At 58.0% G+C, this 114455-nt stretch carries 109 protein-coding genes, 3 tRNA genes, 1 pseudogene and 1 riboswitch; of the genes and pseudogenes, 67 read left to right on the plus strand and 46 right to left on the minus strand.

From position 1 onward, the window contains the following. Window positions 1–724 precede the first annotated feature (724 nt). Entirely contained in the window at window positions 725–1819 is a 1095-nt protein-coding gene (locus EPN96_02330; GenBank protein ID TAL18146.1) for a hypothetical protein, read from the plus strand. Between the two features lie 28 nt (window positions 1820–1847). Here the strand turns inward: EPN96_02330 and EPN96_02335 are convergent, their stop codons facing one another. Further along, window positions 1848–1982, minus strand: a complete 135-nt coding sequence (locus EPN96_02335; protein TAL18250.1) for a hypothetical protein — start codon at window positions 1980–1982, stop codon at window positions 1848–1850. Between the two features lie 16 nt (window positions 1983–1998). Next, window positions 1999–2103, minus strand: a pseudogene (locus EPN96_02340) (ABC transporter ATP-binding protein). Window positions 2104–2295: 192 nt separating this feature from the next. Between EPN96_02340 and EPN96_02345 the strand changes: the two are divergent. After that, window positions 2296–2799, plus strand: coding sequence for a hypothetical protein (locus tag EPN96_02345; GenBank protein TAL18147.1), 504 nt, complete (start codon window positions 2296–2298; stop codon window positions 2797–2799). 424 nt (window positions 2800–3223) lie between these two features. Beyond that, on the plus strand, window positions 3224–4519 hold the full coding sequence (locus tag EPN96_02350) for a transporter substrate-binding domain-containing protein (protein ID TAL18148.1): 1296 nt from the start codon (window positions 3224–3226) through the stop codon (window positions 4517–4519). Between the two features lie 346 nt (window positions 4520–4865). Here EPN96_02350 and EPN96_02355 read toward each other — a convergent pair whose 3' ends face one another. Then, window positions 4866–6668, minus strand: coding sequence for a tetratricopeptide repeat protein (locus tag EPN96_02355; protein ID TAL18149.1), 1803 nt, complete (start codon window positions 6666–6668; stop codon window positions 4866–4868). 14 nt (window positions 6669–6682) lie between these two features. After that, window positions 6683–7822: a mechanosensitive ion channel gene (locus tag EPN96_02360; GenBank protein ID TAL18150.1), complete on the minus strand. Its 1140-nt coding sequence runs from the start codon at window positions 7820–7822 to the stop codon at window positions 6683–6685. A gap of 163 nt (window positions 7823–7985) precedes the next feature. On the opposite strand from EPN96_02360, the gene EPN96_02365 reads away from it, so the two are divergent. From EPN96_02365 to EPN96_02390, 6 genes are all read left to right on the plus strand, one after another. Continuing rightward, window positions 7986–8654 carry a TetR/AcrR family transcriptional regulator gene (locus tag EPN96_02365; protein ID TAL18151.1) on the plus strand — a complete coding sequence of 223 codons (669 nt, stop codon included), beginning with the start codon at window positions 7986–7988 and terminating at the stop codon, window positions 8652–8654. Then, window positions 8651–10099, plus strand: coding sequence for a TolC family protein (locus EPN96_02370; protein TAL18152.1), 1449 nt, complete (start codon window positions 8651–8653; stop codon window positions 10097–10099). Before EPN96_02365 ends, EPN96_02370 begins: the two co-directional genes overlap by 4 nt. Before the next feature lie 5 nt (window positions 10100–10104). Continuing rightward, window positions 10105–11610 (plus strand): efflux RND transporter periplasmic adaptor subunit, encoded by a 1506-nt coding sequence (locus EPN96_02375; GenBank protein ID TAL18153.1) that lies wholly within the window; start codon window positions 10105–10107, stop codon window positions 11608–11610. Next, on the plus strand, window positions 11607–14696 hold the full coding sequence (locus EPN96_02380) for an efflux RND transporter permease subunit (GenBank protein TAL18154.1): 3090 nt from the start codon (window positions 11607–11609) through the stop codon (window positions 14694–14696). Before EPN96_02375 ends, EPN96_02380 begins: the two co-directional genes overlap by 4 nt. Window positions 14697–14766: 70 nt before the next feature. After that, window positions 14767–15477 carry a DUF1003 domain-containing protein gene (locus EPN96_02385; protein TAL18155.1) on the plus strand — a complete coding sequence of 237 codons (711 nt, stop codon included), beginning with the start codon at window positions 14767–14769 and terminating at the stop codon, window positions 15475–15477. Between the two features lie 83 nt (window positions 15478–15560). Continuing rightward, the gene (locus tag EPN96_02390; protein TAL18156.1) at window positions 15561–17816 is read left to right on the plus strand and encodes a hypothetical protein; all 2256 of its coding nucleotides are present in this window, start codon (window positions 15561–15563) and stop codon (window positions 17814–17816) included. Window positions 17817–17890: 74 nt separating this feature from the next. Here the strand turns inward: EPN96_02390 and EPN96_02395 are convergent, their stop codons facing one another. The 3 genes from EPN96_02395 to EPN96_02405 form a co-directional block, all read right to left on the minus strand. Continuing rightward, entirely contained in the window at window positions 17891–18373 is a 483-nt protein-coding gene (locus EPN96_02395; GenBank protein TAL18157.1) for a VOC family protein, read from the minus strand. 392 nt (window positions 18374–18765) lie between these two features. Further along, the gene (locus EPN96_02400; protein TAL18158.1) at window positions 18766–19179 is read right to left on the minus strand and encodes a hypothetical protein; all 414 of its coding nucleotides are present in this window, start codon (window positions 19177–19179) and stop codon (window positions 18766–18768) included. Window positions 19180–19499: 320 nt separating this feature from the next. Beyond that, window positions 19500–19587, minus strand: a tRNA-Ser gene (locus EPN96_02405). A 206-nt stretch (window positions 19588–19793) separates the two neighbouring features. On the opposite strand from EPN96_02405, the gene EPN96_02410 reads away from it, so the two are divergent. Beyond that, window positions 19794–20273: a VOC family protein gene (locus EPN96_02410; protein ID TAL18159.1), complete on the plus strand. Its 480-nt coding sequence runs from the start codon at window positions 19794–19796 to the stop codon at window positions 20271–20273. A 64-nt stretch (window positions 20274–20337) separates the two neighbouring features. Here the strand turns inward: EPN96_02410 and EPN96_02415 are convergent, their stop codons facing one another. Further along, complete coding sequence (locus tag EPN96_02415) at window positions 20338–22191, minus strand: phosphoenolpyruvate carboxykinase (GTP) (GenBank protein TAL18160.1); 1854 nt, start codon at window positions 22189–22191, stop codon at window positions 20338–20340. Window positions 22192–22615: 424 nt separating this feature from the next. Here EPN96_02415 and EPN96_02420 point away from each other — a divergent pair, with 424 nt between their 5' ends. Further along, on the plus strand, window positions 22616–25543 hold the full coding sequence (locus tag EPN96_02420) for a hypothetical protein (protein TAL18161.1): 2928 nt from the start codon (window positions 22616–22618) through the stop codon (window positions 25541–25543). A 113-nt stretch (window positions 25544–25656) separates the two neighbouring features. On the opposite strand, the gene EPN96_02425 is transcribed toward EPN96_02420, so the two are convergent. Genes EPN96_02425 through cysK form a run of 4 tightly spaced genes read right to left on the minus strand, consistent with a single transcriptional unit; the run spans window position 25657 to window position 29569 of the window. Beyond that, window positions 25657–26262 carry a DUF4136 domain-containing protein gene (locus tag EPN96_02425; GenBank protein TAL18162.1) on the minus strand — a complete coding sequence of 202 codons (606 nt, stop codon included), beginning with the start codon at window positions 26260–26262 and terminating at the stop codon, window positions 25657–25659. A gap of 49 nt (window positions 26263–26311) precedes the next feature. Further along, window positions 26312–27457 carry an aminotransferase class V-fold PLP-dependent enzyme gene (locus tag EPN96_02430; GenBank protein ID TAL18163.1) on the minus strand — a complete coding sequence of 382 codons (1146 nt, stop codon included), beginning with the start codon at window positions 27455–27457 and terminating at the stop codon, window positions 26312–26314. Between the two features lie 5 nt (window positions 27458–27462). Beyond that, the gene (locus EPN96_02435) at window positions 27463–28599 is read right to left on the minus strand and encodes a PLP-dependent transferase (protein TAL18164.1); all 1137 of its coding nucleotides are present in this window, start codon (window positions 28597–28599) and stop codon (window positions 27463–27465) included. Window positions 28600–28609: 10 nt separating this feature from the next. Next, on the minus strand, window positions 28610–29569 hold the full coding sequence (cysK, locus tag EPN96_02440; protein ID TAL18165.1) for a cysteine synthase A: 960 nt from the start codon (window positions 29567–29569) through the stop codon (window positions 28610–28612). Between the two features lie 237 nt (window positions 29570–29806). Between cysK and EPN96_02445 the strand changes: the two genes are divergently transcribed. Continuing rightward, window positions 29807–30181 (plus strand): hypothetical protein, encoded by a 375-nt coding sequence (locus EPN96_02445; GenBank protein TAL18166.1) that lies wholly within the window; start codon window positions 29807–29809, stop codon window positions 30179–30181. A 1-nt stretch (window position 30182) separates the two neighbouring features. After that, window positions 30183–30719 (plus strand): hypothetical protein, encoded by a 537-nt coding sequence (locus EPN96_02450; protein ID TAL18167.1) that lies wholly within the window; start codon window positions 30183–30185, stop codon window positions 30717–30719. Here EPN96_02450 and EPN96_02455 read toward each other — a convergent pair. Genes EPN96_02455 through EPN96_02470 form a run of 4 tightly spaced genes read right to left on the minus strand, consistent with a single transcriptional unit; the run spans window position 30716 to window position 35969 of the window. Continuing rightward, a complete protein-coding gene (locus tag EPN96_02455) occupies window positions 30716–31846 on the minus strand; it encodes an ABC transporter permease (GenBank protein ID TAL18168.1) in 1131 nt (376 codons plus the stop codon). The genes EPN96_02450 and EPN96_02455 overlap by 4 nt on opposite strands. Window positions 31847–31871: 25 nt before the next feature. Further along, window positions 31872–33017, minus strand: coding sequence for an ABC transporter permease (locus tag EPN96_02460; protein TAL18169.1), 1146 nt, complete (start codon window positions 33015–33017; stop codon window positions 31872–31874). After that, entirely contained in the window at window positions 33014–34783 is a 1770-nt protein-coding gene (locus EPN96_02465) for an ABC transporter ATP-binding protein (GenBank protein ID TAL18170.1), read from the minus strand. The genes EPN96_02460 and EPN96_02465 overlap by 4 nt, the downstream gene beginning before the upstream one ends. Then, complete coding sequence (locus EPN96_02470) at window positions 34770–35969, minus strand: HlyD family efflux transporter periplasmic adaptor subunit (protein ID TAL18171.1); 1200 nt, start codon at window positions 35967–35969, stop codon at window positions 34770–34772. Before EPN96_02470 ends, EPN96_02465 begins: the two co-directional genes overlap by 14 nt. Before the next feature lie 289 nt (window positions 35970–36258). Between EPN96_02470 and EPN96_02475 the strand changes: the two genes are divergently transcribed. Then, the gene (locus EPN96_02475; protein TAL18172.1) at window positions 36259–39327 is read left to right on the plus strand and encodes a PAS domain S-box protein; all 3069 of its coding nucleotides are present in this window, start codon (window positions 36259–36261) and stop codon (window positions 39325–39327) included. Here EPN96_02475 and EPN96_02480 read toward each other — a convergent pair. Then, complete coding sequence (locus tag EPN96_02480; protein ID TAL18173.1) at window positions 39324–39773, minus strand: YaiI/YqxD family protein; 450 nt, start codon at window positions 39771–39773, stop codon at window positions 39324–39326. The genes EPN96_02475 and EPN96_02480 overlap by 4 nt on opposite strands. A 1-nt stretch (window position 39774) precedes the next feature. Beyond that, window positions 39775–41475 (minus strand): DEAD/DEAH box helicase, encoded by a 1701-nt coding sequence (locus EPN96_02485; GenBank protein TAL18174.1) that lies wholly within the window; start codon window positions 41473–41475, stop codon window positions 39775–39777. 240 nt (window positions 41476–41715) lie between these two features. Between EPN96_02485 and EPN96_02490 the strand changes: the two genes are divergently transcribed. The 3 genes from EPN96_02490 (at window position 41716) to EPN96_02500 (ending at window position 44228) form a co-directional block, all read left to right on the plus strand. Then, entirely contained in the window at window positions 41716–42723 is a 1008-nt protein-coding gene (locus tag EPN96_02490) for a serine/threonine protein kinase (protein TAL18175.1), read from the plus strand. A 217-nt stretch (window positions 42724–42940) separates the two neighbouring features. Further along, window positions 42941–43525: a hypothetical protein gene (locus EPN96_02495; GenBank protein ID TAL18176.1), complete on the plus strand. Its 585-nt coding sequence runs from the start codon at window positions 42941–42943 to the stop codon at window positions 43523–43525. A gap of 16 nt (window positions 43526–43541) precedes the next feature. Continuing rightward, on the plus strand, window positions 43542–44228 hold the full coding sequence (locus EPN96_02500) for a spermidine synthase (protein TAL18177.1): 687 nt from the start codon (window positions 43542–43544) through the stop codon (window positions 44226–44228). A 388-nt stretch (window positions 44229–44616) separates the two neighbouring features. Here the strand turns inward: EPN96_02500 and EPN96_02505 are convergent, their stop codons facing one another. The 3 genes from EPN96_02505 to EPN96_02515 all read right to left on the minus strand — a co-directional run bounded on the left by EPN96_02505 (window position 44617) and on the right by EPN96_02515 (window position 45929). Next, window positions 44617–44823 carry an ArsR family transcriptional regulator gene (locus EPN96_02505; GenBank protein ID TAL18251.1) on the minus strand — a complete coding sequence of 69 codons (207 nt, stop codon included), beginning with the start codon at window positions 44821–44823 and terminating at the stop codon, window positions 44617–44619. A 94-nt stretch (window positions 44824–44917) separates the two neighbouring features. Next, a complete protein-coding gene (locus EPN96_02510) occupies window positions 44918–45127 on the minus strand; it encodes a hypothetical protein (protein ID TAL18178.1) in 210 nt (69 codons plus the stop codon). 34 nt (window positions 45128–45161) lie between these two features. After that, on the minus strand, window positions 45162–45929 hold the full coding sequence (locus EPN96_02515) for a sulfite exporter TauE/SafE family protein (GenBank protein TAL18179.1): 768 nt from the start codon (window positions 45927–45929) through the stop codon (window positions 45162–45164). A gap of 251 nt (window positions 45930–46180) precedes the next feature. Here EPN96_02515 and EPN96_02520 point away from each other — a divergent pair, with 251 nt between their 5' ends. The 5 genes from EPN96_02520 to EPN96_02540 all read left to right on the plus strand — a co-directional run bounded on the left by EPN96_02520 (window position 46181) and on the right by EPN96_02540 (window position 52048). Further along, a complete protein-coding gene (locus tag EPN96_02520; protein ID TAL18180.1) occupies window positions 46181–48046 on the plus strand; it encodes a sensor histidine kinase in 1866 nt (621 codons plus the stop codon). Continuing rightward, window positions 48034–48657 carry a response regulator transcription factor gene (locus EPN96_02525; protein ID TAL18181.1) on the plus strand — a complete coding sequence of 208 codons (624 nt, stop codon included), beginning with the start codon at window positions 48034–48036 and terminating at the stop codon, window positions 48655–48657. The genes EPN96_02520 and EPN96_02525 overlap by 13 nt, the downstream gene beginning before the upstream one ends. A gap of 115 nt (window positions 48658–48772) precedes the next feature. After that, window positions 48773–49771 (plus strand): glycosyltransferase, encoded by a 999-nt coding sequence (locus EPN96_02530; GenBank protein TAL18182.1) that lies wholly within the window; start codon window positions 48773–48775, stop codon window positions 49769–49771. After that, window positions 49761–50468: a class I SAM-dependent methyltransferase gene (locus EPN96_02535; protein TAL18183.1), complete on the plus strand. Its 708-nt coding sequence runs from the start codon at window positions 49761–49763 to the stop codon at window positions 50466–50468. The genes EPN96_02530 and EPN96_02535 overlap by 11 nt, the downstream gene beginning before the upstream one ends. Further along, window positions 50465–52048: a hypothetical protein gene (locus EPN96_02540; GenBank protein ID TAL18184.1), complete on the plus strand. Its 1584-nt coding sequence runs from the start codon at window positions 50465–50467 to the stop codon at window positions 52046–52048. Before EPN96_02535 ends, EPN96_02540 begins: the two co-directional genes overlap by 4 nt. A 73-nt stretch (window positions 52049–52121) precedes the next feature. On the opposite strand, the gene EPN96_02545 is transcribed toward EPN96_02540, so the two are convergent. Further along, window positions 52122–52751 carry a 4Fe-4S binding protein gene (locus EPN96_02545; GenBank protein ID TAL18185.1) on the minus strand — a complete coding sequence of 210 codons (630 nt, stop codon included), beginning with the start codon at window positions 52749–52751 and terminating at the stop codon, window positions 52122–52124. 210 nt (window positions 52752–52961) lie between these two features. Between EPN96_02545 and EPN96_02550 the strand changes: the two genes are divergently transcribed. From EPN96_02550 to EPN96_02600, 11 genes are all read left to right on the plus strand, one after another. Further along, complete coding sequence (locus EPN96_02550) at window positions 52962–53309, plus strand: hypothetical protein (protein ID TAL18186.1); 348 nt, start codon at window positions 52962–52964, stop codon at window positions 53307–53309. Between the two features lie 22 nt (window positions 53310–53331). Next, window positions 53332–55224, plus strand: a complete 1893-nt coding sequence (locus EPN96_02555; protein TAL18187.1) for a hypothetical protein — start codon at window positions 53332–53334, stop codon at window positions 55222–55224. Beyond that, on the plus strand, window positions 55217–55435 hold the full coding sequence (locus EPN96_02560; GenBank protein TAL18188.1) for an ATPase: 219 nt from the start codon (window positions 55217–55219) through the stop codon (window positions 55433–55435). The genes EPN96_02555 and EPN96_02560 overlap by 8 nt, the downstream gene beginning before the upstream one ends. 26 nt (window positions 55436–55461) lie before the next feature. Beyond that, window positions 55462–55998, plus strand: coding sequence for a hypothetical protein (locus tag EPN96_02565; protein ID TAL18189.1), 537 nt, complete (start codon window positions 55462–55464; stop codon window positions 55996–55998). After that, complete coding sequence (locus EPN96_02570) at window positions 55991–57061, plus strand: hypothetical protein (GenBank protein ID TAL18190.1); 1071 nt, start codon at window positions 55991–55993, stop codon at window positions 57059–57061. The genes EPN96_02565 and EPN96_02570 overlap by 8 nt, the downstream gene beginning before the upstream one ends. After that, window positions 57062–57388, plus strand: coding sequence for a hypothetical protein (locus EPN96_02575; GenBank protein ID TAL18191.1), 327 nt, complete (start codon window positions 57062–57064; stop codon window positions 57386–57388). A gap of 2 nt (window positions 57389–57390) precedes the next feature. Further along, on the plus strand, window positions 57391–59082 hold the full coding sequence (locus EPN96_02580; GenBank protein ID TAL18192.1) for a V-type ATP synthase subunit A: 1692 nt from the start codon (window positions 57391–57393) through the stop codon (window positions 59080–59082). After that, window positions 59079–60473, plus strand: a complete 1395-nt coding sequence (locus EPN96_02585) for a V-type ATP synthase subunit B (GenBank protein TAL18193.1) — start codon at window positions 59079–59081, stop codon at window positions 60471–60473. Before EPN96_02580 ends, EPN96_02585 begins: the two co-directional genes overlap by 4 nt. After that, complete coding sequence (locus tag EPN96_02590; protein ID TAL18194.1) at window positions 60473–61096, plus strand: V-type ATP synthase subunit D; 624 nt, start codon at window positions 60473–60475, stop codon at window positions 61094–61096. The genes EPN96_02585 and EPN96_02590 overlap by 1 nt, the downstream gene beginning before the upstream one ends. 149 nt (window positions 61097–61245) lie before the next feature. After that, window positions 61246–62154: a hypothetical protein gene (locus EPN96_02595; GenBank protein ID TAL18195.1), complete on the plus strand. Its 909-nt coding sequence runs from the start codon at window positions 61246–61248 to the stop codon at window positions 62152–62154. Window positions 62155–62620: 466 nt separating this feature from the next. After that, the gene (locus tag EPN96_02600; GenBank protein ID TAL18196.1) at window positions 62621–63904 is read left to right on the plus strand and encodes a voltage-gated chloride channel protein; all 1284 of its coding nucleotides are present in this window, start codon (window positions 62621–62623) and stop codon (window positions 63902–63904) included. 6 nt (window positions 63905–63910) lie between these two features. On the opposite strand, the gene EPN96_02605 is transcribed toward EPN96_02600, so the two are convergent. Next, window positions 63911–64510, minus strand: coding sequence for a hypothetical protein (locus EPN96_02605; GenBank protein TAL18197.1), 600 nt, complete (start codon window positions 64508–64510; stop codon window positions 63911–63913). Between the two features lie 248 nt (window positions 64511–64758). Here EPN96_02605 and EPN96_02610 point away from each other — a divergent pair, with 248 nt between their 5' ends. After that, window positions 64759–65115, plus strand: a complete 357-nt coding sequence (locus tag EPN96_02610) for a PilZ domain-containing protein (GenBank protein ID TAL18198.1) — start codon at window positions 64759–64761, stop codon at window positions 65113–65115. Between the two features lie 84 nt (window positions 65116–65199). After that, window positions 65200–66024: an undecaprenyl-diphosphate phosphatase gene (locus EPN96_02615; GenBank protein ID TAL18199.1), complete on the plus strand. Its 825-nt coding sequence runs from the start codon at window positions 65200–65202 to the stop codon at window positions 66022–66024. 121 nt (window positions 66025–66145) lie between these two features. Here the strand turns inward: EPN96_02615 and EPN96_02620 are convergent, their stop codons facing one another. From EPN96_02620 to EPN96_02635, 4 genes are all read right to left on the minus strand, one after another. Then, window positions 66146–66928 (minus strand): transporter, encoded by a 783-nt coding sequence (locus EPN96_02620; protein TAL18200.1) that lies wholly within the window; start codon window positions 66926–66928, stop codon window positions 66146–66148. A 503-nt stretch (window positions 66929–67431) separates the two neighbouring features. After that, the gene (locus tag EPN96_02625; protein TAL18201.1) at window positions 67432–68199 is read right to left on the minus strand and encodes a 4Fe-4S binding protein; all 768 of its coding nucleotides are present in this window, start codon (window positions 68197–68199) and stop codon (window positions 67432–67434) included. Between the two features lie 28 nt (window positions 68200–68227). Continuing rightward, complete coding sequence (locus tag EPN96_02630) at window positions 68228–68965, minus strand: TetR/AcrR family transcriptional regulator (GenBank protein ID TAL18202.1); 738 nt, start codon at window positions 68963–68965, stop codon at window positions 68228–68230. Between the two features lie 112 nt (window positions 68966–69077). Beyond that, window positions 69078–69153, minus strand: a tRNA-Asn gene (locus EPN96_02635). Between the two features lie 138 nt (window positions 69154–69291). On the opposite strand from EPN96_02635, the gene EPN96_02640 reads away from it, so the two are divergent. Next, the gene (locus EPN96_02640) at window positions 69292–69894 is read left to right on the plus strand and encodes a hypothetical protein (protein ID TAL18203.1); all 603 of its coding nucleotides are present in this window, start codon (window positions 69292–69294) and stop codon (window positions 69892–69894) included. 286 nt (window positions 69895–70180) lie between these two features. Here EPN96_02640 and EPN96_02645 read toward each other — a convergent pair whose 3' ends face one another. Continuing rightward, window positions 70181–70516: a PilZ domain-containing protein gene (locus EPN96_02645; protein TAL18204.1), complete on the minus strand. Its 336-nt coding sequence runs from the start codon at window positions 70514–70516 to the stop codon at window positions 70181–70183. Between the two features lie 294 nt (window positions 70517–70810). Further along, window positions 70811–70991: riboswitch (cobalamin riboswitch) on the minus strand. A gap of 124 nt (window positions 70992–71115) precedes the next feature. On the opposite strand from EPN96_02645, the gene EPN96_02650 reads away from it, so the two are divergent. Continuing rightward, entirely contained in the window at window positions 71116–71985 is an 870-nt protein-coding gene (locus EPN96_02650) for a TIGR01212 family radical SAM protein (protein TAL18205.1), read from the plus strand. 184 nt (window positions 71986–72169) lie between these two features. On the opposite strand, the gene EPN96_02655 is transcribed toward EPN96_02650, so the two are convergent. Continuing rightward, window positions 72170–72246: transfer RNA gene (locus tag EPN96_02655), tRNA-Arg, on the minus strand. 103 nt (window positions 72247–72349) lie between these two features. Here EPN96_02655 and murB point away from each other — a divergent pair. Then, window positions 72350–73270: a UDP-N-acetylmuramate dehydrogenase gene (gene murB / locus EPN96_02660; GenBank protein TAL18206.1), complete on the plus strand. Its 921-nt coding sequence runs from the start codon at window positions 72350–72352 to the stop codon at window positions 73268–73270. A gap of 7 nt (window positions 73271–73277) precedes the next feature. Here the strand turns inward: murB and EPN96_02665 are convergent, their stop codons facing one another. Then, window positions 73278–74018 carry an NAD-dependent deacylase gene (locus tag EPN96_02665; GenBank protein TAL18207.1) on the minus strand — a complete coding sequence of 247 codons (741 nt, stop codon included), beginning with the start codon at window positions 74016–74018 and terminating at the stop codon, window positions 73278–73280. Window positions 74019–74124: 106 nt separating this feature from the next. On the opposite strand from EPN96_02665, the gene EPN96_02670 reads away from it, so the two are divergent. Next, window positions 74125–74544 (plus strand): archease, encoded by a 420-nt coding sequence (locus EPN96_02670; GenBank protein ID TAL18208.1) that lies wholly within the window; start codon window positions 74125–74127, stop codon window positions 74542–74544. A 3-nt stretch (window positions 74545–74547) separates the two neighbouring features. After that, on the plus strand, window positions 74548–75990 hold the full coding sequence (locus EPN96_02675; protein ID TAL18209.1) for an RtcB family protein: 1443 nt from the start codon (window positions 74548–74550) through the stop codon (window positions 75988–75990). Window positions 75991–76096: 106 nt separating this feature from the next. Here the strand turns inward: EPN96_02675 and trpS are convergent, their stop codons facing one another. From trpS to EPN96_02705, 6 genes are all read right to left on the minus strand, one after another. After that, on the minus strand, window positions 76097–77065 hold the full coding sequence (trpS, locus tag EPN96_02680; GenBank protein TAL18210.1) for a tryptophan--tRNA ligase: 969 nt from the start codon (window positions 77063–77065) through the stop codon (window positions 76097–76099). 74 nt (window positions 77066–77139) lie between these two features. Continuing rightward, window positions 77140–77679 (minus strand): redoxin domain-containing protein, encoded by a 540-nt coding sequence (locus tag EPN96_02685; protein TAL18211.1) that lies wholly within the window; start codon window positions 77677–77679, stop codon window positions 77140–77142. Between the two features lie 50 nt (window positions 77680–77729). Further along, window positions 77730–77915 (minus strand): zinc ribbon domain-containing protein, encoded by a 186-nt coding sequence (locus EPN96_02690; GenBank protein ID TAL18212.1) that lies wholly within the window; start codon window positions 77913–77915, stop codon window positions 77730–77732. Then, window positions 77915–78250 carry a thioredoxin gene (trxA, locus tag EPN96_02695; protein TAL18213.1) on the minus strand — a complete coding sequence of 112 codons (336 nt, stop codon included), beginning with the start codon at window positions 78248–78250 and terminating at the stop codon, window positions 77915–77917. The genes EPN96_02690 and trxA overlap by 1 nt, the downstream gene beginning before the upstream one ends. Before the next feature lie 157 nt (window positions 78251–78407). After that, the gene (locus EPN96_02700; GenBank protein TAL18214.1) at window positions 78408–78659 is read right to left on the minus strand and encodes a zf-HC2 domain-containing protein; all 252 of its coding nucleotides are present in this window, start codon (window positions 78657–78659) and stop codon (window positions 78408–78410) included. Next, a complete protein-coding gene (locus tag EPN96_02705) occupies window positions 78656–79273 on the minus strand; it encodes a sigma-70 family RNA polymerase sigma factor (protein ID TAL18215.1) in 618 nt (205 codons plus the stop codon). Before EPN96_02705 ends, EPN96_02700 begins: the two co-directional genes overlap by 4 nt. A gap of 225 nt (window positions 79274–79498) precedes the next feature. On the opposite strand from EPN96_02705, the gene nrdD reads away from it, so the two are divergent. The 13 genes from nrdD (at window position 79499) to EPN96_02770 (ending at window position 92197) form a co-directional block, all read left to right on the plus strand. Then, complete coding sequence (nrdD, locus tag EPN96_02710; GenBank protein TAL18252.1) at window positions 79499–81625, plus strand: anaerobic ribonucleoside-triphosphate reductase; 2127 nt, start codon at window positions 79499–79501, stop codon at window positions 81623–81625. Between the two features lie 14 nt (window positions 81626–81639). Further along, window positions 81640–81885, plus strand: a complete 246-nt coding sequence (locus tag EPN96_02715) for a hypothetical protein (protein TAL18216.1) — start codon at window positions 81640–81642, stop codon at window positions 81883–81885. Then, a complete protein-coding gene (locus EPN96_02720; protein ID TAL18217.1) occupies window positions 81885–82625 on the plus strand; it encodes an anaerobic ribonucleoside-triphosphate reductase activating protein in 741 nt (246 codons plus the stop codon). The genes EPN96_02715 and EPN96_02720 overlap by 1 nt, the downstream gene beginning before the upstream one ends. A gap of 85 nt (window positions 82626–82710) precedes the next feature. Then, complete coding sequence (locus tag EPN96_02725) at window positions 82711–83277, plus strand: SIS domain-containing protein (protein TAL18253.1); 567 nt, start codon at window positions 82711–82713, stop codon at window positions 83275–83277. Beyond that, window positions 83278–84243, plus strand: a complete 966-nt coding sequence (locus tag EPN96_02730; GenBank protein TAL18218.1) for a hypothetical protein — start codon at window positions 83278–83280, stop codon at window positions 84241–84243. Window positions 84244–84252: 9 nt separating this feature from the next. Beyond that, complete coding sequence (locus tag EPN96_02735; protein ID TAL18219.1) at window positions 84253–84915, plus strand: bifunctional precorrin-2 dehydrogenase/sirohydrochlorin ferrochelatase; 663 nt, start codon at window positions 84253–84255, stop codon at window positions 84913–84915. Beyond that, entirely contained in the window at window positions 84912–85748 is an 837-nt protein-coding gene (gene ccsB / locus EPN96_02740; GenBank protein ID TAL18220.1) for a c-type cytochrome biogenesis protein CcsB, read from the plus strand. The genes EPN96_02735 and ccsB overlap by 4 nt, the downstream gene beginning before the upstream one ends. Window positions 85749–85786: 38 nt before the next feature. Continuing rightward, complete coding sequence (locus tag EPN96_02745; GenBank protein TAL18221.1) at window positions 85787–87085, plus strand: glutamyl-tRNA reductase; 1299 nt, start codon at window positions 85787–85789, stop codon at window positions 87083–87085. Next, window positions 87078–88022, plus strand: a complete 945-nt coding sequence (locus EPN96_02750) for a hydroxymethylbilane synthase (GenBank protein TAL18222.1) — start codon at window positions 87078–87080, stop codon at window positions 88020–88022. Before EPN96_02745 ends, EPN96_02750 begins: the two co-directional genes overlap by 8 nt. After that, on the plus strand, window positions 88019–89548 hold the full coding sequence (gene cobA, locus EPN96_02755) for a uroporphyrinogen-III C-methyltransferase (GenBank protein TAL18223.1): 1530 nt from the start codon (window positions 88019–88021) through the stop codon (window positions 89546–89548). Before EPN96_02750 ends, cobA begins: the two co-directional genes overlap by 4 nt. A 3-nt stretch (window positions 89549–89551) precedes the next feature. Then, window positions 89552–90622, plus strand: a complete 1071-nt coding sequence (locus tag EPN96_02760) for a radical SAM protein (protein TAL18224.1) — start codon at window positions 89552–89554, stop codon at window positions 90620–90622. An 11-nt stretch (window positions 90623–90633) separates the two neighbouring features. Next, window positions 90634–91656, plus strand: a complete 1023-nt coding sequence (gene hemE, locus EPN96_02765; GenBank protein ID TAL18225.1) for a uroporphyrinogen decarboxylase — start codon at window positions 90634–90636, stop codon at window positions 91654–91656. 4 nt (window positions 91657–91660) lie between these two features. Then, entirely contained in the window at window positions 91661–92197 is a 537-nt protein-coding gene (locus EPN96_02770) for a hypothetical protein (GenBank protein TAL18226.1), read from the plus strand. 88 nt (window positions 92198–92285) lie between these two features. Here EPN96_02770 and EPN96_02775 read toward each other — a convergent pair whose 3' ends face one another. The 3 genes from EPN96_02775 to clpB form a co-directional block, all read right to left on the minus strand. Beyond that, entirely contained in the window at window positions 92286–93698 is a 1413-nt protein-coding gene (locus EPN96_02775; GenBank protein TAL18227.1) for a DegQ family serine endoprotease, read from the minus strand. A gap of 55 nt (window positions 93699–93753) precedes the next feature. Beyond that, window positions 93754–93942 carry a DNA gyrase inhibitor YacG gene (gene yacG, locus EPN96_02780; GenBank protein ID TAL18228.1) on the minus strand — a complete coding sequence of 63 codons (189 nt, stop codon included), beginning with the start codon at window positions 93940–93942 and terminating at the stop codon, window positions 93754–93756. 76 nt (window positions 93943–94018) lie between these two features. Further along, window positions 94019–96634, minus strand: coding sequence for an ATP-dependent chaperone ClpB (gene clpB / locus EPN96_02785; GenBank protein ID TAL18229.1), 2616 nt, complete (start codon window positions 96632–96634; stop codon window positions 94019–94021). A 210-nt stretch (window positions 96635–96844) separates the two neighbouring features. On the opposite strand from clpB, the gene EPN96_02790 reads away from it, so the two are divergent. Genes EPN96_02790 through EPN96_02810 form a run of 5 tightly spaced genes read left to right on the plus strand, consistent with a single transcriptional unit; the run spans window position 96845 to window position 101390 of the window. After that, window positions 96845–97936, plus strand: a complete 1092-nt coding sequence (locus tag EPN96_02790; protein ID TAL18254.1) for a hypothetical protein — start codon at window positions 96845–96847, stop codon at window positions 97934–97936. Window positions 97937–97949: 13 nt separating this feature from the next. Next, on the plus strand, window positions 97950–98237 hold the full coding sequence (locus tag EPN96_02795; GenBank protein ID TAL18230.1) for a 4Fe-4S dicluster domain-containing protein: 288 nt from the start codon (window positions 97950–97952) through the stop codon (window positions 98235–98237). A gap of 22 nt (window positions 98238–98259) precedes the next feature. Then, a complete protein-coding gene (locus tag EPN96_02800; GenBank protein ID TAL18231.1) occupies window positions 98260–98652 on the plus strand; it encodes an FxsA family protein in 393 nt (130 codons plus the stop codon). Window positions 98653–98670: 18 nt separating this feature from the next. Continuing rightward, window positions 98671–100638: an ATP-binding cassette domain-containing protein gene (locus tag EPN96_02805; GenBank protein ID TAL18232.1), complete on the plus strand. Its 1968-nt coding sequence runs from the start codon at window positions 98671–98673 to the stop codon at window positions 100636–100638. Continuing rightward, window positions 100635–101390 carry a hypothetical protein gene (locus EPN96_02810; GenBank protein ID TAL18233.1) on the plus strand — a complete coding sequence of 252 codons (756 nt, stop codon included), beginning with the start codon at window positions 100635–100637 and terminating at the stop codon, window positions 101388–101390. The genes EPN96_02805 and EPN96_02810 overlap by 4 nt, the downstream gene beginning before the upstream one ends. Window positions 101391–101544: 154 nt before the next feature. Here EPN96_02810 and tatA read toward each other — a convergent pair whose 3' ends face one another. The 6 genes from tatA to rpsF form a co-directional block, all read right to left on the minus strand. Continuing rightward, window positions 101545–101829 (minus strand): twin-arginine translocase TatA/TatE family subunit, encoded by a 285-nt coding sequence (gene tatA, locus EPN96_02815; protein TAL18234.1) that lies wholly within the window; start codon window positions 101827–101829, stop codon window positions 101545–101547. Window positions 101830–101901: 72 nt separating this feature from the next. After that, a complete protein-coding gene (dnaB, locus tag EPN96_02820) occupies window positions 101902–103293 on the minus strand; it encodes a replicative DNA helicase (protein TAL18235.1) in 1392 nt (463 codons plus the stop codon). Window positions 103294–103346: 53 nt separating this feature from the next. Beyond that, window positions 103347–103796: a 50S ribosomal protein L9 gene (locus EPN96_02825; protein ID TAL18236.1), complete on the minus strand. Its 450-nt coding sequence runs from the start codon at window positions 103794–103796 to the stop codon at window positions 103347–103349. 51 nt (window positions 103797–103847) lie between these two features. Further along, window positions 103848–104789 (minus strand): DUF2232 domain-containing protein, encoded by a 942-nt coding sequence (locus EPN96_02830; GenBank protein ID TAL18237.1) that lies wholly within the window; start codon window positions 104787–104789, stop codon window positions 103848–103850. Next, the gene (gene rpsR, locus EPN96_02835; GenBank protein ID TAL18238.1) at window positions 104786–105019 is read right to left on the minus strand and encodes a 30S ribosomal protein S18; all 234 of its coding nucleotides are present in this window, start codon (window positions 105017–105019) and stop codon (window positions 104786–104788) included. The genes EPN96_02830 and rpsR overlap by 4 nt, the downstream gene beginning before the upstream one ends. A gap of 39 nt (window positions 105020–105058) precedes the next feature. Further along, on the minus strand, window positions 105059–105496 hold the full coding sequence (gene rpsF, locus EPN96_02840) for a 30S ribosomal protein S6 (GenBank protein ID TAL18239.1): 438 nt from the start codon (window positions 105494–105496) through the stop codon (window positions 105059–105061). A gap of 294 nt (window positions 105497–105790) precedes the next feature. Here rpsF and EPN96_02845 point away from each other — a divergent pair, with 294 nt between their 5' ends. Beyond that, a complete protein-coding gene (locus EPN96_02845) occupies window positions 105791–107206 on the plus strand; it encodes a hypothetical protein (protein ID TAL18240.1) in 1416 nt (471 codons plus the stop codon). Between the two features lie 5 nt (window positions 107207–107211). Here the strand turns inward: EPN96_02845 and EPN96_02850 are convergent, their stop codons facing one another. Next, a complete protein-coding gene (locus EPN96_02850) occupies window positions 107212–107826 on the minus strand; it encodes a TlpA family protein disulfide reductase (GenBank protein ID TAL18241.1) in 615 nt (204 codons plus the stop codon). A 16-nt stretch (window positions 107827–107842) separates the two neighbouring features. Here EPN96_02850 and EPN96_02855 point away from each other — a divergent pair, with 16 nt between their 5' ends. The 8 genes from EPN96_02855 to EPN96_02890 are packed head-to-tail and all read left to right on the plus strand — an operon-like array spanning window position 107843 to window position 114293. Continuing rightward, window positions 107843–108607 (plus strand): alpha/beta hydrolase, encoded by a 765-nt coding sequence (locus tag EPN96_02855; protein ID TAL18242.1) that lies wholly within the window; start codon window positions 107843–107845, stop codon window positions 108605–108607. Continuing rightward, window positions 108604–109143, plus strand: coding sequence for a hypothetical protein (locus EPN96_02860; protein ID TAL18243.1), 540 nt, complete (start codon window positions 108604–108606; stop codon window positions 109141–109143). The genes EPN96_02855 and EPN96_02860 overlap by 4 nt, the downstream gene beginning before the upstream one ends. Next, on the plus strand, window positions 109143–109937 hold the full coding sequence (gene larE / locus EPN96_02865; protein ID TAL18244.1) for an ATP-dependent sacrificial sulfur transferase LarE: 795 nt from the start codon (window positions 109143–109145) through the stop codon (window positions 109935–109937). The genes EPN96_02860 and larE overlap by 1 nt, the downstream gene beginning before the upstream one ends. A 33-nt stretch (window positions 109938–109970) precedes the next feature. Then, a complete protein-coding gene (larB, locus tag EPN96_02870; protein ID TAL18245.1) occupies window positions 109971–110744 on the plus strand; it encodes a nickel pincer cofactor biosynthesis protein LarB in 774 nt (257 codons plus the stop codon). Then, a complete protein-coding gene (locus EPN96_02875) occupies window positions 110741–111499 on the plus strand; it encodes a LarC family nickel insertion protein (protein TAL18246.1) in 759 nt (252 codons plus the stop codon). Before larB ends, EPN96_02875 begins: the two co-directional genes overlap by 4 nt. Then, a complete protein-coding gene (locus EPN96_02880) occupies window positions 111496–113169 on the plus strand; it encodes a hypothetical protein (GenBank protein ID TAL18247.1) in 1674 nt (557 codons plus the stop codon). Before EPN96_02875 ends, EPN96_02880 begins: the two co-directional genes overlap by 4 nt. 9 nt (window positions 113170–113178) lie before the next feature. Continuing rightward, entirely contained in the window at window positions 113179–113670 is a 492-nt protein-coding gene (locus tag EPN96_02885; GenBank protein TAL18248.1) for a hypothetical protein, read from the plus strand. Beyond that, complete coding sequence (locus EPN96_02890; GenBank protein TAL18249.1) at window positions 113667–114293, plus strand: HAD family hydrolase; 627 nt, start codon at window positions 113667–113669, stop codon at window positions 114291–114293. The genes EPN96_02885 and EPN96_02890 overlap by 4 nt, the downstream gene beginning before the upstream one ends. Window positions 114294–114455: the final 162 nt, after the last annotated feature.

The following is a 114455-nucleotide window of genomic DNA, read 5'->3' on the forward strand; positions in this document are numbered from 1 at the left end:
TGCCTCGCGCTCCTAGCCACCTTTTGAGTGAGCAAAAGGTGGCCCAAAACTCAGCCCGGACCCGTCGCTCGCGCTTTAAAAAGCGCGACCACTTCGTTCCGGCTGGGCCGTACGGGGCACTCGCTCCGCTAAGACCCCGCGCCGGCCCGACGCCTACACTCGTTGCGCCGCGTACGGGCCCCGAGAAGGACGAAGTGAAGGCTCGTCCAAAAACGAGATTATGAAATGTTTTTGGACTCGAAGGTAGGTTGTCTACACGGATTCTGGAATAGTTGCAAACAAACTACCTTCGAGCAAGTGAGCAACAATTACCTTGCTCATTTGCGAGCCTTCTTTTCGTTCCCCACGCTCTCCGGTGCCCAGCGAGTGAGAGAGCGAGGGTGTTCCGAGCGCGCCATGAGCCCGTGGCGATTTGCGCGCTCGCCGAGCGACGAACGAGCGAGCTTTGGGCACAAAGGGAGCGCGCCTTTCTTCTCCCCCATCTTCTTTTGGCGCTAAAAGAAGATGGGGTCCGGGCGCGGGGCGGATAGCCCCGCAACCATAGAATTACATTAAGGTTTTTATTATTTGGTTGGCGAGTAGCCCTATACACTACTAATAGATTGAGAACAGTAAAAAAATCATATACAATCGCTTTAAAATTACAACATTGTCATGGTAGTTTTTTGTAATTGTTGGCAATATCTTCGCCCTAACAACTTACAAAATTTTATTAGGATGTAAAATGCATATTGTAAAAAAAATATTAGATGAGGTAGGGAGAAAATTAAAAAGCAAATATAGTGTTTACGTCAATCCCGATGAATTGAAACAATTACAAGAACCTCTTGAATTTGAAGAAGGCAAGCTATGCAGGGGAAAATTTGAAAAACGCCAAGAGACATCAATAGATATCATAGAAAAAATATTAGATATCCATGGGAAGGGAGATATTGTTAAATTTTTAGGAAAACTTGCAAAGATTGAGCCTAAAATCCAAGATTTGCAACCATGGGTCAGAGACCACGTCGTTCATGCAATCAACACATTTCTTTTGGGCGTCTATTTTTTAGAAACTGTAGATTTCCCCACACCTGAACAATCACGCTTTGACTATCCATTCATGTGGAAGCTATGTGGGCCAACGCATGATTTAGGGTATCCAGTGGAAATTGCCAAAAACATAGATGTCCAATTTACAAACGAATTAAACGACATAATTAGGAAATCGGGTGCTCCTTCTCCGCAAGTCACATCAGACTTGTTGCCAACTAATCTCAACATGTTGTGTGGAGGCAGAGACTCAAATGCGCTTATACAACAGAGATTAAGAGAATGGGGGCTAGATATAGATATTGATGATTACTATAATTGGCTAAATAATCAAAATAAAACCGATCATGGTGTTATAAGCGCTTTGGCTCAATTAAAAGTTGTAGATGCCATTTATTGTGCTAATAATCCAAATAGAAAAACTGAAGATGTTGTATCTAATGATTTTAATTATAATCAAACCAATTTTGATTTAGACATCGTATCGGCATCTTCTGCTCTGTTTATACATAACATTGAGAGCTCATATGCTGGGTTTAAACAAAAAATATCTTTTGAATTAGCGCCGTTGGCCTTTCTTCTGTTTTTATGCGATACTTTGCAAGAATGGGATCGGTACGCCGAAAACAGGCCTGTATATTCTGGAGAAGACTTCAACTTAGCTTGCACCAGTAATTCAATCTCTATGTATATTCCTAAAGATATTGAGAAAAAAGTTTCTTCGATGTTGTCAAATAGGCTTGAAGGACTAACTATTTATATCAATGGGAATGTGGTAGTTAAGTAATAGGTTTTGACAATCAGAGGTAATCGCCTTACCCCTCTTCCCCCAGATACGCCTTTATGACCGCCGGGTTTTCTTTTATCTCCGCCGGGGGTGCCTTCGGCGATTTTCCGGCCGTAGTCGAGTACGTGGATGCGGTCGGAGATTGCACGACGCAGGTCGTGATTTTGCCCGCCCTGTTGGCTCCCTAGGAGGGTGATTATCTCCCCCTCGCCGACGCGGAGCGAGACGCCTTTGAGCGCCTCTATATTGCCGTAAAAAGTGTGAATCGACTCTATTTCGAGCATCTTTACCCGCTGTTTTAAAACATCGTGAAGAGGCGATACTAAAACTCCACGGTGAGAGCGTCAACCCTCAGAGCCCGGAAAGGGACTTTAACTGAGAAAAATGATAAAATCGCATTGCCAAAGGGAGTTTTCTCTCATAAAATAAAAACGTGCGGTATGTTTGATTCATTACCCTTACAGACGGCGTCTAACATGAGCGACTTCAAGAATCTGCAAGGCGAAGAGAAACCCTCACAGGTTTTTTCCCCTCCGAAAGGTTACGAGCCCTTCGAGAGCGTGAACTATTGCGGCCTGCGCGCCGTGAACGTCCGCTATTTCGTTGAGGCCGAGGGGTTTCCGCCCCTCCTCGTCGGAAAGGGAAGAACGCCGCAGGTATGGCTCGCCAAACTGACCGAAGACCCGCACGAGCCCTGGCAGTGGGCCGTCTCCGGCAACATCGCGGAAGACCCGGCTTTCAAGGTCAGGACCGACGACGTAAAAAGATCCGTCTCCGTCAAGAGAAGGGGCATACCCATCCTCACCGCCAGAGTCGGCCCCTTCAACGTCCTCACCGTCGATTACATCGATCTGCGGCCGATAGGCATCTACATCCACGGGGAAAACGGCGCGCTTTTCGCCTGCGACAACAAGATGTCGAATTGTGCGTATATGAACGTTCAGAACGTTTTCGACATCGGACCGCCACCTAAGAACTGACCACCCGGCTTCCTATTTCCGACGGCTTCGGCTTTTGCCGCAGAGCATCGTCGCTTCTCGGTCGCGCTCCTCGCCGTATAAACGATACTGTCTTCGTCGCGCTCGCTACGGGCTCCTTGCCTCGCGCCAAAATCCTGTGCCGTAGAGAAAACAAAGAACACGTCATTCCCGCGCAGGCGTGAATCCAGCGTCTTTTACGGTCTCGTAGGATGTGTTAGAGCAGCGTAACGCATCGATTGAAAGAGCCGTGGTCGGATTGAACAACGTGAAATCCGACAATTCACCCAGCCCCGCATCTTGCGGGGCTTTTTTGTTTTGGCGAAACGGAAGTTTTTTCATGCTCTGAATTGACCTTAAGGGAAACGATGGCATCCTTTTAAGCGTTGACGAAAATTTGCCGGTGAGATTGCGAAAGGGGTAAAAAATGAAAAAATTTTTCAGCAGCGTCGTCTTTTTGCTGTGCGTTTTCCTGCTGTTTCCGGCTTTGGCGAGCGCCCAGTCCACCCTCGACAAGATAAAGGCCAAGGGAGTCATCGTCGCGGGGGTTCTGAACGATTCTCCTCCCTTCAGCTTTATTGACATCAACGGCGCGATAATCGGTCTCGACCCCTCCTACCTCACGGCGGTCGCGGCCAGGCTCGGAGTCTCCCTTCAGCTCGTGGCGGTAAATCCTTCGGACCGCCTCAAGGCGCTTCTCGAAGGCCAGGTCGACATCCTCGCCGGAAACCTCACCCGCGACCCGGTTCGCGGCCTCGCGATGGATTTTTCGAAGACCTACCTGATCACGGGGCAGGGGTTTCTGGGCAGAAAAGGCGAGGTGAAGGAATTAAAGGATATTTTCGGCAAGAAACTCGGCGTCGTGGTGGGAACTCCCTCGGAAACCTGCGCCAGAAACGTCTGCGTCAACGTGGACATAGTGCCCTTCGACAACTACGGTCAGGCGCTGGCGGCGCTGGTAAACAGGGAGATCGTTGCGATAAGCACCGATCAGGCGATACTGGCCGATCTGATGCAGGCCCTGCCCTCGGACGAATTCGAGATTTCCGACCTCCTGATATCCGAGCAGCATTACGTTTTCGGCGCGAGAAAGGGCGATACCGCCTTTCTTGACAGGATAAATTCGATTATCGACGAGCTGGACAAGAGCGGCGAGGCGGATTCAATCTGGAACAAGTGGTTCACGCAAATAGGCGACCGCCCTCCGGCCGCCTACGGGTCGATAGTCAGAAAGGCCGCCAAACCCCCGCGCTATCTCGCCGTCGGCCTCAGCGGCTCTTTCATTCCCAAAGCTGTCGTCGCCGTCTACAACCTCGACGGTGATTTCATCGGCAACGGACAGGTCTCGTCGGTAATCGGCGACCAAGTCTATCTCGACGTCGATACGCCGATATACCAGCTTGTCATGCCGGGTTTTCTGGTAACCCAGAATGTCTCCACCGAGGTCGCCAAGAAGCTCACCTCCCACAAGGAGGGGGCGCTGCAGGCGGTAAAGGAACAGTCCGAGAAGGACGCGGCGGAGATTCAGGCCCGTATCGAAAAGGAAGGCGACGAGAAGATTAAAAGGGATCAGGAGATGTCGATGGAGAGAGAACGGAACAGGATGCAGATAGAGCGCGAGAGAAGGCTGTACTTCATGCAGCTTCGGCTGCTTCGCAACATTCCGTCCTCCCGTTTCGGCGGTTCCGGCGAACTCCGTATTTTCAGGGGCGTTGAAGAGTAAAAAAAGCAGCTTCTCTCACGAAGAACTTGAAAGGGTGCGTCTCGGGCGCGCCCTTTCAGGCTGTTGACAAAGTCATTTGTGGCGAAAAGAGAAGTTTTCCGCACAAAAAACAGAACAATAAGGGAGCAACAGGTCAACAGACTGAGATTGCGGCAAACACAGTATTTTCTTCGAGAACAAGGAAGGCGAGGAAAATGACCGGAGGAATACTCCTTTGTATTTTGAGGATCGTTTTTTGAGCCTGACGAAGTAAATCGGAGAAAAGACGAAGTTTGTCAGCAATCTGAAAGGGTGCGTCTCGGGCGCGCCCTTTTCCGTTTAAATGCGGTAATTCGATGCCGCCGGTTCAATACCCGTATTTTCGCGCTTCCGCATAGTACCTTTCGGCTTCGGCGGGCCGTCCGCGCGAGGCCAGCTCGTCTCCGGCGAACCTAAGGGCTCCGGCAAGGCCGTTCGGGTAACGCGACAGGGCCGAGAGCACCTCCGGGTTGCCGGGCCAGCGGCGGTAGTTTTCAATCCATTTCAGCGTGGCGCCAAGCCCGTCGCCCTTGGCGGACATGGCCTTCGCCGCGTAGATGGAAGCACCCTCGTCACCGGGAGAATCGGCAAGAACCAGATTCGCCACCCGAAGCGCGTTGTCGTAATCCCGCGAGTTCAGGTAGGCCGCTATAAGGCGTCCGGCGAGATCGGGGTAAAGAGGGTCGATTTCGAAGGCACGATTATAGTAGAGGGCTGCTTCCCGGGGGAGCCCCACGGATTGTTTAGCCTGGCCGATTCCGTTCTTCGCCATGGCGCTTTTGCCGCCGGAGTCTTTATCTACCTGGGTGAAGAGAGTGAGGGAGTCTTTCCAGTATCCCGCCCAAACGAAAGAAGACCAGAAAAGCGGTGCGGCTACCACAAGGGCAGTCAAAGCCCTGACGGTTTTGTGAACGTTCAGGCGCGCGGCGAGCCTGTCCGCCCCCCAGACGAAGGCTACGGCTACTCCCATATGAGGAATGTAACTGAAGCGGTCGGAGAAAAGCTGAAGGCCGGCGGGCAGTATCCCGCTGTTTGGGAGAAGGGCGGCGAGATACCAGAACCAGCCGAAGGCGAATTCGGGAACCTTTTCAGCATATTTTACGGCTAAAAAGGAGGTTGCGGCTATAAAGAGATACCCCGCTGCCGCCAGAGCTGTCGCCAGAGGATCGAGAGGCATGGAAGCCTGCATGAAGAGGCCCGAGGGCCAGAAAGTCCGCCAGAGATAGAAAAGATACGCCCTGGGCAGGTTGGCCGCGCCGAAAAGCAGCCGATTCACCCCGCCCCGCGACTCGGGCATGGCCCCCTGTTGGGTGTAGAGGGTAAGGAGAGCGAAAACGATGGAGAGCGCGATAAAGGGCCATTTCTCGATAGCGAGTTTGAGAATCGCCTTCCTGCTTTCGCGCCACTTTCCTTCAGGAAAGCGTTTCAGGGGCCAGAAGTCAATGATGAGGAGCACGGGCGGGAGGATTATCAGCACCGGCTTCGCCATGCAGCCCAAAAGAGCCAGCCCGAAAGCCGCCGCCAGCCACACCTTCCGCTCTGTCTTGGTGTAGCGGACCCAGGAAAGAAGGGTGAGGAGGAAGAAGAAGACAGCCAGCACGTCCTTCCTCTCCGTTATCCAGGCCACGGACTCCGTTCTCAGCGGATGAACGGTAAATAAAAGGGCTGCGAAAAAACTTTTGGCGGCTGAACCCGTAGAGTACCGGAGAAAGAGAAAAAAAAGACCGGCGTTCAGGGCCGCGAAAATGACGTTGGTCCGGTGAAAACCCCCGGGGATCGCGTCCCAAAGGCTTACGTCGGCCATGTAGGATATCCAGGTAACGGGTATCCAGAAACTGTCGTAGACCGTGGTGAAGGCGCTCCAGACTGCGGAGGCGGAGAGCCCGCCGTTTACCAGCGGGTTTTTGGTGGTGTAGTGGGCGTCGTCGAGATTAATCAGAGCGAAGTCGAAGGTTTTCCAGTAAATCGCAAAGGTCAGCGCAGCGAGAAAAACAAAGGCAAGCGCCGCCCAGTCCCATTCCGGCAGGCTGCCCTTGGCGGTCGGCGAGGTGGCTTCGTTTTCCCGGCATCCGGCCTTTCTTTCACAACTGACTTTTTTTGGTCGCATGGCTTCCTGCCGGCTTAAGCGCATCAGTGAAAAAACGGTCAGCGGCTTTCTTCGACGGGCGCTTTCGCCTTCTCTCCTACTCCGCCCTCTATCTTCACGGTATAGGTGGGATAGGCGAAGTCGAGGTCCATCGAGTCGAAGATGCGCTGTATCTCCCCAAGAACCTTGCTCCCGTACTGTGCGGAGGCGGGCCAGTCGGGCAACTTCACCTGAAACCAGACCCGAACGACCTTGGACTGCTTGTCCAGCCTGTCGAGATAGACGTAAGTCTGGCCGGGGATGACCTCGGGCTTTGCCAGAAGGTGCTCCTTTAACCTGGAGATGAGCTCTTCTATCTTATCGGCTTTTACCGCGTAGGGGAGGTCGAGATCCCACTTGTAGACGAATCTCGTTCGCCCGAAGTTGTTTTTCACCGCCTTGGTTATGAATTCGGCATTGGGGATCGTCACGATGGCGAGGTCGCTGGAAAGCTCCATCGAGGTGCGGAAGACGCCTATCTTTGTGACAGTTCCGGACCACTTTTCAAACTCTATGGCCTGCCCCTCGTCAAAGATTCCCGTGGAGTAGATGTACATTCTGCCTACGATGTTGGCGAGGGGGTCCTTTACGGCGAGGGCAAGGGCGATGCCGCCGATGCCGAGAGAGGCCCAGATCGCCTTCAGGTCCACGCCGAGGTTTGAAAGGGTGGTGAGGAGGGCCAGAAGGATGATGACCATCCCCGCGACCTCGCTGACCTGACGCTTTATCCGCGCCACCTGCCGGACAGTAGCGGCTATCTCGGCCTCGTCGGCTCCCTCCGCCGTTTTCTTTTTTACGTACTCTTCGGCCATCAGGTCGGCCCCGCCCCTGATCAGGCGGTAAGCCGCGACGAAGAAGGTGAAAACGACGCCCGCCGTCAGCGCCCGGTTGGTCCACAGGATAGCTTTCGGCGAAAGGACGAGTCCCTCCCTCGCGAGCGTCATGCCGCCGACGACGACCAGCCATACGGCGGGGCCTTTGACAGCGTCGATTATTACGTCGTCCCACTTCGATTCGGTCTTCTCGACCCATTTGGCAACGTGCTTGAGGATTATCAGGCGGGCGATGCGCGCCGCCGCCCAGGCCCCCGCCACGAACCCGAGGAAGATGGCGTAGGCCGATACGGGATTGCCGTAAAATTCGCTTTGCATGAAATCCATAAATCCGCCTCCAAACTATAAATTCCCTGGAGGAGAGATTAATCACCGGGAGCGCCGTTGGCAAGCTATTTGGGTAACCGCCGAAGACCGGAAAAATGGTCGTTGACCGTTTAAAACAACTGATTTAATCTATCGATTAAAACACTCTGAAGGGAGAGCCATATTGGAAGACGCCGTAGACTACGCCGGGCGGGACTGGAATCACGAGTCCACCCGCGACCGCATATTTTCAACCGCAAAGAGACTTTTCTCGAAAAACGGTTTTACCGGAACCTCCATACGCGACATAACCGAGGAGGCCGGGGTAAACGTCGCGGCGGTCAATTACCACTTCGGCGGCAAGGAGAACCTCTACCTTGAGATACTCGCCGAAAGGACTAAATACTGGCAGGGCGCAAGAATGGAAGCCATTTCCAGGGCGGTTGAGGGGACGGACAACCCCAAAGCCGCTCTTGAAGCCGGTATACGCGCCTTTGTCCGCTTCAACCTCGCTTCGATCGTCTCCAGCGAGGACTGCGCCGAGGACTGTGCCCTCTTTTTCCGGGAGATATCGTCTCCCGGCCTCGGTTTTGAAATCATAATGAGAGAGCTCATAGCGCCCACCCGGAAGGCGATTCACGACCTCCTCGCCGGAGTGATTCCGGGCATAACGCAGGAATCCTCCTTCCTCGTCCTTTCTTCGATGATCGGGCAGATGACCCATTTCGTGCGCTCCCGCCGGGTCGTGACAAAGGCTCTGGGGCGCGAGTACGACGCCGAACTGATCGACAAAATCTGTGAACACATCGTCGCCTTCTCGATGGGCGGACTTCGCGCATACGGGGTTGAATGAAAATGAAAAGGATATTACCTGGATTTTTGGCGGCGCTCGTGTCCGTGACTCTGCTGGGCTGCGTAGCCGGACCCGAGAGGGCGAGGGACGTTTCCCCCTCGGCCTCCCAGCCGTGGACCCCTCCCGCAAGGGAGGCGGAAGCAAAGGGAGTAAAGCCAGCCTACGAGATACCCTCCGAACTCGCCCAAAAGAAGTGGGGGCTAAAAGAGGTTCTGGAGGTCTCTCTGGCGAACAACCCCGCCACCCGCGCGGCCTGGCACGACGCAAAAGCAGCCGCAGCCAGGGAAGGCATCGCAAGTTCAGCCGAATTGCCGAAGGTGACCGCCTCGGCGGGACTCAATTACAAGGAGACGAACGACACCGGCAAGGATTTCGTCTCGAAGCAGACCTCGCTCGCCCCTGCGCTCACGCTTTCCTGGCTCCTTCTGGATTTCGGTTCCCGCGATGCCTCCGAAGAGAGCGCCAGAAGCGCCCTTCTGGCCGCCAACTGGACGCAGAACAAGGTGATTCAGGACACGGTTCTCCAGACCTCCAGGGCCTACTACCTCTACCTTTCCACGAAGGCGCTCCTTTCGGCCAGGCAAAAGAACCTCGAGAGGGCCGAGACGATACTTAAGGCCGCCGAGGCCCGCCACGAAGCCGGAGTCGCCACGAAGGCCGACGTCCTTTCGGCGCGCACCGCGGTCTCCCAGGCGAAGCTCGCTCTCCAGACGGTGGAGGGGCAGATAGCCACCACGCGGGGCGGCCTCGCCTCGGCGATGGGGCTTCCGGCGAACCTCCCCTTCGACATCGAGGAGCTTCCGGGGAACGTTCCCTTTGAAAGCGTCGCCGGAAACGTAGATTCCCTCATCGAGGAGGCGCTCGACCGAAGGCCCGATCTCTTCGCGGCGAGGGAACAGGCGAAGGCCGCCTCGGCGCAGGTCGCCAAGGCGAGAGGGGATGGGCTTCCCACCCTTTCCCTGAACGCCTCCACCGGCGTCACCTGGTACGACGTGAACGAGAGCAAGAAAAACACGGCCGTGGACAGGCGCGAGGATTCCTACTCCGTCGGCCTTCTCCTTCAATACCCCCTTTTCACCGGCTATTACGACACCTACAACGTCGAGCGGGCGAGGGAGGAGGCAAAGAGCGCGAAGGAGAGGGAGAGGGGACTGGCGCAGCAGATTATCTTTCAGGTCTACGCGGGTTATTACACTCTCGTCACCGCCGGAGAGAAGGTAAAGACCTCCGACGACCTTCTAACCAGCGCGCAGGAGGCCGAAGAGGTCGCCCTCGGCCGCTATCAGGAGGGCGTAGGCACGATAGTCGATCTCCTCACGGCGCAGGCGGCCCTCTTTGACGCCCGCTCGCAGGGGGTGCAGACGAGGTGGGAGTGGTACACCTCTCTAGCCCAACTCGCGCACGACACGGGTCTTCTCGGCCTTCACGGCGAATCAAACCTGTAAATCCAATGAATTTATGCCACTGCCAAAAGGCGGTTAAGTATTCAGGAGCAGTGATGACGAAAAAACTTTTCTCGGGTTACCGGGCTTTGGCGGTTGTGCTGCTGCTGGCCTTTGCACTCTTCGCATTAACCGGCTGTTCAAAAAAGGAGGGGGACAAGGGAACCGCTCCGTCCGCCGCGTCTCCCCAGTCCGCCTCTCCCGGCGCGGCAAAACGCCCGCCGGTCCCGGTTGTCGTCGCGAAGGCCCAAAAGGCCGATTTCCCGGTGTCGGTGAACGTGGTCGGCACCGTCGAGCCTCTGCGCTCCTCTCAGGTCCGCTCCCAGATCGGCGGTCTCATCACCGAGGTGCGCTTCAGGGAGGGCGACGCCGTCAAAAGCGGGCAGGTGCTCTTCCAGATCGACCCGAGGCCGATAAAAGGGAACATCAAGCAGCTCGAAGCCGAGCTTTCGCGCTGGGAAGCGCAGGCGAGGAGCGCCGAGTCGCAGCTTCGCGCCCTCGAAGCGCAGGCGAAGACCGCCGAGTCGCAGGTGCGCACCACCGAGGCTCAGGCAAAGGTCGCAGAGGCGCAGTCGAAGACCGCCGAAGCGCAGGCCAGCCTCGCCGGGGCGCAGGAAAAACGTTATCAGACCCTGATGGAGAAGGATTTCGTCACAAAGGAGCAGTTCGAGCAGGTAAAGACAGGCTCGACCGCCGCCGAATCCTCTCTTACCGCAAGCAAGGCGACCATTGAGGCAACCCGTTCCAGCGCGGAGGCTTCCCGCTCCAACGCCGAGGCGCTAAGGGCCCAGGTGGAGGCGGCGAGAGCTTCGGTCGAGTCGGCGAAAGCTTCGGGTGAGGCGACCGGAGCCGCTATCGAGAACGCGAAAATCCAGCTCGGCTACACAACCCTCACCGCGCCCTTTTCCGGCCTCGCCGGTTCTATTTCGGCGAGGGCAGGCGACCTCGTAAAGGCCAACGACGCGAGCCTCGTCACCCTGAACCAGCTAAACCCGATACTTGTCCGCTTCGCCATTCCCGAGGGTGACCTCCCGGACGTGATGCGCTACAGGAAGGAAGGGACGCTGAAAGTCAAGGCCGAGCTTCCCGGCCGCCTTGGCGAAACGCGCGAGGGCAAGATAGTCTTCGTGGACAACGCCGTTGACCGCGCCACCGGCACCATAGCGCTTAAGGCGGAGTTCGAGAATTCCGACGGGGCTCTCTGGCCGGGCCAGTTCACCAACCTTCGCCTCACTCTCTACACCCTCGGCGGCGCGGTGCTCGCGCCCTCCCCAGCGATTCAGACCGGGCAGAAGGGGCCGTACCTCTACGTCGTCGGCGCGGACATGACCGCATCCCTCCGTCCCGTCAGGCCGGGGCCCTCGGAAGGCTCTCTGACCGTGATCGAAGAGGGACTGGCCGCCGACGAGACCGTCGTCGTGGACGGGCAGCTAAGGCTCACTCCCGGCGCTACGGTTATGATCAAGCCGCCCGTGGGCGCTACGTCCGAAACCTCAAAGGAAGCCGCCAAGTGAGCGTCTCCGGCCTCTTTATAAAGCGCCCGGTCATGACGACCCTCCTCATGCTGGGCATAATCCTCTTCGGCGCGATGGCGTACAGATATCTGCCCGTCAACGACCTGCCGAACGTCGATTTCCCCACCATTCAGGTCAACGCCAGTCTCTCGGGAGCTAACCCGGAGACGATGGCCTCCGCCGTCGCCACCCCGCTGGAAAAGCAGTTTTCGACGATAGCGGGCATCGACCAGATGACCTCCAGTTCGTCCACCGGCTCGACCTCGATAACCATGACCTTCAACCTCGACAGGGATATCGACGCGGCGGCGCAGGACGTTCAGGCGGCGATAGCCAAGACCCTTTCGCAACTTCCCCGCGAGATAACCACGCCTTCCTACCAGAAGGTCAACCCGGCCGACCAGCCCATACTCTTTCTGGCTCTCAGTTCCGACACCCTTCCTCTTCCGGCGCTGAACGAGTACGCCGATACCATGATAGCGCAGAGGGTCTCCACCCTTCCCGGCGTGGCGCAGGTGCAGATCTACGGTTCTCAGAAATACGCCGTGAGAATAAAGCTCGATCCGAAGCTGCTCGCGACAAAGGGAATCGGCATCGAAGAGGTAGCGAGCGCGGTGCGCCTCGGCAACGTCAACATGCCCACCGGCACCCTCTGGGGACCCGATCAGGCGCTCATGATACGCGCCACGGGGCAGCTTGAGGACGCAAAGGGTTTCCGGCAGCTTATTGTCGCCTATAGGGGCGGCTCCCCGGTGCGCCTTGCCGACCTCGGCGAGGTCTACGACAGCGTCCAGAACGACAAGGTCGCGAGCTGGTTCGTGAAGGACCGCGCCATCGTGCTGGCCATCCAGCGCCAGCCCGGCACCAACACCGTCGCCGTCGCCGATTCGGTGAAAAATACCCTCGGCTCAATACTCGAACAACTCCCGGCCTCGGTAAAGGTGGACGTGCTCTATGACCGCTCCCAGTCCATCCGCGCCTCGGTGGACGAGGTCAAGTTCACTCTCATACTGACCTTCTTCCTCGTAATACTGGTCATCTTCGTATTCCTCCGAAACCTCTCGGCCACTCTCATACCCAGCGTCGCGCTGCCTCTCTCCATAGTCGGCACCTTCGCCGCGATGTATTTCTTCGGTTTCAGCATAGACAATCTCTCGCTGATGGCGCTGACCCTTTCGCTGGGTTTCGTCGTTGACGACGCCATAGTCATGCTCGAAAACATCGTCCGCCATATGGAGATGGGGAAAAATCCCTTCAAGGCGGCGGAGGACGGGGCAAAAGAGGTCGGCTTCACGATCATCTCGATGACGATCTCCCTTGCGGCGGTCTTTATCCCCCTCGTTTTCATGAGCGGCATCATCGGGAGGCTCTTTCGGGAGTTCGCGGTAGTCATAAGCGTCGCCATCCTCATCTCCGGCGTCGTCTCCCTTACCCTTACGCCGATGCTCTGCAGCCGCTTCCTCAAAAGCCACGCCGGGGTGAAACACGGCCCGCTTTTCCAGTTCTTCGAGAAAGGGTTCGACCTCAGCCTGCGGTACTACGAACGGAGCCTTCGCTGGTTCGTCCGCCACAGGAAGACCGCGCTGGTCTTTTCGCTGCTCATCCTGCTCGGGACGGTTCAGCTTGCGAGGATGGTGCCCAAGGGGTTTTTGCCGAGCGAAGACATAAACATGATCTCCGGCATCACCGAGGGAGCCGAGGGCATCTCTTTCGATTCGATGGTGAAGCACCAGCAGGCGGTTGGGGAGGTTGTCGCCAAAAACCCCAACGTCGCCGCCTTCATGTCCTCCGCCGGTTCGGGAAGCTCCTCGAATCAGGGCAGAATGTTCCTTCGCCTGAAAGACCGCGAGGAGAGAACAACGAGCGCCACGGAGGTAATCGAACAGCTTCGCCCCGAACTGGGTCAGATTCCCGGAATCAGGGCCTTCTTCATGGTGCCGCCGCCCATACGCCTCAGCGGAACCTTCTCCAAGGCCAGCTACCAGTATACCCTTCAGGGACCAAGCCTCGACAGCCTCTACGAATCGGCTCCCGCGCTGGAGGCCAGGCTCCGTGAAAACCCGCTCCTCATGGACGTGACGAGCGACCTCCTGCTCAAGAACCCGCAGGTTACGGTGGAAATCGACCGCGACAGGGCCAGCGCCCTCGGAATCTCCGCCGACCAGATCGAAAACACCCTTTACTACGCCTACGGGGCGCGCCAGGTCTCGACCATCTACACGCCTACCAACCAGTACTGGGTAATAATGCAGGTGCTTCCGCAGTACCAGCTCGACCCGGCGGGGCTGGACATCCTGTACGTCAGGAACACAAGGGGCGATCAGGTGCCGCTCTCCGTCGTAACGTCTCTGAAACGGTCGATAGGACCGCTTTCGGTCAACCACGCCGGACAGCTACCCGCTGTGACAATCTCCTTCAACACCAGGCCCGGAGTATCCCTGGGCGACGCCGTCGCCTCGGTGCAGAAGACCGCCGGAGAGGTTCTCCCCTCCGAAATCACGGGCTCCTTCAGCGGCACCGCCCAGGCCTTTCAGTCCTCCCAGGCGGGCATGGCGACTCTCCTGCTGCTCGCCATACTGGTCATCTACATGGTCCTCGGCATCCTTTACGAGAGTTTCATACACCCGCTTACGATTCTCTCCGGACTTCCCTTCGCCGGATTCGGAGCGCTGCTGACGCTGTATCTGTTCAAGATGGAACTGAACGTCTACAGTTACGTCGGCCTCATCATGCTCATCGGCGTCGTCAAGAAGAACGCCATCATGATGGTGGATTTCGCCATCGAGGCGGAGCGCAAGGAGGGCAAGGAGCCGATGGAGGCGATACTGGAGGCGTGCGTAATCCGCTTTCGGCCGATCATGATGACGACGATGGCCGCGCTGATGGGAACCTTGCCGATAGCGCTCGGTTACGGCGCGGGCGCGGAATCCAGAAGGCCGCTGGGCCTCGCTGTCGTCGGCGGACTGGCTTTCTCGCAGTTCATCACCCTTTACGTCACCCCGGTCTTCTACACCTATCTCGACGGCGCGCAGCGCAGGATGAAAAACCTTTTCAGGGGGAAAAAAGAGCAGCAGCATCACGTGTGATTTTCTGCTCAGGCTGGTATAAAGTCCTGAGAGATCGGATTTTTCAAAAAGTCAGCCAGCGGAGCTAAAGATGAGCCCGAAGAACAGACATCCCGACAAGGTCTGCCAGATATGCGGCGCAACCTCCGAACTCCAGCCCGCCGTCATGGTCCGCCCCGTCATTGGCGAACTGATACGCAAGGCGACGGGAAACTGGAACGAAAAGGGGTGGGTCTGCGACAGGGACCTTCGGAAATTCAGGCACGTTTACGTCGAAGACCTTCTTGAGGAAGAGCGCGGCGAGTTGACCCTGATCGAAAGGGAGGTGCTGGAGAGTCTCCGGGAGCATGAGACGATATCCAAAAACCCCGAGGTGGATTTCGAGTCGGCTCTCACCTTCGGCGAAAGACTCTCCGACAGGATAGCGAATTTCGGCGGAAGCTGGGCATTCCTCATAGCCTTTTTTCTGGTCATAGCCGCGTGGATTGTCGTCAACTCCTACCTGGTCATGGCCAGGCCCTTCGATCCCTACCCCTTTATCCTTCTTAACCTCATTCTCTCCTGCCTCGCCGCCGTGCAGGCCCCGATAATCATGATGAGCCAGAACAGGCAGGAGGACCGCGACCGTATACGCGCCTCAAACGATTATCAGGTTAACCTCAAGGCAGAGCTTGAGATACGCCACCTCCACCAGAAGCTCGACCACATCATGTCGAAGCAGTGGGAGCGGCTTGTGGAGATACAGGAAGTGCAGCTTGAGCTTATCGACGAGCTCCGAAAGAAGGGCCGGGAAAAAGCGTAAGTAACTTAACTTCTTTTTCATCGTAAAACAGGCTTACGGTATGAGCCGCAGTTGCGGCGTTACGGCAAAAGGAGGGGAGTTCGATGAAGAAGGTGCTGTCCGCCCTTGTCTTTCTCGCTCTTTTGGCGGGCTGCTCCGCCCAGCCGGGGGGAGAGAAATACGCCGAAAACCAGAATTTCGCCTGGAGCGTCTCCCTGAACGCGCCCGAATGCTACGACGGCGGCCTGACCGTCACCTTCGGCCCCGACAGCGACGCCGACAAGACCCTCGATTCCTCCGAAGCGCGCAACAGCCTCTCTTTTTGCGATCAGTCCGGCCAAAAGGCCGTCGCCGAAGTCAGCGAGATCCCTCCGGGCGAGGATTGCCCCGGCGGAGGGGTTCTGCTCGAAAGCGGAATCGACCTCGACGGAGATTCCGCCCTCGACTTCGGCGAGAGGGATTTCAACCGCAAGTTCTGCTACGGCGACCCCGCCGACGCGGACAACGACGCCTATTCCACCCTCGATTTCTCCCAAAAACCGCTCGATTGCGACGATAACGATTCTTCGGTCCATCCCGGCGCGGTCGAAACCTGCGACGGGAAGGATAACGACTGCGACAGCCTAGTGGACGAAGGTCCCGACTCCGACGGCGACCGCACGGCCTCCTGCTGCGACCCCGACGACTCGGACGCAGAGATATATCCCGGCGCTACCGAGCTTTGCGACGGCAAGGACAATGACGGCGACGGGACGAAGGACGAAGGGTTCGACGCCGACGGCGACTCCTACGCTTCCTGCTTCGACTGCGACGACGCAGACTGGGCCAGACACCCCGGCGCGCCGGACGCCACTCGAAACGGCATCGACGAAGACTGCAGCGGAGGGGACGGACCTCCGGTAATCGACCTTGACTCCGACGGCGCGGACGACGATTTCGCCGACAACTGCAAGGGTGTTTTCAACCCCTCCCAGGCCGACGCCGACTCGGACGGCGCGGGAGACGCCTGCGACAATTGTCCCGCCGTCCAGAACGCCGGGCAGGAAGACGCCGGGGGCGACGGAATCGGCGACGCCTGCGACCGCTGCCTTCTCGGCCTCCAGAACTGCGGCGACCTGAACCCCTGCACCAGCGAAAGCTGCGTTTCCACGGCTCCCGGCCTCGCCGAGTGCATCACCTCCTACCTTGAAACCTCCTGCGACGACAACAACCCCTGCACCGTGAACGACGCCTGCGGCGGCGGGCTGTGCGCGGGCGCGGAAGGAATTCTCTGCGACGACGGAAACCTTCTGACTCTCGACTCCTGCACCCCCCTCACCGGCGAATGCGTCAACACCCCGCCCGATTGCGGCGACCTAAGCCCCTGCACAAACGACGGCTGGTCGGAAACTCTGGGCGTCTGCGTCAATGAGCCCCTCGTCTGCGACGATTTAAACCCCCTCACGGCGGACTCCTGCGCCCCCGACACGGGGGAATGCGTCTTCACCCCCCCGGAGTGCGGGGACCTAAATCCCTGCACCGCCGATTCGTGGTCGCCGGAGGCGGGGATCTGCCTGAACGCGCCGGTGGTTTGCGACGATTTAAATCCGCTTACCACGGATTCCTGCGACTCTCTGGAGGGCAAGTGCGTCTTTATTCCGCCCGCTTGCGGGGACGACAACCCCTGCACCGAGGATTCGTGGTCGGCCCAAGCCGGACAGTGCGTCTTTGAACCGGCGGTCTGCGACGATCTGAACGTTCTCACCACCGATTCCTGCGACCCTCTGGCGGGCGGCTGCGTCTTCACCCCGCCCGATTGCGGCGACGATAACCCCTGCACCGAGGACTCCTGGTCGGCATCCGAGGGAATCTGCCTCCATACCGCAGCCTCCTGCGACGACGCGAACGCCTGCACCCTCGACGGCTGCTCTCCTGAAACAGGCTGCTATCACACGCAGGTCACCTGCGACGACGGCGTTTACTGTACCTCCGATTACTGCTTGACCACGCAGGGCTGTCGCGCCATTGCGAATGGCGGCCTTTGCTACGACGGTTCAATCGACACCATCGATACCTGCTCGCCGCTGGACAGTCTTGCCGACGCCAAAGGTTGTGTCCACACCCCTGTTATAACCCAGGCTTGCTCGGATTCCTCTGAATGCACGGGAGAGGGGGAATTCTGTCTAAAGCCCGATGGGCAGTGCGCAGGGGCCGGAACATGCACCTCTTTTCTGGTTGCCTGCATCCAGAGTGTGGACCCCGTCTGCGGCTGCGACGGGATTACCTACCCGAATTACTGCACCGCCGTGCAGTCGGGGGTCTCAATCGCCTACATGGGCGTGTGCCAAATCGACACAGTGCGCCCCGTTAAAGCGGAGTAGTTGCTCAACCCTAAAAATAATAAAGCCTGCCGTGTCCGGCAGGCTTTATTACGTATTGGCGGCAAATTCTTTCGTCAGGATTTTCTTAAAACATCCTTTACCGATTTCTCCCCAAGCTGTTCGGCGAGCGCAATGATGATTCCTTCGGGGCCGCGGAGATAGCAGAGCAAATATATATTCTCATAGTTCACCACCTCGCCGATAAGTTCTGCTCCGTGTTTCTTGAGGCGAGCAATGGTGTCATTGATATCAGTGACAGCGAACATAACGCGCAGGTAGCCCAGAGCGTTCACAGGAGCGTTCCGATGATCGGAGACTACAGGCGGGGTGAGAAATCGCGAGAGCTCAAGCCGGCTGTGGCCATCGGGGGTGACCATCATGGCGATCTCGACTTGCTGGTTGCCGAGTCCGGTAACGCGCCCGGCCCATTCTCCTTCGACTGTGGCTCGCCCCTCAAGCTTCAGGCCAAGCTCGGTGAAAAAAGAGATGGCCTCATCGAGGGATTCTACCACGATGCCAACATTGTCCATCCGTAGCAATTTACTTTTTGAGGTCATATATTTTCCCGTTAGCGTTATTTTACCAAATCTTCCATTGGAACGCTTTGGCGGCAAATTCTCTTAAATTTTAATTATACTCCTGTTACCTTCTTCAAGCTTCGATTTTGGCCGAAATACAAGGAGTCCGCAGAGAGCGTGGCGAGACAGTATGCGGCAATACGGCGAGCCGTCGGAGGCGGATATGGGAACGTGGACGGTTAAGATAGAAGTGAATTAAGTATACTGTCATAATTCAGGCAATTAAGTATACTGCCCCAATTCAGCCTCAATTCAGCCTAATTAAGTATACTGCCCCAATTCAGCCTCCCCCAATTCAGCCGTCCTGGGGCGCTATACTAAGTCAATTATATTAGGTGGCTGCTACTTCTTGAGACCAAGACTTTCTTGCATCATTTGCTGCTAATAGGTGTGGAAGCTGTGCCTGTGTACCGAATACTGGCCTCCATCGTTTTTATGTCAGGGTTTTTTACAGAATGCGATCTATTGACGTTAATTTCTACTTCAGTACGCACTCTCGGTTTGTACCGCAACATGATGATCATACCCATAGCAGCGAAAATCACACCTGGACTTGCATTTACAAGTTTTGACGAAATTGACCCGGCCCTGAAAATCCAGTCAACGGAACCAGAAAGGCCCAGGAAAGATGCTAAAGCCCCAGACAAAAAAGCTACACCTCCAATACACATACCAAGTAGATTCCCTTCACGAAAGGTACGAATAGTTGGCGTAAGTGATTCAAGAGCACGTAATAGCTGGGCAATATCTGGATCTTGGAGGTCGTTAGTGGGCTGCATAGGCATCTTGTCCTCCTTTACTAGTCGCGTAGGTCGGATTGAGGTACGAAAGCCGACACTTCATTAGCTGTTTTACGTTCTAATTTTCGCGCGGTTCTCGTTGACGTCTTCCGCTGGTTTTTCCTGTTTCGCGTTTGAGGTTTTGTCGGCTTTCGTTCCTCAAGCCGACCTACGTGTCTCACCCCAACCCCTGTTACCTTCTTCAAGCTTCGATTTTGGCCGAAATACAAGGAGTCCGCAGAGAGCGTGGCGAGACAGTATGCGGCAATACGGCGAGCCACGCGAACGAGAAACGACGCGGTGGTTCGGCCAAAGGCGAAGCTTGATGGCGGAGGGGCAGGGATTCGAACCCTGGGATGCTTTCACATCAACGGTTTTCAAGACCGTCGCCTTAAACCGCTCGGCCACCCCTCCGCACTTTTCTTCGAGATTTTGAATACTACAGTAAACAAACGACGCCGGGCAAGTGACTTGGGGTCTTCTCGCCGGAAAATCATGCTTCGTCAAAACGCGGCCGGAACGCCCCGGTCGTTTTGCCCAAAAGCAGGCGGTTTGGAAATACCGCGGTAAACTGGGGGTTACGAAGGCGGTTCCAGGGGGTTTGCAGAGGAGGTCTGAATATGTCTAAAAGCCTTAGCCTGAAAATAACTCCGCATCTTTGGTACGACAAAGAGGCCGTAGAGGCGGCCGAATTCTACGTCTCCGTGTTCCCTGATTCCAGAATCACGAACGTGACGACGCTACGCGACACCCCGTCCGGAGACTGCGACGTGGTTTCGTTCGAGCTCGCCGGACAGCCGTTCATGGCCATAAGCGCCGGGCCTTTGTTCAGGTTCAACGAGTCCGTCTCCTTCATGGTGAATTGCGATACCCAGGAGGAAATCGACTACTACTGGGGAAAACTTTCCGCAGTCCCCGAAGCCGAGCAGTGCGGCTGGCTCAAGGACAAATACGGGCTTTCGTGGCAGATTGTCCCAACCGCCCTTGGCGAGATTATGCGAAGCAAAGACGAAAAGAAGATAGCCCGGGTAACCCAGGCTTTCCTCAAAATGAAAAAATTAGATATAGCGGCGCTTAAGCGGGCGGCGGAGGGAAAATAATCAGCTCCCTCATTGTCGTTTCTTGTCAGAGACGCTCGCGGGTATTTGTGAAGCTCGCAGCCTCTCAGGGATTTACCCAGCGGTCCGGCGACCGCCACAGCCGCGCCAGCAAAAGCCCGCGTATGTGCTCGAACTCTTTGGGAAGGTGGTCGTAGAGCTTCATGAAAAGCCCTTCGTGGGCAACGAATTCCTCCAGCCACGCCTCGCGTTCGATGCTCATCAGCTTGACGAAGCTTTCCATCGGAAAATCGAGCCCGCGCCAGTCGATGTCGTCGTGGAAGGGCATGTAGCCGATGGGGCTGTGAATCGACCGTCCCTGCCCCTCGCACCTGTCAACGACCCATTTTAAGACGCGCATGTTTTCGCCGAAGCCGGGCCACATGAATTTTCCGTGCTCATCCTTGCGGAACCAGTTGACGAGAAAGATGCGGGGCGGATCGGGCACGGCGTGTCCCATCGTCAGCCAGTGGCTGATGTAATCGCCCATGTTGTAGCCGCAGAAGGGGAGCATGGCGAAGGGGTCGCGCCGCACCTCGCCGATCTTGCCCGCCGCCGCCGCGGTGGTCTCCGAGCCCATCGCCGCAGCGAGGTAGACGCCGAAATCCCAGTTGAAGGCTCCCAGGACGAGCGGAGCCGTATTGCTCCTTCGGCCGCCGAAGATTACGGCGGAGACGGGGACGCCCTCAGGCTTTTCCCAGTCGGGATCGATGGAGGGGCACTGGCGGGCTGGGGCGGTGAAGCGGGAATTCGGATGCGCGGCGGGCCGCCCGCAGCCGGGAGTCCACTCCCTGCCTGTCCAGTCGGTGAGCTCGGGGGGAGGCGTTTCCGTCAGTCCCTCCCACCAGACGTCGCCGTCGGGGGTGAGCGCGACGTTGGTGAAGAGGCAGTTTTTCTTCATCGTCGTCATGGCGTTGGGGTTGGAGTGCCAGTTGGTGCCGGGCACGACGCCGAAGAAGCCCGCCTCGGGATTGATAGCGTAGAATTTGCCGTCCTGGCCGGGCTGTATCCAGGCGATGTCGTCGCCAACGGTCGTAACCTCCCACCCCTCGAAGGCCGGGGGAGGGATGAGCATCGCGAAGTTAGTCTTTCCGCAGGCGCTGGGGAACGCGCCGACCACGTAAAGCTTTTCCCCCTTGGGGGGTTTGACGCCCAGAATCAGCATGTGCTCGGCCAGCCACCCCTCGTCGCGCGCCATCACGGAGGCGATGCGCAGGGCGAAGCATTTCTTGCCCAAAAGAGCGTTGCCGCCGTAGCCGCTGCCGAAGGACCATATCTCGCGTTCCTCCGGGAAATGGCTGATGTATTTCTGATCCTTGTTGCAGGGCCAAGGCACGTCGGGCTGGCCCGGAGCCAGAGGCATGCCGACGGAGTGGAGACACTTGACGAAATCGCCGTCCTCTTTAAGCTGGTCGAGCACCGCCGACCCCATGCGTGTCATTATCCGCATCGAAACCGCCACGTAGGCCGAATCGGTCAGCTCGACGCCAAGGCGGGAGAGCGGTGAGCCCAGCGGCCCCATGCAGAAGGGCGTCACGTACATCGTGCGCCCGCGCATGCAGCCGTAGAAGAGCCCGTTCAGCTTCGCCTTCATCTTCGCCGGGTCCATCCAGTTGTTGGTGGGCCCCGCGTCAACCTTCTTCTGGCTGCAGACAAAGGTGCGGTCCTCCACCCTCGCCACGTCGCTCGGATCGGACCAAGCCAGATAACACCCCGGCCGCTTCTCCTCGCTCAGTTTGCGAAAGGTTCCCGAGCGCACCAGCTCGGCGCAGAGAGTCTCGTATTCCTCGTCGGAGCCGTCGCACCAGTGTATGCGGTCGGGCTGGGTCAGGGCGGCTACTTCGGCCACCCAGGAGAGCAGTTTTTGATGCCGTGACTGGGGAGAGTCTTTTTGCCTGGATGAAATCGGAGAACTGGTCATCTTTTAATCTTCCGCTTTCATTGAAAGAGTTGAACAAAATGAATGCGGACACATGATTACACATTGCGGCGCGAAAACGGATAAAAAAATTTCAGACTGTGGGTGGATTGCAGAGCAGACAGGGCGGGGCGACCGGAAGCTTTCAAAGAGGTTTTGGCCGGAAGCGGTGTTTCGTTAGATCTAAATGAATACCATTTCACGCCTGATTATTAAGTTGCATTTTTAAGTATCTTTTCGCCTTGGTGTACGTAAATTGTCTGAATAGGCCGCCACCGTAAACGAATCAGGTCACGTTGCGATAATATTTTCATCCGGGGGCTGAATTTTGGGTGAACGGACTGAAAGACACCGAGTGAAAGCCGCATCGCGCCGGAACCGATAACCGGAGCGGGCGGCTTTCTTTAGTTTCAGAGGGAGGAATCTCATGAGGCGGATACTGTCTTTGCTTTCCTTTGTGGCCATTGTACTTCTGGCCTCCTGCAGCGACGGGGGCGGGAAAACCGCGAACGATGGGAGCCTTTCCCAGAAGACAGGTACAGTGGGCGCGGAGGGCGGCAGCATAGTCACCGGCGACGGGTCTTCGGTGGCGGTCGATCCCTCGGTCCTCGCCTCTGCTGCGCCTCTGACTGTTACCGTGCGCGAGGCCGCCGCCGGGGAACTGGGTGAAGGCGTCACGGCGGAATCTAAAGTCGTCGAACTCAGCATGCCCTATGACGCTCTCAGTGCGCCTTCCGAAAACCCGGAGGGAGAGGCTGCCGGTATTGCCATCGACATCCCGATGGACTCCCTGGCTTCCAGAAGCGCCGCCGTTCCGGGCGATCTTCTGATGGTCTACATAACCGTCGAGGTTGACGGAACGGTTATAGGCAGACTCGCCGCTCCGGCGGTCGCGGACGAAAGCGGGAAGACGACAGCCTTCATCCACAATAAATATCTGGAGGATCAGGGCGCAATAACTGCGAGAAACGCCGAAGAAGCAACCCCGCAGGTTTTGAACATCAGGTCGGTGATCGTCAATTCGGGAGAGCAGGCCGCGGCCCTCGAAGCGGGACTCGGCGGAGGAAAGCTCTACCGGGTCACGGGTTTTACCGGCGGCAACGCGGAGTATTTCGACACCGGCGACTCCGTCGTATCTTACGGCGGAAAGCAGGCCCTTATTCTTGTGCACGGCATCGACGCGGCGGCGGGCAATTTCGGCTCCTTCTGGTCCACGGACAACATCCCCGGCAACCTGACGCCCTACTGGAACGATTTTCTGGAGTATTTCTATTCCGGTAATCTAGCCGAAAAGTTCGACCTCTATGGTTTCGTCTACTACCTGGGCGATCCCCTGGCCAGAAGCGGCAACAATCTGGCGCTAAAGATAGCGGATAAACTCGATGCCTATCCCAGCGCGGTGATCTTAAGCCACTCCGTGGGCGGTCTCGTGGCGCGTTCGGCGCTCTCGGACACCACCGGTTTCACCTCCGAGCCCGACCCCGGAGTAAAAGACGAGGTAAGAGGCAAAGTATCCAGAATCATCACTCTGGCGACGCCTCACCGGGGAACTCCCCTGGCGAGCCCCGAATTTCAGACCCTCACCAGAACCGACGGTTCGACCTCAAGCAACTGGCAGGTAGCGATGCCCGCCAACCTCTCAGAACTGATAAACGGAACCGAGGGCGGCAGGGACCTTGCCTGGGACGGCGTCATGGGCGGAGCCGCTCCCGCCGACACCTCCGCCAATTTTATTTACAGACTGAACGAAAACACCGGTTTCGACAGCCGCATCGTAGCTCTTGGCTCCTGGGATCTGTCGGGCAGCGGCCACGGGATCTACAACTCACTGCACAAGCTGATGCGGGAAGCGGGTTACGAAAACGACGGCGTTGTCCCGGAAAACTCCTCCCTCTTCCGGTCGACGCCAGAACAAAGCAGGGCGCTCAGGACCTGGTCGATTCTCGATTACGACCACAGCCAGATGAAGGAGGGCAAACCCGATTCCACAGCGCTGCTGGATGAGGTAAAAGAGGAACTGCTGGCGGCCTGGAAACTGAACGAGGTCGTAACCTTCGCCGATCCCAACCTTGAAGCGTGCGTCAGGGAACACCTGGAAAATACCACGGAGCCGCTCACATATGCACTCCTCGAACCCCTCACGTTCCTTTCCTGCGACGAACGATCGATAGTCTCCCTCGGCGGCATCGAAGCCTTTGTTAATCTGAATACCCTATACCTCTGGCGAAACCAGATAAGCGACCTCTCCCCGCTTTCGGGGCTGACCAATCTCACTGGCATTGGTCTCGGGAACAACCTGATAAGCGATGTTTCCCCGCTCTCGGGGTTGACGAAACTGACCACGCTTGGTCTTTTCTACAATCAGATAAGCGACATCTCGCCTCTTTCAGACATGACGGACCTTACATATCTCGAATTATGGCACAATCAGATCATCGACGTTTCGCCTCTCTCAAGCATGACAAACCTTACCAGACTTGGCATTTCGGAAAACAAGGTCGTAGATATTGCGTCTGTTACCGGAATGACGGAATTGACTTTCCTGGACCTTGGAGACAACCAAATAGTCGATATTTCGCCTTTGGCCGACAAGACCAAATTGACCTTCCTTGTCCTCTTCAAGAACCAGATCGGTGACTTTTCTCCGGTTTCTAACCTTACCGGTCTTAAGTACCTGTACCTCTCCATGAACAATTCCAGCGATATTTCGCCTATCTCAGGTTTGACGAACCTGGAGCATCTCGTCATAACCGCACTCAACCTGAACGATATCTCACCGGTAGCAGGACTGACGAAATTGAAAGTGCTCCATTTTTACCACAACCAGATAAGCGACATCTCGCCCCTTGCCGGTCTGACCAACCTGACGGAACTAAACTTTTACGGGAACGTCGTCAGCGACATCTCTCCTCTCTCAGGTCTGACGAACCTCAAGGTGCTCTCCCTCAACTTCAACCGGGTCGCCGATATCTCCGCTCTTTCCGGCATGACGGCCATGTCGTCTCTCTCCCTCGCCGGCAACTATATAAGCGATACTTCGCCCCTCGTCGGCATGGCGGGTTTGGCCACCCTTTACCTGAACTCAAACAGGCTCAGCGACGTTACTCCCCTGTCCAGCCTTAAGAGCCTCGTCAATCTGAACCTGTCGTCCAACTGCATAGCGGATATCTCCCCCGTCAGTTTCGTACCGAACCTCGATTGGGAGCCGCAATTCCTCTCCTGCGGGCCGTCCGGGTCTGCTTTGTCCTCAGTGGCGCTTATTGACTTTGATCAGGAGACCGAACTTCAGATGCTTGAGCGGCTATTGAGCGAGGCGCGTGCACAATACGGGGACGATCGCCTGAACAGGCATTGAGCGAGTCTTTAGGGCAGGAATTTTTCCACGATCGCAGGATAAGTAAAAACAAAGAGGAGGCGCTTTCAACGAGCGCCTCCTCTTTTGCAATCCGGCCGGATTTTGTTGCAGCTTTATTTCAGGCACCTGGAGGCGTTGATGGAGATCGTTTCGGTGCCTTCCTTGAAGAAATTCTTGAACAGCGAGTCGAAAATACACTCGGAGACCGCCGCGAAGGAAGGGCTGGTCCCGGTGCTCGTGATCTTGGCCTCGTAGGCGTTTACCGGTTTATCGGGCGTTGATTTTCTGTTGTCCAGCAACTTGATTTTAAAGAATCTGTCGTGCATCGAATAATCGTAAGGCGCATGGCCGACTATTTCGCGCCTCGGCTTTTTGCCGCCCGCGAAGTTGGAGTCCCCCCTGTCGTACAGCAGCGTCTGGCCGGTAATTTCTCTGGCGCCGTCAATCCCGTACTCAATGGCGATGAGATAATCGGCGTTTTCACTTTTATCCGCGCGGACAAAGCCTGTTTTTACCAACCTTGATGAAATCGAAGCGGCGTACCTTTCAAATTCAAGGCTTCCCTTTTGCTGCTCTGACGGGGTGAAGTAAAAGGTTTTGGAGGAAACGCCGGCGGGAAGGCCGCTGAATCTGACGACGTGGGAAGAAATACGCTGCCCGCATCCCGTCGCGAGGAAAATAAGCAGCCACAAAGCGAGAAAATCACACTTTCTTTTCATGGTATCCCCCCTTGAAGAACGTCTGTTTAAAGCGTCTAAGTCCAGACCTCTAAGCCCGGGAGCTTTTCAAGGCCTGCTCGATATCCTCCTTCAAATCCTCCGCGCTTTCAAGACCTACCGAGAGCCTGACGAGACCGTCGGAAATTCCCCTCGCGTACCGCTCCTCGCGCGGCATAGCCGAATGCGACATCGTCGCCGGGTAGGAGAGTATCGACTCGCAGCCGCCGAGGCTGATGGCGATGAGGGGAAGTTTCAGCGCCTTCATGAAAGAGTGCGCGGTTTTACCGTCCGGCAGCTCAAAGGAGACTATCGCGCCGCCGCCCCTTGACTGGCCGAGGTGTATTTCGCTTCCGGGATGGGAGGGGAGGGCAGGGTAGTAGACGCGCCTTACGGTGGAAAGCCCGGAAAGCCATTTCGCAAGCTCCCCGGCGGTCTTTTGCTGCGCCTCCAGCCTCGCCGAGAGGGTCTTTATCCCGCGAAGGACCAGCCAGGAGTCCTGCGGCCCGAGTATCGACCCGAAAGAGTTCTGGATATCTTTCAAGCGCTTTCCCAAAAGCTCTTCCCTCGTCACGGCTATCCCGGCGATCAGGTCGCTGTGGCCGCCGAGAAACTTGGTGGCGCTGTGGAGGGAGATGTCGAAGCCGAAATCGAGCGGCTTTTGCAGGTAGGGCGTCATGAAGGTGTTGTCTATGAGCGTGAGAAGCCCCTTTTCCTTAGCTATCCGCGCCATCTCCCTCAAATCGGTTATCGTGAGCGTCGGGTTCGAGGGCGTCTCGACGAAAAGGGCCTTCGTCTTCGGGGTTACCGCCGCCTCCACGAGAGCCGGGTCGGTCATGTCCACGAAAGTCGCTTCGAGCCCCCAGCGCTTGAAAAGCCCCGTCAGTATGCGGAAGGTGCCGCCGTAGATGTCCGTTGAGACGACAAGATGATCGCCGGGACTGAAAAGAAGGAGGGCCGTGGAGATGGCCGCCATCCCAGAGGGGAAGGCCATTCCCAGCTTGCCGTTTTCCAGCAGTGCGACGGTGCCCTCCAGCGCCTCCCGGGTGGGGTTTTGCCCCCTGGCGTACTGATAGTGGCCCATAGCGAGCGGATCTTTTTGCGCGTAGGTCGAGACCTGATATATGGGAATGCTCGATGCACCCGTGACGGGGTCGATGTCGTGGTCGTTATGTAGTATTCTCGTTTTATCGTCCATGTCAGTCAGCCCCCCAGGGCGCGGTTCAGGTCCCTAATCAAGTCTTCGGAATTCTCAATCCCTATCGAGAGGCGAAGGAGCCGGTCGTTTATCCCCAGCCGCTCCCTTACGCTCTCCTCGATGTCGGCGTGGGTCTGGACGGAGGGGAAGGTGATGAGCGATTCCACGCCGCCAAGGGACTCGGCGAAGAGAAAAACCTCCACGGAGGAGAGTATCCCCCTCACAAGCTCGTTTATCGTCACCTCGAAGGAGACCATTGCGCCGAATCCCTCCGACTGCTCTTTCAGAATAGCGTGTCCGGGGTGGCTTTCAAGGCCGGGGTAGTGGACCTTCGCGACCCTCGGGTGCTTTTCGAGGAATTTTGCGACTTCGAGGGCGTTTTTCTGCTGCCGCTCAAGCCTGACCGAAAGGGTCTTGAGACCCCGGAGGACCAGCCAGGAGTCCTGCGGCCCGAGAACCCCGCCGACGGCGTTCTGGTGAAAGTAGATTCTGTCGGCTAGCTCGGGGTCTTTAGCCACAACTGCCCCGGCGACCACGTCGTTGTGGCCGGAGAGGTACTTGCTGGCGCTGTAGACGGTTATGTCCGCGCCCAGTTCAAGCGGGCGAAGGAGCGCCGGGGTGAGAAAGGTGTTGTCCACGATGGTGAGCGCGCCGCGCGCCTTCGCCAGCGCCGAAAGCGCCTTCAGGTCGGCGACCTTGAGCAGGGGATTGGTGGGCGATTCGATGAAGAGGGCCTTTATCCCGTCGTCGAGCGCTTTTTTGACCGCTTCGACGTTCGAGGTGTCAACGTACTCGATTTCGAGGCCGAAATCCCTGTAGACCTTCTCCAGCAGGCGGAAAGTGCCCCCGTAGAGGTCTTCGGTGACCAGCAGCCTGTCGCCCGGCTTGAAGAGGTGCAAGAGGCAGTCGATGGCGGCGAGGCCGGAGGAGAAGGCGAACCCCCGCACGCCGCCGTCGAGCCCCGCAAGCGTCTCTTCCAGTGCGAGCCGCGTGGGGTTCCCGCTCCGGGAGTAATCGAAGCCGGTACTCTTTCCCAGCTCGGGGTGGCTGAAGGTCGCCGTCTGGTATATAGGCATGGTGACGGAGCCGGTGCGTTCGTCCCGCCTCGTCCCCGCCTGCGCCAGTATCGTTTCTCTTCTCATGGTGACCTTTCTACTGGCCGACACCCTCGAAAAGCGCTGTGGAGAGGTATCTTTCCGCGAGGTCGGGCAGGATGACGACGATCGTTTTTCCGGCGAATTCATCTTTTTTCGCGAGGCGGACAGCGGCGACCGCAGCCGCGCCGGAGGAGATGCCCACAAGCAGCCCCTCCTCGCGGGAAAGCCTCTGGGCGAACTCGATCGCCTCCCCGCTTTCCACCTGCTCCACCCGGTCGATGATGGCAAGCTCCAGGTTCGCGGGCAGAAATCCCGCCCCTATGCCCTGAATCTTGTGGGGGCCGGGCTTGAGGGGCTCTCCCGCCCTGTGCTGGGAGATTACCGGGCTCTCCTTCGGCTCTACCGCCACGGAGAGAATCTTTTTTCCCCTGGTGTTTTTGAAGTAGCGGGAGATGCCGGTAATCGTTCCGCCGGTGCCGACGCCCGCGACGAGGATGTCAACCGCGCCGCCGGTGTCTTCCCAGATCTCCGGCCCCGTGGTCAGCTCGTGTATCTCCGGGTTGGCGGGATTTTTGAACTGCTGGGGAAGGAAATAGCGGTTCGGGTCGGATTTGGCCAGTTCCTCGGCGCGGTTTATCGCCCCCTTCATCCCCTCGGCGCCGGGAGTGAGTAAAAGCCTGGCTCCGAGGGCGGCAAGAACTCTCCGCCGCTCCACGCTCATCGTCTCGGGCATGGTCAGGGTTATCCCGTAGCCTCTGGCTGCGGCGACGAAGGCCAAAGCGATGCCGGTATTGCCGCTGGTCGGCTCCACGACCTCCATGCCGGGGCGAAGGACGCCGCGCTTTTCCGCATCCCAGATCATGTTGGCCCCTATGCGGCATTTTACCGAGTAGGAGGGGTTTCGCCCTTCTATCTTCGCCAGCACCGTGGCCCTGGCCCCTTTGGTGACCTTGTTCAGGCGGACAAGGGGTGTTTTTCCGATGGAGTAAGAATTGTCGTCGTATATTCGGGCCATCAGCTTCTCCTTTTCATCCGTGAAAATTTTTTTGCTAATATTCGGCAACGCCGCGCGTCAAAGGTGTATCTTTCCATTATAGTCTACCACGGCTATTGTTAATCCATTCGCTTGGTGATAAATTACCCGACATAAACTCCACTGTCAAGATGGGTAAATGCAAAACGTAAAAATATAAATCACCCATAAACCGGTGTTAAATAGTCCGGCATGGACTTGTCCACGGAGATTACGAAGATGAAAAAAGCAGTATTATCGATGGCTTTAGTTGCGCTGACGTTCGTTTCCCTCGTCGCTTTCGCGGCGGAGGCAGGGAAAGAGGCTAAGTTCACGACGATTACCGAACTCCTTTCGGCGAAAGATTCCACGACCGATCCTGTCAGGTTCGAGGGCAAGGTCATAAAGGTTTTCCCCAAGGAAAAGATGCTGGGGCTGGCCGACCCGGCAAAGTGCGCGACAGACTGCGCGACTCCCTGCGATCCTCCGCTTCTTCCGGTGAAATGGGAGGGCGCTATGCCTGAAATAAACACAGTGGTAAAGGTCGCGGGTTCGGTTGCTAAAGAGGACGGGAAGCAGGTCTTCGTCGCTACCTCCGTCAACAAGGCGGTATGAGTTGCTGCGACAAGTGAGCGGCAAATCCGGCCCTCTCAGGGGTGGACTGCCGCTGCTGCTTGTTTTCGCGGCGTCGGTGCTCGTCCACTTTTTCTGGGTGACGGCCATTTCTCCCGAAATAGACGCCTCCGCCTCAAGCTGGGCCGCCTTGCCCTCGGAAGACGGCCCAGCCGAGTGGCTCGCTTCATACCTTGCGGGCGGGGGCTACTACCTTGGATATTCCTACGGGCTGTCCTTCGCCTTCGCCGTCTGGGCGATAAGGGCGCATCTCAGGAGAAGGTCCGCCCGGTCGAAGGGGTTCGCCGTCGCGGGGGTTTCCTTTTTCGGGTTCATCGCGGCGGCGGGCTGTTTCATGATCGGCTGTTGCGGCTCGCCTATGCTGATCGTCTGGCTGAACCTCTTCGGCGCGGGTTTTTTGCCCTTCGCCAAGCCCCTCCTGGCCGGACTCACCACCTTGTCGATAATCGGCGCGTATCTCTGGATGGAACGGAAGAATTCGGGAATAACCCTTGAGATAGAGGCCGATAAAAGCTCCTAAGCCAGCGTCTTTTTGAATCTCGAAGCGGCGAGAAGAAGAGTTAAAGAGCCCAGCACCGCCAGCCCCGCCATCTCGGGCCATAGTATTGAAAGCCCGATTCCCTTCAGAAACACCCCCCGGACGATAATCAGAAAATAGCGTACCGGATTCAGATAGGTAATCCACTGCACCCAAAGGGGCATGTTCTCTATCGGGAAGGCGAAGCCCGAAAGGAGGATGGCCGGGAAGTTATAGAAGAAGGTGGACATCATCGCCTGCTGCTGGGTCTTGCTCACCGTCGAGAGAAAAAGCCCCGCGCCGAGAGAGCTCATAAGGTAGAGAAGGGTGCCCATGAAGAGCACAAGGGGGTTCCCCCGTATCGGAATGTCGAACCAGAAGACGCCCACCACCGAGATGAGCACTACGTCCACTATCCCTATGAGGGCGAAGGGCAGGGTCTTGCCGAGTATCAGCTCGATGGGGCGGATCGGGGTGACCAGTATCTGCTCTATAGTACCTATTTCCCTCTCGCGTACGACCGCCATGCTCGTCAGCGTCATCGTGATGATGAGAGTGATGTTGGCAATTACTCCGGGGACGAAGTAGTTTCTGGATTCCAGATTTTCGTTGAACCACGCCCTGCTCACAAGTTCGACTCCGGCCCTAGGCGGCGAAGGCCCGAGCTTTCTCGAAACCCTGTCGGCCAGAATCTCTCCGGAGTAGGCGCCGATTATGCGGTTGGTGTAGATGAGCACCATCGAGGTGGTGTTGGAATCGGTGCCGTCGAGTATCATCTGCGCTCTCGCGGTGTTCCCGGAGGCGACGTCAGCCCCGAAGCCGGGGTCCAGCCGCAGCAGCGCCCCGACCTCGCCTTTGTCGAAGAGTTTTTTAATCTCCTCCTCGTCCCTCGGCCAGGCGGTGGCCGTAAAGTAGCCGGAGCCGAGGAAGCGCGAGGTAAGCTCCCTGCTCTCTGTGGTCCCGTCGAGGTCGTAGATCGCCGTCGGGACGTTTTTTACGTCGTTGGTCGCCGCGTAGCCGAAGACCAGCATTTGTATAACCGGCAGAAGAAAGATGATGAACTTCGCCCGCTTGTCCCGAAAGACCTGGATGAACTCCTTTCTCATCATGTGAAAAATGCGCTCGAACATTAATAGTGTCCCATGCGGCTAGTCACTATTCTAGCTTCTTCTTGAATTTAAGAATCGAGAGCCCGGCCATGAGGACTCCGAAGAGGGTGAGGTAAAGAGCCTCTTCGGCAATAACCGGAAAGCCGATTCCCTTGAGGTAGATTCCCCGTATCATCGTGATGTAGTAGCGCGCAGGGACTATCCTGCTGATGGTCTCCACCACCACCGGGGCGTTTCTGAGGGAGTAGACGAACCCCGAGAGGAGGAAGGCGGGCAGGAAGGTGGTGACGAAGGCGAGCTGGTTGGCCAGAAACTGGTTTTTGGTGACCGTGCTTATCAGAAGCCCCATCGAGAGCGCCCCCGCGACGAAGATGGCCGAGACGCCGAAAAGAAAGGGGAGGCTGCCGCGAAGCGGGACGCCGAAGAGGTATTTTCCGAGAAAAACCGCCATCGTAACGTCCAGCATGCCGATGAGGAAATAGGGAAGGAGCTTGCCCGCGATAATCTCAACCCCCTTTACCGGGGTCGAAATGAGCTGCTCCATCGTCCCGCGCTCCCACTCGCGGGCAACGGTGAGCGAGGTCAAAAGACCCGCGATGACCATTATGATGAGGGCGATAAGGCCGGGGACGATGTAGTTTTTGGACTCCAGCTCCGAGTTGAACCAGACCCTCGGCCTAAGCTCCAGCGGCGGGGTCAGAAGGTCGCCCGCTCCCGCCCCCAGCGCCCTTTCCACCGATTCCACCGCCACTTCCCGCGAATACCCCTCGACCACCGCCTCCGCGTAACCCAATGCTATGGAGGCGGTGTTTGAATTGCTGCCGTCGATGATGAGCTGCACCTTCGCTGTCTGGCCGGTCTTTAGCTTCTCCGGGAAATCCGGGGGGATGACGAGAGCGGCGAGGGTGTCGCCCTTGTCGAGCCCGGCGACAAGTTCATCGTAGTTTCTGCCGTAACTCTGTATCTCGAAGTAGCGCGACCCCTCGAAGCGGGCTGCAAGCTCACGGCTCTGGGGGGAGGAGCTCTGGTCCCAGACCGAGATATGCACCCGGTCTACGTCCAGGGTCAGGGCGTAGCCGAAGAGAAAGAGGAGAAACATCGGCAGGGCGAGGGCGAGGATAAGGCTCCTGGGGTCCCTGAGAATATGGAGGAACTCCTTTTTCGCCACCGCGATAAGCCGCCGAAGACTCATCCCGCCACCTCCGACAGGGTTCCGTCGGCGAGGTCGCGCGCCTCTATGAGGGATATGAAGAGATCTTCGAGGGAGGGCTCGACCTGTTTTATCTCTCCCACTGAAATGTTGTTTTCCGAAAGGCGCTTTTCTATCGCCAGCTTCGCCCCGGAAGCGTCGCTCACCACGGCGTGAAAGCCGCTGCCGAAGAGCGCCAGATCCCTGATCTGCGAAAGGTCCTCAAGCGCCGCCATCGTTTCGGCGGGACGCGCGCAGCATATTTCCAGCACTTTATCCGCCATTTTCTCCCGCTTCAGAGCGGCGGGAGAGCCAAGCGCGATTAGTTCACCCCTGTAGATGAGCCCCAGCCTGTCGCAGTACTCCGCCTCGTCCATGTGGTGGGTCGTGACGAAGACCGTTGTCCCCCCCTCGGAGAGGTTTCGTATAAGTTTCCAGAAGCTTCGCCTTCGCATGGGGTCCACTCCGGAGGTGGGCTCGTCCAGGAAGACAATCGGGGGTTCGTGCAGTATGGCGCAGCCCAGGGCGAGGCGCTGTTTCCACCCACCCGCGAGGGCTCCGGCGGGGGTTCGGGTATGCCCCTCAAGGCCCGCCATCTCTATCACCCAGGATTTTCTCTCCCGCTTTTTCGCCGCCGGAATGCGGTAGATGCCGCTGAAAAAATCGAGGTTTTCCTCGACGGTCAGCTCCTCGTAGAGGGAGAAGCGCTGGCTCATGTAGCCGATTTTTGTCTTTATCAGCTCCGCCTGCGTCGAAATGTCGAGCCCCGCTACCGTGCCGCGCCCGCCGCTCGGCGAAATGAGCCCGCAAAGCATCCGTATCGTCGTGGATTTTCCCGCCCCGTTGGGCCCAAGGAAGCCGAAGATCTCCCCCCGCGCCACCTCGAAGGAGACCCGGTCTACGGCGGTGAACTCTCCGAAGGTCTTGGTTATTTCCTCGACGCTTACGGCGATTTCGCCGGTCTTCTCCACCGGCGGCGGCGCGGGCTCTCCGGATTCCTTCTCCCCGCTCCCCGAGAGGACCGAGACGAAGACCTCTTCGAGGCCCGGTTCGACCTCGAACTTCCCCAGAACCGCCTCCTTTACCTCTCGCGGCGAACCGGTGGCGAGGAGCTTCCCCTCGTGCAGAAGACCGATGCGGACGCACCTTTCCGCCTCGTCCATGTAGGAGGTGGCGAGGAGGATGGTCACCTTGTCGCGCAAAAGCCGGTAAAGGATGCGCCAGAAGTCGCGGCGAGAGACGGGATCGACGCCGTTGGTCGGCTCGTCGAGGAGAAGCACGCGGGGACTGTTGAGGAGGGCGCAGGCGAGGCCGAGCTTTTGCTTCATTCCACCCGAGAGATTTTCCGCGAACCGTTTTTTGAAGGGGGTGAGGTGGGAGAAAGAGAGGAGGCCGTCAATCTTTTCGACCCTCCCTTTTCTGGGAACGCCGTAGATGTCGGCGTAAAAATCCATGTTCTCGAAGACGGTGAGATCGGGGTAGAGGCCGAAGCGCTGGCTCATGTAGCCGACGGACTCCCTGATCTTCTCCGCCCGGCTGGCGGTATCAAAGCCGAGGACGGAGGCGGAGCCGGAGGTGGGGTCGAGGAGTGAGGCGAGAAGGCGCAGGGTGGTGGTCTTGCCCGCGCCGTCCGGCCCCACGAGGCCGAAGATTTCCCCACGGCGCACGGAGAGGTTCAGATTATCGACCGCCGTAAGCGCGCCGAACTTTTTCGTGAGTCCTTCGGTGCGAAGGACTGCCGTCTCTTCCGGGGAATCATCCGGCGTCAACAAAGATTACTCCCTCGGCGGGCATTCCCGGTTTCAGCTCCATCGCGGGATTTTTAATCGAAACCTTTATGCGGTAGACGAGCTTTACCCTCTCCTTCTGGGTCTGTACGCTTCTGGGAGTGAATTCCGCCTCCGAGGAGATGAAGGTCACCGCGCCCTCGTAGCTTTTGCCGGGGTAGGTGTCGGCCTTTACCTCCACCCGCTGCCCGATTTTGACGCGCCCCAGGTCGGTTTCCTCGATATAGCCCCGCAGCCAGACGTTTTCGAGGTCTGCTACGGTGACGACGGGGGTGCCGGGGTTCACGTATTCTCCGGGCTCTACGTTTTGCGTGACGCTGACGCCGGTGAGCGGCGAGAGGGCTTCGGCGTAACCGAGGCGGGTTCTGGCGAGGGAAAGTCCTTCCTCTGCTCCGCTCACTCTCGCCCTGGCGCTCTCTATCTCCTCTGAGCGGGGACCTTTTTTGACGAGGGAGTGGCGCTCTTTCGCCTGCGAGAGGGCTGCCCGGGCACGGGTGACGGCCTCTTCCCTGGCGCCCGCCTTCAGGAGGTCCTGACGCGCTTTTGCCTCCTCAAGCTGGGCTTTAGCGGCGCCGGACAGCGTTTTCGCCGTCTCGTAAGCGGTCCTGGCGTTGTCGCGGTCGCGTTCGGCGACGAAACCTTTGGCGAAGAGCTTCTCCATCCGCTCGTATTCGGTTTTGGCGTTCTCTTCGGCGAGGCGCGCGGTCGAAACTCCTTCCGCGGCCCTCGCCACCCCGGCCTCCCCGGCCTTCAACTCCTCCGGCCTCGATCCGGCGATAAGCTCGTCAAGTTGTGCGCTCGCCCTGTCCACTTCAAGGGCCGCCTGCGCTATCTCCTCCGGCCGGGAGCCCGCCGTCAGCTCCGCGAGGAGGGCTTTAGCCGATCTAAGCTCCGCGCTGCGGATGCCGATCTCCCGTTCGAGGTCAGCGGAGTCGAGCCGGGCGACCAACTGCCCCGCCGTAACCCGGTCACCCTCGGAAACGAGCCTTTCGGCGACCCTGCCCGCGATCTTGAAGCTCACCCTCGCGTCGGTTACCTCGATGTTGCCGTTTATCTTGATACCCGGCGCCGCGGCCCCGTTCCTTCCGCTCAGGAAAAGAAAAAGCGCCGTCCCGGCTACAACGAGGAGAAAAAGAATGAAAACCGGCTTTCCCGCTTTAATCGCCATGGGCTAAGTGAACTCCCTCATTCAAGCAGTCGTTTGATTTCATTCTACCACTATTTCACGGCAGCCACACAATAGCCTCGGGGCAAAGCGTCGCAGGGAGAAGCGACAAAAAAACTTGTCCGGCCCTTATCGGGTGCTAGACTAAAATTGGGTTTTTATTCGTCCGCTTTGTTGAATCGCTTTTTGACTCCTGTTTAGACCGCCGTCTTTCCCCGCTAAAAGACGGGGAATTATTTTTTAAAAGGAGCGGCGCAACTGAAAATAACATGAAAGGGGCCGTATGACCTGAATGAAATCCTCTTTCAGCCTGACATCGCGCCTCAGAAACAGCGCCCTGTTCCTGGGTTTTTGCTGGACGGCTCTGGTGGGTGTTTTGCTGACCTTCAACATCTACCAGGACAGGGAAAAGGCGGAATACCTGGCAAAAATAGAAGCGTTCGCGAGCTACAACAAAGACCTTCTCTACCGCCGCTGGAGCGCCGCCCAGGGCGGAGTATATGTTCCGGCGACCGATAAAACCCCTCCAAATCCCTACCTTGCGGGTCTCAAAAACCGCGACGTGACGACCACGTCGGGACTGCATCTTACTCTGATTAATCCCGCCTACATGACCAGACAGGTTTTTGAACTCGCCGGAGACAGGTACGGAATAAGGAGTCACATCACCAGCTTAAAGCCGCTAAGGCCCGAGAATGCGCCCGACCCGTGGGAGGCAAAAGCCCTTGAGTCCTTTGAAAACGGAGCCACGGAGGCGTCGTCGATCGAATGCATCGGGGGGGAAAGGTTCATGAGGTACATAAGGCCTTTCGTAACCGAGGAAAGCTGCCTCAAGTGCCACGCCGTACAGGGCTACAAGGTCGGAGACGTGAGGGGAGGGATAAGCGTTTCGGTTCCTCTGGGTCCTTATCTGGAGATCGTTAATTCCGAGATGGAAGTGGATTCCGCGATCTTCCTCGTAATATGGGGCATCGGACTCGGGCTGCTGGTTTCAGGCTTTTCCTTCATGTCCGGCAGGGTGGAGGAAAAGGAAAAGGCAGAAACGAAACTCAGGGAAAGCGAGGAGAAATACAGGCTTGTCTCTCAAAATACCGGCGATGTCATCTGGGTTATCGATCTCGCCACCATGAAATTCACTTTCGTCAGCCCTTCCGTGCAGAGGCTTCGCGGCTACACCGTGGACGAGGCGATGGGGCAGACCCTCGATAAGGTTCTTACTCCTGAATCAGCGCGCCGGTTTTATGCGAGCTTGCCGCAAATTATCGCTGCGGTTGAGGCTGGCGATCCCACGGCGATAGTCTGCACCAATGAAATCAGCCAGACCAGAAAGGATGGCACAATCGTTTTTACCGAGGTTGTGACTTCTGTCATAACAGGCGATGGGGGCAAGCCGGTTGAGGTGGTGGGGGTTTCAAGGGATATAACCGAAAGAAAAAGGACAACCGAGGAGCTTTTCGAGACCAAGGCGATCTTGCAGGCCGCGCTGGACAACAGCCAGGCGGGCATAGTCATCGCCGACGCCCCCGACGGCACGGTCAGATACATAAACCGCGCCGGACAGATCATAATGGGCAGGAGCGAAGAGGATCTGCTGAAGAAATTCGCCCTCGCCGGGTACGTCTCGGCGCTCGGCATGCGCCACGGCGACGGCACTCCGCTCACCACCGGCGAAGCGCCCCTTGCCAGAGCCGTAAAGCACGGGGAGACCAGCAGCAGGGAATTTCTCATACGGCGGCCGGGAGGCGAGGACCGCTGGATATTGAGCAACGCCGGGCCGATTTACGGTGAAGACCGCAAGGTGAGGGCCGGAATAGCCGTATTCATGGACATTACGGAGAGAAAGCACGCTGAAGAGTCTATGGCCCGCCTCGCGACGGCGGTTGAACAGGCGGCGGACGACATAATAATCTCCGATTCCAGGGGGGTCATCCAGTACGTGAATCCCGCTTTCGAGCGCTCGACCGGTTACGCGAGGAGCGAGGTAACCGGCAAAAAAGTCTCGCTTCTCTACGGCGGCGGCCAAGAAGCGGAGACCTACAAAAACATGAAGTCGGAACTCGACGCCGGACGCTCCTGGCAGGGGCGTTTCATCAACAGGGCGAAGGGCGGGAAGGAGATCGTTCAGTCAGTGGGCATCGCCCCCATACGCGACAAACTCGGAGCGGTAATCGGGTACGTATCGACCCAGAGGGACATCACGCAGCAGGAGGAGATGGAAAAGCGTTTCTCCCAATCCCAGAAGCTGGAGGCCATAGGGGTCATGGCCGGAGGGATAGCGCACGATTTCAACAACATCCTCTCCGCCATCATCGGCTATGGAGAGCTGGCCCTCGACGAGTGCGACAACCCGGAACTCAGGGAGGATATTCAGGGGGTATTGCTGGCGTCAAACCGCGCGGTGGAGCTGGTCAAGCAGATTCTGGCTTTCAGCAGACAGGGAAAGCGCGAGGAAAAACCGGTAATGGTAAAACCCATAGTCAAGGAAGCGATGAAGCTCCTTCGGGCCTCTATACCTTCGACCGTGGAGATAACAACCGAGATAAAGACGGACTCCGTAATTCTCGGAGACCCCACCGAGATACACAGCATCATCGTCAACCTTTGCACCAACGCCTCGCTCGCAATGAGGGAAAAGGGAGGCGCCCTCACGGTGTCGCTCGACAGCGTCGAACTCGACCTCGTCTTCGCGAAAGGCCACCCGAATCTTGCTCCGGGCAGGTATGTGAGGCTTACCGTCAGCGACACCGGCTGCGGCATGACTCCCGAGGTCAGGGAACATATTTTCGAGCCGTTTTTCACCACCCGGAAAAAGGGCGAGGGCACGGGAATGGGGCTCGCCACCGTTCATGGGATTGTCGGCAGGATGGGGGGCGCGATCTCGGTGGAAAGCGGGGAGGGTAAAGGAACGACCTTCCAGATTTATCTTCCGGTGGTCGAAACCGGCATGGGAAAGGAGGCTCCCGGCGGCGACGAAAGCCCGCTGCCCGGCAACGAACGCATCCTGTTCGTAGACGACGAGCTGATGGTCGTCACCGTAGCCAAAAAAGCCCTTGGAAAGCTTGGCTACAGAGTCACCGTAAGTTCAGGCAGTCCCGAGGCGCTGGAGATATTCAGCAAGTCGCCGGACGATTTCGATATTGTTGTAACCGACATGACAATGCCCGCAATGACGGGTGACCAGCTTGCGAAAGAGATACGCGCCATCCGCCCCTCCATTCCGGTAATCCTCTGCACCGGCTACAGCGAGAAAATCAACGAGAGGATGGCTACGGAACTGGGAATCGAGGAGTTTTTGCAAAAGCCGGTGGTTTTGTCGCAGTTGACCGGAGTTATCCGAAAAATTATGGATAAAGCCTCCTAACCCCTCTTTATTCTCTCGACAACTTCGTGAAAGCTCCTGAGAAATTCCGACCTGTCCCGCCCCGCCATCGGCGCGGGGCCTCCGGTGTTCTCCCCGGTCTGCCGCAGATGGTCCAGAAGCTCCCTCATCGCAAGGGCGCTGCCGATCGATTCCTCGTCGAGTTCGCGCCCCTTGGGATTCAGGACTACAGCCCCGGCCTTTATGCACCTCTGCGCGAGCAGGAGGTCCGCCGTGACTGCTATGTCGTTCACCTTGACGTTTTGGGCGATGTAGTCGTCAACCGCGTCGAAGGTGTTTTTGACCACCACGAGCCGTATCTTTTCTTCATGGGGTATGTGTATGTGCCGGTTGGAGACGACGAAGACGGCGAGGTTGTGACGCCTCGCCACCTTGTATATCTCTTCCTTTACCGGACAGCCGTCGGCATCGACGTAGACGTCGAGCACTTTAGCCCTTCTTCGGGGATTTTTTGTGGAAAGGAGCGGGCTTGGGCTTTTTGGCGTAGGTGGAGCGTCCGTCCTTTTTCGGCCTGTCCCTGTGGGGCATTTCCTTCTCGGGGAGGGCGGGCTTTAGCTGCACGGGCTTCCCGCGAAGGGTGGTTTCCGCCATGTCGGCGAGGATGCGGTCGCGGTAGCGCAGGGGAATCTCGACGAGGGTGTAGCGGTCGCTTATGTCGATAGCCCCGATCTCCTTTCCGGGTATGCCGCCTTCGTTGGCGAGCGCGCCCACCACGTCGGAGGGGCGCACCCCGGCCTTCAGACCGGCGGAGATGAAGAGGCGGAACATGCCTTCCTCGACGGGGCCGGAATCCTGAACTTCCTTCTCCAGGGACATCTCGACCTTCTTGTCCCCGAGGGCGATTTTAGCCAGAGCCGCGGCGACTTCGGCCATGTCGTGGCCGCTTTCTTCGGCGATGGCTTCGACGAGCCCCAGATACATTTCGAGTCCCTCTTCCCCGAGGACCTTCCCCACGCTTTCCTTGAAGTGGGCCATTGCGCGGGCGGCTATGTCGGCGCGGGTGGGAACCTTCATCGGCGTCATGCGGCTGCCGGTATAGATTTCGATCTCCTTTTGCATCCTGCGCTCGCGCGGAGTGACGAAGAGGATCGCCACACCGGCGCGCCCGGCGCGTCCGGTTCTGCCTATGCGGTGGACGTAGACCTCAACGTCGGAGGGGATGTCGTAATTGAAGACGTGGGAGATGTGCTCTACGTCGAGCCCCCTGGCGGCGACGTCGGTGGCGACTACCACCTCGACCTGCTTATTGCGCAGTTTGCGGATAAGCTGCTCGCGCTGCGCCTGATTCATGTCGCCGTGGAGGGGTTCCGCCGCTATTCCCCTGGCTATGAGTTTCCCCGCAAGCTCGGCGGCTCCGTTTTTCGTGCGCGTGAAGATGAGGGCCGAGTCTATCTTTTCCCAGCCCAGAATCTGGGTGAGGGTTTCGAGCTTCTGGCTCTCGGAGACGTTCAGGTAGTGCTGCTCTACCGTCGAGACGGTTCTTGTCTTGTGGGTGATTTCGACGGTGAGGGGGTTACTCAGATAGTTTTTCGCAATGGAGTTTATGCGCGGGGGGAGAGTGGCGGTAAAGAGCGCCGTCTGGCGGGTCGCGGGGGTCTTTTCGCAGATCCACTCCACGTCTTCCGCAAACCCCATGCGCAGCATCTCGTCGGCCTCGTCCAGGACGAGGTACTTGAGGCTGTCGAGCTTTAGCGTGCCCCGCCGCATGTGGTCCATGATCCTGCCGGGGGTGCCGACAACGACGTGGACGCCCTGCTGCAGCCTTCTAAGCTGGGTGGGGAAGGGCTGCCCGCCGTAGATGGGGAGGACGCTTATCCGCCCCAGGTATTTTGAGTAAGTGTGAAGAGCCTCGGAAACCTGCAGCGCCAGTTCGCGGGTCGGAACCAGTATGAGTCCCTGCACCCTCGGGTCCGAAAGATCGATATTTTGCAAAAGCGGCAGGGCGAAAGCGGCCGTCTTGCCGGTTCCCGTCTGCGCCTGTCCGATTAAATCCCTCCCCGAGAGGAGGGCGGGAATCGTTTGGGTCTGGATGGGGGTCGGGGCCTCGTACCCCGTTTCAAATATTGCCTTCAGAAGGGCTGAGGAGAGTCCCATCCCTTCAAAGGATACCGTTTCGTTTTCCTGGGTCATGTAAATAGCCTTGAATAAAAGGAATTAAGCGGGTTTCGGACGGCTTTACGGCGCCGGCCCGCGAGCGAGCCCGGATAGTCCCCGCACCGGCCTTTGGTGTCAAGGAGATTCGCAAAAAACTCCGGCTGTTGCTCGCATTAAAGTCTAATACCGGCGAAAAAAAAGGCGAGAGGAGAATTACTGCATAATATCCGGCGGGAAAATTTGCATCTGCCTTCAAGGGCTGTCAAACTCTCTTCCATGAAAGATGCTGAAGGAAAACTCCCTTTCGAGGGGCTTGTCCCCGAGCTTATACTGGACGCCGTGGACAGCGCGGGGCTGCGCACCGACGGGCGTCTTCTGGCGCTTAACAGCTACGAAAACAGGGTCTACGAGGTGGGGATAGAGGAGGGCGAGCCTCTGGTGGCGAAATTCTACCGCCCAGGCAGGTGGAGCGACGAGGCCATCCTCGAAGAGCACTCCTTCACCCTTGAACTGGCCGAACACGAGGTTCCGGTCGTGCCCCCGCTCCTTCTGGAGGACGGCATTACCCTGCTCGAATACGAGGGGTTCAGGTTCGCCCTTTTCAACAAACAGCCCGGCAGGACGCCCGAGCTGGAAGACGAGGACACCCTGAAGTGGATGGGCAGGTTCATGGGCCGCATCCACGCCGTGGGTAAAACCCGCGGATTCGTCAACCGCCCCGCCCTTAATCCCCGGACTTTCGGCGACGATTCGGTAAACTACGTTCTCGAAAAGGGGCTTGTCCCCGCCTATCTGGAAACGGCCTACAAAACCCTTGCCGGAGAGGTGCTCCGGAGGGTCAGGGAAAAATGGGGCGAGGCGGGAATCGACCCCGAGGGGGCTTACGGCATCCGCCTTCACGGCGATTGTCATCCCGGCAACATACTCTGGACGAGGGAGGGGCCGCATTTCGTCGATTTCGACGACTGCCGCACAGGCCCGGCGATACAGGACCTCTGGATGCTGATCTTTGGCAACCGCCATGAGCGCCAGGAGGGGCTGAATTACGTGCTTGAGGGATACGCCGGATTCGCCGATATAAACCCGAAGGAACTTTTCCTCATAGAGCCGCTCCGGGCTCTTCGGATGCTGAACCACTCGGCCTGGCTCGCCCGGAGGTGGGAAGACCCGGCCTTCAAGTCGAGTTTTGTGTGGTTCAACACCCCGAAATACTGGGAGGAGCAGATACTCTCACTTCGGGAGCAGGCGGCGCTTATGGATGAGCCCCCTCTCGATTTTATATGACCCGTGTGCAACTTAAATCAAATATCCGGGTAAAATTGAGTCTAATTGACTTTTTGACTTGTCTGCCGGGGCAAAGCTGTTGCAACATCCATTCTCGGATGTTCTCCGGGGAATCGCACATTTAAATCCCGGCTTTACGGGGATACGGGTTTTTGAAAATATCGTCTTATTAACCTTAAAAAATCGTCAGAGTTTTAAAAATCAGGCAGGAGAAACGATGTCAGTCAGACTTTTCGTGGGAAATCTAACCTACGACGTCACGGAAGCGGAGCTAAGAGAACTTTTTTCGCCGGTCGGAACGCTCACCCAGGTGCGCATACCGGTAGACCGGGAGTCAGGAAAGCCCAAAGGAATCGCTTTTGTAGATTTCCCTGAAAAAGCCCAGGCGGATGAAGCGATCCGCCGCTTTAACCAGCAGATGTTCAAGGGAAGGGCGCTCGCGGTGAACGAGGCGCGGGCGAGAGAAGACAGGCCCCCGGGCGACCGTCCTGCGCCGAGGCCCTTTACCCCCAGGCCTTCGATGGCGCCGAGGCCCGACCTTTCTGGTCTTCCCTCCGCCCCCGACGAGGATGCAAGCTGGTCGGGCCAGCCGAGAAGGAAGTTCGGCCCCGACGCCAAACAGGGTCAGAAAAAGAAGGAGGCCTTCAAGTCCAAGGAGGAGCGCGTTCCCAAGGGTCCCATCAAGGAGCGCTCCGGCGGCAAAAAATTCCTCGCGGGCGTCGATGAAGACGACGGCGACGAGGTTCTGGACGACTTCACTCTCTGGGCTCTGGAAGACGCGAAGAAGAAGGAAGAAGAGTGACGGAGGCGGGTTATTCTTGATCCCCTGGGAGCTGGTTGACAGCGCGGAGGTTCCCGGCAGGGGCGGAGTATTGACGCTTCACAGGCGCGGGGGGGAATTCGTAATCAGGCAAAACGGCGAGGAGCTTATGACGAGCCGCCTTCACGGCTCCGAAGACGCCCTCGCGACTCTGGCGCTGGAAAAGCTGAGGGGCGTCAAAAATCCCCGCGTTCTTATCGGCGGCCTCGGTCTCGGGTACACCGCCGCGAAAGCCCTTCAAATGCTCGGCCCGGAAGCTCGCGTAACGGTCGCCGAACTGGTTCCAAAGGTAATAGAGTGGAACCGCACCCTCCTTTCCCACCTTGCCGGCAATCCCCTCAAGGATAAAAGACTCATGGCCGTCGAAGCCGACGTTGCGGATATCATCATCGCCAGCGTCAGCGTCTTCGACGCCATCCTGCTTGACGTGGACAATGGCCCCGAGGCTCTTTGCCGGGACGCCAACAACCGCCTCTACTCCGACGAGGGGCTTTGGGCGGCCCACAGGGCTCTTAGGTCCTCCGGGGTGTTCGCCGTCTGGTCCGCGCACCCCGATGAACACTTCACCCGCCGCCTTCGCAAAAAAGGCTTTACCGCCGAGGCCGTTTCCTCTCACCCCAGAGGGGCGGGCAGGGGAGGAAGGCACGTTGTCTGGATTGCAAAGAAGGCCAAAGAGAAATACTAGTGTCCTGTGCGGCTAGTCACTTCCTATATGGACGTCGCTTCATCTCGGTCCGCTTTGTCGTTCGTCGCCCGAATACAGGCCAGGTATTCGGGCTCCTCACTTCGCGCGGTTCCCGGCCAGATAATTTTGCGTCCGGGGGGAGACAAATGGGCGAAAAACTGATTTCACATCCGATTCAAACGCCCTTCGGGTGGGCCGGATCGAGCGAATCGACGCCCATATTGCCGGAAGCCGCTAACCGCACGGGACACTAGCCGCGTTTTTTTTCCCAGGCGAGCTTGTGCCCCGCCTCACGCCAGGCCTTTATCCCGCCCAGAAGAGCTTTTGAGTTTTTGAATCCCAGTTTGATGTTTTTTGCCGCCTGACCGGCGGAGCTCTCCTCGTGCTCTCAGGCGCAGTAGAAGATGAGTTCCGTGTCCAGGGGCAGGGTGGAGCGTTTCTTGCGGAATTCCTGGATGGATATCGAGCCTTCCAGCCGCAGGATGGCGCAATCTAATGCGTCCTCGTAAGCGCAGATGAGGAGGGCCTTTTTGGCGTTAACCTTCTCGTAGGCTTCCTTCACGGGAATCCTCTCGATTTCCTCCGCTTTCGGCATTTCTTTTTTCGCCATTCCCGGCACTCCTTTTAAAAAGCAGCGTCAAGGCCCGATGGAAAAAGTTTACTACCGGCGGCGCCAATCCTCAAACCCGTCAGCCAAGCCTGACGAAGAAGGCGACGTAGCCGACGAGAAGGAGAAAAAAGTCGATGACGGCGAGCACCCCCAGAATGAAAAGCCTCTGGTTTTTGGTGAGCGCAAGTTCCCTGCCGCCAAGCTGGAGCACGGCGATTATCGTGAGAACCAGTCCCGAGACTATCAGAAAAGCCACCACGAACTTCATCGTCAGCACAAGCTCGCCCATTAAAAACTCCTCTAAGTTCTGAGCCCCCGGCAGTTCATCCTTTTACGAAGAGCCAGGCCGAAGCAACAAGCCCGAGGGCGGTAATCACCTTGTGAACGGTTGCCTGATTCATCTTTCTTGCGCTCTTCGCCCCTATCCAGCCGCCGGCGAGGGCGCAAAACCCCATTGTCAGCGCCAGCGGCCAGACGATAATGCCTGCGAGGGCGAAGTAGACGAGCGCTATGCCGTTTAGAAGCGCGGCGAGGGTGGTCTTGAGGGCGTTCATGGCGTGAATGTCCCGAAGACCCATGAAGCCGAAGGAAGCCAGCATCAGCATCCCGGCCCCGGCGCCGAAATAGCCGCCGTAGGTGGCGACCGAAAACTGGTAGATAAAACCCATAGCCCTGGAGCGCCAGCCCGGATTTTGCCCCGCGCTTTCAAGGCGAAGGAGTCTGGTGAAACGCTCGCGTCCGGCGAAGAGAATGGTAGCGAAGAGGACGAGGAAGGGGGTAAGTTTCTGGAATATGGCGGGAGGAGTATTGACGAGTATCCCGGCGCCCAGAAGCCCCCCGAGAAGACTCGACAGAATCAGGGAAAGGACGAGTCCCCGTTCCCTGGGAAAATCCCTGCGGTAAGCGTAGGCGCTCGACATCGTGCCCGGCCAGACTATGGCGGTGTTGGTCGCGTTTGCGATGACCGCGGGTTGGCCGAAGGCGATTAGGGCGGGGAAGGAAAGAAGGCTTCCTCCCCCGGCGACCGAGTTGATTATTCCGGCCCCCAGCGCGGCCAAGCCGAGACCTGCTATCGAGAGTGCGTCGTGCATTTTATTTCTTGCGCCAGCTTGTTTTAAAAATGTTTCGGGAGCTTGGCTAAATACCAGTCCGGGGGCCGGGCTACAAGACAATAATAACCAAAATCCGCAATTGTTTTTCACTGGGGAATTTGTTTTCGGCAATGAAATTTAAAGGTTATTTCGCTGAAAGTTTGACCGGGCGGTGCGAATTTGTGTAGAACTACCAATTACGGGATGTTTTTAGTGAATATTTTTTGCGAAGGCCGGAGTTGGCAGTGCGTATGTTCTCGCCGTCAGTTTTAAGGGCAGTAACGGAGCGCCTTTTGAGAAAGAGGTTTGAGGGAACGCGTTGCTGGATTCTCGCGGCGGTTTTCCTCGCTGTTTTTGTTTGTCCCGCTTCGGCCGCCGTGGCCGATGCCTCTTCCGATGTCGCCGCCATTGCCGGCACCTTTGAACTTTCTATGTGCGCGGACCCGTCCTGCCGGCTTCCCGCAGGCGAAGACCTGTCCTGGTCTCGCCTGAACCTCGGCCCGAAGGGGCTTGACGGCCCTGTCGCACACAAGGAGGGAATAGGCTGGGCGATAATTACTTTCAACCTCGACGATCCCAACCGTTTTGAACATCCCGCCTTTCTCCTGACTCACCCTGCCGACGCCGAAGAAGTTTACCTGAACGGAGTCCCTGTAGGCGGCGAAGGGGTCATCGCGGATGATTACATAACCGTTCCCAGCGGCCCCCGCATGATTCTGGCCCCCGTTTCGGCGTTCAGGAGAGGCGAAAACCAGCTCACCTTCAAGGTTCTTTTCGCCGGTAAAAACGTCGATGTCTTCGACGGCCCGCTGCTTCTGGGGGAACGCGAGAGCATAAGAGCCGAGTGGGAGAGGCAGTTTCACCCGATAATCGCCACCGAAGCCGCTTTTCTTTGCATGTTCTTTTTTCTCATCTGTTTTTACGGATTTTTGATCCTCAAGGGCGTTGTCCGTTCGGACTACGTGCTCTTCATAGCCTTTACGGCGGTTTACGCCGCGACCTTTCTTCTGGGGGGAAATCTCCTCTACCTGTCGGGCATGTCGTATGACTGGATGGACGAAGCGAACGAACTTTTATCGCACGTAACCATCATTCTGCTGATCTCCCTGATCGTAAGACTCACCACGGACCGCATGGGAGTCCTCGCCTGGATTTTTATCCTGATAGAAGTAAGTCTGGCTGCCCTGGGGCTTTTCCTTCCGCCCCTGGGCGCGCTCTTTTTGCTTAGCGGGCCCAAGAAAATAATCGTGGTTCTGCGCGGCGCCTATTACCTGTTTCTCGTCCTGAGGGCTCTCCTCCGGCGTCAGAACGAAGCCCTGCCCATATTTTACGGAGTCGCGGTATACGTTGTCGGGTCGCGGCTCGATGTTTTCTGGGGGACAAGCCTGCGGGATTACTCGGTGGGCTTTTTCGCCCTGTGCATGCTTTACGCGCTCACCTCGCGCCACGCCCGCTTGAAAAACAACATGGTCGAGATTTCTACGAGACTGCTGGACGCCCACGAGGAGGAGAGAAGGAGGGTCGCCCGCGATATCCACGACGGGGTGGGGCAGTCTCTTCTGGGTATGAAACTCAGGATGCAGATGTATCTGGCCAAGGCCAGAAAGGGGGAAAAGATCTCTCCCGAAATCATCGATTCGCTCGTTACCGACACCACAGCCGTAATAGAGGAGGTAAGGCGCGCGGCGATGGACCTTCGTCCCTCGTTTGTGGAATCGATGACCCTTATCGACGCGATGAAATGGCATGCGGAATCGTTCAGCGAGAGGCACGGGATAGAGATGCATTTCCATACGGGCTCGGAAGAATTCAAAGACCCCCCCTCGCGCATCAAGGATAACCTCTACCGCATATTTCAGGAGATACTTACGAATGCCGCAAGGCATTCGGGGGCGACGAGGCTGGACGTGTCGCTTTACCGCTCCGGCGACAGGCTTATTCTTCTGGCGACAGACAACGGGAAGGGTTGTGAGGGCGACTACGACTGCGGTTCAGGCATGGGGCTTGCGACCATGCGCGAGAGGGCGGAGCTCTTAAAAGGCACATGCTCTCTTGAAAGCGCTCCGGGAAAAGGCACAACGATAAGGGTAGAGGTGTCAGCCAAATGGCAAGAGTAGTCATAGCGGACGATCATGCGATATTCCGGCAGGGGCTAAAGGAGCTTCTTTCCGGCGAACCGTCCATAGACGTTCTGGGCACCGCCTCAAACGGAGCGGAAGCCCTTTCCGTAGTCAACACCCTCAAGCCGGATATCCTGATACTCGACATCTCCATGCCGATTATCGACGGTTACGAGGTGGCGCGACTGATTCGCCAGCAAAACGTCCCCGTGAAGATACTGATGCTCTCGATGCACAAGGAACCCGCCAGCGTTAAAAAGGCCATGTCGGTGGGGGCGGACGGCTACGTCCTTAAGGAGGACGCCTTCGACGACCTTGTCTCGGCCATTAAGGCCGTGACGTCCGGCAAAAGGTTTATAAGTTCCTCCGCCGGGAAACTGCTCGACACTCCCGATTCCAATGAATCCGAGGACAGGCTCTCGCCCCGCGAAAAGGAGATCGTCACCCTGATAGCCGAGGGCAAGAGCACAAAAGAGATCGCCGCCTCGCTCGGGATAAGCGCAAAAACCGTCGAAACGCACCGGCAGCGGATAATGGAGAAACTCGGTTGCCATAAGGCCACAGAGATAGTGCTCTATGCCGTCTCGCACGGCATGACAAAAAAATAACACGGCGTTGAAAGGTCATTCGGGTCTTTTGTAGGTCTTTAACCCTACACAATAATGGTTACACCCGATTTTCTCAAAACAGTCCGCATATTATACTTTACCCATGCAATCAGCGATGAAGAGCGACAACTCAAAAACCCTCGATTTCGTTCCCGCCAGATCAAAGGCGGTTCACTCCCTTTCAATTGTAATACCCGTATATAACAGCGCGACGATAATCACTACTCTCTCCGAGTCTGTAATATCGTCAAATACCGGTTACCGGCTCCAGCTGGTTCTCGTCAACGACGGGAGCATCGACGGCTCGGACAAGGTTTGCGAGGCGCTGGCGAAAAAATATCCCGGCGAGGTCACCTTTGTTAACCTCTCCAGGAACGTCGGCGAACACAACGCGGTAATGGCCGGGCTCGCCCACGCCAGAAGCGATTACTGCGTCATCATGGACGACGATTTCCAGAATCCTCCCGAAGAAGCTTACAGGCTCGCCGATGCCGCGATCGCCGAGAAACGCGACATAGTCTTTTCCGCCTTCGACAAGAAGCGCCACCACTGGTTTCGGAACCTGGGCAGCAGCCTGGCCAACTATACCGCCCGGAAGCTGATGAATCTGCCCGAGGGGCTCTACCTCTCCAGTTTCAAGTGCCTGAGCCGCTTCACGGTGGATTGCGTGCTCTCCTACGGCGGCCCCTTCCCCTACGTTGACGGCCTCGCGCTTAGGGCGACTCGCAACATCGGAGTTCTGTTCACCGAACACCGGCCTACGGTGAAGAAAAAATCCGGCTACACAGTTGAAAAACTGATGAAGCTCTTTGCGGTGATGACAATCAACTTTTCGGTTGTGCCCCTTCGCATCGGCAGCATTCTGGGAGTGCTTTTCAGCATTGTAGGTCTCGGGGGCAGCGTTTACGTCATCGCGGAAAAACTGAAAAATCCCGCAATGCCCGTTGGGTGGCCCTCCCTCATCGTCGCAATCCTGATCCTCTCCGGAGCGCAACTGCTGATACTGGGAGTAATCGGGGAGTACCTCGGGCAGATGTTTCTCACCCTTAACGGAACCCCCCAGTACATAGTCCGAAACGTCGTCGAGGAGAAGGCCCCCGGCTGTGGAGACTGAAGAATACCACTCGATGCGTCTTTTTGAGGACGATTACTGGTGGTACCGCTCGCTGCGCAGCGTGGTGGCCGAGAACCTTCCGGATGCTAGAAGCGTACTTGACGCGGGTTGCGGCACAGGGGGGATGCTCAAAGAGATCGCAAACAAAAAGGTTGTGGGAATCGATTCCTCGCCGTATGCGCTCACCCATACCCGTGAGCGCGGCTTTGACCTGGTGGTCCGCGGGAGCGTCGACGCCCTCCCGTTCGCCTCTGAAAGTTTCGATGCCGTCCTCTGCCTCGACGTTCTCTACCATCGCGGCGTCACCGACGACGGGGCCGCCGTGAAGGAGTTGGCCAGGGTTCTTCATCCCGGAGGCAAGGTTATCCTCCATGCGCCAGCCTATGGCTGGCTTCACGGCTCTCACGACGAAATGGTGCACGGCGCGCGAAGATATACGACAAAACGGGTGGGGGAGCTGGTTCGCGGCGCTGGCCTGGAAATATGCAAGCTAAGTTACAGAAACCTGGCCGCCCTGCCCGCGGCCATTGTCTCGCGGCGATTCCTGCCCGGCAGGAGCGGTTCCGACCTCGCACCGCTCCCGGGCTGGCTGAACAAGGTTCTTTTAGGAATTTCCCTTTTTGAAAACAGGATACTCAGGACCGTTTCGTTACCGGCGGGTTTGTCTGTCTTTTGCATTGCGAAGAAGCCTCTGTGAAACTTTTTTTGGGCGTTAAAAAAAGCGAGTGGTTGATGGTTGCGGCCCTTATGGCTCTGGTCGCAGCCGTTTACGGGATATCTCTCCGGGGCGTTTTCCTCTGGGACGACGTGCTCTTCATCGAGCAAAACGCCTTTCTTCACGATGTATCCAATATCCCGGAGATATTCGCGTCGGACGACGCCGTAGGCACCGGACTTAGAAACCCCTATTACCGGCCGGTAACCACCGCGACTTTTTTGATGGATCATCTTTTCTGGGGTAAAAATCCCGCGGGTTACCGGGCGACCAACCTCTTGCTTCACGCGGCTGTCTGCGTCGCGCTTTTCTTCACGGCAAAAAGGTTCATGGGGAAATGGGCGGCCTTTTTAGCGGCGGCCATCTTCAGCGTTCACCCCGCGAACTCCGAACCGGTCGCCTACATAAGCGCGCGGGCGGATCTGATCTGCGGCCTCTTCGTGCTATTGTCCTTCCTCAATTACCTGATATACGAGGAGAAGGAGAGAGGCAGGAATTACGCATATTCGGTCCTTTTTTTCGCCGTAGCCCTGTTGTCGAAGATAATCGCCCTCGTGGTTCCCGTCGTTCTGGCGTTTTGGCTCTTTGCGAGAGGGAAGCGCGGCAGGATAACAACCCACCTCCCTCTTTACGTGGCCATAGCCGCACTGTTCATGATTTTGAGAAGCAGCGTAACGGCTGTGGACACCTTTCACTCACATCCGCTTGTGACTCGCCTGGCTTCAGCCGGAACCTATCTGGTTTATTACCTGCGTTATTCCCTTCTGCCGTTCGGCCTGAAGGTTTTTTACGAAGAGCCCATCAGGACGACTTTTGCGGACGCCTTCGTCATCGCTTCATGGGCCGCTCTGTTTCTTATCTGGGCAACGGCTTATCGTCTCGCCAGAAGATTCCCGGAGGGTGTGTTGGGTGTGGTCTGGTACTTCACGGCTCTTCTGCCGGCCTCGGGCGTCTTCATGATCCTGTTCCCGGCGGTAATGGCGGACAGATACCTGTACATCCCCCTGCTGGGGCTGTCCCTTACGGCGGGGTGGATGATCGATCGGTTCGCAAGATCCGGCGCGTACCGGAAAAACAGACTGCAATTAAAGGCCTGCGCCGCGATCTGCATCGCAGCCGCCTCCATCTACACCGTTACCCGCGTAAACGTGTGGGGCAGCAAGCTCTCTTTCTGGGGAAAGGCCGTCAGTGAAGCGCCGAACGTGGTACTGGTTCTGAACAATTACGGGCTGGCCTTGATTAACGCCAAGCGCTATTTTGAAGCCGACAGCGTTTTCTACCAGCTAAAGGAAATGGGAGACGACGACGCCCACGTGGACATGAGCCTCGCCCTCTCGGCGATGTACAGGGGCGATCTCGATCTTGCCGAGAGCCACATAACCACCGCGCTTAATAAAAAACCGGGTAACTCCTGGTATCTTGCGGTAAACGGCAGGATAAGTTTTCTGAAAGGTAACATACCGTTCGCAAAATATCTGACGGAAGCTTCCCTCCGGCTGAATCCTTATGGAACCGAGGCTCTCGAAACAATGGAGATGATAAATAACTCTCAACCGCGGTAAGGAAAAAACACTCCCGGAGATTTAGGGCGGCGCTTTCCACAAGGAGGGTGCCGTTTTCATTTGGGCGGGATTGTCAGGCGGCCTTTTTCTTCCTCGTCTTCGGGCAGACCGCAGTGCAGACGCCGCACTGAAGGCATTCGGTGGAGCAGATAATCCCCTCCGAGGGCTTAAGCGCTATCGGACAGGCTTTGTCGCAAAGCTTGCAGGAGGTGCAGCCCTCGGGCACGGGTATCGTATGGGTCGTCTTTTTGAGGACCGTGGATACCGTGCCGATGGGGCAGATCATGCACCAGGCGCGCTGCCGGTAGAGAACCGCAAGTATAAGCGCCGCGCCGGTGGTCACGAGGCACATCATCCAGAAAACACCGCCGAGGTAGGCGAGGTCGGTGGGATTTTTGGCTATGCGCCACACCATGAGCCCCATCAGCCCGGCGGTTACGTACCAGCGCACCTTGTTGACGGGGGGCAGCTTGAGTTTGAAAGAAGGCAGGTGGCGGAGCCAGGTGTCGAGAAAAGAGCCGCGGGGACAGTAATTCCCGCAGAACCTTCTTCCGCGGCCCGAAAAAGCCATAGCCATAGCGCCGATCATGGTGAACGGGACGGCGTAACCGAAGTACGGGCTAAAGAAACCGCCTATGATGACCAGCGGCACCAGCACACCCAGAGCCAGCCGGTATTTATTTACATTAATTTTTCTGGACATTTTCAAACCTCATCGAATCCGGTATTGACTACAAATTCTTTGATGAGAACAGCCAAAAAAAGTTTCAGGCCGGGGGAACTTTAAACGCTGCGAGGGAGGCCGTCTACGGTCAATCGGTGCCCGGGAACAGGTCCGTGCCGACAAATTCTCCTCCATCTTGGTGACAATGCCGGAAATGGTAGTAATATAAGTTTGTAAGTGGAGGTTCAAATGGCTTCGGAAAAAGACCCCGGCGGCCTTATCAGGCGGATTGCGCAAAAAGAGCGCGAGATCGAAGCCGAGCTTGTGCGGGCCAGGTCCGAGGCTGAGTTTATCGAGGAGCGCGCCAGAAAAGAAGCGTTTGAAATTCTCGCCAGGGCCGCGGAGGAGCGAAGGAAGCTGGGCGAGAAGATAGCCGAGAAGAGGGCGCTTGGGGCCAGGATGCGTTCAGACGACAGGATTCGGGAGATTCACGCCCTCGAGATGCGGGTTTTGAATCTTCCCGGTGAAGTTATTGACGGTTTCGCACTGGAAGCGCTTCGGGACATCTTTCCCGGAGAAGACTTCAAGTCTAAATAGCGGACCGTCGGGAGAACCGGCTTTGCTGGAGCCGATGTCCAAGGTAAGAGTTTTCGGGAAAAAACCCCTTCTGGGCGAGTTCCTCGCCGTGCTCGGTGAGGCGGGGCTTGTCCATCTTTCTCCTGTCCGGAACAGGACAATAGACGGCTTCAACGAAAGCGAGCTTTTTACCGCCTGCGAGGTGGACGCCGCCTCCCGAGCCCGTTCGGAAAAACTGCGCGACGAGCTTCGCCTCATCGAGGAGGCGGGGTCTTTGCTCGGCGTCGAAGCCGCGCCCTATTGCCCCCGAGAAAACGTTTCAATCAGCCGCGAGGAACTGCACCGCGACCTGGAGCGGATACGCAAGCTGTCTTCGGAGAAGGAAAAACTCGAAGAAGACCTCGCGCTGGCCAAACGCTACCGGAAACTGGCCAGCGTCTTCGGGCCGGTCATGCGCGATCTCGGGGAGATGCGCCACGTACGGGCGATGGGAGTCACCGTCGAGGCGCGTTACAGGGATCAGCTCCTTCCGGCGCTGCGTGAAAAGCTCGAAGAGATTACCGGCGGCGGCTACCAGCTCCTCTGGAGGTTTCTCGACGAAGACCTCCTGGGAGTGGTCATCCTCTTTCCGCCGGCCTCCGCCGAGGCGGTCGCCTCTCTCCTCGCCGAAAAAAACATCCACGAAATGCGGCTACCCAAAAGCTACGAGCATCTCCCCTTTTTCAACGCGCTTACTCTGGTGGAAGAGCAACTTTCAAAGGTTCCCGCCACCCTTGAGGGGATACGGCTGGAGTTTGACGGACTTCGGAAAAAGTACTCGCCGCTTATAACCTGCGAGAGGCAAAGGCTTCGCCGGGAGATAGAGGAGAGCGAGGTCGCCTCGGGCATGTCCTGCACCCGCTTCCTCTTCGTCTGCGAGGGCTACCTGCCGGAAAAGGACCTTTCGGGACTGAAAAGGGTGCTCGGCGACCGCTTCGGAGACGACGTAACCGTCACGGAGATCGAAATCACCTCCGAAGAGAGGCAGAAGGTGCCGGTTTCCTTCTCCAATCCGGGGTTTTTCCGCCCCTTCGAGAGGATGCTTCGGATTTTGCCGCTGCCGCGCTACGGGACAATAGACCCGACGCCGCTGATGGCCCTGAGCTTTCCCCTCTTTTTCGGAATCATCCTCGGCGACGTGGGTTACGGGGCGATCGGGCTCCTCCTCGCCCTCGGAGTTTTCCTCAAATACAGGAAAACCGCTCTCGGAAGGGATATTGCGACGCTGCTCTCCCTCTCCAGCGTCTTCGCGGTCTTTTTCGGCTTCGTCTTCGGGGAACTGTTCGGAAGTTTCGGCCATTCTATTGGCCTGCGGCCTCTCTGGCAGGGTAGGCTGGAGGCGGCGACCTCGCTTTTGGTCTTTTCGCTCGTCGTCGGGGTGGTCCACGTCCTTCTGAGCTTTTGTTTCGCCATTGCACAGAGGCTTAGGGACCGCGCCGGGAAGAGGGCAGCGGCGATGGCGGTTTCGATAGCCGCCCTCTGCGCGGTCTTCTTCATCCTCGGCTCTCTGGCCGGTTATCTGCCCAGGGGGGCCTGGCTCGGCGCGGTGGTCTTCCTCATAGTCTGCATAGCGGTTCTAATATATCTGGAAGGCATAATCGCCGTCCTCGAACTGGTCACGGCGCTGGGCAACATCCTCTCCTACGCCCGCCTGATGGCTCTGGGCATAGCGAGCGCGGCGCTCGCCTTCGTGACGAACAAACTGGCGGGAGCCACTGGAAACGTGGCTGCCGCCGTGGCGGTGGTGGTCGTCCTCCACGGGATCAACATGGTCCTGGGCCTCTTTGGCCCGGCCATTCAGGGGCTTCGCCTCCACATGGTTGAATTTCTACCCCGCTTCTACGAATACGGCGGAAGGCAGTTCCGCCCCTTCGGGAAAGGAAAGCAAAATGCCTGAAAAAGGACTTATCGCAATCGGAGCGGCGCTGGCGGTGGGAATCGCCGCCATAGGGACGGGGTGGGCGCAGTCCCGCATCGGCTCGGCCGGCGCCGGGGCGATGGCGGAAAAGCCTGAGGTGAGCGGTTTTATCATCGTACTCGTCGCGTTACCCGAGACTATGGTCATCCTCGGGTTCGTCGTCGCGACCATGATCATCCTGATGCTCTAGTGTCCTTAGTCATGGAAGAAGGGCTCTTGGCCGTCGTAACCCGCGAGGGCGAGCGGGAAAAGGGCGAGATAGAGGCGCAGGCCAGGCAGAGGGCCGAGGCCATACTTTCGGAGGCCCGCGCCCGCGCCGGCGAGATCGCCGTCTCGTGGCCGCCGGCGCCGTCCCTGTCTGGGGGAGATACCCGGTGGGCCGAGAGAAACGCCGCTTTCTCGAAATCATTTGAAACGGCGCTGGAAAAAATACGGTCGGCGGCACTCGGAATTCTAAGCGGCCTTCCCCGGCCGGAGCGCGTCCGGCTTCTTCTTTCCTTCTGGGAAGAGGTTCACCGCGATCTTCCGGAGGGGCAGTATCTGGTAAAGGGACCGCCCGAGGCGGCCGGGCTGGCGGTTTCCTCCGGCGGCTTCGTCTTTTCCTTTGAGGAGGTCCGGGAGGAGAGGGTGACGATACTCTCCGGCGACGGGACGAGGGTTCTTGTGTGGTCGCTCGAAAGCGTCGTGGAAAGCTACTTTCGTTCCCGGAGGGGGAAACTTGCGTCGGTGATTCTGGAGGGCGGGGTTGCTTGAGCCGGCCGACTACCTGAACGCGAGGCTCCGTGGGAGAAAATCGCGTTTTCTCGGCCCCGAAAAGCTCCGCGAGCTCTCCCGGCTGGATTCCGTGGAGGAACTCAGGAAACAGCTCACGGACACCCTTTACGGACCCCACCTTTCGCGCCTTGGCTATCTCGAAAAGGACACGGCGCTCCTCATCGAGAGGGCGGTGGGGGAGACGCTGAGGGAGGATTTGAAAGCCGTCAGAGGCTTTTCTCCCGAGCTTTCCGCGTCCCCGGCCTCCTTCCTCTTTTCGAGGTGGGACGCCTGGAACATGAAGGCTGTCGCAAGGGGACTTCACTCCCACGAGAGCGCCGAAAGGATTCAAGGCTCGCTGGTGCAGGCGGGCTGGGTCGAAGAGGCGGTGTGGCGCGAGATAGCTTCCTCACGGACCCTGCGGGAGGGGGCGGAGAGGGCCCTCCTCCTCGGCGTGCTGAGCGCGGGCCAGTTGAGGGAGTCTTTCGGCGAGGACAGGAGGTACCGCTCGGAGGTGGCGTCGCTGGAGGACTCGGTCGACCGGCGCTTCTACCGCGAGGCGCTTAGGGGGCTCGAAGAAAAGGGTGAGCGCGAGGAATTCTGGAGTCCGGCGCTTTTGTCCCTGCGCGAGGAGATAGACGCGAAAAATCTCAAAACTGTCCTTCTCGCCCTCGCCTCAGGGGAACCGCGGGAAAAGAAGCTGACAATACCCGGCGGAGCATGGACGGTGAAGCTTCCCGGCGAACCCTCCTCCTCTGAGAAGGCGCGCCAGGTTCTGGCGCAAGCGGTAAGGAAGAGGTACAAGGCGGCGGGAGAGAGTCTGGCAAGGGTCATCGAGGAGGAGAATTACCTCCGTGCGGCGGCCCTCACGGCGAAAATTTCCTGGCGCCGCCAGATGCGCTTTATCTCCGGGAATCCGCTCTCCTCGGCGATTCTCGTCGGCTATCTCTGGACGAGGGCCGCCGAAGCCGTTGACCTTCGGCTAATACTCTGGGGGGTCAATTTCGGCATGGGGCGGGAGCGCATCGGCGAAGAGCTCATAATCGCCGGGGGCGGAGGCTGAATGTACCGCTACGTGGTCATAACCGACAGGGAGACCTCCGGCGGCTTCGCTCTCGGCGGAGTCGAGGTGGAAACCGTTTCGGACGCCGACGGGGCGAGAGAGGCGCTTTCGCGCTGTCTTTCGGACAAGTCAGTCGGTCTGGTGGCCCTTAACGACAGGTTTCTCGGAGGGCTGGGAGTGTCCATGACGAGAAAGATAGAGCGGTCGGCGCTGCCGGTGGTGGTTCCCTTCCCCGATCCCAAAAGCAGGGGGGAGGGGAGAACCGAGGAATTTCTGACGGCGCTTTTGTCCCGGGCGATCGGTTACCGCATAAGGCTGAGGACCTGAACTTGGAAGAGGGAAGAATCGTCAGGGTGGCCGGTTCGGTCGTAGCTGCGTCGGGCCTTCCCCGCGCGGGGATAAACCACAGGGTCGAGGTGGGACATAGCCGCCTCACCGGCGAAGTCATAGCCATCTCGAAAGATACCGTGACCATACAGGTCTACGAGGGCACGGAGGGGCTCCGCATCGGGGAGCCGGTTTACTGTTCCGGCAGCCCCTTCAACGTCTGCCTCGGGCCGGGACTTCTGGGGATGATCTTCGACGGCATACAGCGCCCCCTCAAGACCCTCTCGGAGATTGAGGGCAATTTCATCGGCCGGGGGGCGCGCATCGGCTTCGAGAAGGATTCCAGAAAGTGGGAGTTAGAATTTCTGGTCACGCCGGGGCAAAAAGTGGCTCCGGGAGAGGTAATCGCCACCACGCCGGAGACTCCGGCGATAGTCCACAAAATCACCTGCCCGCCGGGGCTTTCCGGAGTGGTGAAGGAACTTTACAGAGGGCCCTTCGGCCTCAGGGATGCCGTCTGCAGGCTCGTCTCGGGCGAAGAGATTCACCTCTCCTCCCGCTGGCCCTGCCGGGTTCCGAGGCCCTACGAGCGAAAGCTCAGCCCGTCCGAGCCGCACGTGACCGGGCAGCGCATCTTCGACTGCTTTTTCCCTCTGGCGAAGGGCGGGGTGGCGGTAGTGCCGGGAGGGTTCGGGACCGGCAAGACGGTGCTCCAGCACGCTCTCTCCAAAAACCTCGACGTTGACGTGGTCGTGTACGTCGGCTGCGGCGAACGCGGCAACGAGATGAGCGAGATCATCAGCGATTTCACCAGACTCGAAGACCCCGCCACCGGAAGGCCCCTTCTCGAACGCACCATAATGGTCGCCAACACCTCCAACATGCCGGTGGCTGCGCGCGAGGCTTCCCTCTACACCGGGATAACGATGGCTGAGTACTACCGCGACATGGGCTACAGGGTGGTTCTTCTCGCCGATTCCATCTCCCGCTGGGCGGAGGCGCTGCGCGAGATGTCTTCCCGCCTGGAGGAGATGCCCGGCGAGGAGGGCTATCCCTCCTACCTCTCCTCGCGCCTCAGCCAGTTTTACGAGCGCGCCGGAAGGGTCGCCTGCCTCGGCGGCGGTTCCACCGGCTCCCTCACCGTCGTTTCGGCGGTTAGTCCCCCCGGCGGGGACCTCTCGGAGCCCGTCACCCAGGTTTCCCTGCGCATGGCGGGCTGTTTCTGGGCGCTTGACCCCGATCTGGCGTCGCAGCGCCACTATCCCGCCGTCAACTGGCTGGAGAGCTTCAGCCTCTACCGCGAGAGCCTCTACCCGGTGTGGGAGAAAGCGGACGGCGGCGACTGGCGGCAAAACGTTCAGGAGCTGGGGAAAATCCTTGAGAGGGAGAACTCCGTCCGCGACATCGCCCAGCTCGTCGGCTACAACTCCCTCCAGGACGGCGAAAAGCTGCTCATGAACGTTGGGAAGGCGATCCGCGAGGGGTTTTTGCGCCAGGACTACAACCATCCAGTCGATACCAGGTGCTCTCCCGCCAAGACCGGCCGGATGATGGAGCGGTTTCTCGGAGCTTACAGGGAAGCGCTCTCGCACCTCTCCTCCGGGGAAAAGGATTTCGAGGACCCGGTCGAGCTGCTGCCGATGGAGGAACTTAGGCGCCTCCGGTTCGAGCCGGAAAGCGGGGGAAAAAAATGAGCCGTGAGAAGCTCGTAGATAGCGTCTGGTACAACGTCTCGGGCGTCAAGGGGCCGCTCCTCTTCGCCAGAAGGCAGAGCGACGTGGTCTACAACGCTATCGTCGAGATAACCACGGTGGCGGGGGAGACCCTCTACGGGCAGGTGCTGGATCTCTCCGAAGAGACGGTGGTGATGCAGGTGCTGGGCTCGACCCACGGCGTCTCCGTGACCGGCACGGCGCTTCGCTACAGCGGCGAGGTGCAGAAGCTCCCCGTGTCGAAGTTCATGCTCGGGCGCATCCTAGACGGCAAGGGAAAGCCCCTCGACGGCCTGCCCCTCTACCCCGCGTCGATTGAAAGGGAGATAACCGGCGCGGCGATAAACCCGGTGTGCAGGGAGGTACCGGACGAGTACGTGGAGACGGGCGTGACCGCCATCGATCTGATGAACACCCTCGTAAAGGGGCAGAAGCTGCCGATCTTCTCCTGCGCGGGGCTGCCCTCCAACGAGCTCGCCGCCCTCATCGTCGGCAACGCCTCGAATCTCGACGACTCGGAGAGGGAACTTTACGTCGTCTTCGCCGGGATGGGCATAACCCACCGCGAATACGAGTTTTTCCTCGACAAGTTCACCAGGGAGGGGGCGCTGGACAGGACGGTAGTGTTCCTCAACCGCGCCGACGAGCCCGTCATCGAAAGGCTTCTCGCCCCGCGCTGCGCCCTCACGGCGGCGGAATACCTCGCCTTCGACCTCGGGCTCGACGTACTCGTCATACTCACCGACATGACCCACTACTGCGAGGCGCTCCGGGAGGTCTCCTCCGCGCGCGAGGAGATAGCGGGGAGGCGCGGCTACCCCGGCTACATGTACACCGATCTCGCCGGGCTCTACGAGAGGGTGGGGAGAATCTGCGGCAAGGGGGGCTCCGTGACCCAGATTCCGATACTCACCATGCCCGACGACGACATAACCCACCCCATCGCCGATCTCACCGGCTACATCACCGAAGGGCAGATAGTCCTCGACCGCTCGCTCTTCCGCAGGGAAGTGAGGCCGCCGATAAACCCCCTGCCGTCGCTCTCGCGCCTGATGGACAAGGTTGCGGGCAAATCCACCTATCCCGAGCACAAGGCGGTAAGCGACCAGCTCTACTCCCTCTACGCGCGCGCCGCCGAAGTGCGGCGCATGGCCGAGCTGGTCGGCAGGGACAACCTCTCCCCCTACGAGCGCTCGCTCCTTGGCTTCTCCGTCGAATTCGAGGAAGAGGTGCTGAACCAGAAAGACCAGCCGCGCACCCTCAAAGAGGGGATAGAGCTTGCGATGGGGCTTTTCGCCAAGCTCAACGATTCGCTCCTCGACAGGATATCCCCCGAGATGCTCGCCCCCTACCGGAAAGGCAAGAAGGTCTGATGGAGAGGCTCCCCTCGACAAGGCAGAACCTGTTAAAGGTGCGCCGGAGGATAATCCTCGCTGGCGAGGGGCTTTCGCTGCTCAAAAAGAAGAGAGAGGCGCTGGTCAGAACCTTTTTAAGTCACGTCACCGAGCGGGTAAGGTATCACGACCTGATGGAGAAGGCCGGAAGAGAAGCCGCCGGGCCGCTTGCCGGGGCGCTCGCCGCCGAAGGGCTCTCGGGCCTCGCCACCTACGGCTGGGCCGCAAGGCGCGAGCTGGCCCTCGACGTAAAGAAAGAGGTCATCTGGGGAGTGGAGGTAGCCACCTTTCAGCCCGCCGCGATACGAAGAGAGTTTCGCGGGCGCGGCTTCGACCCCGACGGCGCGGGCGTCGAGGTATCCCTGGCGGCCGGGAAGTTTGAAGAGCTATTGCAACTCATCTTTGAAACCGCCGCCAGCGAAATACGCCTAAGAAACCTCGGCGAAGAGATACGCAAGACCTCCCGGCGTATCAACGCCCTCGAAGGCATCCTCATCCCCGCCATGGAAACCCGCGAAAAGAAAGTCAGCGAAGCCCTCGAAGAAAGTGAACGCGACGAACGCCAGCGGTACAAGGGGTTGATAAAGAGGAGGGGGAGGTAGGGGGGTAACCCGCGACATCTTCCACTTTATAGAGGGTCCCCAATATGGGACTATCCAAGAGGGATTTCAAGATTTTAGGAAACGGAGGCGATATGATAATCTTGCGGCAATATAAATCGCTTAATGCGGTAACTTGACTGGGGAAAGCCATGAACAGCTACGTGGATGGTCTCAAGAAACTCCTTCGAGAGCAGGATTTCGACACACTTGAAGAGGCGCAAGCCTTCGTGGACAGGTACATGGCGAAGGTCAACGACACCCCGGTTGATGATTTTCTCGGGTTGACGCCGTCGATGATGTATCGGTTCCTCTATTTCCCGTTCGACTCCCCGGACCTCGTCGTCTTCCCGGAAACCGTAAACGATTCCGGTTCAGCGCCGGTAGCGAGGCTTTTTGGCCTCATCGCGGCTGCGGCAGGGCCAAACGGTCTCAAGAGCACGGCAAAGGGTAACCTGCCTCGCAACTTTTGCCGGGAAACGGCCGTTGAATTTTTCGGTCCGGTTGAATACGCCGAAAGAACGAGCTTTGGCGGCATCAACCGGGAGGAGGATTTCGAGGAGCTAAACGTTGTCCGCCACCTTGCCGAAATCACCGGTTTGCTCAGGAAGTACAAGGGGCGCTTCATCCTGACGCGGAAGTACAAGCAACTTCTCTCGGAAAAGGGCGAAGGGGCCGTATACCCGTTTCTGCTGAAGGGCTACGTGAAGGAGTTCAACTGGGGGTACATGGACGGATACCCGAAATTGCGGATCCTGCAGAGCTCGTTTCTGTTCACGCTCTGTGCCGTAAAGAAGTTCGGCGACAAGCCACGCAGCAACGAATTTTACGAGAGCCTGTATTTAAAGGCCTTCCCGATGGTTCTCGAAGAAGTCCCAAAGGACTTTTTCATGCCGCCCGAAACCCTTTTCAGGTCGTGTTACAGCTTGAGGATGCTCAAGAGGTTTATGGTCTTCTTCGGATTGGCTATGGCAGAAGAAAAAAAAGACAACAAATTCAGCCGCGATTTCACCATCTCAAGCACTTCCCTTCTGAGCGAAGCGGTAAGATTTAAGATGTAGGGCCCTGAACAAGGAGGGGAATTAAGTGTGCTGGTCCAGAGAGAGCAATTAAGTATACTGCCACCAATCCCCACCAATCCCCCGTCCACCAATCCCCCGTTACGCAAAATCCGTAAAGGAAGGGTTGTATCCCTCCGAATGGTGCGACGGCGGCGACATGGATGGCATCGGTTGGGATTAACGCACGGGAATTGATGCGTTACGCTAACGCATCCTACACGGCTCATCAACTGAGTTGGCGGAACGTAGCGATACCACAAATGGCGTCCCTGAACCAGTAACTATTTGATTTCCTTTGGTGACATGCTTTACACTACCGGCAATGGAGATGGCATTCCTCCGATTAACCGCCCCTGGGGCTGATGATGCCTGCATTTATTCCCTCTGAAGCGGAAGGTGTAGGTATGCGTTTAAATATGTTCTCGCCTGGTCCGGGTATGTGGCAAAGCGCCACGGCTGGACGCTCATGAAAACCCCCAAACATCCGGAACAAATGGATATGTTGCCCTACATGGGCAAGTGGCTGTTGCTAGCCTTTGGAGTGGCCGCTCTTGCAGGCACGGCTTCGGCGTTTTTTCTTTTCGCGCTTGAATGGGCGACTGAAACACGCGAGGCCAATCTTTGGCTGCCTGGCCTCCTTCCTCTGGCCGGGTTTGCCGTTGGCTGGATATATTTTCGCTTCGGCAAGAATGTCGAGGCCGGCAACAACCTCCTGATTGATGAAATCCACGATCCAAAGAAGGTGATTCCGCGCCGCATGGTGCCTTTGGTGCTGGGCGGAACCATCATCTCTCATTTGTTCGGCGCATCGGTTGGCCGAGAGGGGACCGCCGTGCAAATGGGCGGCGCTCTTGCCGACCAGCTTACCCGCATATTCAGGCTGGGGCGCGAGGACAGGCGAATCCTGCTTATGGCCGGAATAAGCGCCGGATTTGCCTCTGTTTTCGGAACACCTCTGGCTGGCGCTATTTTTGGCATGGAAGTTTTGGCGATCGGGCGGCTTCGGTACGATGCAATAATGCCCTGTATGGTCGCTGCAATAGCGGCTGACCAGGCAGGTTTGCTTTGGGGCGTGCGGCATACCCATTACGTGATTCCCCATGTCCCCGACTTAACATTATGGAGTTTTGCCGCGATGATAATCGCGGGTGCGTTATTTGGCGTCACCGGCAAGGTGTTCGCCGACTCGACTCACAGGTTGAGCCGGTTTATGAAAAAAACAATCGCCTACGCTCCGCTTCGACCGATGCTGGGCAGCATTCCTGTTATTGCCGGGGTTTTCCTTCTCGGCGCCGATCGATATATCGGCCTTGGAATTCCAGCCATAGTAGAGGCTTTTAAGCATCCCGTTGCGCCTTATGATTTCGCCGGAAAGATGGTCTTCACTGTGGTATCTCTCGGCAGCGGCTTCAAAGGCGGAGAAGTAACGCCGCTCTTTTACATCGGGGCTACCCTGGGCAACGCGCTTGCCCCTTTGCTCCGGATGCCGTTGCCGCTCTTGGCCGGTATCGGTTTCGTCGCGGTTTTTGCAGGCGCGGCCAACACGCCCATAGCCTCTACCCTTATGGCTATGGAACTCTTTGGCGCGGAAGTCGGCATATTTGCGGCCATCGCATGCGTGGTGAGTTACCTCTTCTCGGGCCATACGGGAATTTATCATGCCCAGAGGGTAGGCCAGGCCAAGCACAGCAAGGCTCCGGAAGAGTCCCGGTCAGATGAATTGTCACCAAATCCAAGGGTTTACCGGTAGTAACGATTACGGTTGTGAGGCGGGCTCTGGAACTGGGTCTGTCTGCTCCGTTTGCGGCTCGGCCTGCTGCTCTTCGGCGGGCTCCTCTATGAATTCTCTGCATTCGGGTATGATGAGCCAGGTGGTGTCGCATTTGCCGTCCGGCGGAAGGACCGATTCGTCGGTCATTATCAGGCAATCGGTCCTGTGCTGGCGTATTCTTTGGTTGAACCCCTTCGATTTGCGCACCATCTCGAAGGCGCAGTCGCCGGCATGGCGGCCATACTTTATTTCGTCGGAGCTTGTCCACTCGGGGTGCTTGACGTAGCGTATCAGCCCGACCCTCACCACGCCGCCGCCGTAGGATATCTCTTCCCCGATCTCTATAGTCTTCGGTCCCCTGAAGTTATCGACTATCTCGGGGTAACAGCCGAGCCAGAAGTAGGGTTTGTGGTTTTTTATAAGAAATATCTCCTCGCCCCTGACCCGTATTTTTTGAATATCGCGGGTAACCGGCTCGGCCGCCGGAGCTTTTGCCGCAAGCGCCAGGCAAAGCAATAGCGCTGAGGCGAAAGCCCCAACCCGGCCGTGGTTGGGCAGGGTAAGTAGCGACGATTGCAGGGTCATCGAAAATCTACCGGCTTATCAAAGGCATCTGAAATACCGCATAAAATGGCAGACTAAGGCTGCCGAAGCCCCCGAGCTTGATGCGATAATACAATTATGACGATATTTACTCTAGCGCGAAACTCGACCTCCACAGAAGTTCAGGCCGGTTTCCTGCTGTGCGGAAATCATCTTTGTGCTAAACTAAAAAAATAGTTTCGATTCGGCTCTAAAACAGCGCCCTTTTTGAACGTCACGGAGGGGGAGAAGTGAGCGCACCTGTAAGGCGTTTTCCGAGAATCCGCACCGATCTGAAAGCGAAGGTCTTCGAGGTGGATAATTTCGAGGACTGCGCAACGGCTACGGTGTACGAACTCGGCCAGGGCGGATGTCTTATCATCAGCGATTTTTTTCTGGGCGAGGGGAGGGTTGCGCTAATCGAGGCGGTGCTTCCAAAAGGTACGATTCGCGTCGTCGCCAAGGTATTGTACGAATACGTCTGGCAGAACCGCCCGATGATAGGCTTCGCCTTTGAATTCGACGGCGAGGCCCCTCCTCTGGCCCTGCTGGATTACATAAGAGAGCAGTTGCCCCATTCGGCGACCTACGTCGGGGGGCACTCGTAACAAAAGGCGCTTAAAGAAAGTGAAAAGCCCGCCGTAATTCGCGGGCTTTTTTAATATGCTTTGAACCCTTGAGAGGCTGACCTGGTGGACTTGATCTTGCTCGTAAAGGCCCTGCTGATGGGGCTGGTGGAAGGCGTTACAGAGTTTTTGCCGATATCCAGCACGGGGCACCTGATAATCGCCGGAGACCTTCTCGATTTCCTCCGGAAAGAGCAGAGGGACGTCTTCGAGATCTTCATACAGCTCGGCGCAATCATGGCGGTGTGCTGGGAGTACCGCCAAAAGCTTGCTCACACGTTGGCGAGCGTTGGCAGCGAGGCCAGGGCGCGGCGCTTTGTTTTCAACGTCGCCATCGCCTTCGTTCCGGCGGGAGTCCTCGCGCTGCTGCTGGGAAAGTTAATAAAAACCCGCCTCTTCTTCCCGGCTCCCGTGGCGACGGCTTTTTTCGTCGGCGGGCTCGTCATCCTCTGGGCCGAACACCGCAAACATACCGTGAACGTCTGGGAAGTCGACGACATGAGCTGGAAAGACGCGCTGAAAGTGGGGTTCGCCCAATGTTTCGCGCTCATTCCGGGCACCTCCCGCTCCGGTTCCACGATAATCGGCGGCCTTCTCTTCGGCCTCTCACGCAAGGCGGCCACGGAGTTCTCCTTTTTTCTCGCCATTCCGACCCTCACCTCTGCCGCCCTTTACGACCTCTACAAGCACAGAGCAGCCTTTGACGCCGGGGCAATGGGCCTCATGTCAGTTGGGCTGGTGGTCTCTTTCTTCAGCGCCCTCTTCGCGGTGAGGGGACTTATCCGCTATATCTCAAGGCACGACTTCTGCGCCTTCGCCTGGTACCGCATGGCTTTCGGCGCAGTAGTTCTTCTGACCGCGTATTTCGGCGTTGTGAAATGGTCGAACTGACCAATCACCGAAACGCAGCCAATTTTCTGAACGAGTCTGCCTAATTCATAGCTGTTAGAAGGCGAAGGGGAGCCATTATGCACTCCCCCTCGCTCAGATCAACGTCTTTAGGGCGGCCCTTTTAGAATCTGAATGCCATGCCCGCGAGGATTGTCGTGTCGGTTTCCGGCTTATTGAGTCCTGCTTTTATTCCAACATCGATATCCAAATCATCCGAAACGGAATATATCAATCCGCCGAGAATAAATGCCGGATGGGTGTCGGATGCATTATCCGGGTTGCTCTCCATGCCGATATTCGCAACAGCCTTCAGCCCTTCCGCGACATCAAGGACGGGAGCAAAAGATATATGCCATATGCCCTTTCTGTTGGCGGCTTCGTCTTTTGCAAGCTCGTACTCGTTATGCGCATACCCCAGATTGAAATGGAATTCCCACGGGCCGGACGACTTTGTCGTTATGAATGTAACACCGTAGGAGACACTGCCGTTTCCGAGTCCCTTCGCCTCATCGCCCGTGGGCAGTACGATTGCAGGCTTTAGGGCGAGACTCAGGCCGTCCTTTTCATAAAACCTCCACTTTAGCTCAAGGGAGATGTCAGAGAGGCCGGATTCTTCCGAGACCACGCCGTCCTCCTCGGCCCTGCTCCACGCGAAGGGGACGCCAAGGACTATGTCGGCGCTTTCGGAGACGCCCGCCGAGACTACAGCAGCAGCCTCTCCAGCCGTCTCTTTGAACCCGACTCCGTCGGATGTCTCCTTCTCCGTGTCGAATTGACTGTTCATCTCCGCCTGATACTTTCCCTTTCCCTGGGTGCCTGTGTCGTCGGTTATGAGCGGGTGCGCGCCAAATGCCGCGCTTGCCCACAGGGCGGAAAACACAATAAATATCGCGATCGTTTTCATTGAAACCCTCTGTTATCTTTGCTGTTTTTACGTAATTCGACAATCCCTCAAAGAACATATCCTGCTGAGTGATGCACGTCGACCGGGATCCCTCTTGGTCTTGCAGTCTTCATCGGTATCTTTTGCCGCGTGCGATATCTTGCCTGTGAACGTCAAGCACCTCCTTCATATATGATGATAACGGTAACCGAGGCTTTCGCGCTTCGGTCATGATATTGATTATCAATATCACATAGCGCAAAGCTTTTGTCAACCCCCAGGCTGTCGCACTAAATCCGGTTATCCGATTTTTATTTGAGGGGCTCTGCAGACCGGGAGAATATAGGCGATGCCCGTACCCGGTGTTCAGAAGGGCCGCTCGGACGTTCATCAAGGAGATAATACGGGATATAACTTAGGGTGTATGCCGGCAAGCCGGGTCAAGGACACCCTGGTCGGCACGGTGTCAGAAGCGGCGGGAATTGAAAGCAAAAACACCCCACCTGTAAGGTGGGGGGCTTTCTTTATCCGTTGTCGTTTTGTTTGTATCTGAGGATCAGCCCGATTTCGTAGCCCAACGGACAACAGTGGGTGCAGTAAGAGCGGGCGCCGACCAACGGCACTCCTACGACCAGGTACAACATCTGTGACGCCAGAAAAAACGCCACTTTCTGCGTTTGGCGAACCGGATCGAGGGCGGATGGGACGAGGAAGATCAAAGCCAGCGCAACCGCCATAAACAGAAAATAGAGCCGTGGCAAATATGTCCTCAGCCATTTCAGTCTCCCGGCTGGCGGAGAGAAAAGCCTGCCGTAAGCTTCGGAATAGAACGCTCCGTGTGGGCACACGTAGCCGCAAAAGCCTTTTTTCCCCCACCTGAACGTTAGCAGGGGCACTACAACGAAGCCGACGAAAAGGCTCAAAGCGGATACGAGCCAGGAAGTTTTGGGGTCGAAGGCCAGAAGGGTCTGCGGCCATGGATACAATACCGCCATCCAGGTGAAATCCTTAAAGGCGATGGGAAGAAACAGAATAAATGTGTAGTGAAAGAAGGAAACCGATAAAAGTCGAAGACGCCGTTCTGGGTATTTAATCATGAAGTAGATGATGAGGCACGCCATAATCAGCTCAAAAAGGGCGAAAATAGATCTTAAGAACGTGTTTATCATCTGTTGGTGCATCGAGCCCGCGATGAGCGAGGTATCCATGAGTATCTTCGCGAAATCGACCGCGAAAATCGCCGTTACGAAAACCCACAAAAAGTTTCTTAAAGACGTCAGGCTCTTCTTCATGTGCTCCCTCTCCCTTGGCACCAACAAGCTATGACCTGTTTGCTGAGATTCCGGTCCAGAAGATGGAAATCACCTGCCGGGCGGTTTGTGCGGGGTCACCTGCGCTTTTAAGCGGGAAGGCAGTCGCATTGATAATCAGCTGAACGAGCAATTCCACGGGCAAATCAACTATCTCTCTTTCTTTGACAGCCGCTTTTATTACATCGTTCATAGCTCTGTAAATTTCCGTGTGTCGTTCTCGCAACCTCGCGATTACTTTGCGGGTTCCGCCCGACGAGGTTTTTGATATAGCTCTGAAAAATTGCTGGAGGCGCTGATGATATATGGAGTACTCGATCTGCAACGCCGCGAAAGCGGTCAGTTTCTCTTGTAGTGGTCTGTTTTCCGCTAGCAAGCCCAACGCCTTCACCAGGTAATCTTCCATAACAGTTTCAAAATGAAGGGCCAGCATCTCGTTTTTGTCCGAGAAATAGTCGTAGATCGTGGTCCTGCCAACTCCGAGTTCCTTCGCTATTTCTCCCACGGAGGTTTTGCCGAATCCTTTTTTCTCGAAAAGTTCACCCGCTGTACGGATAATTCTCATCCTCATCTTTTCTTTTTTCTGCTTGGGTGTGACTATGCTCATTTGGAAGCTCCATGAGGAGTGGATGCCAGGGATTAGACGGAGGGAAAAAGTTTTATCCGACATCATGTCGGAAAATAATAATATTAAAACGATAGGTTGTAAAGTAGTACGTAAAAACAAAGTCCCAATAATCTGAGACAAGCAATCTTCAGGAAATGCTGTTGATGATCTTTGAAACGGGACTGCGCAGTTCCTCACCGCCACCGAAAGCAAAAAAAAGCCACCCCCGGGTTGGAAGTGGCTTTTTCTAATATGGCTCCGGTGGTAAGACTCGAACTTACAACCCCGCGGTTAACAGCCGCGTGCTCTGCCGATTGAGCTACACCGGAATATATTTCTTGTGCGCCCCGTAGGGCTCTGGCAAATTGTCTGCGGGGGTACACCCGCCGTGGAAGCGAGTATATACATGAATGCCAAAAGAGTTGTCAAATAGAAATCTGACTGCGTTTTCCAGAAGGGATATTGCCGTGAAAAAGTTTCGTAAATTCGCAGTCTTGGCCCTTATCGGGGTCGCGCTCTGGGGCTGCTCGGCGGACCACCTTTGGTACGGCAACGACAGGGCTCTTTCGGCCACTCCCGACAACCCCGTTCCCGGCGGACCGGAGGAGCGAACCTACGTGGCGCCGGAGGCGAAGGGCGTCTCCTTCGGCAAGGTCTACATAGGGCCGGTTACGGTGCGCTCGACGAGGCAGGAGGGGCTTCCGGAGGATTTCACCGCCCGCGTAGCCAGTTCGGCGGCGATGGGCGCCGCCCTCGCGGTGAAAAACTCGGAGCGCTTCAAGGGGGTCGCCGCCGACGAGACGGAGGCGGATCAGCTTCTCTCGATTGAGGCGCTTGCCCACGTCTCGGTGGTGGGGCAAAAATTCCTATCAGACCCCGTGCTGAAAGACCCCCGCTCGAAGATTTTTATGGTCTACACCCTCAGAGAGGCCAGGGGGGGCAAGGTTCTCGTCAAGTATTCCTCGGTGGAAAATTCCGACTGGGATTACACTCAAAGGGTTGTGGACGATCTGCAAAAGCTCGCCAGAGACGCGGCCCAGGGGCTGATGTTCGTTTTCACGGAACTTTGATAATAAAAAAGGGAGACCTGTCATGGCCTCCCTTTTTTATTGCCGGTTTTTTATTACTCTTCTTTTTTCTTTTCCTCGACGATGACCACTTTAAGCGGCTCGCATTTTCTCCTGAAGAAGACGGCCGCCCCGGCTACACCGATTACAAGCAGCAGAAACCACCACATTCCGAAGAATCCCGGCCCGAAACAAGATCCGCACATTCTATATCCTTTTTTTGGAGGGTTTCTTTTTAGACGATTCCCCTCAAAAAAGGGTTACAATTAAAAAGACAGGGTGCGGGACGCTAGCAGTCTTTTGAAGTATACTTCCCGATTATTGCGATATTTCTGTCGCTCATTCCTTCAAAGGAGACGCCGAGCTCGAATTCTCCGTCGCCGAGGCAGCTCGCATGGATGACCCTGCCCTTTACGTGCATGAGCTTGCTTCCCGCCGCCATAAGAATCCGCACGGCCTCTCCCTTGTCGATGGTTTCGTCCGACAAGACCTTGCAGCCGCGGGGATTGACCTCCTGAGCCCAACCTCTGGCGCGCAAAACGGGATAGCAAAGTTCGCCGAGGAGAACCTCCCACTCGACGTTAGCTCTGGGAAGATGTCTTTTGTCGCTTCTCTGGGCACACATGGCTCCCTCCAACCCCCTTAAAACCCGAGGATGGAAAAAAGCTTACTCTGCACTTTAGAAAATTCCAGAAAAACCTTAAAAAATCGCAGGAATCGTAATATAAAAAAAAGGGGAGGCTCAAGGCCTCCCCCGGATGAAAGGCAGTCGAAGACAGCTCTTGGCCGAACCGACCGCGGGAGAGATATTTTTAAATTTCCTTTGCACAAAACAAAAAAGCCCGCGCAACGTACTTGCGCAGGCTTCCCGTTTTTGAAGCTCTGTAGAGGGGTGCGCTCCCTTTCCCGAGGGAGTATGGCCCTTTTGTCCGTGTCCGGCAGGTCTTCTGGCTCGCGAATCGTCCTTGGGGCCGCCTTCCCGGTATAAATCCAGTGGCGTTATGGCCCTTCGTCCTCGCTTACAGCGGCGGAAACCGCGGGGGATTTTCACCCCTCTTCCCTTTTATGCCCTTCCGGGCACCGATGGACTCAACATATTGAGTTATGTTTTTCTGATACCACAATCTGTGGGAACCAGTCAAGACAAGATAATTTTGTCTATCTTCCGATTGGCTGTTACCATTCCGTAAACGAATAAAAATTCATCGTCAGGGCGTGAGGCCGATGCCAGATCGGAATAAAAATTATCCATCCCTTTCGGACCACTGGAGAGAGCTTTTCGGCGAAAAGGTCTGGAGGGTTTCGGTGGACGCCGGTTTTTCCTGCCCCAACAGGGAAAACGGAGGGGAGGGGTGCGCCTTTTGCGATCCGGCCTCCTTCTCCCCCTCCGCCGGAGATAAAAGAAGCGTCGGGGAGCAGATACGTAGCGGGGTAGAAAGGCTGAGAGGCCGCGGAATCGGAAAGGTCGCCGTCTATTTCCAGCCCCGCACCAACACCTGGGGGCCTCTGGCGAAGCTGAGGGAGGTCTGGGACGAAGCCGCTTCGGTACCCGAAGCAGTAGCGCTTTGCGTGGGGACGAGGCCGGACGCCGTGGGGGACGAGGTTCTGGACCTCCTTGCCGGTTATTCTTCCCGATTCGGTGAAATATGGCTGGAACTCGGTCTCCAGTCCTCCAACGCCGGGACTCTTGACCTGCTCGGCCGGGGCCACTCCCCCGAGGCTTTTTCCGACGCCTGTAGCCGGGCGCGGGCGAGGGGGCTGAAGGTATGCGCGCACGTCATTCTCGGTCTTCCGGGGGAGGGGCGCGAAGAGGAAAGGGAGACCGCGAGGTTCATCGCCGCTTCGGGGGTAGAGGGGGTAAAACTTCACCAGCTTGCGGTGGTGCGCGGAACAAGAATCGAAAAGATGTGGCAAAACGGAGAGGTGAGGACTCTTTCCGAAGAAGAGTACGCGAAGAAGGCGGTTTCGTTCATAAAACTTCTGCCCGGGAACACGATTTTGCACCGGCTCTGCGGAGACACCGCCCCGGGGAGCCTGATCGCGCCGGTTTTCCGCAAGGCGGAGGTTGAAAGGCTGATACGGAAGGAATTATAAATAATGCCGGAACCATCGGAAGCATAATAGGGGGAACGAACCGGCAAAGATTTTTTTACGGCGCGGTTTTCCGTTCCCGGCAAGGAATCCCGCAGCGAAGGGGCGAGGCGGTAGCAGCGCTACGGCGAGCCCTTGAGCGAGGACATGACGATGCCGGGGGCGGAAAGGATGCGCCGAGAGAAGATGGTGGGCGAGGCGGGATTCGAACCCGCGGCCTCAGGCTTCGGAGGCCTGCACTCTATCCAGCTGAGCTACTCGCCCATGAAGTTTCGGAAGTAAACCATAGAAGAATGCCAAATGCAAGGACGCCGGACCCGATTCCCGAAGGGACCCGACCGGCGACGTGAAAGGAAGAGCCGCCAAAATGGCGCTTTTAAAAGACAGCGTTACCTCTTTAATAGCGAGCCAAGTTCCCTTGGCGAGCCACACCACCATGAAGGTTGGCGGCCCGGCGCGCCACTTCGCCGTGGCGGAAAACCGCGAGGAGCTTATCGCCCTCCTCGGTTGGGCGAAAGAGCGTGGGCAGCCGGTCTTCATCCTCGGCGCGGGCTCTAACGTGATTATCGCCGACGAGGGATTCCCCGGCCTCGTCCTTCTTCTCGGGCGGGCCTTCCGGAACGTGACGGTTGAGGAAGAGGACAGAAGGGTGGTGTCCGGGGCGGCCTCCCCGATGCCGCTCCTCGGCAGGGCGGGCGTCGAGCGGGGGTGGGGCGATTTTGTCTTCCTCTGCGGCATCCCCGGCGTAATCGGCGCGGGGGTCAGGATGAACGCGGGGACTGGCGGCGGGGAGCTGTCTCACATCTTTGAGTGGGCGGAGATTATAACCTCTGACGGAAAGATGAAAAGGCTCTCGCGCGAGGAACTGACCTTCGGCTACCGCGCCTCTTCGCTCAAAGAGATGAAGGGGGCGGTGGTGATGCGGGTATGCCTGAGGAGCGACGAGGAACCCCTCCCTCCGGCAAAAACCCTCGCCCTGGCGAGGGAAGAACTCGAAAAAAGGCTCCTTCGCCAGCCGGAGAACCACAGGAACTGCGGCTCCGTCTTTAAAAACCCCCCCGGTCTTTCAGCGGGGAAACTCATCGAGGAGGCGGGGCTCAAGGGAGCGAGGGTGGGAGACGCCGAAGTCTCCCGGGAGCACGCCAACTGGATAGTGAACAGGGGCAACGCCACCGGCTCTGATATCCGCGCCCTCATCGAGCGCATTCAGGAAGAGGTTTACAAGGCGAGCGGGGTAAACCTTCAAAGGGAGGTTGTATTAATTCCGGAAGATATTCTCGACGGGTAACAACCCTTTAAGGTATCGCCGCTAGTTCCCTTTCAAGCTCCGCAAGTATCTCCGAAGCTCTCCCCTCAAGGTAGATGTCGGTTAGTTCCCTCGTAAGCCTCGTAGGCTCCACGTTTATCTCGACAATCGCCGCGCCGCTACGTTTCGCCCGGAGGGGGAGCGCGTTGGCGGGCGCGACCTCCGCGCTTGTCCCTATCACCAGCATAACCCTGCAATTTTCCGCCAGCCGCGCCGAGGCGTGAAGGGCCGCCCCCGGTATCGTCTCGCCGAAAAATACTATTCCTGGTTTCAGGGGCTTTCCGCAGTCGCACAGCGGCGGCATCCCCCTCCCGGCTACCTCCTTCCGTGAAAAACGCCCCTCGCACCACAGGCAGATGAAGTGGCGGGTGGAGCCGTGAAACTCGACCACAAGGGAGCTTCCCGCCTTCTGATGAAGGCTGTCGATGTTCTGCGTTATCACCCCTTCGACGAGGCCGCCCTTCTCAAGGCGCGCAAGCGCCTCGTGCGCCCTGTTGGGGACCGCCTTTTCGAGGAGAGAATCCATCTCCTCCAGCATCTTCCAGACTTTGGCGGGGTTTTTGCGGAAGGCTCCGATGGTGGCGTACTCGTTTGGGTCAAAGCGCGACCAGAGACCGCCTTTGGAGCGGAAATCGGGAATGCCGCTTTCGACGCTTATTCCCGCGCCGGTAAGCGCAACCCCCCTGCCGCCCGCCAGCAGAAGCGCGGCCTTTCGTATTTTGTTTTCCATAATCTTCCCAACCATTTTTCAGTCCTTAAGTATTTTATCACCGGCCTGCACATCAATAAAGAAGAGCGGATTTAACTTTTGACCGATTGGGAGGTAATCTTCAGGCATGAGGAAATGGATACAGCTTGAACACACCGCAGACCTCTCCGTCATGGGGGAGGGAGATACGAGGGAAGAGGCGCTGCTGGCTCTTATGGAAGGATTTACGGCGCAGATTATCGACCCCGGAACGATAAAAAAGCTTGAGGAAAGGGTGGTGGAGGCGGAAGGAGTGGACGTAGAGGACGCCGTGGTCACCCTGCTGGGGGAGCTTATCTATCTGATTTACGTTAAAAACTGGCTTCCGGCTAGCTTCGAGTCAGTCGAGCTGACAAAAGAGGGCGCAAAGGCCGTGGTCCGGGGAGAAAAATACGACCCTTCTCGCCACAGATTCCTCACGGAGATAAAAGCCGCTACCTATCACGACTACGATTTTTCAAAGGGCGCAGATAACCTCTGGAGAGTGCGCGCCGTCTTCGACAGGTGAAAAATGGATATCGGAGAGCTTGAAAAGCTGGACAATTACCGCTGGCGCATCCCGAAATCGGGCGCGATGCTGGTCGACGGCGTCATCTACGCTTCCCAGAAGCTCATCGGAAAGATAATCGAGGAGAAAGCCGTCGAGCAGGTGAAAAACGTCGCCTGCCTTCCGGGCATCGTCAAGAGCTCGATGGCTATGCCCGACGCCCACTGGGGTTACGGCTTCTGCATAGGCGGCGTGGCGGGAATGGACGTGGAGGAGGGGGTGGTCTCGCCCGGAGGAGTGGGCTACGACATAAACTGCGGGGTGAGGCTTTTGGGAACGAGCCTCGATAAGAGCGACGTAGCGGGTCAAGTCCCGAAGCTGGCTGCTCACCTCTTCAACGCCGTTCCTGCAGGCATCGGCTCTCACGGAACCCTTAAACTCTCCTACTCGAATCTGAAAAAAGTCCTTCTGGGAGGCTCGGAATGGGCGGTGCGGGAGGGGTTCGGCTGGAAGGAGGACCTCGTCCACACCGAGGAGGGTGGAAAGCTGCCCGCTTCCGACACCGCCATACTCTCCGAGAGGGCGCTGGAGCGCGGCAAGGGGCAGGTCGGAACTTTGGGGTCCGGCAACCACTTTCTGGAAGTCCAGTGGGTAGAGCGGGTTTTCGACGAGAAGACCGCAGGGGTTTTCGGCCTTCGGGAAGGACAGATCGTCATCATGCTGCACTCGGGGTCGAGGGGGTTCGGGTATCAGGTCTGCGACGATTTTTTAAAAGTGATGGCCCGCTCCGTCGTCAAGAACAAGATATTTCTCCCCGACAGGCAGCTCGCCTGCTCTCCCGTTAAATCCGAAGAGGGGCAAAGATACCTCGAAGCGATGAACCAGGCCGCCAACTACGCTTGGGCTAACCGGCAGGTGATGGCCCACGTTACGCGCGAGGTTTTCTCAGATTTTTTCGGCGAGTCCCCGGAAAACCTCAGGATGAATCTCATCTATGACGTGTGCCACAACATAGCCAAATTCGAGACCCACAACGTCGAGGGCAAGAAAAGAAAACTGCTGGTTCACCGGAAGGGGGCGACGAGGGCTTTCGGCCCCGGAGCGCCGGGACTGCCGGACATTTACAATAAAACCGGCCAGCCGGTGCTCATACCCGGTGATATGGGGAGGGCCTCTTGGGTCCTGGCCGGGACGAAGGAGGCGATGGACGAGACCTTCGGCTCCTCCTGCCACGGTGCGGGGAGGGCGCTTTCGAGAAGCGCCGCCAAGAAGCTTAAATCGGGCGCGGAGGTGAGCCGCGAACTCCACGAAAGGGGAATAGAGGTGTTTTCCACGGAGATGGGGACGCTGGCCGAGGAAATGTCCGAAGCCTACAAGGACGTAGACGACGTCGTCGAAGCCGTCTGCGGGGCGAAGATCGGCAGAAAGGTCGCGAGGCTCCGGCCCCTCGCCGTAGTCAAGGGGTGAGCGCAGCCCCAAAATACATTACCTTGACCATGTGGTCCCAGGACCCCAGCTTCAATAAATAAAAAAGGCGACCGCGCAGTCGCCTTTTATGCGTTCCTGTTTAAGCCTAATAAGCCAGCCCGACCCGCTTTCTTACGTCGGCGATGGTTTTTCCGGCGACGGCGCGGGCCTTTTCCGCTCCGTTCTTCAGAATCTTCCTTATCTCTTCGGGATTCTGGGAGAGTTCTTCGTAGCGGGCGCGGTTGGGCTCGAACCTGTTCCAGATTATCTCGATAAGTTCTTTCTTAACGTCGGAATACTTAAGGCCGCCGACGAGATACCTCTGCCTCATCGCCTCACGCTCGCTCTCGCTGACGAAGAGCCGGTAGATCGCGTAGAGATTGCATTTGTCCGGGTCTTTGGGGGCCTCGATGGGCGAGGCGTCGGTTACTATCGACATCACCGACTGCTTCAGCGCCTTTTTGGTGGTGAAGATGTCTATGGTGTTGCCGTAGGATTTCGACATTTTCTGCCCGTCGGTGCCGGGAATTACCGCGACGGATTCGTCAATCTCCGGCTCGGGGATGGTGAAGGTCTCGCCGAAGGAGTTGTTGAACTTTATCGCGAGGTCGCGCGCAACCTCGATGTGCTGCTTCTGGTCGCGGCCCACGGGCACCACGTCGGAGTGGTAGAGGAGAATGTCAGCCGACATGAGGACGGGGTAGGCGAAAAGGCCGTGGCTGGCGATAATCCCCTTGGCGACCTTGTCCTTGTAGGAGTGGCAGCGTTCCAGAAGACCCATAGGGGTTATCGTGGAGAGCACCCAGGTGAGTTCCTGAACCTCGATGATGTCGGATTGCACCCAGAAGGTGGTCTTTTCGGGGTCGATGCCCAGCGCGAGGAAGGTGGCGGCGGTGTCGAAGGTGTTTTTCGCGAGAGTAGCGCCGTCCTGCACCGTGGTCATGGCGTGGTAGTTGGCGATAAAGCAGAAGAGGTCCGCGCTTTCCTGGTGGCGGATCATCTTCTCCATCATGCCGAAATAGTTGCCGATGTGAAGGGTGCCGGAGGGCTGGATGCCCGAAAGGATTCTTTTCATTTGCCCCGATTGACTCCCGAGTGCGCTTGTTTCCGAGAAAAAGGGATTATCGGGAAGATGGAGGCGGGTGTCAATCATTCAGAGGCGAGAAAGTCCACGAGGGTGTCGATTTTCTTCGCCGTGGAGCGGTCGAAGCCGAGAAAGTCTCCCCTTACGGCTCCCTGCCGGTCTATTACGAAAATTCTGGGAATGCCGGAGACGCCGTAGGCCATCGAGGTGGCCTGATCGGTCCTCACCACGGTGTAGGGAACCGGCTTGGCCTTCAGAAAAGCGTCGAGTTCGCCGGGATTCTGGTCGAGGTTCATCCCGAGAACTTCGACGCCTTTGGCGCTCAGCCTGTTATGGAGCCCGGCAAGATGCGGGATAGCTTCGCGGCAGGGCGGGCACCAGGTCGCCCAGAAGTCGAGGACGACGATCTTGCCTTTGTAATCCGAGAGCCTGACCCTTTTTCCTGAAACCGAAGGCAGGTCGAAGGGAGGGGGGGGCGGTTGACCGGCTTTGGTCCCCGCTACGCCGGTCTGGCCGGATTGCTCCGATTTTGAACAGCCCGTCGCCGGGAGGACGAAGACGAGGAGCAGGGCGATAAAAAGTAAACGAGTGCTGAATTTTTTCATTTCGCCGCCGTATCGCAAGAGGGCGCGGACCGCGCCCCGAAATTTCACTTTCAGCCGCGGCCGCCGGAATGCGCATGGCCGCAGGAAGACCTTCCTTTTGTAGCGAAAGGGGAGAAAGACCGAAGCATCTTTTCCCCGCAAACCGGGCAGCGGGCCTCCCCGGCTTCCGAAGACGATTTAAGTATTATCTCCGTTTTTTCGCCGCATTTTTTGCAGAGAAACTCGAAGATGGGCATCAAAGGGCCTTTTTGATGTTCTCCACTATGTTGGGCTTGGGGACCGCGCCGATGATTTCAAGCTCGGGGAGGTTTAGTCCGCCCTTGAAGAACTTCATGTTGGGAATCCCCCTCACGTCGAACTTTCTCGGAGTGACGGGATTGTCGTCCACGTTCATTTTCGCGAATACTATCTTGCCTTTGTATTCGACGGCAAGCTCTTCGAGCACCGGGGTAATCATCCTGCAGGGGCCGCACCAGGGCGCCCAGAAATCAAGAAGGACAGGCAGGGGCGATTTCAATACCTTCTCTTCAAAGTCGGTGTCGTTGACGATAAGCATATTTTCACTTGCCATTTGCTGCTCCTTTATTGAGGACTTGCCCTAAAGCCTATTTTCGGACAAGTCCTGAATTTGCGCCGACCGGCGCATCAACACGAGCTTCAGCCGCCGCCCTTTGCGATGACGATAATGAATATTACAGCGGCAATAAGCAAAATCACGTCAAGCATATCTATTTCTTCGATTCGCAGTTCTTCTTCAGGAAGTCGTGCAGTTTCGTATGAACGTTATCGGGTATGGAAACTTCCTTGCCCGCCGTATTGTAAAGTTTAACAGTTTTTTTGAGAGTGTTTAAAAAAGCTATGCAAGGCGAGCAGCCTTCCATGTGTTTTTCGATATCGTCGCAAATCTTCGGGTCAATTTCCTCGTCGATATACTCGCTCAGTTTTTCGAGGATTTCCCTGCAGGTAAGCTGTTTGCTCACGAATCGCTTCCTTCCGTCGTGGAGAGTTCCTCGGGGCCGAAATGGGAGCTCAGAATCTCCCTCAGAAAAATCCGGGCCCTGTGAAGTCTCGTTTTTACAGCCCCTTCGTTTATTCCCATAATCTCCGCCGTCTCGGCTGTGGAAAGACCCTCCATGTCGCGCATGAGGACAACTTCCCTGTATCCCTCCGGCAGCTTCGCAATCGCCTTTTCCATAATTGCCCGGACTTCCTCTTTTTGCGCCGCATCGGCCGGGTCCATGTCCCAGTCGCGGATATGCCTCTTTTTCAGTTCCTCGTGAGAGGGCAGCGGCAACTCTTCTATAGAGGTCTCGGGCCTGTGCTTCCGAAAGTGCATGAAAGCGTGGTTGGTGGCTATCCTGTATACCCAGGTATAAAAAGAAGAATTGCCTTTGAAAGAGTTCAGATTCTTGAAGGCGCTCAGATACGTCTCCTGCAAAAGCTCTTCGGCGTCGGAACTGTTCTGCGTCAATCTGAGGAGGTGGGAGAAGACCTTCGCCTCGGTTCCGGTCACAAGTTCCTCAAAGGCGCTAAAGTCACCTTCCCTGGCCCTTTTGACGAGTTCTGCCTCCTCTTTGTATTTTTCTTCAGTCATTTAGATGGTTCCAGCCGGGAAAGGTGACGGACAATTTTGATAATTAATTATACCCCGAGAATAGCCAACGTATTGGATCGAAGCAATTTAAAATTTTCTCAAAGCCCCCTTTTTCTCCACAATATGTTGTGGTAAGATTCCTTTCCGATACAACATCTCGGGTTGGTGCGGGATGGTTAACCATTTGATTTTTTTGGCGAAAGGAGTCTCACCGTGGCTGATGTGATGGATATAACGGGGCGCATCGCTTCCAAAGATTCCAGCGCGACCGACAGGGCGCTCTTCATACGCACCTCAAAGATGGAGATCGTCGAGTGGAGCCATCGCCACATCGTAGATACCCTCATCCGGGAGACCTTTCTCGACGAGGGAACCGCGCGCAAGGTGGCCGACGCCGTCGAGCAGGTCATCCTCAATTCCAGGATAGAGATTCTTACCGCCCCGCTCGTACGCGAGCTGGTTGACGCCAAGCTGATCGAGATGGGGCTCGAAGAAGCGCGCAGGATGCATACGCGCCTCGGTATGCCGCTCTACGACGTCGAAGAGCTCCTCGTGAACCACAACAAGGAAAACGCCAACGTCCCCCACGGCCCCGAGGCGACCAATCTGACGCTGGCCGAGAACATAAAGAAGGAATACGCGCTCCTCGCGGTCTTTTCGCAGGCGGTGGGCGACGCCCACATGAGGGGCGACATTCACCTTCACGACCTCGGCTTCATCGACCGTCCCTATTGCTCCGGCCAGTCCCTCGAATACCTCAAGAAATTCGGCCTTAACCTCCCCAACAGCCTCGCCGTGGCGCGCCCCGCCAGGCACGCGGACGTTCTTCTCGCCCACATGGTCAAGTTCGCCGCCGCCCTCCAGTCGAATTTCGCCGGGGCCATCGGCTGGGACGCCGTAAACCTCTTTTTTGCGCCCTATCTTGTCGAGCTTAGCGACAAAGAGGTGCGCCAGCTCGCCCAGATGATGATCTACGAGTTCTCCCAGCAGGCGGTCGCGCGCGGCGGGCAGGCCATCTTCACCGATCTCAACCTCTACTGGGAGGTTCCGAAGCACTTCGAGGACGTGCCCGCGATAGGCCCCGGCGGGGAGTTCACCGGGAAGACCTACGGCGAGTATGAAAAGGAGGCGCAACGCTTCGTCAAGGCGATCTTCGAGTGCTACCTCGAAGGCGACGCCTGCGGACGGCCCTTCTTCTTCCCCAAGCCCCTTGTCCACATCACCGAGAAGTTTTTCAAGACCGAGGGCCACGAAGAGTTTCTGGACCTTATCTGCAAGGTTTCCTCGGAGAAGGGGACGACCTATTACGTTTTCGACCGCGGCGATACCGCTAAGATATCGGAGTGCTGCAGGCTCTCCTTCAAGCTCGAAAAGCAGGATCTCGACGACGCGAAGCAGCCCTGGAAGATGCGCTACTCCGCCCTCCAGAACGTGACTGTCAACCTGCCGCGCCTCGCCTACAAGGCCAAAGGCGACGACCAGAAGCTCTTCGGCGAGCTGACCAACATGCTGGAGCTGGCGAGGACCGCCCACCTGGAGAAGAAAGCCTTCATTGAAAAGCTCCTCAGCCAGGGCGAAAACGGCCCTCTGGCGCTCCTCACCATGAACCGCGACGGCCAGTCCTATCTTAGGATGCACAGGGTGAGCTACCTCATCGGCATGGTCGGACTCAACGAGATGGTGAAGATTCACACCGGGGAGGAGCTGCACGAGAGCGACGCCGCTTTCCGGTTCGGCCTTAGGGTCATCGCCCACATGAAACTTCTCACCGACAAGTTCTCGCGCCACGAGAAGATGCACTTCGTCCTCGAACAGACCCCGGCGGAATCCACCGCCTACCGCTTCGCGCGGCTGGACCTCAAGCACCATTCCCCCGAGGCGGGGAGGGTTGTCAGGGGGGACATCGCGAGGGGCGAGGTCTACTATTCCAACTCCACCCAACTCCACGTCGGGTGCGAGGTCGGCCCGGTGGACAGGGTGGCCCGCGAGGGGCTTTTCCACCCCCTCATCGAGGCGGGAGCGATTACCCACGTCTGGCTCGGTGAGCAGCATCCCTCCTCGGCGAGCCTTGCGAATTTCGTGAAGAAGGTTTTCACCAACACCCTTAACGACCAGATAGCCTTCAGCCCGGAATTCACCACCTGCACCGCCTGCTGGCGCACCTCGCGCGGCCTTTCGGACACCTGCCCGAGCTGCGGCAGCGACGAGGTGGAGGGCATCACGCGCATAACCGGTTATTTCACCAAGATAAGCTCCTGGAACCACGGGAAACTCGGGGAACTCTCCGAGCGTATGAGAAACACCGGCTTCTTCGACGCCAAAGCGCCGTCGGACGAAGCGAAGAACTGCTGACGGAGGGTGCAGTCATGACTCTTTTTACCAAGGAACATTGCGAAAAGTGCGAGTACGTGAAGCAGAACTTCGATCTTCACGCTCTGGGGATCAAGATAGAGGTTCTCGGGCCGGAAAATCCCGACGCTCTGGCGCACCTCGCCTGGCACGGGCTCGTCGGGGTGGCCGAAAAGCTTCTTCCGATTCTCGTTCTCGACGACAGCTCCCACATTGCGGGGGCGATCAACATCAAGAAATATCTGTCGGATTACGCGCACTGATGAACGGTCTCCCCGCCGTAAAGGGGTTTATCGAGACTAGTTTCGTGGATTGGGCGGGGAAGGTGGCCTCTGTGGTCTTCCTTCCCCGCTGCAATTTTTCCTGCCCCTATTGCCACAACCACAGGCTTGTAAACGACCCCGAAAGCTACCGCACCTTTGCGCTCGACGAGGTGCTGGAGAGGATGGAAGCGCTGCGCGGCTGGCTTGACGGAGTGACCGTCACCGGCGGAGAGCCGACTGTCCATCGGGAACTTCCCTCGCTTCTCAAAATATTCAGGGACCGGGGCTGGCAGGTGAAGCTCGACACCAACGGATCGAACCCGGCGATGCTGGGCGAGCTTGTAACCGGCGGCCTCGTCTCCGCCGTCTCCCTCGATGTCAAGGCCCCCCTCGAAGAGATACCCTACAGGCGCAACGCGGGCAGGGGAGCGGACCCCTCCGCCGTAAGGCGCTCGCTCGAAATTATCGCCCGCTCCGGCCTGCCCGCAGAGCTTCGCACGACCGTCCATCCAAGCCTCCTCAGCGTTGCGGAGATGGCCCGCATCATCACGCAAACCTCTGAAATATTCGGTGGTTACAAAACAATTAAATGGCAGGCTTGCCAGGTTTCGGATACACTCGACCACTCGCTTTCAAAGACCGGAGCGCCGGACAGGGAAGTTCTCTCAAGGCTGGTCTCGGAGGCGGAAGAGCTGGCTAAAACCTCTGGGCACTTGACAGAGGGCGGTCCTACCTCATAATCTCCCGCTTTTACGGCGAAACCGGGTCTCATTTCAGGGGTTACAGGGAGCCATGAAGACAACCGACACGGCAAATGTCCGGAAGATGCTGGCCGACGCCGGCGAGACTGCCAGTATTCTGAAAAGCTTTTTCGAGTCCTCGGCGGAGGGGACGGTCGGCCTTGCCGGAGACACGGTAGAGGCGCTTTTGAGCGGCGGGAAGGTCCTGGTCTTCGGCAACGGGGGCTCGGCCGCCGACGCGCAGCACCTCGAAGCCGAGTTCACCGGGCGCTTTTTGCTCGAACGCACTCCGTTTCCGGCGATAGCCCTCACGACGAACACCTCCTCGCTCACCGCCATCGCAAACGATTACGGTTACGACAGGGTCTTCGAGAGGCAGGTCAACGCCTTCGCGGCAAAGGGCGACGTGGCGCTAGGCATCTCCACCAGCGGCAACAGCGAAAGCGTGATCAGGGCGCTTCTTGCAGCTAAGGAGAAGGGGGCTCTGGCAGTCGGCCTTACCGGGGAGGGCGGAGGCAGGATGGCCGAGGTCTGCGACAACCTCTTCGCCGTTCCCTCGAAAAAGACCCCGAGAATTCAGGAGTGCCACATCGCCTGGATACACGCTTATTGCGACCTCGTCGAGCGTCTCTTCGTGGAAAGAACGAAATAGATGTCGCGCAAGCTGAGCCCTTCGGCGGAAATTGACGCCAGCCGGGTCTGCACCTATTCGATTCTGGAGCGAAAATCGAAGGTCAGCGTCGATACCTTCAAAGCGCCTTACTCGCCGAAGGGGTCTTTCGCCGATTTTGTGAGGAGCCTGCCGGGGTTTTTGCAGGCCGGGGAGCTTCTCGAACTCGCCTCGGCGGTAGCTGCGGCCCACAGGTCGGGCAAGGTCGTCGCCCTCGCGCTGGGCGCTCACAACATCAAGGTCGGCCTCCAGCCCCTTTACGCCGACCTCATGGAGCGAGGGATTATAACCTCGGTAGCCCTGAACGGCGCCTGCATCGTCCACGACTTCGAGCTCGCCTATGCGGGCAAGTCCTCCGAGGAGGTCGGCGAGGCGCTCGGCGGCGGCAGGTTCGGCATGGCCTGCGAGACCTCTGCGTGGCTTAACAGGGTAATCCGCGAAGGCCACAAAAAGGGGAAGGGAATCGGAGAAGCGGTCGGCGAGGCTATCTGGGAGGAGGGGCTTCCCTACAGGGAACGGAGCCTTCTCGCCTCGGCGTACCGAAACGGCGTACTCGCTACTGTGCACGTCGCCCTCGGCGCCGACATAATACACATGCACCCCGAGGCCGACGGCGAGGCGATAGGCGGGGCGTCGCTTCGGGACTTTCGGCGTTTCGCGGCGATGGTGGGGGAGCTTGAGGGGGGCGTATACCTCAACATCGGCAGCGCGGTAATCCTGCCGGAGGTGTTTTTAAAGGCGCTGACCCTTGTGAGAAATCTCGGCCGCGAGGTTAACTCCATAACCACGGCGGACCTCGATTTCGTGAGGAACTACCGGCCGGGGGTGAACGTCACAGGAAGGCCGACCGCAAGCGGCGGAAGGGGGATTCGCCTTACCGGGCCGCATGAAATTCTGGTTCCGCTGCTCTTCGCCTCTGTGCTGGAAGAATTAAGCGGGGAAGTGTAAACTCCGAAGATGCGTTACCCCCTTTTGCTGAATCTTGAAAACGCGCGCTGCGTTGTCGCGGGAGGGGGCCGCGTAGCCGAGCGCAAGATCGAGGGGCTGTTAAAGTGCGGAGCCCGTGTAACCGTTATCGCCCCTCGCGCGTCTGGTAACCTACAGGCGCTCCACCATCAGAGGCGGATAGAGTGGGAGGCGCGGCCTTTCAGGCCGGAGGACGCCGAGGGTGTTTTTTTGCTTTTCGCCGCCACCGGCGACCGCGAGGCCAACGCCCGCATACTTGGCGCGGGAAAAGCCTTCGGAGCACTCGTCAACGTGGCCGACGACCCCGAGGGGTCGGATTTCCACGTCCCGGCGGTCGCCCGCAAGGGGCCGGTAACCGTGGCGGTCTCCACGGAGGGCGCTTCGCCCGCGCTTTCGGCGTGGCTCAGGGACCTTCTGGCCGAAGCTGTGCCCGATGGAGCGGAAACCACGGCAACCCTTCTTTCGGGGCTTCGCCGCCGCCTTTCGGAAGACAAAAAGGAGCCCGCTTCGGAGCTATTCAAAAAGCTTCTCGAAGCCGGGGTCGCAAACGACCTCGGAGCGGGAGAGATCGAGCGGGCGCGCTCGAAGACGGATTTGATTTTTGGTCCGGGGGCTTACTCGGACGCGATGAAAGAGATCTTGGAGGATACATGAATATTTGGTTGCTTCGGCTGGCGATAGTCGTATATCTCCTCGCCGCCGTCGGCCAAATGGCCTTTCTGATAACCCTGAAGGACGAGATACGGAAGTGGGCGGCGAGATTGTCTTACGCGGCCTTCGCGCTCCATTTCGTCGTCCTGGCGGTCCGCTTCATAGAGGCGGGCTACGTCCCAATGACCACCCTCCACGAGTCCTACAGCTTTTTCGGGTGGTGCATCATGGGGCTCTATCTCCTTTTGCAGCTTCGCTACCACATACCCAGCTTCGGCGCCTTCGCCACCCCGCTGGCGATGTTGATGCTCCTCGGGGCGGCGGTGACTCCCTCGAAGATTATCGAGCTTCCCCCGGCTCTCCAGTCCGGCTGGCTCCCGATACACGTAGGCCTTCTCTTCATAGGAGACGCCGCCTTCGCTCTTGCCGCCGCTGCGGGGGCGATGTACCTGATTCAGGAGCGCCAGCTAAAACAGAAGAAGATGGGCTCCCTCTTTCACCGGCTCCCGAACATCGGCGTCCTCGACGAGATAAACTACCGCTGCCTCACCATCGGCTTTCCCCTTCTGACGATCGGGATTATAACCGGCGCGGCGTGGGCGCAGGAAGCCTGGGGAACCTACTGGTCGTGGGACCCGAAGGAGACCTGGTCGCTCATAACCTGGTTTTTGTACGCCGCCCTTCTCCACGGCAGGATGACGGTGGGGTGGCGTGGAAGGAAGGCGGCGCTCTGGTCTATCGCCGGGTTCGCCAGCGTTATCTTCACCTTCCTCGGCGTGAACTACATTCTTCCGCTTTTATTGCCTAATCTCGAAAGCCTTCACATTTACGGTTAACGGCGGCCTTTTTATTTCGCTTTCATTGAAGAGTAAGCATGGAAATAGCAGTAGTCGGACTCAGTCATAAAACCGCTCCCGTGGAGATACGCGAGAAGGTGGCCTTCGCCCCCGACCAGCTCCACGAGGTCGCCAGAACCGTGCGCGGTCTTTCGGGCGTGCGGGAGGCGGTAATCCTCTCCACCTGCAACAGGGTCGAGGTTTACGCAGCGGTGCGTTCGAGGGACGAGGGCGTCGAGGCGCTCATCCGCTTCATGTCCGAGTATCACCGGATACCGCTGGACAAGCTCCGCCCCCATATCTATTTTTACGCCGGTTCCGACGCCGTCCATCACGTCTTTCGCGTCGCCTCCAGCCTCGATTCGATGGTCGTCGGCGAGCCGCAGATACTCGGGCAGGTGAAAGACGCCTTCGAGAAGGCGCAACAGGGCTCCGCCACCGGACTCGTCCTCAACCGCTTCATGCACAAGGCTTTCAGCACGGCCAAGCGCGTGAGGACGGAGACGAGAATCGCGCAGGCGGCGGTTTCCATGTCCTTCGCGGCGGTCGAGCTTGCAAGAAAGATCTTCGGAGAGCTTTCCGGAAAGACGGTCATGGTCGTCGGCGCGGGGGAGATGTGCGAGCTCGCCGCGACGCACCTGGTCGAAAACGGAATCTCGCGGGTCATGGTCACGAACCGCACCTTCGCGAGGGCGGAAAAGCTGGCCGAGCAGTTCGGCGGCACCGCGGTGCCCTTCGACCTCTTCACAAAGCACCTTCACGAGGTGGATATAGTCATCTCCTCCACCGGCGCGCCCCATCTCGTCGTAGAGGCGGCGCACGTTAAGGAGGCGATGAAGCTGAGAAAGCAGCGGCCGATGTTCCTTATAGATATCGCCGTTCCCCGCGACATCGACCCCGCCATAAACCAGATAGACAACGTCTATCTCTACGACGTGGACGACCTGCAGGGAATAATCGACAGCAACAAGAAGGAGCGCGCCAAGGAGGCGGACAAGGCGGAGATAATCGTCCGCGAGGAGGTCGAAACCTTCCTCAAGTGGATAAAGATGCTCGACGTGACGCCGACCATCCGCCAGCTCCGCGATCAGTTCGACGCCATACGCATCTCCGAGCTGGAAAAGACCCTCAAAAACTTCGGCGACGAGATGACCCCGAAGCAGAAAAAGAGCCTTGAAGCGATGACTACGGCCATCGTGAACAAGATATTGCACCAGCCGACGATTTGCCTTAAACAGCTCGCCGAGGACCCCGACATAGACCTTTCGCTCGATTCGGTCCGCCGGGTCTTCGGCCTTTCCGAACTTGAAGACAACGAGGAGGAACCGCGTGAGTAAGCGCGCCCTTAAAATCGCAACAAGAAAGAGCCCTCTCGCCCTCTGGCAGGCGAACTGGGTAAAGGACCAGCTCGAAGCGCTCTATCCCGGCATCGAGGTGGAACTCGTCCGCATAATGACCAAGGGCGACAAGATTCTCGACGTTCCGCTGGCGAAAGTCGGCGGCAAGGGGCTCTTCGTCAAGGAGATAGAGGACGCCCTCGTGGACGGCCGCGCCGACATAGCCGTCCACTCGATGAAGGACGTACCCACCGAATTTCCCGCCGGGCTTCACCTGCCGGTCATCCTGAAGCGCGAAGACCCGAGAGACGCCTGGTTCTGCACGACGGGAGACACCTTCGCCACCATAAAGCAGGGCGCGAGAATCGGCACCTCCAGCCTTAGGAGAAAGATTCAGCTCTGGTCCCGCCGCCCCGACCTCGTCTTCGAGGACCTTCGCGGCAACGTGGACACGCGCCTTCGCAAGCTCGAAGAGGGGCAGTACGACGCCATCGTCCTCGCGGCGGCCGGGGTAAAGCGCCTTCGCCTCGCGGACAAGGTCAGCGCCTATCTCGGCAGCGAAGACGTTCTTCCCGCCGTCGGTCAGGGCGCGGTGGGAATAGAGTGCAGGTCGGACGACCCCGATACCAACGCTCTCATAGCCCCCCTACGCGACGAGGAGACCTATACGCGAGTCAAGGCCGAAAGGGCCTTCCTACGCCGCCTCGAAGGCGGCTGTCAGGTTCCCATCGCCTGTTACTCCGAGGTTGACGGAGAAAATATCCACATCCGCGGCCTCGTCGGCAGCCTCGACGGGCAGCGCGTCGTGACCGGCGAAATTACCGGAAACAAGAGCGAAGGGCTCAGTCTCGGCGTTTCGCTGGCCGAAGAGCTTCTGGGCAGGGGCGCGAGGGAGATACTCGCCGAGGTCTACGCGCAGGGGCTCTACAAGGAATGAGCGGCTTTGTCTACCTCGTGGGCGCGGGACCGGGCGATCCGGGACTCCTCACCCTGCGGGGGCGTGAAGTGCTCGAAAGGGCGCAGGCGGTAATCTACGATTACCTCGTCCACACGGATATCCTCGAATACGCCCCGAAGGACGCTCTTCTCCAGAAGATGGGGAAGCAGGGCCACGGAGCGCAGCACCCGCAGGATGCGATAACCGAGAGGATAATCGAGCTGGCGAAGCAGGGGCTTCGGGTCGTCCGCCTCAAGGGCGGCGATCCCTCCATCTTCGGCAGAATGGGCGAGGAAGCGCTGGCGATAACCGAGGCGGGCATACCGGTCGAGATTATCCCCGGCGTCACTGCGGCTTCGGGCGCGGCGGCCTACGCCGGAATACCCCTGACCCATCGCGACTACGCCCCCTGCGTGACCCTCGTTACCGGCCACCGGCGCGGCGACGGAGGCGAGGGGCCGGAGATCGACTGGAACGCCCTCGGCAAGCTCGGCGGCACCATCGCCATCTACATGGGGATGATGCAGCTCGAAGGCGTCGTAGAGGAACTCATAAAGGCCGGAAGATCGCCCGACACACCCCTCGTGGTGGTCCACCGGGCCACCTGGCCGGAGCAGCGGGTCATCGAGAGCACCCTCGCAGGTGTAGTGGAAAAGGTGAGGGACGAAGTTATTCCTCCCCCCTCCCTCGTCATAGTCGGCGAGGTGGTAAAGGCCAGAAGCAGGCTCGGCTGGTTCGAGAAATCGCCCCTCAAGGGCAGGCAGATACTCGTTACGAGAGCCTTAGCCCAGTCCCGCGAGCTTTGCCACCTGCTCAAGGAGCGCGGCGCGGTGCCGATAGAGCTGCCGCTCATAGAGCTTCGCGCCTTCGGCCACCGAAGCGGGATAGACTCCACCCTTCGGCGGCTCTTCGCCTACGACTGGGTGATCTTCTCCTCGACAAACGCCGTGGAGTTCACCTTCGAGCGCCTGCACGAACTCAAGCTGGACGCCAGAGTCTTCGGCGCGGCCAGAGTCATGGCCATCGGCCCCAAGACCGCCGAATGCCTTGAGACCTTCGGCATCAGGGCCGACGCGGTGCCGGAAAAGTTCATCGCCGAGTCGATCGTCGAAGAATTCAAAAAGATGGATGGCCTCAAGGGGATGAAGGTTATCATCCCGAGAGCGAAGGAGGCGAGGGAACTTGTCCCCGAAGAGCTTGAGAAGATGGGCGCGAAAGTCGAGACGGTGGCCATCTACGAAAACGTCCGCCCCGAGCCGCACCCTCTTGCCCTGCAGGTCGTGAGGCAGAAGATGATCGACGCGGTGACGCTGGCCTCCCCCTCGGCGGCGGTGAACTACCTCCAGCTTCTCGAAGAGGAGAAACTGGAGAAGGATTTCGCTCCCTGCATAGTCATCGGCCCCTCCACCGAGAAGAAAGCCCTTTCCCTCGGCCTTCCCGTGGTCGGAATGGGAGAGGAATACACCGTGGAGGGCATGGTGGCGGCCCTCGAAAAGTACTTCGGAAGCAAAGAAAACAAAGGTTAAGATATGAAAAGCGAATTTATCCCGAAATGGATCGCGTGGGAGTCAACCCAGCGCTGCAATTTACGGTGCGTCCACTGCCGCTGCTCCTCCGACCTGGAGGCGGCGGAGGGGGATTTCACCACAGAGGAAGCCTTCAAACTCATCGACGACATCTGCGAGCTTTCAAAGCCCGTGATGGTTCTCTCCGGCGGCGAGCCGCTGCTTCGGAAGGATATCTTCGAGATAGCGAAGTACGGCACCGGCAAGGGCCTTCGCATGTGCATGGCCACCAATGGCGTCCTCGTCACCGACGAGGTATGCGAAAAAATGAAGGAAGCCGACATAAAGATGGTCTCCCTCTCCCTCGACGGGCCGAGCGCGGAGGTTCACGACAACTTTCGCGGGAGTCCGGGAGCCTTTGAGGGCACCGTCCGCGCCGCCGGCCTCTTCAAAAAGCACGGCATAAAGTTTCTCGTCAACTCCTCCTTCACCAAGCGAAACCAGCCGTACATAGCCGACACCTTCAGGCTGGCAAAAAGCCTCGGCGCGACGGCGTGGTACATGTTCATGATCGTCCCCACCGGGCGCGGCGAGGAGATCATGAACGAGCTTATCTCCAAGGAGGATTACGAGGAGCTTCTGACGTGGCACTACGAGCAGGAGAAGCACGAGGACCAGATTCTCATGCGGCCCACCTGCGCGCCCCACTACTACCGCATCGTACCGCAGATGGCGAAGAAGGAAGGGGTCAAGTTCGAGCGCCGCTCGCTGACCTTCTCCACCGGGGGAGGAAAGGGGTGCATCGCCGCCCAGACCATCTGCCTCATAGACTGCTTCGGCAACGTAAAGCCCTGCAGCTATTTCCCGATGTCGGCGGGCAACGTCAAGACCGAGAAGTTCAAGGATATCTGGGAGAATTCGCCGCTCTTCAAGGACCTTCGCAACTTCAAATCCTACAAGGGCAAGTGCGGCGAGTGCGAATTCATCAACGTCTGCGGAGGGTGCAGGGCGAGAGCCTACGCCGTCTCCGGGGATTATCTTGCGGAAGAACCTTTCTGCGACTACGTTCCCGTCAGAATGAACAGGGAAAAGTAAAAGGAGAATTTATGAGCCGTAGCGATAGATTTCTGAAAGCGTGCAGAGGGGAGCCGGTAGACACCACCCCCGTATGGATAATGCGCCAGGCCGGGCGTTACATGAAGGAGTACCGCGACGTGCGCGAGAAGTACACCTTCCTCGAAGTCTGCCACATCCCCGAGGTGGCCTGCGAAGTCACCCTCCAGCCCCTCGACAGGCTGAACGTGGACGCGGCGATACTCTTTTCCGACATAATGATTCCCCTCGAAGGGATGGGCTGCAAGGTGGATTTCAACCCCGGCCCGGTGATGGAGCCGATACGCACCCGCGCCGACGTTGACGCGCTTCGCGTCTGCAACCCCGAGGAGGACGTTCCCTTCGTCCTCGACGCGGTGAAGCTGATACGAAAGGAGCTGGGCGGCAAGGTTCCGCTCATCGGCTTTTCCGGCGCTCCCTTCACCCTCGCCGCCTACATGGTCGAAGGCAAGGGCTCCCGCGAGTTCGCCAACTTCAAGAGAATGATGTTCGGCGCTCCCGATCTCTTCAACGACCTGATGGAAAAGGTCTCCGACACCGTAATCGCCTACCTGAACGCTCAGGCGAAGGCGGGCGCTCAGGCCCTCCAGATCTTCGATACCTGGGGTGGCATCCTCTCCCCGGCGGACTACAAAAAGTACGTCCTGCCCCACTCGAAGCGGATAATCGACAGCCTCGACAAATCCGTCCCGGTAATCAACTTCGTCAAGGGCTCCGGTCTCATGCTCGACCACGTCAAGGAGGTCGGCGGCGACGTAATCGGCCTCGACTGGCACATCGACATCGAAAGGGCCATTAAGGAGCTCGGCCCCGATTTCGCCGTGCAGGGGAACATGGACCCCTCCTACATGTTCGCCCCGGTGGAGCTTGCAAAGAAGACCGCGGCCGAGATTACCGAAAAGGGCAAGAAGGCCAAGGGTCACATTTTCAACCTCGGTCACGGCATAATGCCGATGGCGGACGTTGAGACGGCGCGAGCGGTTGTAGAGGCCGTACACGAGGCGGGAGCCCGGTAGCCGAATGGCTGAAAAGCACACGGCATCCGAAGGAATTGATGCTCTTGAAAAACTCTCGAAAGAAGAGCTTGTAAAGATAATTCTGGACGACGCCAAAAACTGGCTCGCCCACGATGGCCTCTGGTTTCAGGCGGTGGAATCGGCGCATGGGATGGAGGCCGCCATACACGCCGATACCGAGGCTTGGCGGAGATTTTCGCCCATCGAAGCCCGGAGGATCATGGATCGCCTTGGCATTAAACCCGGAGGCGGAATCCCGGCGCTTAAGGAATGCCTTCGGCACAGGATGTACGCGAGACTCAACGTTCAGGAGTGCGTGGACACGGACGCGAGCATGGTTTTCCGAATGGTCGAGTGCCGGGTGCAGTCCGCGAGGGCGCGAAAGGGACTGGAGCCCTTCCCCTGCAAAGCGGTTGGCATCGTTGAATACTCCGAGTTCGCGAAAGCCGTCGATCCCAGGCTGAGGGCCAAATGCGTCGCCTGCCCGCCCGACAAGGGCGAAAGGGACTTCATGTGCGCATGGGAGTTCATTTTGGAGTAACACTTCCCTGCCCGAGCAGGGCGTTTGCTGGAACAAAAAAGGCCTGCCGGTTTCGGCAGGCCCTTCGTCTTTTCAGTGCGTAGAGCTGTTACTTGTCTTTTTTGGGGAGCTTGACGAGGACGAAGAGGGTGTTTTCGCCGCGCTTGACGAGGAGGAGTATCGAACCTTTGCCGCTCTTTTTGGCTTCGCTTATCTCGTCCTGGAGCTGCTTCATCTTGGAGACTGCGGTCTGGTTGATCTCGATGATGATGTCTCCGCGACGAAGTCCCGCTTCCTGCGCGGCGCTGCCGCCTTCCACGTCGGTTATTACGAGCCCTTCTTTCGTGTCGATGTTGAGGGCTTCGCGAAGTTCCGGCGTTATCTCCTGAACCACCATTCCTATAGTCTGTTTGCCCACTTCCTGAGCGGCGGCGGCCTCGCCCTCCATCTCGCCCAGCGTCGCGGTCAGCTTTTTCTTCTCGCCCTTCCGAAGAATCGTCATCTCCACAACCGCGCCGGGGGCGTGGCTCGCCACCATGAAGGGGAGCTGCTTTGAATTCTTGATCGGCTTGCCGTCGAATTCGAGGATTACGTCTCCGCGCTCAAGACCGGATTTTTGCGCCGGGCCCTTGTCGAGAACGTCCGACACGAGAGCGCCCGCGGGTTCGGTAAGGTTAAGCGAGTCGGCAATCTCCTCGGTAAGGTCCTGAATCATCACGCCCAGCCAGGCGCGGGTGACCTTGCCGCTGGATTTGAGCTGGGAGATTACGGATTTGGCCATGTTTATCGGGATGGCGAAGCCGATTCCGGCGCCCTGAGTGTTTTTCGCGGCGTTTATGCCGATTACGCGCCCCTTGATGTCGAAGAGAGGGCCGCCGGAATTGCCGAAATTGATGTCGGCGTCGGTCTGGAGGAAGCTGTCGTAGGGACCCATGCCGATTATGCGCTCTTTGGCGCTGATAATACCGGCTGTTACCGAGTGGCCGAGGCCGAAGGGGTTGCCGATGGCGAGCACCCAGTCGCCTACGCGCACGGTTTCGCTGTCGCCGGGCTTTACGGGTTTCAGCACGTATTTGCCCGGATCGATCTTCAATACCGCCACGTCTGTCTTCGGATCGGCGCCGACTACCTTGGCCTCGAACTTTTTACCCTCGGAAAGGCGGACTATGACCTCGTCCGCTCCCTCGACGACGTGATTGTTGGTGATGATGTAGCCGCTCTCGTCCCAGATGAAGCCGCTGCCGAGGCTCTGCGTTTTCCGGCTGCCGTTTTCTTCGCCCTGTCCGCCGAAATGCTTGAAAAAATCGTCGCCGAAAAATTCGCGGAAGGGGTCCAGCCTGCCGCCGGGCATGGAGGGCATGCGGAATTTCTCCGTCTTGGTCGTCGAGATGTTGACTACCGAGGGGGTAAGGTTTTCCGCCAGGTCCGCGAAGGAGTCGGGCGCGGGCGCCGCCGAGGCGACGGTGGTGACAAAAAAGGCCGCGGCCACCGCCAGCGCGGTTGAGAGTGTTTTGATCTTCATCTAAAAGACCTCCGGTTTATGGTTCACTCGAAGTTTCCCGTAGAAGAGAAAACTTTCATTGCTGCCCCTTGTCAGGGAGGATATCGGTGTCGACCTCTTCGTCGTCCTCTACGGCGTCTATCCTGTACTTTTCATTCAGCCAGTTGCCGAAATCTAGCATTTTGCAGCGTTCGGAGCAAAAAGGCCTCCAGGAATTTCCTTCCCATTCGACGATTTTTTTACACGCGGGGCATTTGGCTTTCATTTCGTTCCTTCACTGCAACAAGCATCCGTTTGACGGACCCTGATTATACAAGGTTTACCTGTCCGGCCTTTAAAATTCAAGGTTTGGGCGGATTTTCATGGGTGACCGCGATGTCGCCGTCTTTTACCGTTACCGTTATCTTCGCGCCGTCCATAATTTCCTTTGCGATAAGCGCTCTGCCGATGGCGGTTTCCAGGTGGCGCTGGATGAATCTTTGGAGGGGGCGGGCGCCGTAAACCGGGTCGAAACCCTCCTTCGCTATGAAGCGCTTCGCCTCCGGGGCGAGCTCAAGCGTTATCGAACGCTCGGCGAGCCTTCCGCGAAGCCTTCCGGTCATAAGTTCGACGATTTTTTCAATCTCCTCCAGGGTGAGGGGCCGAAAGAGCACCACCTCGTCCAGTCTATTCAGAAACTCGGGGCGGAACTGGCGGCGAAGCTCTCCCATGACGGCGTTTCTCGCCGCTTCGGTTATCTCGCCCTTCGAGTCTATGCCGTCCAAAAGGTAGGTCGAGCCGATGTTGGAGGTCATCGTTATAACCGTGTTCTTGAAATCGACGGTCCTCCCCTGCGCGTCGGTCAGCCTGCCGTCGTCGAGCACCTGCAAAAGGATGTTGAAAACGTCGTGGTGGGCCTTTTCCACCTCGTCGAAGAGGATGACGGAGTAGGGCTTTCTCCTGACCGCCTCGGTGAGTTGCCCGCCCTCCTCGTAGCCGACGTAGCCGGGAGGAGCCCCGACAAGCCTCGATACCGTGTGCTTCTCCATGTATTCGCTCATGTCGATGCGGATGAGGTTCTCCTCGCTGTCGAAGAGAGCTTCGGCGAGGGCTTTGGTCAGCTCGGTCTTGCCCACTCCGGTGGGGCCCAGAAACAAAAAGGAGCCGATAGGGCGGCGCGGGTCTTTTATCCCGGCGCGGGCGCGTATCACCGCGTCGGCGACGTAGCCCACCGCCTCGTCCTGGCCGATTACCCGCTTGTGGAGTATCTCGTCGAGCTTGAGAAGCTTCTCCCGCTCGCCCTCCATCAGGCGCGTTACGGGAATGCCTGTCCAGTTGGAGACGATAACGGCTATCTCGTCCTCGGTGACCTCTTCGCGGAGGAGTTTTTCCGTTCCCTCTCCCTCGCGTATTTCCGCTTCCTTCTCCAGAAGCTCCCTTTCGAGTTTCGGAAGTTCTCCGTGCTTGAGTTTCGCGGCCTTTTCAAGGTCGTAGTCCCGTTCCGCGACCGTTACGTCGCGCCGGGTTCTCTCTATCTGCTCGCGAAGAGCCTGAACCTTCTGGATGGCGCGTTTTTCGTTTTCCCACTGCGCCAGTTTGGCGGAAAGCTTCTCGCGCAGGTCGGCGAGAGTCTTCCGGAGCTCTTCGAGGCGCTCTTTGGAGGCCTTGTCCTTCTCCTTTTTGAGGGCTGCCTCCTCGATTTCGAGCTGCATCACCCTTCTCTTCACCTGGTCAAGTTCGGAGGGGAGGGAATCTATCTCGGTCCGTATCGTGGCACAAGCCTCGTCGATGAGGTCTATCGCCTTGTCCGGCAAAAAGCGGTCGGAGATGTAGCGATGGCTTAGGACCGCAGCCGCCACGAGGGCGTTGTCCTGAATATGCACTCCGTGGTGGACCTCGAAGCGCTCTTTTAACCCGCGAAGTATGGAGATGGAGTCCTCCACGGTGGGCTCGGTGACCATGACCGGCTGGAAGCGCCGCTCCAGCGCCGGATCCTTTTCGACGTGCTTTCGGTATTCGTCGAGGGTCGTGGCCCCGATGCAGTGAAGCTCGCCCCGCGCGAGGAGGGGCTTTAGCATGTTGCCCGCGTCCATCGCGCCCTCGGCCTTGCCCGCGCCGACTATGGTGTGCATCTCGTCGATGAAGAGTAGGATTCGCCCCTCGGCGGCGCGAATCTCGTTGAGGACGGCTTTCAGCCTCTCTTCAAACTCGCCCCGGTACTTCGCCCCGGCGATGAGAGCGCCCATGTCGAGGGCGTAGAGGGTCTTGTCCTTCAGCCCCTCGGGCACGTCGCCGCGTACTATGCGCTGGGCCAGCCCCTCGACGATGGCCGTCTTGCCGACGCCCGGCTCGCCGATGAGCACAGGGTTGTTCTTTGTCTTGCGGGAGAGAATCCGTATCGTCCTTCGTATCTCCTCGTCCCTGCCGATGACCGGGTCGAGTTTGCCGCTCCGGGCCTCCCTGACGAGGTCTCTTCCGTAGCGCTCAAGCGCCTCGTAAGTGGCCTCGGGGTTGTCCGATTCGACCTTGTGGCTGCCCCGGACCGAAAGGAGCGCGGTGAGGAAGGACTGGCGCGAGAGCTTGTACTCGCCCAGCGCTTTCGCCAGATCGCCTCCTTCATCGAGAATCGCCAGAAAGAGATGTTCGACGGAGACGAAGGCGTCCTTAAGCTTCTTTGCCTCCTCTTCGGCTCTGACGAAAATCTTTTGGAGGCGGTTCGTGATGAATATCTTCCCGGGCTCGACGCCGGGGCCGGTTACCTGCGGCTTTCGGTCGAGTTCCCGTGAAATTCTGCTCTTCAGGTCGCCGGGAGGTATCTCCATCTTGTCCATGAGGCGGGGGATGAGCCCCTCCTCCTGGCTTACGAGAGCTAACGCGAGATGTTCGGCGTCCACCTCGCGGTGGTTCATCCTGATAGCCGTTTTCTGGGCTTCGGAGACGGCTTCCTGCGATTTCTGGGTAAACTTCTGTAAATCCATAGTATCTCTCCGTGTTGGCAATAACCTGTGGTTTAAAAGTTAAGTCCGCTTTTTGAAAAGACAAGTTGTTTGCCCTCTGTTAATATCCTTGACCCATGAATCCTGGGATTGAGAAAAGAAATAACCATGAGCGATAAAAAAGATTGCGGCTGCAACTCCGGCTGCGGAGCGGAAAAGAAAGTCCCCTCCGGAAAGCCCGTCCTCCTGAAAATGGCGGATTCGGACAGCGCTCCTTTGGTTGACCTTCGGGAAAGCCGCTGGGAGCCGCACAAACAGACCTTTGTTACCGGGTCCGTCGAAACGCCGGCGGGCTCTGTCCCCATCGTCTCGCACGAGATTACCTCCGGGGACCGTCTCGGAACGTTTTCGGTAAGGCTCGGAATCGGAAGGGACAGCTACACCGTGGTGCCGGGGCTGTACTCCTTCGGCTCTCCGGACGAACACTCGCCCCTCGTCGCCACCTGTAACTACAAGCTCACCTTCGACCTTCTCAGAAGGGAGTGGAAGGGGCTGGACCTCTGGGTTCTTGCGCTCGACACCAAGGGGATAAACGTTTGGTGCGCGGCGGGGAAGGGAACCTTCGGGACACAGGAGCTTCTTTCCCGCATGGGAAAGGCGGGCGTGGACAGGATCGTCGCCCACCGGGAGGTTGTCCTTCCGCAGCTCGGGGCTAGCGGCGTAAACGCCCACGAGGTCAGGAAGGGGAGCGGTTTTCGGGTCTTCTACGGCCCCGTTAGGGCGGACGACCTGAAAACGTATCTCGACGCGGGGAAAAAGGCCACTCCAGCAATGAGAAGGGTGACCTTCACCACCGTCGAGAGGCTGATACTGATCCCCGTGGAGCTTTCCCTCCTCTTTAAGTATTCGCTCTGGATTCTTCCGGCCGGGTTCGCCCTCTCGGGCATCTCAAAGGAAATATGGTCGCCGGAAGCGGCGTGGGCGCGGGGATGGCTTTTTGCCGCAAGCGTGGGCGCGGGGGCTTTCGCGGGCGCTTTCCTGACGCCCCTTCTCCTTCCCTGGCTACCGGGAAAGTCCTTTTCCGTCCGGGGAATCTTCGCGGGGCTCGCCACGACCGTAGGGGCGGCGTTGCTCCTCTCCGGTTCGATGGTTATCTTGGAAAGAACAGGCTTCGTCCTCATGGGAACGGCGGTAGCCTCCTTCGCGGCGATGAACTTTACCGGCGCGACTCCGATAACCTCCCCTACGGGGGTTGAAAAGGAGATGAGGCGGTTCCTGCCGGTACAGCTCATGGCGGCGGCGGCGGGTCTTATAGCCTGGATTGGTGGCGGATTTTTCCGCTGAGAAGGATATTACCGTGAGTCTTGATTATCTGGGTGTCTCCACCCTCGGATTTGACAGGGAGAAATGCGTGGGTTGCCTCATGTGCATCGACGTCTGCCCGCACGGCGTCTTCGTCGCCGAGGGGCGGGCGGTGAAGGTCGAGAACGGGAAAAAGTGCATGGAGTGCGGCGCCTGCGTCAAAAACTGCCCGGCGGGGGCTGTCAGCGTGAAGCCCGGCGTCGGCTGCGCGGAGGCCATACTTACCGGCTGGATTAAGGGCGGCCCGCCCCAATGCGGCTGCTCCGGCTCCGGCTGCTGCTGACCCGCCGCATCGGAATAAATCAATGTTCCCTTTGATTCTCCTCCTCTTCCTTGCGGTGCCCGCAGCCGAAATCTACGTTCTCATAAAGGTAGGCTCGCTTATAGGCGCGCTGGACACTTTTTTGCTCGTGCTGGCTATGGGGGCCTTCGGCGCTTTCTACGCGAGGCGCGAAGGGCTGAGCCTTCTTCGGCGCATCCAGAGGGAGACGAGCGAGGGGCGGATGCCCGGCGGCGCCCTCATCGACGGGGCGCTTCTCCTCGCGGGCGGTGTGCTCCTTATTACTCCGGGGTTTATAACCGACGTTATCGGAATAACATTCATCTTTCCTCCTACCCGAGCGCTCTGGAAGCGAGGTTTCGCCCTCTGGCTCAAGCGCAAGTTCGAGCGCGGCGAAATCGTCTTTAGGCGCTATTAATCCTTTCAGGGGCCTTGGTTGATCGACGCCAGCGGACTATCCAAATCCTTCGGGGGAAGAACTCTCTTCTCAAACGTGGATCTGCGTCTGGACGCCGGGGACAGGCTCGCGCTTGTCGGCCCCAACGGCTCCGGCAAGACCACCCTCATCAAGATTCTGGCCGGAGAGGAACAGGCCGACAGCGGCGAGGTGAGAGGGCGAAGGGGGTCGTCAAACGGCTACCTTCCGCAGGAGGTCGAGGTCGATTCTTCGGAATCCCTGCTCGATTTCGTCGAGAACGTCGCAGGAGAGCTTCGGGAGGTGCAGGAGGGGCTTACCGAGGCGCACAAGCTCCTCGAAGAGGGAGACTCCTCCCCCGAACTGCTCCTTCGCTACGGACACCTTCAGGCCAGGTATGAGTATCTCGGCGGCTACACTCTCCGCTCCGAGGCCAGAAAGATACTCTCCGGCCTCGGCTTTTCCGAAAAAGACTTTTCCCGCCCGCTCAACTCGTTTTCCGGCGGCTGGAGGATGCGCAGCCTCCTTGCCCGCATACTTCTCAAGTCCCCTGAGATAATCTTTCTCGACGAGCCGACAAACCATCTCGACATAGTAACCCTCGAATGGCTCGAAAACTTCATTCGGGAGTCCAAAGCGGGGTTTTTAATCGTCTCTCACGACGTTTCTTTCCTCAACCGCGTGGTGAACGGCGTCTTTGCGCTGGAAAAGAGCGGGGCGGTGAGGACGAAGGGAAATTACGAGCGCTACGTGGAGGAGCGGGAACTTCGCCTTTCACAGCAACGGGCGGCCTTCGAGCGCCAGCAGCGAAAGCGCGCCGACGAGGAGCGCTTCATAGAGCGCTTCCGCTCCAAGAACACCAAGGCCAAACAGGTCCAGTCGCGGATTAAGCGGATGGAAAAGGAGGAGGTAGTCGTTCCCCTCGAAGCTTTCTCCAGCGAGAAACCGGCGATCCGCTTTCCCCAGCCGGGGCGTTCGGGGAAGGAGGTGGTTTTCCTTGAAGGAGTGGTGGCGGGCTACGGCCCGAATATCATCTACAAGGGACTCGACTTCAAGCTCTTCCGGGGTGACAAGGCGGTTTTCATCGGCCCCAACGGCGCGGGAAAATCGACCCTGCTCAAGCTCATCGCGGGAGTCATAGCTCCGTCGGCGGGAACCGTCACTTACGGCCACAACGTCACCCGCAGCTACTTTTCGCAGCACCAGATGGAGCTTTTGTCCCCCAACCGGACCGTTCTGGAAGAGATACTGACCCTGCCGGGCTACAGGACCGAGCGGGAGGCCAGATCTCTCCTCGGAGGTTTTCTCTTTTCCGGCGACGACGTGGAAAAGAAGGTTTCCGTCCTCTCCGGCGGCGAGAAGTCGCGGCTGGTGATGGCGAAGCTCCTTCTGGAGCCGGGAAACCTCCTCCTGCTCGACGAGCCCACCAACCACCTCGACATCGACGCCTGCGAGACCCTGAAAAACGCTCTTTTCGAGTTCGGCGGGACGATAGCCGTAATCACCCACGACCGCGACCTGATAAACAGGGTGGCCAACAAGGTGATTTACGTGGATGGGGGAAGATGCGAGGAGTACCTCGGCAATTACGACGATTTTCTCCGGGCGAGAAGCTCCCGCATCCAGACCGTTTCGCCCGGCGAGACGGAGGCCGGGGAGTCGGCGGGTCAGAAGAGCTCGAAGGGCAAAGAGGCGCGAAAGAACGCCGCCAAAAGCCGGGAGGAGTTTTACAAAAGGACAAAATCCCTTCGCTCCGGAGTCTCGGAGCTGGAAAAAAAGATAACCGGAGGCGAGGGGAGGCTCGCCGAGGTGGAATCGCTGCTCTCAGCGCCTGAAATCTATTCGGACCCGAAAAAAGCCGCCGAACTTTCGCGCGAGCGGTCCGGTCTCGAAAGCGAAATCACCGCCGCCTCGCACGAGTGGGAGGCGCTGGCGCTTGACCTTGAGGAGCTTGAGAAAACCCTCCGCGAGGAACTGGAGCTGGAATGACCCCTGCAGCCGGTGAAGAGGAAGGTGGTGCGAGGCAGGCCCTCGCCTTCATAATAAAAGCGGGCTCCGTGCCTCTTTTCTCGGGCAAAGCTTCGCTCTGGGTCGAGGCGCTCCGGGACGGCGACCCCCTTGACTCCGCGAGACTGCTTGAGTTTTCAGCCCGCTTTTCGAGGCAGGACTCTATCGGCAAGGCGGTCTTTATGCCGCTTCTGGATTACAGGGCGATCTTCGAGAGGGTGGGAAATTCGCGGATGGCTTCGATTCTCGACTCCGCGAGGTCGGAGAACCTCTGCGCCGCCCTGCTTTTTCTGGAGGACGCGGGCCCGCCGAGAGGCCCCGAAACCCTGGGCAATCCTCCTGACCCGATTACCGAGCAGATGTCGCTCGGCCACAAAAAGACGGCTGTGAGGGGGCTTCGCTCCCCGCTTCTTGAGAGGCTCTTGAAAGACCCCGACGAGAGGGTTGTCAGGGAGGCGCTCCGGAATCCGAGGCTTCGCGAGAGCGAGGTAGTGGCCATCGCGAGCCGCAGGCCCTGCCCAGAAGAGGTCTTTTACCTTCTCGCGGCTTCGCCGGGGTGGATCGCCCGCCCGGCGGTGGAGCGGGCGGTTCTCTTCAACCCCTATGCTCCCGTCAGGCTGGCGACTCTGCTGCTGGTCTGCCAGCCGTCGCAGGTTCTTCTTGAGGTCATAAATGATAACGGGCTCCATCCGTCGGTGCGTGATGGAGCCCGTGAAATTCTTGCCTGGACATGAAAAACTGCTGCGAGGACCGTTTACGTCGTCGCGTGCTCACTCGAAACTCGCCTAACCCTTTGTTATGTCTCGCTTCTCGCTGTGCGGCTCCTTGTAACCGGTCCTTCTCGCGACGTTTTTCAAAAAGACCGCAAGCTGGTTTCTCGCGAACCTTTTAGGCGGACTTTTCTTCCTTGGTGGCCGTGGCGCTCTTCTGTCCGCCGATTTCTTCGATAATCTTTTTGTTCTCTTCGATGGCCTTTTTGGCTTTGTCTAGCCTCTGGGCCTTGTCTTCGAGATCGGCTATCTCTTCTTCGTCGGGGTTGTTGAGGCCCTTCTTGAAACTTCTTACACCCTTGCCGATGCCCGCCATCATCTCGGGGATCTTCTTCCCGCCGAAGACGAGTAAGACAATGATGAGGATGAGTATTAATTCCTGACTTCCCGGCATGCTGAACATGAAATTACTCCGTTACTGATGGTTGTTTTTGCTTAACTATATAAAGTTACCACAGTATTTGCGGGTGTTCAATTAATAGTCGTGATACTTGTCGAGGTTCTGAAACCTGGTGTAATTGCCGTCGAAGCGAAGCTCCACGGTTCCTGTGGGGCCGTTTCTCTGTTTTCCGATGATTATCTCGGCCTTGCCCTTGATGTCGTCGGGTACGTCGCCGTCCCCGCCCTTCTTCTTTATCTCGCTTCTGGCGTAGATTTCTTCACGGTAGACGAACATGATTACGTCGGCGTCCTGCTCGATGGCGCCCGATTCGCGAAGGTCGGAGATGAGGGGGCGCTTGTCCGGCCTCGATTCGACGCTGCGGTTGAGCTGGCTCAGCGCGATGACGGGTATGTTCAGCTCCTTGGCGAGAGCCTTTAACGACCGCGAAATCTCGCTTATCTCCTGCTCGCGCATGTCATATTTGCCCTTGGCGCGCATGAGCTGGAGGTAATCGACGATTACAAGCTTTATCTTGTGCTCCTTGAAGAGCCTTCGCGCCCTGGCGCGAAGCTCGTAGGTGGATATCGCCGGGGTGTCGTCGATGAAGATGGGCGATTCGGCCAGCACTCCGGCGGCCCGGGAGAGCTTGGGCCAGTCTTCGTCGGAGAGCATGCCGCGCCGCAAATTCTGTGAATTTATCCGCGCCTCGGAGGACATGAGGCGCATGACAAGCTGGTCGCGGCTCATTTCAAGGCTGAAAAAGGCCACGGCGTGATTTTCTTTGCCCGAGGCGTGCTGCGCGACGTTGAGGACGAAGGAGGTCTTTCCCATGCCGGGACGGCCCGCGACGATAATAAGGTCGGAGGGCTGGAGTCCGGCGAGGAGGTCGTCGAGTTCGTAAAAACCGGTCGGCACGCCTGTTATCATCTCCTTGCGGGAGTGAAGCTCTTCGAGCTTTTTCAGCGAGCCCTTGACCAGTTCCTTCATGGTGGGCAGGGAGGAGCCCATTTCCTTCGAGGCCACGTCCAGAATCGCCTGCTCGGAGCGGTCGATGTACTCCTCGACGTCGCTTGCCGAGCCGTAACCTTCCTCCGCTATCTTGTTGGCTGCCTGTATGAGCCTGCGGAGAACGGCCAGCTTTCGCACGATTTCAGCGTAGTGTACGGCGTGCGCCACCGAGGGGACCTGACTGGTGAGCTCGGTTAGATAGGAGGTTCCGCCGATCTTTTCGAGGTCTCCGGAGGAGCGAAGCGCATCGACGAGAGTAACCAGATCGATAGGATCGCCGCGGTCGCTCATGGTGAGCATCACGTCGAAGAGAAGCTGGTGGCCGGAGCGGTAGAAGTCTTCCTTGTCGAGGATTTCGACTACGGGCGAGAGGATTTCGTTGTTCAGCAGAATCGCCCCAAGGGTCGCGCACTCCGCCTCGATATTGTGGGGCGGAACCTTCAGATAGGAGACCGCGGCGTTACTTTGCACGTCCATGGGGCTTTCGGGAAATAAGGGGCGGAGGTGTTACCCCCCGCCCCGTTGACTTCTTACTTTTCTTCGGTGACCGTTACCTTGATGTTCGAGCGTATTCCACCATCGAGCTTGATTGCAACATCAAACTCACCGACGTGCTTGATGGGGTTCTCGATGTGGATCTGCTTGCGGCTGACCGCGACGTAACCCTTGTCGTGGATGGCTTTCTCCAGATCCAGGGGGGTGACGGAGCCGAAGATGCGGCTGCCGTCGGCGGTCTTGCGGGCGAAGGAGAGGGAGATGCCGGACAGTTCTTTGGCAAGAGCCTCGGCCTGATCGGTAACGCGGCGTCTCTTCGCTTCGAGGGCCTTTTTCTGATGGGTGATGGCGTTCACCTTCTTGGTGTCGGCGATGGAAGCCATACCCTGGGGGATCAGGAAATTTCTACCGTAACCATCCTTTACCGTGACGATGTCGCCGACGGTGCCGAGGTTTTCAACGGATTCGAGAAGGATAATTTTCATCGGTTCTTCTCCTTTGGAATAGAACTCGTATAACTCGTTATAACTTTAGTTTCAATTTACAGCCGGGGGAACGATTCTGGAGCGGAAATCCGCCCACAGGTCGAAAGCCCCGAGCGCCGCGACCATAATGGGCGCGACGGGCATGTTGAGTATTATTATCGCATACACCGGCCAGCTTATGAGTCGCGGGGTTTTGCGCGTCTCAAAGAGAAAATGGACGATTGCGATACCCTGAAAGAAGTAAACCGTCGCCACCGGGATTAGGATGTTTATCCCCGCGTCCCGAAGCTCGCCTTCACCGAGCGCCGTCAGCGCCCCGGAGGCTATGAGAACCCAGATCAGATTCGCCGGGAGCCTCATAAGCCGCCAGTCCGTCAGGACTTCTTCACGTTTTTTCAAAACCGAGCGGAGCAGCATGGTGTTCGCCCAGCCCACCATCAGCGAGAGCGCCGCCAGTATTCCGGGAAAGCTGCGGACCACGAAGGCCGCCGCCGATTCCAGCCTCTCCTGAAAGAGAGCTACCTCGTCGGCGGATATTTCGGAGAGTTCCTCCGAAAAGGTCTTCCCGATCTGAGCTTTCCATTCCCCCGCCACGGCTGCGATAAACTCTCCGGGAGGCTGCGAGGCCGAGTTGGCCAGCACCGCCAGGAGGAGCAGGGTGGCGAAGCAGGATATTGCGGCGAATCCGCCTATGGTTTTTTCCGGCGTCCACCCCTTTTTGACGCCGTAACCGATTATAAAAGCCCCCAGCCCGAACTGCGCGAAGTAGGCTATCGCTTCCGCCGGCGCGAAGAACGAGATGAGGGCGGCGGACATAACCGCCATCAGCGCCGCATTCGCGGCAGTGCCTCTCCACGCCAGAAGGGCGAGCGGAAGAGGACAAAAGAGCGCGGCGGCCATCCCCGCGGGAACCACGAGGGAGAGGGAATAAAGCCCTCCCGAGAAAAGCGCCGCCACAGCGCTCTGGATAACGGCTTCCTTGCGGGAAATCAACCCGAAAGGTTGCTCGTGAAGGGAAGCAGCGCCACGTTGCGGGCGCGTTTAATCTCAAGAGCCAGAACTCTCTGGTGGAAAGAGCAGGTTCCGCTGATGCGGCAGGGCACTATCTTGCCGCGATCGGTGATGAACTGGTTGAGGAGCAGCGGCTCCTTGTAGGTAAGGGGCATATCGGGGTGTGCGCAAAAGCGGCAAACCTTACGGCGACGTCCGCGTTTGAAAGCCATGTCAAATCTCCTTGGAAATATTTAAAAGCAGTTTCAGGTTTAGTTTTCGTCTTCGCCTGCGAATTCGTCTTCTTCCTCTTCCTCTTCATCCTTGATGAGGTCGGGGAGAACGGGAGGCTTCGAGGGGGCAACGGCGCTGACCTGCTCCTCGATCTCGGGGAGGGTGGAGGGGTCGATGCCCTCTGCAAGCTTGACGGCCTGAAACTTGATGACCACGTCCAGAAGGTTGAGCTGACGCGCCATGCTGGTGGCGACGGAGCCCTCGCCCGCGAATTCGAGCAGGAGGTACCAGGCTTTCTTCTGACGCTTGACCTCAAAAGCCGTGTCGCGGATGCCCCAGCGTTCGGTCTTGAGCATCCTGCCTCCGGCGTCGATGACGAAGCCTCGGCAACGGTTGATGAGGTCCTCGGTCCCTTCGGTGCCCAGATTGGGATCCATCAGGATGAGAATTTCGTACTTTCTCCAGGGTGTCGGCATAACTGTTTTCTCCTTCAGAGTCTCTATCGCCCTTTCGGGCGCAAGGAGGGTTTAAGCGCATTTTACGCGCAAAAAGCCATGAGGTTTTGACGCCCCTGACCTTTCGCGCAAAACGCGCCGGGTTGAGAGACGCTACTATATACAGAAACGGAAGAAATAATGCAAGACGTGACGGATAAATTCCTTTCCCTGGGATGAGCGTCGCCACTCTCTTTGGGAGAGACTATTCGAGAGCGGAAGTTTCTTTACAAAACACTCGTGCGGAGTCATTCTTTTCAGCGACTGGAGGTGTGCATGAAAACAAGGATATTCGTCTTCGCCGTGGCTTTGCTGGCCGCGAATGGAGCTCTTTGTGAGCCTCTTCGCGTAGGCGAATCGTCGAGAAGGTCTCTTTCGCTGAACCTCTATCAGGGGAACTTCGCCGCCGTAACCGACATAAGGGGGATTTCGCCCCCAAAAGGCGAAGCAGCCCTTGAGATCGAAGGAGTGGCGCAGACTCTCCGGGGCGATACCGTCATTATCGAGGGCGAGGGAGTCGAAGTGAACTCGTTCGTCTCCACCGGCGAGAGACTTTCCCTCCTGCGCCTTCTCGAGGAGAACCTCGGCAGGGAGGCGACGATAGTTTTCAACGAACCCGGCGGCCTTCGCCGCGAGCGGGGGTTGCTCCTGTCTACGGGTGAGGAGACGGTATGGAAGGTGGGGGAGAGGGTGCTCGCCCTGCCGTCCAGAAGTTTCGGCGCATCTCCCGTCGCCTGGTACGAATTCGACTCGGTGCCGGAAGGGTTCGGGGTAAAACCTGTGCTGAAAGCCGACGCGGCCTTCGGCGAAAACGCGAAGGAGCTGATCCTCTCCTATCAGGCCGACGGCCTCGGCTGGAGCGGCAGGTACCTTCTCACCCTGGACGAAAACACACTCGAAGGCTCTCTGGAGGGTTGGGCGGTCATAGGGAACTATTCGGGGATTGACATGGACTCGGCGAAGGTGCGTCTCGTGGCGGGCGAAGTGGCCCGGGAGGACACGGCCGCGCCGATGATGGCCGAGGCCGCGGACGGACGGATGGTGAGGGCGTCGAAGGCGAAAACGGTTCAGGCGGTAAAACAGTTCGAGTATCAGGTCTTCGAGATGCCGGGCGTTATCACCCTCAAGAGAGGGGAGACGAAGCAGGAAAAATTCCTCGGCGCTTCCGGCGTCAAGGCCGAAAAGGTGAGGCGCTACGAGTGGCGCACCTACTACCTGTCCGGCGGCGTGCCGGAGGAAAAGAACGTCCATCCCCGCGTGCTGCTCCGCATAAAAAATACCAGTGACAACGGCCTCGGCATGCCGCTTCCGGCGGGGGTCGTGCGCGTCTACTCGCCTGACGCGGGCAAGTCCAGAACCCTCCTCGGCGAAGATTCCACAGGAAATACGCAAAAGGACGGGCTTTGGGAACTGGCCGTCGGCTCCGCCTTCGATATCTCGGCTGAAAGAAAGCTCCTCTCGACCAGACAAACCGACCAGTGGACAAGCGAGGGAGAGTTCGAGATTACAGTTGAGAACGCGGGTGAGGAGACCGAAGTTGAGGTAGCCGAATCCTTCGGCGGGCGCTTCAGGGTGTTGCAGTCAACCCATCAGTACAATATGCGCGACGCCGACACCGTCGTCTTTACGCTGCCGCTTCCGAAGGAAGGAAAGGCGGTTTTGCGCTTCAAGGTGCGGCTGGAGCAGCGGTAATCTCACTACTTGGAGTCGTCGGCTTTCGGCTTTCCTCCGCCCCCTCTCGGCGCTTTCACTATATCGGCGCAGAAAGACTGCGTGCGGGCAGCCTCGACGATCTTTCCGAGAACCATCGGGTCGATTCTGCCGAGCTGGATGAACCTGATCTTGTTCTGGGGGTCGACGACGAAAAAGGTGGGGGTTCCGACGACGCCGTATTTTTCCGACACCTCGAAAAAGTTCTGGTTCGGAGTGTCGTAAGTAAGGGGCATCGTCAAGCCCAGCCTTTTTACGAAGGGCAAGACGAAGTTGTCGTACTCATGGCCGTCCAGCCCCACCGCGATGACCTCGACGCCGTTGTCGATGTTTTCCCTGTAGAAATTCTCAAGGTCGGGCATCTCGTCCTGACAGGGGAAACAGAAGAAGCTCCAGAAGACCAGAACCTTTACGTTGTTGGGGCAGTCTTTGGTGCCGACGCAGACATCCCTTTTGCCGTCGATGGTTTCAAGGGTGAAGGGAGGGGCGAGGTCGCCCACGCGCACCGCTCCGGTCGTTTCGGGAAGGGATTCCGCCATAGCCGCCGGGGAAAGATAAAATGCCGCAAGCAAGAGAGCAAGGGCGAAAGAAAGCCGTTTCACTCGAGGTTCTCCGAAAATGGGGGGCCGATTCAGGCAGCCTGGTGAAGATATGTTATTTTTAATTCACGGCCTCGGCGTAGACCACAGGATGTGGGTCTTCCAGCAAAGGCGTCTTACTAGAGACTATCACATAAAAGCCCCCGATCTACCAGGATTCGGTGAAAATCCTCCGCCGGAAAATACCGCGTTTGATCCCCTGGTCCACCTCGCGGATTTTGTTGCGGACGAAATCAAAAGCAGCGGTGCGGACAAAGTCAATTTATGCGGTTACTCGATGGGCGGCACTCTCGCGCTGATGGTGGCCCTTCGCAACCCCGGCCTCGTCGATTCTCTGGCGCTCGTCTGCTCCTCCCCCTGCTGGGGGGGAGGGAGGAAGTGGGTCAGGGGGCTGACCCTCGGACCTCTGGCCCTCCTTTCCGCCTCTTTTCTCGGTTTCGGCATGAGGGCGGGAGTCTACAGGCACCTCAAGGGGGAGGCCGACCGAAACCTTCTGCTGGACATGCTGGGCAAGGCGGACAAATATTTTTCGGCGAGACTCCTGAAGTCGCTTTTTGCTGTGGATTTAAGACCCCGCCTCGGCGAAATTAAAGTGCCGACGCTGATAATAGGCGGGGAAAGAGACCTCCTCGCTCCGGTTTCGCACCAACGCTTTCTCCATCAGGGGATTGAGGGCTCCTCGCTCGCCCTGATACCCGGAGCCGGACACTACTACTGCATCCAGAAACCCGACGATTTTGCGTCGCGGCTGGCGGATTTTGAAAGAGGAATTATTACCCGATGAATCTCGATCCCGAACTTTTGGAATATTTCAACAACTGCGATTTCGCGGTCGTCTGTCTTCGGCTCGACCTCGGCGCGGGCGAGGAGGGCGTCCTGCTCGTAAAATCCACCGGCGAACTTCTGGAAGGGTTCAAAAAGGCTTCGGCCATACCGGCCGTCGGCTGGATCGTCGAAGGGAGCGAGCACGGGCCGGTCGTATGCCTTTGCCTTCACTGTATTTCGGAGGCGGGGGAAATTCTCGGCGAAAGCTGCTTCGATGTCTTCGACGAGGAAGACGCGAGCCTCCTCGCGCTCCTTTCGCAGCAAAACAGGCTCAAGGTCGCCATGTACGACGAGAAGCTGGAACTGGTCTACATGATCGGCGCCCGCTGGGACGAGGTTATGCAGATTTTGACGCAGCAGGTCCTCGACAGGGCGGAGGAACTCGCCGAAAGAACGGCAACCCCCGATTTCTCGAAGTCGATTGAACACTTCCAGTCGGCCGTATCCCTCGAAATGATAGCCGAAGCCGCGAGGGGCGGCTCAGAGGAAAACTGATGGGAGAGGGAAACGAAAAACTTTCCGGGCTGGACGATTTTTTCAGGAAAGCGGGAGGAGCGCTCGTAGCTTTTTCCGGGGGGTGCGATTCCTCCTTCCTTCTGGCGCGGGCTCACGCGGTATTGCCCGAAAGGGTCGCGGGAGTCACGGTCGCCTCCGGTTTCTACCCGCCGTGGGAGCTTGGGAACGCAAAGAGATTCGCCGATAAGACGGGGGTTCGCCACATTATCGTCCCCGTCCACGTCCTCGGGGAAGAAAAGGTCGCAAGCAACCCGGTGGACCGCTGCTACCACTGCAAAAAGGGGATATTCACCCGACTTTGGGAAGTGGCGCGGTCAGAGGGAATGCCCGTCCTCGTAGACGGGACGAACGCCAGCGACAGCCGCGACTACCGGCCCGGCTCCAGGGCGCTTTTGGAACTGGGGGTTTCAAGCCCCCTTCGGGATTTGGGAATCACAAAGGAAGAGGTGCGGGAATTTTCGAGGGAAATGGGACTCCCCACTTGGAACGCGGAGCCCCAGAGCTGTTTTGCGACAAGATTTCCCTACGGAACGAGGATTACCGGAGAAAAACTTTTTGCTGTACAATGCGCGGAAGAAAAATTGAGGGGGCTCGGTTTCGCAAATCTGCGCCTTCGCTGCCACGGCGACCTCGCCAGGCTCGAAGTGCCGGAGGGAGAGGTCGAAAGGGCCGCGGGGCAGCTTCGGGAAAAGGTCCTTGCGATAATCAGGGAGTGCGGCTTCAAGTACGCCTCGATCGACCTTGGCGGTTACAGATTCGGTTCTATGGACTGATTTATTTATTTTATAGAATAGAGAGGGACGAAAGTGACTCCTGAATATCTGAAAAGCCTGCTGGACCGCTACAAGACCGGCGAACTGGACACCGAGTTCGTCCTCGACGAACTCTCCAAGCTTCCTTTCGAGGACATCGGGTTCGCGAAGCTCGACCACCACAGGAGGGTGCGCACCGGCTACCCGGAGGTCATCTTCGGCGAGGGCAAGACCCCCGGCGACGTCGCCGACATCTTCGGCAGGCTGGCCGAACGCAACAGCGTGGTGCTTTGCACCAGAGCCTCCACCGAGATGTATCACGCCATTAAGATGCTTACTCCCCTGGCGGAATACCACGAGGAATGCCGCATCGTGGAATACTGCTCCGACACGGTGCGAAAGGTCGGCTCCGTGGTGGTGATAAGCGGCGGAACCTCCGACCAGAGAGTGGCGGAAGAGGCCGCCGTCGTCTGCGAACTCTTCGGCAGCGCGGTGACGAGGATCTACGACGTGGGAGTGGCGGGGATTCACCGGCTCCTGCGCCACGCGGGCGCCTTCCGCAGGGCCAACTGCATAATAGCCGTCGCGGGGATGGAAGGGGCTCTTCCCTCGGTAGTCGCGGGGCTGGTGGACGTTCCGGTGATAGCCGTTCCCACAAGCGTCGGCTACGGGACCGCTTTCGGCGGCATCGCGCCGCTTCTCACCATGCTGAACAGCTGCGCCACCGGGGTCAGCGTCGTGAACATAGACAACGGTTTCGGCGCTGCGGTGCAGGCCGACATGATAAACAAACTCGCCGCCGGCGGGAGACAAGCCAAAAAGAAATGAGGGTTCTTCTCTTTGACGGGGTCGCGGGGGTCAGCGGAGACATGTTCGCCGGGGCGCTCCTCGACCTCGGAGCGGATTTTTCCTTCGTGCGGGAGAGCGTCCTTTCCCTTGGCATCGACGGGCTGGACGTAACCGCCAGGAAGGTGTCGAAGGGAGGGATCGCCGCCACCTCCTTTAGGGTAATCGACGTAAGGACCGGTCAGGACGCCGATTATCTGCAGGAACACGGCCATCCGCACCGCAGTCTCTCAACCATTCTGGAGCTTCTGGGGTCCTCGAAGGCGGACTCCGGGGTGAAAGGCCACGCGGCGGAGATCTTCCGCCGCCTCGGAGAAGTGGAAGCGAATATCCACTCGGTGCCCGTGGAAGAGGTCCGCTTTCACGAACTCGGGGCGTTGGACACAATCGCGGACGTAGTCGCGGGGTGCGCGGCTTTCCTCTCCCTCGGCGCGAAAAGGGCCTATCTGGCTCCCCTGGCGCTTGGCTCGGGTAAGATCCGCACCTCTCACGGGATTTTGCCGGTGCCCGCGCCGGCCACCCTTGCGCTCGTGAAGAACTACAACGTAATCCTGAGCCTTTACGAGGGCGAGGAGACGGGGGAGTTGACGACGCCTACCGGAGCCGCGCTGGCGACTCACTTCTCGTCGCCTCTGAAAGCGCCGCTGGAGATGAAGGTCGAGGGAATCGGGTACGGCGCGGGTAAAAAGGAACTTTCCTTTCCGAACGTCTTTCGGGCCACCATCGGTACGAAATGAAAGCCACGCGGGCGGTTCTTCTCGCCTCCCTCCTTCTTTTGTCATCGTTTTTACCAACCCATGCTTTCTCCGAAGACGGTCCTCTCGTGCGCGCCCGCCTCAACCTTGCCTGGGACAGCGTCGACCGGAAGAAATACGAGGAGGCGCTCTCCTACCTTCCCGAAGAATCTTTTGGGGGCGAAGCGGCGGAAGAGATTCTGGCGATCAGGTACGAATGTTTTACGGGGCTTAAAAGATATCCGGCGTTTCTCTCGTTTTTGCGGAAGTCTTCCTTCCTCGCCGAGGAAACGCGCTACCGGTACGGGGCGGAACTGGCCGGACGCTGGGTGAGGGATGCGATGGCGCGGGGGGATTACGGCGAAGCCCGAAAAGCCCTTCGCGAACTGGGCGCGGTTCTGGAGGCCGACGAATGGTTTATGGTCTTTTCCGAGGAGGTTTCCTTCCGGGAGAAGATACACGCCTTCCTGAGCTCCGGCGAAAGGGAAGGTCAGCTCCCTCACGGCTGCAAAATCCGGCTCTTTGAAAAGGGAGAAGTCTCGGGGGAAGAATGGCTGCGGGTTTCTCCGGGAGATCCGGGGTACTCTTCCTTCGTAAGATCGACTCCGGAAGAGTGGCTTCCCGGCGTCGAAAAGAAGATCAAGGGGGTTGAACTCAAAGTCCGTTGCGACAAAGCCGGGCTGACCGCGAAATTCGCGGACGAGGCGCGAAAGAGGGGGCTTGCCTACGACTCAAAAAGAGACGAATTCGTCCTTTACGACCCAAAGGGCAAGCGCGAGGAGCGGGTGTCCGCCGGTCTCCCGCTTTGGCTCGTGCGTTGTGCGCTGGAGGGGATCGGACCTCTGGGCGCCGCGATGGAGGCGGCGGACGACGCCTGTTCGGTTTTCGAGACAAGGGAGAAGCTTGACGAGTGGATAGCGGCCCACCAGGGGATTGTGAAGCTCAAAAGGACCGGGGATGATATAGAGGCGTTGAACACGTCCACGGGCAGAAGGATAACCCTGAAAATATCGGTTTTCGGCGATCTCATGGGGAGCGACAGCCGGGAATGGATGAAAACCTGGCGCGAAGTGAAAGAGGAGCTCGGCAGGGAGCAAAGGCCCCTGAAGTGCTTCTGCGGGAGGGACGTGACCCTCAGGGAAACCCTTTCAAAGAAAAGGACCGAGGGAGTAATAACCAAAGACGCACCGGAGGGGTATCTTCTGACTCTTACCGCAAGCTGCGACAGGCATGATTTTCCCGTCACCTCCAAGGTCGCCGGAGAGTGGAAACTTCCCGGAGAGGAGCTTTTCGCCAGGGCGAAAAATTCGGCGGACGACACCCCGCAGGATATATACTTTGAAAGAGCCGGCGACGGCGAGTCGGAGAGATTTCTTTTCGTGGGCGAGGGAGCCGGAACCCTTCCCACCTTTCCCGAGAGGCTTCTGGCCCTTCTGGAGGCGGTGGACGGCTCCGGTTACAGGGAAAGGGAGGTCGTCGTTTACGCTCCCACCAGAAGCGCCCTTCTGGTCAGCCGCGCGCCGGGGCGGACGAACTTCGACAGCTCCGACGTCTATCGGGCGGCGGGCTTTTCACGGAAAATCGGCGCCGGGGAGGAACCTCTGGGCTACAGGTCCACGGTCAGACTCCCCGCCAAGGGGCAGGGCAGGTTTTCCTTGCGGAAGATGGAGTAGAGCTGCGACATGCTGGCAAAAAACATCGGCGGGAGAAACATAGAGAGCGACGGGGAACGGACGAGGCGGGTTTACGCGCTCGCCCCAAAGGGCGCTTCCTGGGGTTGCAGGTGCGCGGGCTGCCGCAACTATGAGAAGGTCACCCCCGCGGGCTTTCCCCCCGAATTCAAGATGCTGCTGGCCGAGCTGGGGATAGATCCCCGCAAGGAAACCTATTCCCGCCACCTCGCGCCCGTGGCTCCCGGCATGTCTCTCTACTCGGGCACCTTCGCCTTTCTCGGAAGAATCGTAGGCAGGGAAGGCGAACCCCCGAGACATCCCGGCAGCGACGTTTTCGAGCCCTGCGGACAGAACGGCTGGGTCGCGGTGCGCAGTTTCCGCGAGCCGCCGGGAGTCTGGTACGGCAAACCCGCCCTTCGCCTCGAATTTCTGCTGATTCTTCCCTGGCAGGTCGAAGACCCCCAAAAACCCCTCATAGAACTGGGCTGCTCTCCTCAATGAAGCCGGGAAAGTTCAGAGGCAAAAAGCTCGTAATCCTCGATTGCGACGGCGTATTGGTTCGCTCCGAGAGAGCCAACGTAGCCTATTACAACCACATCCTCTCCCGTTTCGGCCTAAGCGAGGTCAGTGAAGGGGAGACTGAAAAGATACGTCTCTTCCATACCCTCTCGACGCCCCAGGTAATCGACGTTTTTTTTCCCGGCGAGATAAAAGAGGCGGTGAGGGCTTACAGCGACTCTCTGGACTACGGGCTTTTCGCGGACATGGTCGAGGCGGAGCCGGGCTGGGCCGAAACCCTTTCCCTCCTTTCCGAAAGCCACTCCTTTTGCGTGGCCACCAACCGGGGTAAGAGCGCGGCCGCGCTTATTGAGCGCGCCGGGCTTTTATGCTTCATGAAAAAGATCTTCACGGTAAGGGACGTAAAAAACCCGAAACCCGCGCCGGACATCCTTAATCTGGCCCTTAGCCACTTCGGGGTTTCGCGGTCCGAGGCCCTTTACGTGGGCGATTCCGTGCTGGACGAGAGGGCGGCAAAGGGCGCGGGAATAGATTTTATCGGATTTAGATATAATTCTGAATATTTTGTCAGCGAACCCTCAGGTCTTGCGGTAATGTTAAAGTGACAGTCCCCACTAAGGGGTTGTCCGTAAATAGGCCTTTCGGAGATCGCGCCGGATTTTGAGAGCGATTTTGTCGCGAAGATTGAGTAAAACCGCAGGCGTAGTTGTTCTACGTCGAGGTTTTGCGATTGATGAGCGGCAAAAGCGGGCCAAAAGCCGGATGCG

It is taken from the genome of bacterium (assembly GCA_004322275.1).
Classification (GTDB): Bacteria; Desulfobacterota; Deferrisomatia; order Deferrisomatales; family BM512; genus SCTA01.

Bases quoted from the DNA above. Each gene is read 5' to 3' on its own strand.
- EPN96_02330 (TAL18146.1), top strand. From the start codon at position 725: ATGCATATTGTAAAAAAAATATTAGATGAGGTAGGGAGAAAATTAAAA.
- EPN96_02345 (TAL18147.1), top strand. From the start codon at position 2,296: ATGAGCGACTTCAAGAATCTGCAAGGCGAAGAGAAACCCTCACAGGTT.
- EPN96_02350 (TAL18148.1), top strand. From the start codon at position 3,224: ATGAAAAAATTTTTCAGCAGCGTCGTCTTTTTGCTGTGCGTTTTCCTG.
- EPN96_02355 (TAL18149.1), bottom strand. From the start codon at position 6,668: ATGCGCTTAAGCCGGCAGGAAGCCATGCGACCAAAAAAAGTCAGTTGT.
- EPN96_02360 (TAL18150.1), bottom strand. From the start codon at position 7,822: ATGGATTTCATGCAAAGCGAATTTTACGGCAATCCCGTATCGGCCTAC.
- EPN96_02370 (TAL18152.1), top strand. From the start codon at position 8,651: ATGAAAATGAAAAGGATATTACCTGGATTTTTGGCGGCGCTCGTGTCC.
- EPN96_02375 (TAL18153.1), top strand. From the start codon at position 10,105: ATGAATTTATGCCACTGCCAAAAGGCGGTTAAGTATTCAGGAGCAGTG.
- EPN96_02385 (TAL18155.1), top strand. From the start codon at position 14,767: ATGAGCCCGAAGAACAGACATCCCGACAAGGTCTGCCAGATATGCGGC.
- EPN96_02390 (TAL18156.1), top strand. From the start codon at position 15,561: ATGAAGAAGGTGCTGTCCGCCCTTGTCTTTCTCGCTCTTTTGGCGGGC.
- EPN96_02395 (TAL18157.1), bottom strand. From the start codon at position 18,373: ATGACCTCAAAAAGTAAATTGCTACGGATGGACAATGTTGGCATCGTG.
- EPN96_02400 (TAL18158.1), bottom strand. From the start codon at position 19,179: ATGCCTATGCAGCCCACTAACGACCTCCAAGATCCAGATATTGCCCAG.
- EPN96_02410 (TAL18159.1), top strand. From the start codon at position 19,794: ATGTCTAAAAGCCTTAGCCTGAAAATAACTCCGCATCTTTGGTACGAC.
- EPN96_02415 (TAL18160.1), bottom strand. From the start codon at position 22,191: ATGACCAGTTCTCCGATTTCATCCAGGCAAAAAGACTCTCCCCAGTCA.
- EPN96_02420 (TAL18161.1), top strand. From the start codon at position 22,616: ATGAGGCGGATACTGTCTTTGCTTTCCTTTGTGGCCATTGTACTTCTG.
- EPN96_02425 (TAL18162.1), bottom strand. From the start codon at position 26,262: ATGAAAAGAAAGTGTGATTTTCTCGCTTTGTGGCTGCTTATTTTCCTC.
- EPN96_02430 (TAL18163.1), bottom strand. From the start codon at position 27,457: ATGGACGATAAAACGAGAATACTACATAACGACCACGACATCGACCCC.
- EPN96_02435 (TAL18164.1), bottom strand. From the start codon at position 28,599: ATGAGAAGAGAAACGATACTGGCGCAGGCGGGGACGAGGCGGGACGAA.
- cysK (TAL18165.1), bottom strand. From the start codon at position 29,569: ATGGCCCGAATATACGACGACAATTCTTACTCCATCGGAAAAACACCC.
- EPN96_02445 (TAL18166.1), top strand. From the start codon at position 29,807: ATGAAAAAAGCAGTATTATCGATGGCTTTAGTTGCGCTGACGTTCGTT.
- EPN96_02455 (TAL18168.1), bottom strand. From the start codon at position 31,846: ATGTTCGAGCGCATTTTTCACATGATGAGAAAGGAGTTCATCCAGGTC.
- EPN96_02460 (TAL18169.1), bottom strand. From the start codon at position 33,017: ATGAGTCTTCGGCGGCTTATCGCGGTGGCGAAAAAGGAGTTCCTCCAT.
- EPN96_02470 (TAL18171.1), bottom strand. From the start codon at position 35,969: ATGGCGATTAAAGCGGGAAAGCCGGTTTTCATTCTTTTTCTCCTCGTT.
- EPN96_02475 (TAL18172.1), top strand. From the start codon at position 36,259: ATGAAATCCTCTTTCAGCCTGACATCGCGCCTCAGAAACAGCGCCCTG.
- EPN96_02485 (TAL18174.1), bottom strand. From the start codon at position 41,475: ATGACCCAGGAAAACGAAACGGTATCCTTTGAAGGGATGGGACTCTCC.
- EPN96_02490 (TAL18175.1), top strand. From the start codon at position 41,716: ATGAAAGATGCTGAAGGAAAACTCCCTTTCGAGGGGCTTGTCCCCGAG.
- EPN96_02495 (TAL18176.1), top strand. From the start codon at position 42,941: ATGTCAGTCAGACTTTTCGTGGGAAATCTAACCTACGACGTCACGGAA.
- EPN96_02505 (TAL18251.1), bottom strand. From the start codon at position 44,823: ATGCCGAAAGCGGAGGAAATCGAGAGGATTCCCGTGAAGGAAGCCTAC.
- EPN96_02510 (TAL18178.1), bottom strand. From the start codon at position 45,127: ATGGGCGAGCTTGTGCTGACGATGAAGTTCGTGGTGGCTTTTCTGATA.
- EPN96_02515 (TAL18179.1), bottom strand. From the start codon at position 45,929: ATGCACGACGCACTCTCGATAGCAGGTCTCGGCTTGGCCGCGCTGGGG.
- EPN96_02520 (TAL18180.1), top strand. From the start codon at position 46,181: ATGTTCTCGCCGTCAGTTTTAAGGGCAGTAACGGAGCGCCTTTTGAGA.
- EPN96_02525 (TAL18181.1), top strand. From the start codon at position 48,034: ATGGCAAGAGTAGTCATAGCGGACGATCATGCGATATTCCGGCAGGGG.
- EPN96_02530 (TAL18182.1), top strand. From the start codon at position 48,773: ATGAAGAGCGACAACTCAAAAACCCTCGATTTCGTTCCCGCCAGATCA.
- EPN96_02545 (TAL18185.1), bottom strand. From the start codon at position 52,751: ATGTCCAGAAAAATTAATGTAAATAAATACCGGCTGGCTCTGGGTGTG.
- EPN96_02550 (TAL18186.1), top strand. From the start codon at position 52,962: ATGGCTTCGGAAAAAGACCCCGGCGGCCTTATCAGGCGGATTGCGCAA.
- EPN96_02560 (TAL18188.1), top strand. From the start codon at position 55,217: ATGCCTGAAAAAGGACTTATCGCAATCGGAGCGGCGCTGGCGGTGGGA.
- EPN96_02575 (TAL18191.1), top strand. From the start codon at position 57,062: ATGTACCGCTACGTGGTCATAACCGACAGGGAGACCTCCGGCGGCTTC.
- EPN96_02585 (TAL18193.1), top strand. From the start codon at position 59,079: ATGAGCCGTGAGAAGCTCGTAGATAGCGTCTGGTACAACGTCTCGGGC.
- EPN96_02590 (TAL18194.1), top strand. From the start codon at position 60,473: ATGGAGAGGCTCCCCTCGACAAGGCAGAACCTGTTAAAGGTGCGCCGG.
- EPN96_02595 (TAL18195.1), top strand. From the start codon at position 61,246: ATGAACAGCTACGTGGATGGTCTCAAGAAACTCCTTCGAGAGCAGGAT.
- EPN96_02600 (TAL18196.1), top strand. From the start codon at position 62,621: ATGAAAACCCCCAAACATCCGGAACAAATGGATATGTTGCCCTACATG.
- EPN96_02605 (TAL18197.1), bottom strand. From the start codon at position 64,510: ATGACCCTGCAATCGTCGCTACTTACCCTGCCCAACCACGGCCGGGTT.
- EPN96_02620 (TAL18200.1), bottom strand. From the start codon at position 66,928: ATGAAAACGATCGCGATATTTATTGTGTTTTCCGCCCTGTGGGCAAGC.
- EPN96_02625 (TAL18201.1), bottom strand. From the start codon at position 68,199: ATGAAGAAGAGCCTGACGTCTTTAAGAAACTTTTTGTGGGTTTTCGTA.
- EPN96_02645 (TAL18204.1), bottom strand. From the start codon at position 70,516: ATGTGTGCCCAGAGAAGCGACAAAAGACATCTTCCCAGAGCTAACGTC.
- EPN96_02650 (TAL18205.1), top strand. From the start codon at position 71,116: ATGCCAGATCGGAATAAAAATTATCCATCCCTTTCGGACCACTGGAGA.
- murB (TAL18206.1), top strand. From the start codon at position 72,350: ATGGCGCTTTTAAAAGACAGCGTTACCTCTTTAATAGCGAGCCAAGTT.
- EPN96_02665 (TAL18207.1), bottom strand. From the start codon at position 74,018: ATGGAAAACAAAATACGAAAGGCCGCGCTTCTGCTGGCGGGCGGCAGG.
- EPN96_02670 (TAL18208.1), top strand. From the start codon at position 74,125: ATGAGGAAATGGATACAGCTTGAACACACCGCAGACCTCTCCGTCATG.
- EPN96_02675 (TAL18209.1), top strand. From the start codon at position 74,548: ATGGATATCGGAGAGCTTGAAAAGCTGGACAATTACCGCTGGCGCATC.
- trpS (TAL18210.1), bottom strand. From the start codon at position 77,065: ATGAAAAGAATCCTTTCGGGCATCCAGCCCTCCGGCACCCTTCACATC.
- EPN96_02685 (TAL18211.1), bottom strand. From the start codon at position 77,679: ATGAAAAAATTCAGCACTCGTTTACTTTTTATCGCCCTGCTCCTCGTC.
- EPN96_02690 (TAL18212.1), bottom strand. From the start codon at position 77,915: ATGCCCATCTTCGAGTTTCTCTGCAAAAAATGCGGCGAAAAAACGGAG.
- trxA (TAL18213.1), bottom strand. From the start codon at position 78,250: ATGGCAAGTGAAAATATGCTTATCGTCAACGACACCGACTTTGAAGAG.
- EPN96_02705 (TAL18215.1), bottom strand. From the start codon at position 79,273: ATGACTGAAGAAAAATACAAAGAGGAGGCAGAACTCGTCAAAAGGGCC.
- nrdD (TAL18252.1), top strand. From the start codon at position 79,499: ATGGATATAACGGGGCGCATCGCTTCCAAAGATTCCAGCGCGACCGAC.
- EPN96_02715 (TAL18216.1), top strand. From the start codon at position 81,640: ATGACTCTTTTTACCAAGGAACATTGCGAAAAGTGCGAGTACGTGAAG.
- EPN96_02720 (TAL18217.1), top strand. From the start codon at position 81,885: ATGAACGGTCTCCCCGCCGTAAAGGGGTTTATCGAGACTAGTTTCGTG.
- EPN96_02725 (TAL18253.1), top strand. From the start codon at position 82,711: ATGCTGGCCGACGCCGGCGAGACTGCCAGTATTCTGAAAAGCTTTTTC.
- EPN96_02730 (TAL18218.1), top strand. From the start codon at position 83,278: ATGTCGCGCAAGCTGAGCCCTTCGGCGGAAATTGACGCCAGCCGGGTC.
- EPN96_02735 (TAL18219.1), top strand. From the start codon at position 84,253: ATGCGTTACCCCCTTTTGCTGAATCTTGAAAACGCGCGCTGCGTTGTC.
- ccsB (TAL18220.1), top strand. From the start codon at position 84,912: ATGAATATTTGGTTGCTTCGGCTGGCGATAGTCGTATATCTCCTCGCC.
- EPN96_02745 (TAL18221.1), top strand. From the start codon at position 85,787: ATGGAAATAGCAGTAGTCGGACTCAGTCATAAAACCGCTCCCGTGGAG.
- cobA (TAL18223.1), top strand. From the start codon at position 88,019: ATGAGCGGCTTTGTCTACCTCGTGGGCGCGGGACCGGGCGATCCGGGA.
- EPN96_02760 (TAL18224.1), top strand. From the start codon at position 89,552: ATGAAAAGCGAATTTATCCCGAAATGGATCGCGTGGGAGTCAACCCAG.
- hemE (TAL18225.1), top strand. From the start codon at position 90,634: ATGAGCCGTAGCGATAGATTTCTGAAAGCGTGCAGAGGGGAGCCGGTA.
- EPN96_02770 (TAL18226.1), top strand. From the start codon at position 91,661: ATGGCTGAAAAGCACACGGCATCCGAAGGAATTGATGCTCTTGAAAAA.
- EPN96_02775 (TAL18227.1), bottom strand. From the start codon at position 93,698: ATGAAGATCAAAACACTCTCAACCGCGCTGGCGGTGGCCGCGGCCTTT.
- yacG (TAL18228.1), bottom strand. From the start codon at position 93,942: ATGAAAGCCAAATGCCCCGCGTGTAAAAAAATCGTCGAATGGGAAGGA.
- clpB (TAL18229.1), bottom strand. From the start codon at position 96,634: ATGGATTTACAGAAGTTTACCCAGAAATCGCAGGAAGCCGTCTCCGAA.
- EPN96_02790 (TAL18254.1), top strand. From the start codon at position 96,845: ATGGCGGATTCGGACAGCGCTCCTTTGGTTGACCTTCGGGAAAGCCGC.
- EPN96_02800 (TAL18231.1), top strand. From the start codon at position 98,260: ATGTTCCCTTTGATTCTCCTCCTCTTCCTTGCGGTGCCCGCAGCCGAA.
- EPN96_02810 (TAL18233.1), top strand. From the start codon at position 100,635: ATGACCCCTGCAGCCGGTGAAGAGGAAGGTGGTGCGAGGCAGGCCCTC.
- tatA (TAL18234.1), bottom strand. From the start codon at position 101,829: ATGTTCAGCATGCCGGGAAGTCAGGAATTAATACTCATCCTCATCATT.
- dnaB (TAL18235.1), bottom strand. From the start codon at position 103,293: ATGGACGTGCAAAGTAACGCCGCGGTCTCCTATCTGAAGGTTCCGCCC.
- EPN96_02825 (TAL18236.1), bottom strand. From the start codon at position 103,796: ATGAAAATTATCCTTCTCGAATCCGTTGAAAACCTCGGCACCGTCGGC.
- rpsR (TAL18238.1), bottom strand. From the start codon at position 105,019: ATGGCTTTCAAACGCGGACGTCGCCGTAAGGTTTGCCGCTTTTGCGCA.
- rpsF (TAL18239.1), bottom strand. From the start codon at position 105,496: ATGCCGACACCCTGGAGAAAGTACGAAATTCTCATCCTGATGGATCCC.
- EPN96_02845 (TAL18240.1), top strand. From the start codon at position 105,791: ATGAAAACAAGGATATTCGTCTTCGCCGTGGCTTTGCTGGCCGCGAAT.
- EPN96_02855 (TAL18242.1), top strand. From the start codon at position 107,843: ATGGGGGGCCGATTCAGGCAGCCTGGTGAAGATATGTTATTTTTAATT.
- EPN96_02860 (TAL18243.1), top strand. From the start codon at position 108,604: ATGAATCTCGATCCCGAACTTTTGGAATATTTCAACAACTGCGATTTC.
- larE (TAL18244.1), top strand. From the start codon at position 109,143: ATGGGAGAGGGAAACGAAAAACTTTCCGGGCTGGACGATTTTTTCAGG.
- EPN96_02875 (TAL18246.1), top strand. From the start codon at position 110,741: ATGAGGGTTCTTCTCTTTGACGGGGTCGCGGGGGTCAGCGGAGACATG.
- EPN96_02880 (TAL18247.1), top strand. From the start codon at position 111,496: ATGAAAGCCACGCGGGCGGTTCTTCTCGCCTCCCTCCTTCTTTTGTCA.
- EPN96_02885 (TAL18248.1), top strand. From the start codon at position 113,179: ATGCTGGCAAAAAACATCGGCGGGAGAAACATAGAGAGCGACGGGGAA.
- EPN96_02890 (TAL18249.1), top strand. From the start codon at position 113,667: ATGAAGCCGGGAAAGTTCAGAGGCAAAAAGCTCGTAATCCTCGATTGC.